Origin of the sequence: Clostridium sp. BJN0001 (assembly GCF_022869825.1) — a bacterium.
Lineage (GTDB): Bacteria > Bacillota > Clostridia > Clostridiales > Clostridiaceae > Clostridium.
Genome location: NZ_CP094971.1, coordinates 1,801,188 through 1,916,530 on the forward strand (window position 1 = coordinate 1,801,188; position 115,343 = coordinate 1,916,530).

General features: G+C 28.3%; 134 protein-coding genes, 1 pseudogene, 1 riboswitch and 1 other annotated feature. Of the genes and pseudogenes, 14 read left to right on the top strand and 121 right to left on the bottom strand.

Annotation, left to right across the window (positions count from 1 at the left end; all coding sequences use genetic code 11):
* Nucleotides 1-301 precede the first annotated feature (301 nt).
* From MTX53_RS08715 to MTX53_RS08945, 47 genes are all read right to left on the bottom strand, one after another.
* Nucleotides 302-889, bottom strand: coding sequence for a hypothetical protein (locus MTX53_RS08715; RefSeq protein WP_244833354.1), 588 nt, complete (start codon nt 887-889; stop codon nt 302-304).
* 8 nt (nt 890-897) lie between these two features.
* A complete protein-coding gene (locus MTX53_RS08720) occupies nt 898-1,404 on the bottom strand; it encodes a hypothetical protein (protein ID WP_244833355.1) in 507 nt (168 codons plus the stop codon).
* Between the two features lie 71 nt (nt 1,405-1,475).
* A complete protein-coding gene (locus MTX53_RS08725; protein WP_244833356.1) occupies nt 1,476-2,354 on the bottom strand; it encodes an N-acetylmuramoyl-L-alanine amidase in 879 nt (292 codons plus the stop codon).
* Between the two features lie 66 nt (nt 2,355-2,420).
* Nucleotides 2,421-2,711, bottom strand: coding sequence for a phage holin family protein (locus MTX53_RS08730; RefSeq protein WP_244833357.1), 291 nt, complete (start codon nt 2,709-2,711; stop codon nt 2,421-2,423).
* 2 nt (nt 2,712-2,713) lie between these two features.
* Nucleotides 2,714-3,007, bottom strand: a complete 294-nt coding sequence (locus MTX53_RS08735; RefSeq protein WP_244833358.1) for a hypothetical protein — start codon at nt 3,005-3,007, stop codon at nt 2,714-2,716.
* 71 nt (nt 3,008-3,078) lie between these two features.
* Nucleotides 3,079-4,077, bottom strand: coding sequence for a site-specific tyrosine recombinase/integron integrase (gene xerA, locus MTX53_RS08740; protein ID WP_244833359.1), 999 nt, complete (start codon nt 4,075-4,077; stop codon nt 3,079-3,081).
* A 275-nt stretch (nt 4,078-4,352) separates the two neighbouring features.
* A complete protein-coding gene (locus MTX53_RS08745; RefSeq protein WP_244833360.1) occupies nt 4,353-4,580 on the bottom strand; it encodes a hypothetical protein in 228 nt (75 codons plus the stop codon).
* A gap of 72 nt (nt 4,581-4,652) precedes the next feature.
* Complete coding sequence (locus MTX53_RS08750; RefSeq protein WP_244833361.1) at nt 4,653-4,802, bottom strand: XkdX family protein; 150 nt, start codon at nt 4,800-4,802, stop codon at nt 4,653-4,655.
* Between the two features lie 2 nt (nt 4,803-4,804).
* The gene (locus MTX53_RS08755; protein ID WP_244833362.1) at nt 4,805-5,149 is read right to left on the bottom strand and encodes a hypothetical protein; all 345 of its coding nucleotides are present in this window, start codon (nt 5,147-5,149) and stop codon (nt 4,805-4,807) included.
* A complete protein-coding gene (locus MTX53_RS08760) occupies nt 5,149-5,742 on the bottom strand; it encodes a hypothetical protein (protein WP_244833363.1) in 594 nt (197 codons plus the stop codon). Before MTX53_RS08760 ends, MTX53_RS08755 begins: the two co-directional genes overlap by 1 nt.
* Nucleotides 5,742-6,362, bottom strand: coding sequence for a putative phage tail protein (locus MTX53_RS08765; RefSeq protein WP_244833364.1), 621 nt, complete (start codon nt 6,360-6,362; stop codon nt 5,742-5,744). The genes MTX53_RS08760 and MTX53_RS08765 overlap by 1 nt, the downstream gene beginning before the upstream one ends.
* On the bottom strand, nt 6,355-7,392 hold the full coding sequence (locus MTX53_RS08770; RefSeq protein WP_244833365.1) for a baseplate J/gp47 family protein: 1,038 nt from the start codon (nt 7,390-7,392) through the stop codon (nt 6,355-6,357). Before MTX53_RS08770 ends, MTX53_RS08765 begins: the two co-directional genes overlap by 8 nt.
* Nucleotides 7,392-7,832: a DUF2634 domain-containing protein gene (locus MTX53_RS08775; protein ID WP_244833366.1), complete on the bottom strand. Its 441-nt coding sequence runs from the start codon at nt 7,830-7,832 to the stop codon at nt 7,392-7,394. Before MTX53_RS08775 ends, MTX53_RS08770 begins: the two co-directional genes overlap by 1 nt.
* A gap of 7 nt (nt 7,833-7,839) precedes the next feature.
* Entirely contained in the window at nt 7,840-8,133 is a 294-nt protein-coding gene (locus tag MTX53_RS08780) for a DUF2577 family protein (protein ID WP_244833367.1), read from the bottom strand.
* Nucleotides 8,133-9,497: a C40 family peptidase gene (locus tag MTX53_RS08785; RefSeq protein WP_244833368.1), complete on the bottom strand. Its 1,365-nt coding sequence runs from the start codon at nt 9,495-9,497 to the stop codon at nt 8,133-8,135. Before MTX53_RS08785 ends, MTX53_RS08780 begins: the two co-directional genes overlap by 1 nt.
* 1 nt (nt 9,498) lies before the next feature.
* A complete protein-coding gene (locus MTX53_RS08790) occupies nt 9,499-10,251 on the bottom strand; it encodes a cell wall-binding protein (protein WP_244833369.1) in 753 nt (250 codons plus the stop codon).
* Between the two features lie 10 nt (nt 10,252-10,261).
* A complete protein-coding gene (locus MTX53_RS08795) occupies nt 10,262-12,160 on the bottom strand; it encodes a hypothetical protein (RefSeq protein ID WP_244833370.1) in 1,899 nt (632 codons plus the stop codon).
* A gap of 196 nt (nt 12,161-12,356) precedes the next feature.
* A complete protein-coding gene (locus MTX53_RS08800) occupies nt 12,357-12,773 on the bottom strand; it encodes a hypothetical protein (protein WP_244833371.1) in 417 nt (138 codons plus the stop codon).
* 45 nt (nt 12,774-12,818) lie between these two features.
* Nucleotides 12,819-13,247: a phage tail tube protein gene (locus MTX53_RS08805; RefSeq protein ID WP_244833372.1), complete on the bottom strand. Its 429-nt coding sequence runs from the start codon at nt 13,245-13,247 to the stop codon at nt 12,819-12,821.
* 13 nt (nt 13,248-13,260) lie between these two features.
* Nucleotides 13,261-14,346, bottom strand: a complete 1,086-nt coding sequence (locus MTX53_RS08810) for a phage tail sheath C-terminal domain-containing protein (RefSeq protein WP_244833373.1) — start codon at nt 14,344-14,346, stop codon at nt 13,261-13,263.
* A 4-nt stretch (nt 14,347-14,350) separates the two neighbouring features.
* A complete protein-coding gene (locus MTX53_RS08815; protein WP_244833374.1) occupies nt 14,351-14,812 on the bottom strand; it encodes a DUF6838 family protein in 462 nt (153 codons plus the stop codon).
* Nucleotides 14,809-15,309, bottom strand: coding sequence for an HK97 gp10 family phage protein (locus tag MTX53_RS08820; RefSeq protein ID WP_244833375.1), 501 nt, complete (start codon nt 15,307-15,309; stop codon nt 14,809-14,811). Before MTX53_RS08820 ends, MTX53_RS08815 begins: the two co-directional genes overlap by 4 nt.
* Nucleotides 15,306-15,635 (bottom strand): phage head closure protein, encoded by a 330-nt coding sequence (locus tag MTX53_RS08825; protein ID WP_244833376.1) that lies wholly within the window; start codon nt 15,633-15,635, stop codon nt 15,306-15,308. The genes MTX53_RS08820 and MTX53_RS08825 overlap by 4 nt, the downstream gene beginning before the upstream one ends.
* A complete protein-coding gene (locus tag MTX53_RS08830) occupies nt 15,625-15,933 on the bottom strand; it encodes a head-tail connector protein (protein ID WP_244833377.1) in 309 nt (102 codons plus the stop codon). The genes MTX53_RS08825 and MTX53_RS08830 overlap by 11 nt, the downstream gene beginning before the upstream one ends.
* Before the next feature lie 47 nt (nt 15,934-15,980).
* The gene (locus MTX53_RS08835) at nt 15,981-17,249 is read right to left on the bottom strand and encodes a phage major capsid protein (RefSeq protein WP_244833378.1); all 1,269 of its coding nucleotides are present in this window, start codon (nt 17,247-17,249) and stop codon (nt 15,981-15,983) included.
* Between the two features lie 5 nt (nt 17,250-17,254).
* Nucleotides 17,255-17,965, bottom strand: coding sequence for a head maturation protease, ClpP-related (locus tag MTX53_RS08840; protein ID WP_244833379.1), 711 nt, complete (start codon nt 17,963-17,965; stop codon nt 17,255-17,257).
* Nucleotides 17,965-19,137, bottom strand: a complete 1,173-nt coding sequence (locus tag MTX53_RS08845; protein WP_244833380.1) for a phage portal protein — start codon at nt 19,135-19,137, stop codon at nt 17,965-17,967. Before MTX53_RS08845 ends, MTX53_RS08840 begins: the two co-directional genes overlap by 1 nt.
* 13 nt (nt 19,138-19,150) lie before the next feature.
* Nucleotides 19,151-20,857, bottom strand: a complete 1,707-nt coding sequence (locus MTX53_RS08850; RefSeq protein ID WP_244833381.1) for a terminase TerL endonuclease subunit — start codon at nt 20,855-20,857, stop codon at nt 19,151-19,153.
* The gene (locus MTX53_RS08855; RefSeq protein ID WP_244833382.1) at nt 20,854-21,237 is read right to left on the bottom strand and encodes a hypothetical protein; all 384 of its coding nucleotides are present in this window, start codon (nt 21,235-21,237) and stop codon (nt 20,854-20,856) included. Before MTX53_RS08855 ends, MTX53_RS08850 begins: the two co-directional genes overlap by 4 nt.
* 62 nt (nt 21,238-21,299) lie before the next feature.
* A complete protein-coding gene (locus MTX53_RS08860) occupies nt 21,300-21,629 on the bottom strand; it encodes an HNH endonuclease signature motif containing protein (protein WP_244833383.1) in 330 nt (109 codons plus the stop codon).
* A gap of 61 nt (nt 21,630-21,690) precedes the next feature.
* The gene (locus MTX53_RS08865) at nt 21,691-21,921 is read right to left on the bottom strand and encodes a hypothetical protein (RefSeq protein WP_244833384.1); all 231 of its coding nucleotides are present in this window, start codon (nt 21,919-21,921) and stop codon (nt 21,691-21,693) included.
* 196 nt (nt 21,922-22,117) lie between these two features.
* Nucleotides 22,118-22,747: a tyrosine-type recombinase/integrase gene (locus tag MTX53_RS08870; RefSeq protein ID WP_244833385.1), complete on the bottom strand. Its 630-nt coding sequence runs from the start codon at nt 22,745-22,747 to the stop codon at nt 22,118-22,120.
* An 8-nt stretch (nt 22,748-22,755) separates the two neighbouring features.
* Nucleotides 22,756-22,938: a hypothetical protein gene (locus tag MTX53_RS08875; protein WP_244833386.1), complete on the bottom strand. Its 183-nt coding sequence runs from the start codon at nt 22,936-22,938 to the stop codon at nt 22,756-22,758.
* Between the two features lie 211 nt (nt 22,939-23,149).
* Nucleotides 23,150-23,542: an RNA polymerase subunit sigma gene (locus MTX53_RS08880; protein WP_244833387.1), complete on the bottom strand. Its 393-nt coding sequence runs from the start codon at nt 23,540-23,542 to the stop codon at nt 23,150-23,152.
* A gap of 138 nt (nt 23,543-23,680) precedes the next feature.
* Nucleotides 23,681-24,067, bottom strand: a complete 387-nt coding sequence (locus MTX53_RS08885) for a hypothetical protein (protein ID WP_244833388.1) — start codon at nt 24,065-24,067, stop codon at nt 23,681-23,683.
* The gene (locus tag MTX53_RS08890; RefSeq protein WP_244833389.1) at nt 24,064-24,282 is read right to left on the bottom strand and encodes a hypothetical protein; all 219 of its coding nucleotides are present in this window, start codon (nt 24,280-24,282) and stop codon (nt 24,064-24,066) included. Before MTX53_RS08890 ends, MTX53_RS08885 begins: the two co-directional genes overlap by 4 nt.
* 47 nt (nt 24,283-24,329) lie before the next feature.
* Entirely contained in the window at nt 24,330-24,677 is a 348-nt protein-coding gene (locus MTX53_RS08895) for a hypothetical protein (protein ID WP_244833390.1), read from the bottom strand.
* Between the two features lie 51 nt (nt 24,678-24,728).
* Nucleotides 24,729-24,923, bottom strand: coding sequence for a hypothetical protein (locus MTX53_RS08900; protein ID WP_244833391.1), 195 nt, complete (start codon nt 24,921-24,923; stop codon nt 24,729-24,731).
* Nucleotides 24,913-25,182: a hypothetical protein gene (locus MTX53_RS08905; protein ID WP_244833392.1), complete on the bottom strand. Its 270-nt coding sequence runs from the start codon at nt 25,180-25,182 to the stop codon at nt 24,913-24,915. Before MTX53_RS08905 ends, MTX53_RS08900 begins: the two co-directional genes overlap by 11 nt.
* Complete coding sequence (locus tag MTX53_RS08910; RefSeq protein ID WP_244833393.1) at nt 25,175-26,014, bottom strand: helix-turn-helix domain-containing protein; 840 nt, start codon at nt 26,012-26,014, stop codon at nt 25,175-25,177. The genes MTX53_RS08905 and MTX53_RS08910 overlap by 8 nt, the downstream gene beginning before the upstream one ends.
* On the bottom strand, nt 26,011-27,030 hold the full coding sequence (locus MTX53_RS08915; protein ID WP_244833394.1) for a ParB N-terminal domain-containing protein: 1,020 nt from the start codon (nt 27,028-27,030) through the stop codon (nt 26,011-26,013). Before MTX53_RS08915 ends, MTX53_RS08910 begins: the two co-directional genes overlap by 4 nt.
* Nucleotides 27,018-27,770: a ParA family protein gene (locus MTX53_RS08920; RefSeq protein WP_244833395.1), complete on the bottom strand. Its 753-nt coding sequence runs from the start codon at nt 27,768-27,770 to the stop codon at nt 27,018-27,020. The genes MTX53_RS08915 and MTX53_RS08920 overlap by 13 nt, the downstream gene beginning before the upstream one ends.
* On the bottom strand, nt 27,761-27,964 hold the full coding sequence (locus MTX53_RS08925; protein ID WP_244833396.1) for a hypothetical protein: 204 nt from the start codon (nt 27,962-27,964) through the stop codon (nt 27,761-27,763). Before MTX53_RS08925 ends, MTX53_RS08920 begins: the two co-directional genes overlap by 10 nt.
* A gap of 94 nt (nt 27,965-28,058) precedes the next feature.
* Nucleotides 28,059-28,241 (bottom strand): hypothetical protein, encoded by a 183-nt coding sequence (locus MTX53_RS08930; protein WP_244833397.1) that lies wholly within the window; start codon nt 28,239-28,241, stop codon nt 28,059-28,061.
* Entirely contained in the window at nt 28,229-28,480 is a 252-nt protein-coding gene (locus MTX53_RS08935; protein ID WP_244833398.1) for a helix-turn-helix domain-containing protein, read from the bottom strand. Before MTX53_RS08935 ends, MTX53_RS08930 begins: the two co-directional genes overlap by 13 nt.
* Before the next feature lie 6 nt (nt 28,481-28,486).
* A complete protein-coding gene (locus tag MTX53_RS08940; RefSeq protein WP_244833399.1) occupies nt 28,487-28,921 on the bottom strand; it encodes a helix-turn-helix transcriptional regulator in 435 nt (144 codons plus the stop codon).
* A 27-nt stretch (nt 28,922-28,948) separates the two neighbouring features.
* Complete coding sequence (locus tag MTX53_RS08945; protein ID WP_244833400.1) at nt 28,949-29,167, bottom strand: helix-turn-helix transcriptional regulator; 219 nt, start codon at nt 29,165-29,167, stop codon at nt 28,949-28,951.
* 153 nt (nt 29,168-29,320) lie between these two features.
* On the opposite strand from MTX53_RS08945, the gene MTX53_RS08950 reads away from it, so the two are divergent.
* The 3 genes from MTX53_RS08950 to MTX53_RS08960 all read left to right on the top strand — a co-directional run bounded on the left by MTX53_RS08950 (nt 29,321) and on the right by MTX53_RS08960 (nt 30,967).
* A complete protein-coding gene (locus MTX53_RS08950) occupies nt 29,321-29,662 on the top strand; it encodes a helix-turn-helix transcriptional regulator (protein ID WP_244833401.1) in 342 nt (113 codons plus the stop codon).
* 29 nt (nt 29,663-29,691) lie between these two features.
* Nucleotides 29,692-29,991 (top strand): hypothetical protein, encoded by a 300-nt coding sequence (locus tag MTX53_RS08955; RefSeq protein WP_244833402.1) that lies wholly within the window; start codon nt 29,692-29,694, stop codon nt 29,989-29,991.
* A gap of 118 nt (nt 29,992-30,109) precedes the next feature.
* Entirely contained in the window at nt 30,110-30,967 is an 858-nt protein-coding gene (locus MTX53_RS08960) for a hypothetical protein (RefSeq protein WP_244833403.1), read from the top strand.
* Here MTX53_RS08960 and MTX53_RS08965 read toward each other — a convergent pair.
* On the bottom strand, nt 30,935-31,375 hold the full coding sequence (locus tag MTX53_RS08965; protein WP_244833404.1) for a hypothetical protein: 441 nt from the start codon (nt 31,373-31,375) through the stop codon (nt 30,935-30,937). The two genes, MTX53_RS08960 and MTX53_RS08965, sit on opposite strands and share 33 nt — an antisense overlap.
* Nucleotides 31,376-31,748: 373 nt before the next feature.
* Here MTX53_RS08965 and MTX53_RS08970 point away from each other — a divergent pair, with 373 nt between their 5' ends.
* Together MTX53_RS08970 and MTX53_RS08975 are read left to right on the top strand one after the other, a co-directional pair.
* On the top strand, nt 31,749-32,249 hold the full coding sequence (locus MTX53_RS08970) for an ImmA/IrrE family metallo-endopeptidase (protein ID WP_244833405.1): 501 nt from the start codon (nt 31,749-31,751) through the stop codon (nt 32,247-32,249).
* A gap of 99 nt (nt 32,250-32,348) precedes the next feature.
* On the top strand, nt 32,349-33,506 hold the full coding sequence (locus tag MTX53_RS08975) for a tyrosine-type recombinase/integrase (RefSeq protein ID WP_244833406.1): 1,158 nt from the start codon (nt 32,349-32,351) through the stop codon (nt 33,504-33,506).
* A 68-nt stretch (nt 33,507-33,574) separates the two neighbouring features.
* On the opposite strand, the gene rlmD is transcribed toward MTX53_RS08975, so the two are convergent.
* The 4 genes from rlmD to MTX53_RS08995 form a co-directional block, all read right to left on the bottom strand.
* Nucleotides 33,575-34,927 carry a 23S rRNA (uracil(1939)-C(5))-methyltransferase RlmD gene (gene rlmD, locus MTX53_RS08980; protein WP_244833408.1) on the bottom strand — a complete coding sequence of 451 codons (1,353 nt, stop codon included), beginning with the start codon at nt 34,925-34,927 and terminating at the stop codon, nt 33,575-33,577.
* 32 nt (nt 34,928-34,959) lie between these two features.
* Nucleotides 34,960-35,349, bottom strand: coding sequence for a hypothetical protein (locus MTX53_RS08985; RefSeq protein WP_244833410.1), 390 nt, complete (start codon nt 35,347-35,349; stop codon nt 34,960-34,962).
* A 26-nt stretch (nt 35,350-35,375) separates the two neighbouring features.
* Nucleotides 35,376-36,074: a hypothetical protein gene (locus MTX53_RS08990; protein ID WP_244833412.1), complete on the bottom strand. Its 699-nt coding sequence runs from the start codon at nt 36,072-36,074 to the stop codon at nt 35,376-35,378.
* Between the two features lie 127 nt (nt 36,075-36,201).
* Nucleotides 36,202-36,873: a helix-hairpin-helix domain-containing protein gene (locus tag MTX53_RS08995; protein ID WP_348521777.1), complete on the bottom strand. Its 672-nt coding sequence runs from the start codon at nt 36,871-36,873 to the stop codon at nt 36,202-36,204.
* Between the two features lie 145 nt (nt 36,874-37,018).
* Here MTX53_RS08995 and MTX53_RS09000 point away from each other — a divergent pair, with 145 nt between their 5' ends.
* Entirely contained in the window at nt 37,019-38,356 is a 1,338-nt protein-coding gene (locus MTX53_RS09000) for a serine hydrolase (RefSeq protein WP_244833416.1), read from the top strand.
* 62 nt (nt 38,357-38,418) lie between these two features.
* On the opposite strand, the gene MTX53_RS09005 is transcribed toward MTX53_RS09000, so the two are convergent.
* The 18 genes from MTX53_RS09005 to MTX53_RS09090 form a co-directional block, all read right to left on the bottom strand.
* Complete coding sequence (locus tag MTX53_RS09005) at nt 38,419-39,318, bottom strand: RluA family pseudouridine synthase (RefSeq protein WP_244833418.1); 900 nt, start codon at nt 39,316-39,318, stop codon at nt 38,419-38,421.
* Nucleotides 39,319-39,331: 13 nt separating this feature from the next.
* Nucleotides 39,332-40,624: an LCP family protein gene (locus tag MTX53_RS09010; protein WP_244833420.1), complete on the bottom strand. Its 1,293-nt coding sequence runs from the start codon at nt 40,622-40,624 to the stop codon at nt 39,332-39,334.
* 12 nt (nt 40,625-40,636) lie between these two features.
* Nucleotides 40,637-41,047 (bottom strand): bis(5'-nucleosyl)-tetraphosphatase (symmetrical) YqeK, encoded by a 411-nt coding sequence (gene yqeK / locus MTX53_RS09015; RefSeq protein WP_244833421.1) that lies wholly within the window; start codon nt 41,045-41,047, stop codon nt 40,637-40,639.
* Between the two features lie 143 nt (nt 41,048-41,190).
* Nucleotides 41,191-41,823, bottom strand: a complete 633-nt coding sequence (nadD, locus tag MTX53_RS09020) for a nicotinate-nucleotide adenylyltransferase (RefSeq protein ID WP_244833423.1) — start codon at nt 41,821-41,823, stop codon at nt 41,191-41,193.
* Nucleotides 41,824-41,925: 102 nt separating this feature from the next.
* Nucleotides 41,926-42,216, bottom strand: a complete 291-nt coding sequence (gene yhbY, locus MTX53_RS09025) for a ribosome assembly RNA-binding protein YhbY (RefSeq protein WP_244833425.1) — start codon at nt 42,214-42,216, stop codon at nt 41,926-41,928.
* 18 nt (nt 42,217-42,234) lie between these two features.
* Complete coding sequence (gene obgE, locus MTX53_RS09030) at nt 42,235-43,524, bottom strand: GTPase ObgE (RefSeq protein ID WP_244833426.1); 1,290 nt, start codon at nt 43,522-43,524, stop codon at nt 42,235-42,237.
* 128 nt (nt 43,525-43,652) lie between these two features.
* Entirely contained in the window at nt 43,653-43,952 is a 300-nt protein-coding gene (gene rpmA, locus MTX53_RS09035; RefSeq protein WP_244833428.1) for a 50S ribosomal protein L27, read from the bottom strand.
* Between the two features lie 4 nt (nt 43,953-43,956).
* Nucleotides 43,957-44,310 (bottom strand): ribosomal-processing cysteine protease Prp, encoded by a 354-nt coding sequence (locus tag MTX53_RS09040; protein WP_244833429.1) that lies wholly within the window; start codon nt 44,308-44,310, stop codon nt 43,957-43,959.
* Between the two features lie 5 nt (nt 44,311-44,315).
* The gene (rplU, locus tag MTX53_RS09045; RefSeq protein ID WP_244833431.1) at nt 44,316-44,627 is read right to left on the bottom strand and encodes a 50S ribosomal protein L21; all 312 of its coding nucleotides are present in this window, start codon (nt 44,625-44,627) and stop codon (nt 44,316-44,318) included.
* Between the two features lie 130 nt (nt 44,628-44,757).
* A complete protein-coding gene (locus tag MTX53_RS09050; protein ID WP_244835482.1) occupies nt 44,758-45,171 on the bottom strand; it encodes an EamA family transporter in 414 nt (137 codons plus the stop codon).
* A 54-nt stretch (nt 45,172-45,225) separates the two neighbouring features.
* On the bottom strand, nt 45,226-46,662 hold the full coding sequence (locus MTX53_RS09055; protein WP_244833433.1) for a ribonuclease E/G: 1,437 nt from the start codon (nt 46,660-46,662) through the stop codon (nt 45,226-45,228).
* Between the two features lie 17 nt (nt 46,663-46,679).
* Nucleotides 46,680-47,387: a TIGR03936 family radical SAM-associated protein gene (locus MTX53_RS09060; protein WP_244835483.1), complete on the bottom strand. Its 708-nt coding sequence runs from the start codon at nt 47,385-47,387 to the stop codon at nt 46,680-46,682.
* Complete coding sequence (locus MTX53_RS09065) at nt 47,371-49,233, bottom strand: TIGR03960 family B12-binding radical SAM protein (RefSeq protein WP_244833434.1); 1,863 nt, start codon at nt 49,231-49,233, stop codon at nt 47,371-47,373. The genes MTX53_RS09060 and MTX53_RS09065 overlap by 17 nt, the downstream gene beginning before the upstream one ends.
* The gene (locus tag MTX53_RS09070) at nt 49,223-53,203 is read right to left on the bottom strand and encodes a DUF445 family protein (protein ID WP_244833436.1); all 3,981 of its coding nucleotides are present in this window, start codon (nt 53,201-53,203) and stop codon (nt 49,223-49,225) included. The genes MTX53_RS09065 and MTX53_RS09070 overlap by 11 nt, the downstream gene beginning before the upstream one ends.
* Before the next feature lie 4 nt (nt 53,204-53,207).
* Entirely contained in the window at nt 53,208-53,849 is a 642-nt protein-coding gene (locus MTX53_RS09075) for an epoxyqueuosine reductase QueH (protein ID WP_244833438.1), read from the bottom strand.
* Nucleotides 53,850-53,998: 149 nt separating this feature from the next.
* Nucleotides 53,999-54,355 (bottom strand): DUF805 domain-containing protein, encoded by a 357-nt coding sequence (locus tag MTX53_RS09080; protein WP_244833440.1) that lies wholly within the window; start codon nt 54,353-54,355, stop codon nt 53,999-54,001.
* A gap of 89 nt (nt 54,356-54,444) precedes the next feature.
* Nucleotides 54,445-55,443: an NYN domain-containing protein gene (locus MTX53_RS09085; RefSeq protein WP_244833442.1), complete on the bottom strand. Its 999-nt coding sequence runs from the start codon at nt 55,441-55,443 to the stop codon at nt 54,445-54,447.
* 109 nt (nt 55,444-55,552) lie between these two features.
* Nucleotides 55,553-56,536 (bottom strand): bile acid:sodium symporter family protein, encoded by a 984-nt coding sequence (locus tag MTX53_RS09090; RefSeq protein WP_244833444.1) that lies wholly within the window; start codon nt 56,534-56,536, stop codon nt 55,553-55,555.
* A 65-nt stretch (nt 56,537-56,601) separates the two neighbouring features.
* Nucleotides 56,602-56,847, bottom strand: a binding site (T-box leader).
* Between the two features lie 129 nt (nt 56,848-56,976).
* Between MTX53_RS09090 and MTX53_RS09095 the strand changes: the two genes are divergently transcribed.
* A complete protein-coding gene (locus MTX53_RS09095) occupies nt 56,977-58,005 on the top strand; it encodes a 3-deoxy-7-phosphoheptulonate synthase (RefSeq protein ID WP_244833445.1) in 1,029 nt (342 codons plus the stop codon).
* Nucleotides 58,006-58,128: 123 nt separating this feature from the next.
* Nucleotides 58,129-58,228: riboswitch (THF riboswitch) on the top strand.
* Between the two features lie 75 nt (nt 58,229-58,303).
* Nucleotides 58,304-58,849 carry a folate family ECF transporter S component gene (locus MTX53_RS09100; protein WP_244833447.1) on the top strand — a complete coding sequence of 182 codons (546 nt, stop codon included), beginning with the start codon at nt 58,304-58,306 and terminating at the stop codon, nt 58,847-58,849.
* A 67-nt stretch (nt 58,850-58,916) separates the two neighbouring features.
* Here MTX53_RS09100 and MTX53_RS09105 read toward each other — a convergent pair whose 3' ends face one another.
* The 14 genes from MTX53_RS09105 to trpB all read right to left on the bottom strand — a co-directional run bounded on the left by MTX53_RS09105 (nt 58,917) and on the right by trpB (nt 71,161).
* Nucleotides 58,917-59,777 carry a cysteine ABC transporter substrate-binding protein gene (locus MTX53_RS09105; protein ID WP_244833449.1) on the bottom strand — a complete coding sequence of 287 codons (861 nt, stop codon included), beginning with the start codon at nt 59,775-59,777 and terminating at the stop codon, nt 58,917-58,919.
* Between the two features lie 12 nt (nt 59,778-59,789).
* The gene (locus MTX53_RS09110) at nt 59,790-60,539 is read right to left on the bottom strand and encodes an amino acid ABC transporter ATP-binding protein (protein WP_280527241.1); all 750 of its coding nucleotides are present in this window, start codon (nt 60,537-60,539) and stop codon (nt 59,790-59,792) included.
* A gap of 19 nt (nt 60,540-60,558) precedes the next feature.
* A complete protein-coding gene (locus MTX53_RS09115) occupies nt 60,559-61,239 on the bottom strand; it encodes an amino acid ABC transporter permease (protein ID WP_244833451.1) in 681 nt (226 codons plus the stop codon).
* Complete coding sequence (locus tag MTX53_RS09120) at nt 61,220-61,885, bottom strand: amino acid ABC transporter permease (RefSeq protein WP_244833453.1); 666 nt, start codon at nt 61,883-61,885, stop codon at nt 61,220-61,222. Before MTX53_RS09120 ends, MTX53_RS09115 begins: the two co-directional genes overlap by 20 nt.
* A gap of 168 nt (nt 61,886-62,053) precedes the next feature.
* Nucleotides 62,054-63,406 carry an ATP-binding protein gene (locus MTX53_RS09125; RefSeq protein WP_244833455.1) on the bottom strand — a complete coding sequence of 451 codons (1,353 nt, stop codon included), beginning with the start codon at nt 63,404-63,406 and terminating at the stop codon, nt 62,054-62,056.
* Nucleotides 63,396-64,085, bottom strand: a complete 690-nt coding sequence (locus tag MTX53_RS09130; RefSeq protein ID WP_244833457.1) for a response regulator transcription factor — start codon at nt 64,083-64,085, stop codon at nt 63,396-63,398. The genes MTX53_RS09125 and MTX53_RS09130 overlap by 11 nt, the downstream gene beginning before the upstream one ends.
* Before the next feature lie 16 nt (nt 64,086-64,101).
* Nucleotides 64,102-64,770, bottom strand: coding sequence for a M15 family metallopeptidase (locus MTX53_RS09135; protein ID WP_244833458.1), 669 nt, complete (start codon nt 64,768-64,770; stop codon nt 64,102-64,104).
* Between the two features lie 63 nt (nt 64,771-64,833).
* Nucleotides 64,834-66,210, bottom strand: coding sequence for a HAMP domain-containing sensor histidine kinase (locus MTX53_RS09140; protein WP_244833460.1), 1,377 nt, complete (start codon nt 66,208-66,210; stop codon nt 64,834-64,836).
* Complete coding sequence (locus MTX53_RS09145; protein WP_244833462.1) at nt 66,195-66,860, bottom strand: response regulator transcription factor; 666 nt, start codon at nt 66,858-66,860, stop codon at nt 66,195-66,197. Before MTX53_RS09145 ends, MTX53_RS09140 begins: the two co-directional genes overlap by 16 nt.
* 22 nt (nt 66,861-66,882) lie before the next feature.
* The gene (locus tag MTX53_RS09150; RefSeq protein WP_244833464.1) at nt 66,883-67,614 is read right to left on the bottom strand and encodes a lantibiotic immunity ABC transporter MutG family permease subunit; all 732 of its coding nucleotides are present in this window, start codon (nt 67,612-67,614) and stop codon (nt 66,883-66,885) included.
* A gap of 1 nt (nt 67,615) precedes the next feature.
* Nucleotides 67,616-68,374 (bottom strand): lantibiotic immunity ABC transporter MutE/EpiE family permease subunit, encoded by a 759-nt coding sequence (locus MTX53_RS09155; protein ID WP_244833466.1) that lies wholly within the window; start codon nt 68,372-68,374, stop codon nt 67,616-67,618.
* Nucleotides 68,374-69,075, bottom strand: a complete 702-nt coding sequence (locus MTX53_RS09160) for a lantibiotic protection ABC transporter ATP-binding protein (RefSeq protein WP_244833467.1) — start codon at nt 69,073-69,075, stop codon at nt 68,374-68,376. The genes MTX53_RS09155 and MTX53_RS09160 overlap by 1 nt, the downstream gene beginning before the upstream one ends.
* 114 nt (nt 69,076-69,189) lie before the next feature.
* Nucleotides 69,190-69,981: a tryptophan synthase subunit alpha gene (gene trpA / locus MTX53_RS09165; RefSeq protein WP_244833469.1), complete on the bottom strand. Its 792-nt coding sequence runs from the start codon at nt 69,979-69,981 to the stop codon at nt 69,190-69,192.
* The gene (trpB, locus tag MTX53_RS09170) at nt 69,974-71,161 is read right to left on the bottom strand and encodes a tryptophan synthase subunit beta (protein WP_244833471.1); all 1,188 of its coding nucleotides are present in this window, start codon (nt 71,159-71,161) and stop codon (nt 69,974-69,976) included. Before trpB ends, trpA begins: the two co-directional genes overlap by 8 nt.
* A 111-nt stretch (nt 71,162-71,272) precedes the next feature.
* Here trpB and MTX53_RS09175 point away from each other — a divergent pair, with 111 nt between their 5' ends.
* Nucleotides 71,273-72,211, top strand: coding sequence for a sugar-binding transcriptional regulator (locus tag MTX53_RS09175; RefSeq protein ID WP_244833473.1), 939 nt, complete (start codon nt 71,273-71,275; stop codon nt 72,209-72,211).
* Nucleotides 72,212-72,694: 483 nt separating this feature from the next.
* Complete coding sequence (locus MTX53_RS09180) at nt 72,695-73,537, top strand: methyl-accepting chemotaxis protein (RefSeq protein WP_244833475.1); 843 nt, start codon at nt 72,695-72,697, stop codon at nt 73,535-73,537.
* Nucleotides 73,538-73,593: 56 nt separating this feature from the next.
* On the opposite strand, the gene MTX53_RS09185 is transcribed toward MTX53_RS09180, so the two are convergent.
* The 11 genes and pseudogenes from MTX53_RS09185 to MTX53_RS09235 all read right to left on the bottom strand — a co-directional run bounded on the left by MTX53_RS09185 (nt 73,594) and on the right by MTX53_RS09235 (nt 86,178).
* Nucleotides 73,594-74,025, bottom strand: coding sequence for a hypothetical protein (locus MTX53_RS09185; RefSeq protein ID WP_244833476.1), 432 nt, complete (start codon nt 74,023-74,025; stop codon nt 73,594-73,596).
* 98 nt (nt 74,026-74,123) lie between these two features.
* Nucleotides 74,124-74,960, bottom strand: coding sequence for a nucleoside recognition domain-containing protein (locus tag MTX53_RS09190; protein ID WP_244833478.1), 837 nt, complete (start codon nt 74,958-74,960; stop codon nt 74,124-74,126).
* A 109-nt stretch (nt 74,961-75,069) separates the two neighbouring features.
* Nucleotides 75,070-75,285, bottom strand: a complete 216-nt coding sequence (locus MTX53_RS09195) for a hypothetical protein (protein ID WP_348521778.1) — start codon at nt 75,283-75,285, stop codon at nt 75,070-75,072.
* Nucleotides 75,286-75,437: 152 nt separating this feature from the next.
* A complete protein-coding gene (locus MTX53_RS09200; protein ID WP_244833480.1) occupies nt 75,438-75,599 on the bottom strand; it encodes a FeoB-associated Cys-rich membrane protein in 162 nt (53 codons plus the stop codon).
* 18 nt (nt 75,600-75,617) lie between these two features.
* Nucleotides 75,618-77,975 carry a ferrous iron transport protein B gene (gene feoB, locus MTX53_RS09205; protein ID WP_244833482.1) on the bottom strand — a complete coding sequence of 786 codons (2,358 nt, stop codon included), beginning with the start codon at nt 77,973-77,975 and terminating at the stop codon, nt 75,618-75,620.
* Nucleotides 77,976-78,153: 178 nt separating this feature from the next.
* Nucleotides 78,154-78,771 carry a superoxide dismutase gene (locus tag MTX53_RS09210; RefSeq protein WP_244833483.1) on the bottom strand — a complete coding sequence of 206 codons (618 nt, stop codon included), beginning with the start codon at nt 78,769-78,771 and terminating at the stop codon, nt 78,154-78,156.
* Nucleotides 78,772-78,788: 17 nt separating this feature from the next.
* On the bottom strand, nt 78,789-79,376 hold the full coding sequence (gene rbr / locus MTX53_RS09215) for a rubrerythrin (RefSeq protein ID WP_244833485.1): 588 nt from the start codon (nt 79,374-79,376) through the stop codon (nt 78,789-78,791).
* Between the two features lie 235 nt (nt 79,377-79,611).
* Nucleotides 79,612-81,328, bottom strand: a pseudogene (locus tag MTX53_RS09220) (methyl-accepting chemotaxis protein).
* A gap of 360 nt (nt 81,329-81,688) precedes the next feature.
* Nucleotides 81,689-83,461: a metallophosphoesterase family protein gene (locus tag MTX53_RS09225; protein ID WP_244833487.1), complete on the bottom strand. Its 1,773-nt coding sequence runs from the start codon at nt 83,459-83,461 to the stop codon at nt 81,689-81,691.
* A gap of 96 nt (nt 83,462-83,557) precedes the next feature.
* Entirely contained in the window at nt 83,558-85,618 is a 2,061-nt protein-coding gene (locus tag MTX53_RS09230; protein WP_244833488.1) for a TetM/TetW/TetO/TetS family tetracycline resistance ribosomal protection protein, read from the bottom strand.
* Entirely contained in the window at nt 85,618-86,178 is a 561-nt protein-coding gene (locus tag MTX53_RS09235) for a phosphatase PAP2 family protein (RefSeq protein WP_244833490.1), read from the bottom strand. The genes MTX53_RS09230 and MTX53_RS09235 overlap by 1 nt, the downstream gene beginning before the upstream one ends.
* Nucleotides 86,179-86,866: 688 nt before the next feature.
* On the opposite strand from MTX53_RS09235, the gene MTX53_RS09240 reads away from it, so the two are divergent.
* Nucleotides 86,867-87,550, top strand: coding sequence for a Bax inhibitor-1/YccA family protein (locus MTX53_RS09240; RefSeq protein WP_244833491.1), 684 nt, complete (start codon nt 86,867-86,869; stop codon nt 87,548-87,550).
* Nucleotides 87,551-88,019: 469 nt separating this feature from the next.
* Here the strand turns inward: MTX53_RS09240 and MTX53_RS09245 are convergent, their stop codons facing one another.
* The 5 genes from MTX53_RS09245 to MTX53_RS09265 all read right to left on the bottom strand — a co-directional run bounded on the left by MTX53_RS09245 (nt 88,020) and on the right by MTX53_RS09265 (nt 93,138).
* Nucleotides 88,020-89,684 carry a carbohydrate-binding domain-containing protein gene (locus MTX53_RS09245; protein WP_244833493.1) on the bottom strand — a complete coding sequence of 555 codons (1,665 nt, stop codon included), beginning with the start codon at nt 89,682-89,684 and terminating at the stop codon, nt 88,020-88,022.
* Between the two features lie 13 nt (nt 89,685-89,697).
* A complete protein-coding gene (locus MTX53_RS09250) occupies nt 89,698-90,393 on the bottom strand; it encodes a DUF4956 domain-containing protein (protein ID WP_244833495.1) in 696 nt (231 codons plus the stop codon).
* Entirely contained in the window at nt 90,383-91,105 is a 723-nt protein-coding gene (locus MTX53_RS09255; protein ID WP_244833497.1) for a polyphosphate polymerase domain-containing protein, read from the bottom strand. The genes MTX53_RS09250 and MTX53_RS09255 overlap by 11 nt, the downstream gene beginning before the upstream one ends.
* A gap of 138 nt (nt 91,106-91,243) precedes the next feature.
* Nucleotides 91,244-92,467 (bottom strand): HAMP domain-containing sensor histidine kinase, encoded by a 1,224-nt coding sequence (locus tag MTX53_RS09260; protein WP_244833499.1) that lies wholly within the window; start codon nt 92,465-92,467, stop codon nt 91,244-91,246.
* Entirely contained in the window at nt 92,464-93,138 is a 675-nt protein-coding gene (locus tag MTX53_RS09265) for a response regulator transcription factor (protein WP_244833501.1), read from the bottom strand. Before MTX53_RS09265 ends, MTX53_RS09260 begins: the two co-directional genes overlap by 4 nt.
* Before the next feature lie 145 nt (nt 93,139-93,283).
* Here MTX53_RS09265 and MTX53_RS09270 point away from each other — a divergent pair, with 145 nt between their 5' ends.
* Nucleotides 93,284-94,243: a hypothetical protein gene (locus MTX53_RS09270; RefSeq protein ID WP_244833502.1), complete on the top strand. Its 960-nt coding sequence runs from the start codon at nt 93,284-93,286 to the stop codon at nt 94,241-94,243.
* A 49-nt stretch (nt 94,244-94,292) separates the two neighbouring features.
* On the opposite strand, the gene MTX53_RS09275 is transcribed toward MTX53_RS09270, so the two are convergent.
* From MTX53_RS09275 to ulaG, 11 genes are all read right to left on the bottom strand, one after another.
* The gene (locus MTX53_RS09275; RefSeq protein WP_244833504.1) at nt 94,293-95,147 is read right to left on the bottom strand and encodes a DegV family protein; all 855 of its coding nucleotides are present in this window, start codon (nt 95,145-95,147) and stop codon (nt 94,293-94,295) included.
* Between the two features lie 132 nt (nt 95,148-95,279).
* Entirely contained in the window at nt 95,280-95,927 is a 648-nt protein-coding gene (gene fsa, locus MTX53_RS09280) for a fructose-6-phosphate aldolase (RefSeq protein WP_244833506.1), read from the bottom strand.
* Between the two features lie 25 nt (nt 95,928-95,952).
* On the bottom strand, nt 95,953-96,879 hold the full coding sequence (locus MTX53_RS09285; protein ID WP_244833508.1) for a transketolase family protein: 927 nt from the start codon (nt 96,877-96,879) through the stop codon (nt 95,953-95,955).
* Nucleotides 96,880-96,896: 17 nt separating this feature from the next.
* Nucleotides 96,897-97,715 (bottom strand): transketolase, encoded by an 819-nt coding sequence (locus MTX53_RS09290; RefSeq protein WP_244833509.1) that lies wholly within the window; start codon nt 97,713-97,715, stop codon nt 96,897-96,899.
* A gap of 27 nt (nt 97,716-97,742) precedes the next feature.
* Entirely contained in the window at nt 97,743-98,591 is an 849-nt protein-coding gene (locus MTX53_RS09295; protein WP_244833511.1) for an L-ribulose-5-phosphate 3-epimerase, read from the bottom strand.
* Between the two features lie 22 nt (nt 98,592-98,613).
* Complete coding sequence (locus tag MTX53_RS09300; RefSeq protein ID WP_244833512.1) at nt 98,614-99,306, bottom strand: L-ribulose-5-phosphate 4-epimerase; 693 nt, start codon at nt 99,304-99,306, stop codon at nt 98,614-98,616.
* A gap of 102 nt (nt 99,307-99,408) precedes the next feature.
* Nucleotides 99,409-100,437, bottom strand: a complete 1,029-nt coding sequence (locus tag MTX53_RS09305) for a hypothetical protein (RefSeq protein ID WP_244833514.1) — start codon at nt 100,435-100,437, stop codon at nt 99,409-99,411.
* Nucleotides 100,438-100,477: 40 nt separating this feature from the next.
* Entirely contained in the window at nt 100,478-100,771 is a 294-nt protein-coding gene (locus MTX53_RS09310) for a PTS sugar transporter subunit IIB (protein ID WP_244833516.1), read from the bottom strand.
* 47 nt (nt 100,772-100,818) lie between these two features.
* Nucleotides 100,819-102,279: a PTS ascorbate transporter subunit IIC gene (locus MTX53_RS09315; protein WP_244833518.1), complete on the bottom strand. Its 1,461-nt coding sequence runs from the start codon at nt 102,277-102,279 to the stop codon at nt 100,819-100,821.
* Nucleotides 102,280-102,302: 23 nt separating this feature from the next.
* Nucleotides 102,303-102,761, bottom strand: coding sequence for a PTS sugar transporter subunit IIA (locus MTX53_RS09320; RefSeq protein ID WP_244833520.1), 459 nt, complete (start codon nt 102,759-102,761; stop codon nt 102,303-102,305).
* Nucleotides 102,762-102,832: 71 nt separating this feature from the next.
* A complete protein-coding gene (gene ulaG / locus MTX53_RS09325) occupies nt 102,833-103,897 on the bottom strand; it encodes an L-ascorbate 6-phosphate lactonase (protein ID WP_244833522.1) in 1,065 nt (354 codons plus the stop codon).
* A 539-nt stretch (nt 103,898-104,436) separates the two neighbouring features.
* Between ulaG and MTX53_RS09330 the strand changes: the two genes are divergently transcribed.
* Nucleotides 104,437-105,216 carry a DeoR/GlpR family DNA-binding transcription regulator gene (locus tag MTX53_RS09330; protein WP_244833524.1) on the top strand — a complete coding sequence of 260 codons (780 nt, stop codon included), beginning with the start codon at nt 104,437-104,439 and terminating at the stop codon, nt 105,214-105,216.
* 66 nt (nt 105,217-105,282) lie between these two features.
* Here the strand turns inward: MTX53_RS09330 and lgt are convergent, their stop codons facing one another.
* From lgt to MTX53_RS09350, 4 genes are read right to left on the bottom strand one after another with little or no spacing between them, the layout of a single operon-like run.
* Nucleotides 105,283-106,047 (bottom strand): prolipoprotein diacylglyceryl transferase, encoded by a 765-nt coding sequence (gene lgt, locus MTX53_RS09335; protein ID WP_244833526.1) that lies wholly within the window; start codon nt 106,045-106,047, stop codon nt 105,283-105,285.
* 36 nt (nt 106,048-106,083) lie between these two features.
* Complete coding sequence (locus tag MTX53_RS09340) at nt 106,084-106,875, bottom strand: ABC transporter ATP-binding protein (RefSeq protein ID WP_244833528.1); 792 nt, start codon at nt 106,873-106,875, stop codon at nt 106,084-106,086.
* Between the two features lie 3 nt (nt 106,876-106,878).
* A complete protein-coding gene (locus MTX53_RS09345; protein ID WP_244833530.1) occupies nt 106,879-107,934 on the bottom strand; it encodes an iron ABC transporter permease in 1,056 nt (351 codons plus the stop codon).
* A gap of 16 nt (nt 107,935-107,950) precedes the next feature.
* On the bottom strand, nt 107,951-108,898 hold the full coding sequence (locus tag MTX53_RS09350) for an ABC transporter substrate-binding protein (protein ID WP_244833532.1): 948 nt from the start codon (nt 108,896-108,898) through the stop codon (nt 107,951-107,953).
* Nucleotides 108,899-109,174: 276 nt separating this feature from the next.
* Between MTX53_RS09350 and MTX53_RS09355 the strand changes: the two genes are divergently transcribed.
* On the top strand, nt 109,175-109,426 hold the full coding sequence (locus MTX53_RS09355; protein ID WP_244833534.1) for a hypothetical protein: 252 nt from the start codon (nt 109,175-109,177) through the stop codon (nt 109,424-109,426).
* Between the two features lie 3 nt (nt 109,427-109,429).
* On the opposite strand, the gene MTX53_RS09360 is transcribed toward MTX53_RS09355, so the two are convergent.
* The 6 genes from MTX53_RS09360 to MTX53_RS09385 all read right to left on the bottom strand — a co-directional run bounded on the left by MTX53_RS09360 (nt 109,430) and on the right by MTX53_RS09385 (nt 115,341).
* Nucleotides 109,430-110,932 carry a hypothetical protein gene (locus MTX53_RS09360; RefSeq protein ID WP_244833536.1) on the bottom strand — a complete coding sequence of 501 codons (1,503 nt, stop codon included), beginning with the start codon at nt 110,930-110,932 and terminating at the stop codon, nt 109,430-109,432.
* Between the two features lie 107 nt (nt 110,933-111,039).
* Nucleotides 111,040-111,903 (bottom strand): isopeptide-forming domain-containing fimbrial protein, encoded by an 864-nt coding sequence (locus MTX53_RS09365; RefSeq protein ID WP_244833538.1) that lies wholly within the window; start codon nt 111,901-111,903, stop codon nt 111,040-111,042.
* Between the two features lie 177 nt (nt 111,904-112,080).
* The gene (locus tag MTX53_RS09370) at nt 112,081-112,803 is read right to left on the bottom strand and encodes an ABC transporter ATP-binding protein (protein ID WP_244833540.1); all 723 of its coding nucleotides are present in this window, start codon (nt 112,801-112,803) and stop codon (nt 112,081-112,083) included.
* Entirely contained in the window at nt 112,800-113,603 is an 804-nt protein-coding gene (locus MTX53_RS09375; protein ID WP_244833542.1) for an energy-coupling factor transporter transmembrane component T, read from the bottom strand. Before MTX53_RS09375 ends, MTX53_RS09370 begins: the two co-directional genes overlap by 4 nt.
* Nucleotides 113,581-114,591: a cobalt transporter CbiM gene (cbiM, locus tag MTX53_RS09380; protein WP_244833543.1), complete on the bottom strand. Its 1,011-nt coding sequence runs from the start codon at nt 114,589-114,591 to the stop codon at nt 113,581-113,583. Before cbiM ends, MTX53_RS09375 begins: the two co-directional genes overlap by 23 nt.
* Before the next feature lie 99 nt (nt 114,592-114,690).
* Complete coding sequence (locus tag MTX53_RS09385; RefSeq protein ID WP_244833544.1) at nt 114,691-115,341, bottom strand: Crp/Fnr family transcriptional regulator; 651 nt, start codon at nt 115,339-115,341, stop codon at nt 114,691-114,693.
* Nucleotides 115,342-115,343 lie beyond the last annotated feature (2 nt).

Genomic DNA, 115,343 nt, shown 5'->3' on the forward strand with positions numbered 1-115,343 from the left:
CATATGAATTTCTATTTAATGATCTTGTTAAAAATATAGATAGCTTTCAACAAGATCTTATTAATGTATTGGATAAGTTGTGAACAATTTTAGGAATATTAAAGCATAGTCTTTATAGATATTTATATAAGAATGAAATACATATTAGAAATATTTATAATAAAATAAAGAACCATATTTTTTGATATATGGTTCTTTATTTTAATTTCAAAGTGTCTATTTTTTAATGGTTTATTAAATTTATTTATCGTATGTATTATAGATGCATACTTATTACTTTCAAAAATAATATTTGTAAGTTCTACATCTTTTTAATTAATTGAAATATTGCCATAAATATACTTACAGCTATTGCCGCAGTTGCTATAAAGACAGCAATTGTTCCAATAATAGTACTCCATTTATTAAGCTTTGTTGATCGTGTATTTTCTTGTACTTCAGCTTTTAATTCTCCAAATTCTTTTTTTATTTCTTTAACAGAATTGTCTACATTATTCATTGCTCTTTCATAGTGTTTTTCTAAACGTTTTTCAGATTCGCTTTGTCCTTTACATAATCTTTCTTCCATTAATTCCATATTTTTAGAAAGGCGTTCTTCTTGATCTCTTCTATCTTGATCAATCTTTTTCATATATATTTTTAAAATTTCTTCATCATCCATATGATTTTTACCCCTTTCCGTATTATTATCCTTATAAGTATTCCCTTTTTTAATATTATTATTCTTTTGATTTCCCAAATAGTCGTAATATTTTGTATACTTTTTAGAAATATTATTACAATTTTCTGTTAATGGTTTATGAATCTCATTAGGATTTTTAAATTCTTTTTGGACTGAGCGTTTATCCAAATTTTTCCTGCATTCTTCTATTTGCATTACATTTCCCATAAAATCACCTATTTATCAAATGCTTCTAACACATTATTTATTTCACTCTGTAATTCTTTCAATTCTTTTTTACTCAATTCAAAAGTTACACTATTAGAATTGCATAGAGAATCATTAGGTTTATTATAATCTAGCTTCATGATAACACTATCCTTTTCTAATTCTAATTTATAACTTTTACTTGTTATTAATTCAAAATTAAATCCATTTAACGTATTCAGATTACTATAAAATTTTAATTTTATATAATCAGTTAATTCAGGAGTAATTTTTAATAGCTCTTCTATATAAATATCATCACTATTAGAATCTGAATTATCTAGTACTTTATCTATTAAATGTTGTATGATAGATGATATACATTCTTTAAATTCTTTATCAGTACTTAAATCTTTACATTCTTTAGAAAAAGATATTCCGTATGAATTTCTATTTACAGATATTTTTACTTTTTTATTTTCATATAGTTCTTTAAACTTATTAAAATATGTTTCTTTGCTTAACTTATTCTTCATTTCTATCCCCCTATTTCTTTACACCTATAATTTTATACTTATTCTATTTTATGTCAAATATTTTTTAAAAATTATTTGACATAACCATTCTTATCAAACACATACTCAATACCATCAATAACTGCAGTTTCATTACAATAGCATCTGCCCTGATATCCATTTGAGTTTTCTTCAAGATAGCACTTTCTACCTTTATAAGTTATCCATCCAGTAACCATAGCTCCAAATGAACCATCATGTTTTTCATTAAGATAATACCAAAATCCATCATCTTTAATCCATCCTGATGTTATATATCCATTTTCCACAAAATAGAACCATTTGCCCTCTATTTTAATCCATCCATCGTTATAATAGCTCTCTTGGTCTGGAGAATAAAACCAACCTTTTGAATCCTGGTTCCAACCTTTTTTATATTGAGTTAAATTAAATGGTATATTACTATCTATTGCATTGCAGAAAGCATAAGCTAGTTGTTCCCAGCTATACTTATTATATATATCAATATCTGCTGCACTATCACAAAAACATATTTCTGAAATTATGTTTGATGCTGCAATATGGTTCATTTCATACAGCTTCTGGCACTTAACTCCTCTGTTACTAAATCCTAAAGAAGCATAATTATTAACTAATCTTGTTGCATAAGCATATGCTCTTGAGCTTGTGGAACTTACAAGACATTCTGCTCCATGTGCTTGACCATTAAAACAATTCATATGCAGACTTATAAATAAATCTACATTGTTGTTATTAGCTTTTGAGGCACCTTCTGCTAGTTCCATATTCTCTGTATTAGCATTGCTATTACAATCTATTACTGTATGCCCATACTTAGTTAAAACCTCTTTGATATAGTTATAGTATTTTTTCATTTGCTCATGCTCATTCACAATCCCTACTGCTCCTTGGCAGTTGTCTGAATGTCCTGCTCTTAATCCTATTTTCATATATAAAAACCTCCTTAATATAAAAATAAAGGTGCCTACTAAAAAGAAACACCTTTCATAATTCTCTTATTCATCTTTCTTCAACTGCTTATAAGTCTGATTGATTCCTATTGCTACTCCCCATACAATCGTACCTTGAAGTATTCCATTTATAATTGCATCTAATGTAACTTTATATTGTGCATTTATTATGCTTAAAATAACCGCTATTGTAAGAACAAAAGCTCCTAAGAATAATGTTATATATTTGTCTTTTATGCACTCAAGGCTCTTTAAAATTTGTCCTAATACCATTGCTGCTGCGACTAAAAGTACCATATAAGGTGGTAAATAATCCATTAAATTTGTTAATTCCATTTTTACATTCCTCCATCTAATCTATTTTCAATTGAATCAATTCTATGATGTGCTGACTTTACACTTTGTTTTACTTCTATTAAATCTTTTGCTAATTCTTGAATCTGTCTGTCTCGTGATTTATTATCTAGCCTTATATCATCAACTCCTTTACTAATATAATCTAGTTTTGCTTTTGTTTCTGCATCTTCTTTTGTCTCTGCTCTTATGGCATTATCTTTGTTATGAATAAATGTTACATAACTAATAACAAATCCCCCTATTGTGCAAATTAATGCAATGCTTATTCTTTCCATTTTTCCCTTCCTCTCCATACACTTGGATTTTTGTATAATAAAAAGAGACTAGATTTCTCTAATCTCTTTGATTAACAATTAAAATGTTGCTTATATTCATGTTTTAAGTTATCCAAGCTATTTTCTGCATAAATTTGTGTTGTGCTTGGAGTTGTATGCCCCAATAGATGTTGTATCGTTGTTATATCTGCTCCAGATTGTAGTCCTAATGTTGCCATTGTATGTCTTAGCAAATGGGGGAATACTGGTTTCCCTATCTTTGCTCTCTTCCCAATATTAGATACTGCTACTTCTAATGATCTTCTGCTTAATCTATTAAATGGAGATTTTGTGGCTATAAATAATGCTCTATTTTCATCATCTCTAGTATCAATATACTTTTTTAAATGTAATTTTGTTTTATCATTGAAAAATACAATTCTTTCTTTTTCTCCTTTTCCTATTACTTTTAAAGAATTATTAGAGAAATCAATATCTGATATATTGGTGTTCATAACTTCTGAAATTCTACATCCTGTTGCAAAAATAAATTCTATCAAAGCACGTTCTCTAAGATTTATACATGCCATTCTTATTTTTTCTAATTCCTCTAATGTAAGAGAATGTCTTAAATGCTTTGGTAAACGTGTTCCTAATAAACTTCTTGCGGGATTCTTTTGTATTAATTCCTCCTGCTCCAACCATTCAAAAAATGTTTTAAAACAAGCAATTTTATTATTAATTGTACTTGGTTTTAGTTTAGAGTAATTTAATGCCATAAAGTAACGTATATCGTTTTTTGTTATAGTTGATACAGGCTTTACTATAAAATCAGAAAATTTTCTTAACGTATATGTGTAATTTTTTAATGTAGCTTTCGAATAATTTTCTAATTTTTTTACTTGAAGATATAATAAGATCTTTTCTTTAAGATCACTTGCAACTAAGGATTTTTCACTACTAACTACTTCATAATTATATAAAGCTAAATATAGTAATTCCCTTAATTTCTTTTGCTCATCCCAATTATAGTTAAATTCTAATGTTAGTTTTCCAATAGCCTTAACTATAAATTCTTCATTACAATTCAATATAATCACCTTCTTATTAAAATAACAAAATATAAAATTAATTTTGAATAACTCTAATAAACATGGTTATACTATTAAATGTAATAAGGGAATTATCCCAAAATTACATATGATAAAACCAGGTTATATATATTATGTCAACAGTAATATATTTCCCTGGTTTTATTTTTTTATGCAATTTTATTCTTTACTTTTCTTATGTTTTAGCAATAAACCTATTCTGTAGTATTTCAAGTATAAAAAATAGGCACTAATAAATGCCTATCATAAAACTATTATTTTGAATTTTCCATTTCAACTAAAATTGCTCCTCCATCCCATTCAAAGCTTCCACGTTCTTCTATTTCTCGAACCTCATCAATTATTTTAACGATTTTATAAATAACAAATGTACCACCTTTTAATTTCACATTTAACTTATGATTTAATTCAAATATCTTATATCCATTTTTCTTTAATTTAAATAATTCTTCTTCACGATATATGTCCCCTTCTTTAAGCATTTCTTCACCCTCCTAATATATATATATATATATATTAACAATTATACAACAATTTACTTTATAATACATTAGTTATAGTAATTTAATAAAATCTTCTCCTGTAATTTCTTTATACTGTTCTGTTGTTATATCTCCATATGGAGATTTTTCTGTAATAACAACTTGCTTTAAATATTCTGTATCTACTATTTTTAAATTGAATACCATTTTCCAAAAATCCATAATTACTTACCTTCTTCCATAGAAATTATTTTAACTTTTAAATCAGCCACTGTTTTAAGTGCATTACTTATAATGCTATCTTTTTTTATACTATCTAATTTTAAATCTGCTACTTCTTTTAAAAGAGTTTCTTTTTCTGTTGGTTGTGGTTTTAGTTCTTTATCAATATTTTTAACAATATTGTGTATAAGACTTGTTTCAACATTATCTTGTAATGTTATTGTTATATTTTGTGCTATATTTTCACCAATTTTTAAATCACTTGTGATTTTAATTGGTTTAATATTATTTTTAATAAGATTATCGTATATGATGTTTGGGTTTTTGTTATAATATTTTAGTTCCATTAATTTATCCTCCCTATGCTTATAGACGCGGAGTTGTCACCACCGTATATAGTCAAAGCACTACCACTTTTCTGATATGCTACTACTTTTATTTTAGTTGGTGATGTTACTTTTAAAATTCTAGTGACTTCTAATCTATTATCATATCCGTCAATCCCTGATTGAACGTCCATACTAAGTATCCAGTTGTCACCATTTACTAATCTAAGTTGACGAAATCCAGAAGAATTAGCCTGAAATGTTAATTTTACATTAATGATATATAGTCCGGGTTCTAAAATAAAATTTGTGTTATCTCCTTGCAACATTTTTTTAGATGACTCAGGAGTTACTCCTAACCATTCGATTGCAATACCAGTATCATTTTCTAATGTAAGAGCAGTGGTCCTATATGCTAATATATTATCATTTTCGCAAGTTATAAGTGTATCATTTATATTTTTAATATCTTGCGCATTTGCGTTCAATTGCGCAGAATGTTTCTTTAATGTTGCATCAATTAAATCCATATTCCCATTAGCATCATCAATATTATAGTTATCTGTCTGAGCTGGTTTTTTTAAATTAAAATTTTCTGTATAATTTGCCGCCATTAATATTCCTCCATTTCATTATTTCTTATATTTACATGTGTATATTTGCTTAAATCAGAATGTGTATAACTCTTTAAACCGGCATAAGATTTAAAAGTAACTACATAACGTACATTTAAATGAGCTGGAATAACTTCACTTATCGCTCTTTTTACATCATCCATGTTTCGAGGTATTCCAACTGTATCAATAAACACTATTTTTATTTCATAATCTTCACCTTTTAAATCTCCATATGTTTTTAATGCTAACTGCTGATGCGTATATTTCTGCATTAAAATATGTGGAGAAAGTTCATATACTTCTACCTTGCATCCATTCCATGCTTTAATAATATTCTTTATTACATTTACTGTTGTTGTACCCTGCCCTCTAAGTTTTGCAATAACTCTGCTTACTCTTAAATCTAAATCATAATTATCAGCAACACTTATACCCAATTCTTTTTCCCATCTTGCAATTCCAAGCTCATTAATACTACTCCAATAGAAATTATCTAATACAGCATTATTGTACTTATCAGCATTTTCAATTTCTTTGCTTATTGCAGTATCAATGCTTTCAATTACTTTACTGTTATTATAATAATCAGGCATATGATCTATTAATAATCTACTCATTTAATGTCACCTCACCAGAAACTGCAACATTTTCAGATGGTATTGACACGTTATCTTCAACATTATTAAGAGTTAAATCCTCATAATCTGTAACACCATCAATATTCAAGATTTTCGCTCCTAGCTGTGCCAAGCTTACATAATTCTTTTTAAATGCAATTTCTTTAAGATAATCTGTTAAAACTTTTTTTATGCTGCTTTTTAATACATCTGAAGATATTACATCTGAATCATATGTTGGCTTTATATTTAAGTTAATTATTAATTCAGTCGCACTCGCAACAGTCACAGTTGCACCTATAGGTCTTACTTCTTCAACATGATTAGCAACTGCATTTATAAGTGGTTCATCTGCACCTGTTTTGTTAGAATTAAGAATTATGCATTTTACTGTGCCATTTCCATTCCATAATGGAATTACATCACATGCTCCAACTCCATCTACTTCAAGACACCATTGCATATAACTATATTTATTTCCGCTGGTTGCTGGTGTCCTTACTTTAAGATAATATCTTTCTCTTAATTCAGCATCTGTCTCTTCATCATATCCATTTGAAAAAGCTTTTTCATTAATCACAGATGCTATTCCGCTTAATGTTACTGGAAAGAATTTTATGTCTCCTGCTGAAACATTTCCAACATTTCCAACCTCAGTACACTCAACTTTTATATCTGCAGTTTTTTCTGTAAGCGTTACATCCTCAATGGCCTTGAAATTCACGCTGTTTGTTGCAAATAAATTGCCTGCATAAATAATGCTGCCAACATTTCCAGTAACTTTTACTATTCCTGTGCTAAATTTTGCCTTTTTTCTTTCAATTCCTATATCGGAACATTTTCTTTCAAGATTTCTTGAATCACATGTATCAACAAAACCTTCATTAAGAATTTCATCAGCCTTTGAATATAATTTTCCAAGTTCTATAGCACTTGCTGCCTCAACATCATATACGAACTGTCCTTCACTTTTATTTAATTCATCACTTGTATTATCAAGCATATTATTTAATATTTCTTTACTTTGCACTAAAAACTCACCTCGCTTTTAACAGTTCCGTAAATTGTAGAACAATCGAAACGTACTGTAAGTAGTCTTTTGTTGCGTTCAAATTTAAAATTTTCTATAAATCTAATGTCAGAATTTTTCAATAGAGCTGTTGTTACTATTTTTTTGATTTCTGCTTTTTTAAAAGCCATAGGGAAATCGCTTGTAACTAAGTCAAGTAAACTTTCAATTCCATAATTAGTATCTTTATATATATCAAAAGAATTTACGTCAGTTTTTAATACTTTTTCAATCCACATTTTCAAGCTTTCAATTCCATTAGTTTCAATCAAATTTCCTTTATCATCTGTTGCAAATTCTCCTTTTTGAAAATCAAATAAAAAAGACTTTCCGCTACTTACAGAAGTCTTTCCATAATCATTATTATTTTCAGAAAATCCAAGTTGCGCCGGAGTAATCATTATTCTATCACCTCGCTATAAACCATTTTTGACCATTATTAGTAGGAATACATTGAACTTCTTCTCCCTGTTTAATAGTTCTATCAATACTGCAAGTCCCTGTTTCTCCATTAACTTCACATGTTCCGTTTAAGATACAGAAATCATTCGATAATTCAATAATATTTCCATCTAACAGAACTTGACCATTGAATATACTTATTTTAAGAGGGGATATGCTTATCACTTTTCCTATTGTCGGCTCACAGGGTTTAGAATTATTTCTCTTTTTTAGTTCATTTGCTAAATCAACATAATACATTATAAAACCCTCCTTGCTTTCCAAAATCCCCACATTGCAACTTCTCTCTCGCATAGTCCTGTTTTAGGCTGTTCGATTATTTGTCCATTACCTGCATAAAGCTGGACATGATGGTCGGATGGGAATACAAGATCTCCTGGTTGTAAATTTGCTTTACTTACTGCTGTTCCACAATTAACTTGAGTATATGTTGTTCGTGGAAGATTAATTCCAAAATGAGCATATACTGCCTGTACCATTCCAGAGCAGTCACACCCTCCTGATAATGATGTTCCTCCCCAGACATATTTAACGCCTAAAAATTTTCTTGCATATTCAACCACTTGCTGGCCTTTAGAACTAGAACCGCTTGAAGAAGATACTGATGATTTACTTTCACTTGAGTTTGAATTTTTAGCTGAATCAGATAATAGCTGATTAATTAAGCTTGTATTCTCAAAAGTACTTGTAAGTATATTCGGTTCAACATTTAATGTTATTTCAATATCGCATTTGTGAAGTCCATCAACCAGAGAATGCTTTGCACTTTTAACAAAATAATAACCGATTAATTTTCCTGAATGCAAATAAATATATCTATTAGCCTTTATTTCAACATTTTCATCTAATACAATTAAAGGTACTGTTGTACTCTTCTCAATCTTATTTAATTCAGAAAGTTTATTTATTGCCATGTTTTTAGCTTGTGCAACATTATTCGCATCAACTGTTAACGTATCGCTTAATTTGCCATACCACGCATATTTACTTTCATCAGAAGCACTTGCAATAATAGAATTATATTTTTCTTCACTCGATATAACTTGTATATCATTCTTCATATTTTCTATACTGGAATTTATTGTGTAGTCTCCAATAATTATGTTTGGAACTATCTTCATATCTTCCAATCTATAGATATTTAATACATTTCCAGTTATGTCCCTAAAATAATAAATTCCTTGATCTGCTCGTGCTTTTTCTAATATATCCCCAATTATTTCATTTAATGTCTTATCTTTATATATCTGAGTAATCAGAGTTGGAATATTAGTTATATTACCAACCAAATAAGCATCTCCTATTAGAGATTTTATACATTCACTTGCTGCCATTGAGTTGAACTGCTTTAAAGTCTTATTTTTTAAATAAAATGAATAATCTTGAACAGTATAACTAAATGTGTTAGTTTTATCTGTCTTTTTTATTACAACTCCTCGTATAAGCTCTTTGTCATCATTAAACAGACTTAGAACCTGGCACTCTGGTAAATCCTTTATTGTGTCAAAGGAAAGCTGAGTACCAAGAGTATCTGTATTGCTTTCCCACGAAAGATTATTCGAATATGGGAGTATATCTATTCCGCTTGTAACTAATTTAAACATATTACTGCCTCCATGCTCCGTTTGAATCTACCCAGTAACCATCTGGAGTATAACAGTCATGTGCCATTTTACAACTGCTATCATAAAAGTAATACCATTTTCCATTAATCTGCTTCCATGCACTGTGTACTGCTTTACAATTTTCATCTAAGTAGTACCATTCATTTTTCCATAAAAACCATTGACTACATAATGCATATCCGTTTTCATCAAAGTAATACCATTCGCCCTCAATGAACTGCCAACATGATGCATACCATTTATAATTATCATAATCATAGCAGTACCACCACCCTGTGCCATTTCTGTTCCAGCCAAGAGCATATGCATTTTTAGATATTTCTCTATATTGTTTAACTCCTAAACTATAACTATAATCTCCGTTCTTTTTTACTCCATGTGTAAAGCTTTCAATACTATATTTATCATTTACAAATGTAGTTCCGTCTGATTTTATAATTACTATCTGTATAAATTCTTTATTATCTATTGCAGCATTAAGAAAATTAATAAATTCTTTTGCTTTAAGATCACTTTTTGTAAAATAGTAATCATGCTCATCACAAGGAATCCACGTATCTATTGAAAAAGTATCTAGTCCTTTTTCTTTTATAAAATTATAAGTTCCAGCATTATAGCTTTTAAATTCTTCATTTGTAATAGATTTTGTTATAGTAGGAAGTTCTGCTGGAATAACAGGAAGCTGTAATACTTTACTTTTATCTTTATTTGCTATATATATGTCATATCCCATACTTTACCTCCTACATATTAGCAAGCGCTAATTTAACTTTACCAACTATTATTTCTCCACATCTATCTGCGAAGCTTTCTTCTCCTACGAATGTGTCGATTTTCACATTGATATTTACATCCTTATTTCCTAATAATTTTTTTGTCTGACTGTTTGTATTTACTTTTGCACCTTCAGGCATTTGCACAAGTTCTGGTCCGTTTTCTCCTACAAGAGTTAATCCTTCCTTGGTATAATTACTTCCTATTGCAAGCTGTGGAATGTTAGGAATATTAGGGCTTATCGTCTGACCGCCGATTTCTGGAACCCAATCAGGTGCAGTAAAACTAAATGAATTAATTCCATCTATCGCTTTATTAACCAATGATATTACAGCATTTAATGGTGCTTTTGCGCATCCTTCAAGACTGTCCCATATTCCACCAAATATTTCTTTTATTCCGTCCCACGCTTTTGACCAATCCCCAGAAAAAACTCCTGTAACAAAATCAATAATTCCATTAAAACACTCTAATGCTCCTTTTATGACTAAGCCTATACCTGAGAAACAATCTGAAACATATTTCTTTATTATAGGAAAAACTGTCTGAAATATTGGTTGTAATACTGCCATAATCCAGTTAGCAAATGGAACTACTACTGTATTCCAGAACTGCTGAAGGCTTGACCAAATATTTTTAATGATTGGCAATATAGTATTCTGAAACCATGTCATTACTGTCTGTCCTATACTTATTACTATCTTTCTGAAACCTTCGCATTTTAGCCATAGAAGAGTAAATATTCCTACGACTGCAGTTATTCCAATTACAATCCATCCTATCGGAGATATAAGCAATGTTCCATTTAATATCGCCCATGCCATTTTAAAAGCATTTGTTACAAGATTTAATCCTTTCATAATTTTCATTACTGCTGCAAACGCAACCGCCATACTACCAATAGTTATAATAATGTCTTTATGATCTATTATGAAATTAACAACTCCGCTTATTATGTTATATACTACACCAAAAACTTGTGTAGCTTTATTCGCAATATTATCAAGAGTTCCATCACTCTGCCATTGAGTTAATTTATCTGCAAGTGCTTTTACTTTTTCTTTTACTTTATCTATTAATGAACCACTCTTTATAGTTCCATCTTCTTCAATTCCTACTATCTTAGAAAGAGCAGATTTAACAACTCCACTTACTGTACTAAGCATACCTTTTGTAGTGTTCGCAAGTTTTTCAGCTCCGCCTTTATATCTATTTTCCATTATTGCAAGTAATGCTTTATTGAAATTGTCCTGATTAACTATTTGACCTTTATTATTAATTGTCTCCTGCCCTGCAAACATTTCATCAGCTTTCTGCTGAATATCGGATTTTTTTATTCCAAATTCTTTTAATCTTTCAAGTTCTCCAGTCTGTGCATCAATGAATGCTTCTGTTGCCTGGTCCAATGGTTTATTCGTTGCGGCTGCCATATCTACTATGTTACTAAGATAATCTTTTGCACTAATTCCCATAGCTTCAAGTTTTGAACTTGCTTCGACCATTTCTCCACCTTCAAATGGAGTTTTGTTTGCTAAATCAATAGAATATTTCATTATGTCTGCTGCTTTTTCTGTTGATTTAGTCGCAGTTTCAAGCTGTGTTCTGTATCCTTCAAGATTAAATCCCTCTGCTAGTCCTGTTCCTAATGCTAAGCCTCCTATTGCAGTTCCTATTTTGCCTACTTTTTTAATTGCTTTGTCTATTCCTTTTTCTAATGCTGGACCTAATTTATTAATACTCTTTTGAGCCGATAATGTTGCTTTCTGTGCTTCTTTAGATAAACTTTTAAATCCTGATGCAACTTTTACAAGTTTTTTACTTGTGTTATCTGTAAGTGAAAGAATAGTGTTTAATGTTTTGCTCGCCATTATTTACCTCCTTCCCCGAATATTGCTTCTAATTTACTTTCTTCAAACTGCTTTTTACAGTCTATTGCATAATTCATACTTTCAATAAAAAATAATTTTTCTAATTCTGTCAGATTCAATAGATAATCTAATTTAAATCCTCTTACTATGTAATATGCTGCATAATTAAGCTGACCTGGGGCATTTTTACTGCCCCTTATGAGTTTTTTATATCTTCTTGAATATCTTCTGAATTGAATTCATCAGAAATTTTTTCTGCAAGCGACATTGTTTCAGTTAATCCAAAAACTTTAAATGGTGCATCATAAGGATCTGTTGCTTCAATTTCTTTCTGAAGTTCAGAATCATGTAAAAAGGGGCATGTTTTATAAACTAATATTTTAGCTGCATCTGCAATTGGACCTACATCAGTTTCTTTTACTTCTCCATCTTTTGATAATTTTGCTCCCTTTGCCGCCCCATTTAAATACTCAAGTAAATCTTCATCTGTCGGCCTTTTAAATTTGACCTTTCCAAATCCTTTTACCAGAATATCAGCTACTAATTTTCTTTTTCTATATTTGTCTATAGCTTTTGCTTTGAATGCTTCTAATGTCATTACTTTTTCATCCATACTAAAACCTCCCAATATAAAAGCACTCAAAATGAGTGCTTATTTTTAATCTATTTTATCTAAGACATCATAATCATTGAACTTGAACGAAAATTCCTCGTCAACTGCTTCTTTAGCTTTGTACTTTATGAGTGAAAATTCTGTGAATACTACCCCAGTAACTGCAACTCTTTCTGATTTCCCTGTTGCTTTATCTGTTAACGCTGAAATTATCTTTATATCTGGCATTACTCCAGTTTTATACGCTTCACATAATTTAGCCCATAATTTACTGTCAATTTTAGCTTGAGTTAATTTGCCTTCACCACTCCAGCCATTATATGTCGAATATGTTGCTGGATCTCCGCAAAAATTATCGTCTGAAAATTCACCTTTAATTTTTACTTCTATGTCTTTAAGAGTTGAAAGCTGCTCTCCGTCTATCCATGTAACACCATTCGAACCTTTTAATATCCTATTAACTGCTACGCTCATCTAATCGCCTCCATTAAAAAAGAGATATATCAAATTTTAAGTTTGTCATTGAACCTAAAATCTTTATATCTCCCGCTAAATATACATCTCTTTTGAATGTACTCTGTTTTACCTTTGCATCTGTCCAAGTGCTTGCATCATCTTTTCCGCTTGTAATCCAAACCTGTCTTTGTGCTGCAACATTAATACTAGAAACATTATTGTATTCAGAATCTAATAAATCTCCATCTGCAAGGCCTTTGAAATATCCATTAATTGCACTTATAAGAAGCATCTGATTATCAAGCTTATTCTTATAGTTTCCTAAGTAAGTTTCTCTGAATACATCTCTTATATCATCTTGAATCATGTCCATGACCTCAACATTTTCAATGAATGACATATCTTCTGTAGCTTTTTCTCCATCATAAGTAATAAGAGTATTAATAGCCTGAACTATCCTTACATAATTAGTATCGTTAAATAATACTAAATCGCCTTTTGCTAATTCTGCATCATAATCTTCAAATGCAGTAACGCTTTCAAGATTAGTGCATTTGAAATAGGTTGCTGATTTATTGTTTCCTCCGCAAAAAGCTAATATTCCAAGAAGTGTAGGCAAATATTTTACTCCATCTACTTCTCCTCTGCTATCTTTGAATTTTACTTTATCATTTGTAAAGTTTACAATATGTTTACAGTCTGTGCTTGAAGCTTTATAAGTAATTGCCTTATATGTTCTCTTTTTAGATTCTTTCGATTTTATCCAGCTGATTAAAGTTGAAAAATCTTCTGCAGTTCCATCTGCTATACTTATCCATCCTGTCATAGTATTCTTTTCAATTTCAATAATAGCATTAGCAACTGTATCCGAATTTACAACTATTACTTTGGATGGGGGAAAAGTAAATATATCATTTACTGCTAACTGATTAGCTTCATTATATTTGCTTTTTGCAGATTCAAATTCTGTTATTTCCTTATAAACTGCATAACCTGGACAATTTTCAGTTACATCATTTTTAAGAATAATAATAGCAATTCCTCTGTCACTTCTGTTAATTGCACTTGTTGCTTTCTGCTTGAATGCAATATCAATGTTTGGCTGCTTAACTGTCATTTTATCAATCCTCCAATTCTAAATTTAAATTTTCCATATTTTCATACTCAACACCATCATCAAGTATTTCATCTGGAATATCTTCTAATGTTTGTATATCAAAACTACATATAAGAACTGTATCGCTCACTGTAGAATCAACATCATCTACATCAATATAAAAGGTATCTGTTACTTTAATTGGCGTTAAAAACTCATTTTCAATCAAATTCTGTACTTTTGTATTTTCAATCTTATATTTTCTTAAATCTGATGCAAAAAAATAAACTCTGCATGTCAGAGTTCTTTCTTTCATTCTGCTATTCATTTTTCTAGTAGTTCCATCAAAAACAGTCTTTATTGATGGCCTAGTAATTGGTTCTTTTAAATCACTTGCTACTATTGGAACTACTTTAAAATCACTGTTCGCAAGAGCATTTTTTATTTTATCATTTATTGCTTCATTGATTTCAAGTAAACTAATCATTTACTCAACTCCTTCAACATATCTTCAGCATAATCTTCACAATCCTTATTAAATTCAGACCCAAATTCTTTACCAGCCTTTTCAAATACATGTAGACCTTCAACAAATCCAATTTGAGTACCAATTCCTTTTCCTTCTTTAACTGCTTTAGCAAAATTATTACCACCGATATTTGCAGCTTTATCTCCTTCTTTTGTAGGATTAAGGACTTCTCTATGTCCATATTCAATAAGATGCGCATGTGGAGAGCCTCCGTATACTCTTACAGAATTGTTTTCTTTGCTTTTATAATGATATACTTTTCCTCTTTTTATGCCTTTATAATAGTTTCCTGTATGCTTGGTAGTAAGGCTCTTTGCCTTTGATAAAGTTTTTTTCCTAAGTTTATTGCCTTCCTTCTGTAAAAATTTTTTACTCTTTTTAGGTTGCTCTGAATTTGAATAATCTAATAAATTTTTTGCAAAATCATCAAGATCACTTGTATCTATATTACTCATAAAATCACCTCTTCACAGAATAACTCTAAGGTTTCATTACTGAAATATGGATTAAGGATATATTTAATATCAAATCTTTTTCCTCTGTACATAATATACATGTCACTAGTTAATTCTTTGCATGATTCATACCTTACAATTACTTTATGAGTTACATTTGCAAGAACAGTATCAGCCTGTTGCTGTTGTAGGCTTCCTGTCTGTGGTCTTATTTCTGCCCATACAGTTTTTAATTTACTATATTCATAATCTGTCTCTCCAAGCTCATTCTCTACTTCAGTTTTAGAATAAATATCTATTCTGTGCCTTAAACTATTAATTTTCATCACTTATCACCTCAACAGTATAATCAGTTGATAAACACAAATGATTTTTAAGCATATTATATGAATCAGTATATCTTTGAGTTTCTTTATCATCAGAACTAAATTCAGCTTTACAGTAAATCTTAATAGATCTTAAAATTAAACTGTCTGTTTCTACTATTTTACTTTCTAAAACTCCGCTTAACTTTAAATCTGCCTTTGCTGCATCTATTGTATCTTTAATTTCTTCATCAAAATCATCAGAATCAACTCTTAATGTTAATTTAATCTTTTCTAATAATTCTCCTATATTATTCACCGCCCTTCATTTTAAAAGGCGGCTAATTACCGCCTTAATCATTAAAACTATGCTGTTTTAGGTTCCATATAAGCAAATGCTTTAGTGGTTAATATATCACCATCAAAGATCATATACCCCATGTAATCAGTTTTTCTCTGTTTTACATGATCTTCCTGATACATTGTTATGTCTTTATTTTTATTTGCAGCATATCCTTCAGCAATATCTCCAATTAAAATACAATTTTCAGATACTGCATCTTCTTCTTTTACAATAGCTCCAAATGCAACTCCGACTCCACCCTTTGTTGTATCTGGTATAAAGTATGGTCTGCCAGTTGTATCAGTAATATTTGCAAGAACTGTCCAAACTGTAGCACTCTTTGCATATATGATCTTCTTATAACCGCTTTTTACTTTGGATAATAAAGATGTCATATCTTTATATGAAGCTCCATTTGTAGAATCATATTGAACTACTTGTGGTGTACTCTCTTCTGCTTTTACTGCTGTAACAATTCCTCGTGGCTGAGCCTTGAATGAATCGCTATCTCCTGGCTTGCCTTTACCATTAACAATCCCATTAGCAATAGCATTACCAAGCTTCTTTCCTATTTTTTGTGAAATGTATGTTAAAAAATCATCTGTTGACATTTCTTTAAGCTTCCATGAAATAGTAATACACTTACTTAAATCGCAGCCTGTTAAATTAACCTCACCAAACTTAACTTCATCACTTGGTGTTTCATCAGCTTCATCTCCCCACTCGGCATCAGCACCATCAATTTTTTCTGTAGTAATTGTTACATTTCCCTTAATAGAAGTTGCAAACATATCAGAAATAATAGGATGCTGTTCACCCATCTCCTGCCATATTCCTTTTTTAACTGTTTCAGGAACTAATACAGCATTACTTGATACCGTATTTAAAGTATCTGAATTTTGGAATCTAGCATTAATATCATCAAATACTTTCTTTTGTTCATCATCTAATTTTCTTCCACGCATTACATTTGCAAAAGCTTCTTTATATATTTCTTGCTGCTGAGCTTTTAATTTTTTATCATGATTTGAATTTCCTAGTGTTCCTATATTCGCATTTTCAGGAGTTGCTAAATTAGCAAGTTGCATTTGTGGTACTGCGCTCCCTTCTAATGTCGCAATATTAGATTTATTAGTTGCGAATTTATCCCATGCTTTATCCATTTCTTTTATATTATTTGAAAGTTCATTACATTTCTCATTGTCTCCATTTTTTAACGCTGTTCTTGCTTCATTTAACATTTTTTCTCTTTGTGCCTTATAATCAGCATAATCTTTAAATTTAAATTTCATTAATATTACCTTCCTTCTAATTCTAATAAATTTAGTTTTGCATTATAAAAAGCCATTGAATTTTTATTCTTCAATGGTTCATTTTCTGGTTTCTTCACTGTATTTCTTATTTTTTCTTTTACTTCTTCACTAAGCACATTTACAAAATGTGCATTATATAATGCTGCTTTAGCTTTATTTTGTGGATTATCTTCCATATTGATTATTTCATCAATAAAGCCTTTTTCTTTTGCAGCTTCTGGATCAAGCCAGGTTTCTTCATTCATCAAATTTAATATTTCTTCCTGACTCATGCCTGTTTTAATTCTATATGCATTACAAATACTTTTATTAGCGGTTTTAAGTATCTGACTATTTTTATCCATTACATTATAATCTCCACTTGCTATACCACTAACATTATGAATCATATACATAGCTGTCGGAGACATCCTGACCTTATCTCCAGCACATGAAATTATTGTAGCAGCACTCCCAGCAAAACCAACAATATCAATAGTAACATTATTAGAATACTGATTTAAAATGTAATATATCTCACTTCCAGCAAATACATCTCCGCCACCGCTATTAACTTCAACTGTTATTTCATCATTCTCTGCATCTTTTAATTGATTTTTTACACATTTAGGGCTTACTGCTGCAATACCAAACCAATCATAAATCCACTGATCGTCATCTGATACAATCGTACCTTTTATTTGAATACTCTTCACTAACTTTCACCCCCTTTCGTTGTATTTCCTTCTGTAGTAGGTGCAGTATCCAGCCTTCTTATAGGCACATCCCCACCATCAATAGGTGTTAAATTAAATACTGCCCTCCATTCATTTGGAGTAAGAGCTCCTCTATCCACCATTGAAACAAGTCCTAATTTAGTAGTAATGCTGGCACATGCCAAATTAATTGCTTCAAAAACAATATAATTTCCAAAGCTCCTTTGATTTCTATTAAATATTTTTCTTGTGTATTCATTTTTCCACTGTAATGCATCAGGTTCAACCTGGCTCTCATAATATGAATTCCATTCATCTTCTGTATAATCACTTTGAACTATCTTCTCATTTGTATTAAAAAATGAAAAAAGCCTTTTAATGGTTCTATCCTGCTGAGCAGCATTAGGTACAAAATCCTTAGGTTCTATTCTTTGAGCATCAACCTTTGAATCAACTCCTGCTGCTCCAAGAGTATCTGTTTCAGTTGATAAATAATTATTAACAAATTCTTTTACATTTTTCTTTAAATCTTCTGGTCTTAAGCTTGTTGCATATTTCAAAAGCCACCTTACTACACCACTATTTTTTATTGCCTTAACAGTTCCCTGATCAATAGTACCTACAACATTCATTAATGGCTCAAGTGCCTTGCCATTTGAATCTCCAAATATCTCCTTTGAATTATAGTCATTTCTAAGATGTATAACTTCTGTATAGGGAACATTTAATAATTTCCCATTAGTTAGATAAAACTGCAACCATAATTCTTTATTATCTCCTACATATTTTGTATTAACTCCTGTACAGTTTATAGGATATAATTCACATGGCAGCCCAAACTCATTTTTTATTATTAGTATAAACGCATTATTATTTAATGCTAATTGAGTTTCCACCTTCATTTGTAAAACCTGTCCACACATATATGGATTAGGTTCTTCAAGCAAAAATCTAATGTAAGGTTCTGGATTTATTTGAATCTTTTTACCATCATCTCTTATATGTTTTGCTTCCAGCTTTCCTATTGCATTTACTTTTGGTCTTATACAAGCTCTTATTACATCACTTTCATATAGCTTTCCATTCCATGCATAAAAACCTTCTCCATAATCTGCAATAATTTTAATTCTTTCAGACTTTCCAACATTTCTAAATAAATTAAATAATTTCAATTTCACACCTCCTTTAAATAACACTTTCGTAATCTTGCTTTACTCTTTCATACTGTACATATGCATCAAGTAAACTTGCAAGGCCATCAATTCTTCTTCTCTGATTGCTTGTCTTAATTGGCTGTATATTATCATTTTTGTCAATATCCACAGCAGTATTACTAAGACACCATTTCAGAATAGGATTATTATTATAGTTGATTATTTTACTCTCAAGGTCAGCTCCTAAATTCTTCATTGGTCCACTTAATGTTTTCTTACCTTGAATAACTGGCTCCCATGTTGACTCTCCAAACGTATTTTTCATATCTTCAATCCAATAGCTAGCACTCCAGCTATCGTAACCGCCACTAAATATATAAATATCATACTTTTCCTGAATCTCCTGAAACCATTCAGTAACATATTTATAATGTACTTTATTTCCTGGAGTTGTTCTAAGAAGTCCTATGTCTTTCCATATATCATAAGGTATTTTATCCTCTTCAACTCTTTTTTGAAGTAACTCTTCAGGAAGAAAGTACATCTGCATAACATATATCTCAGGATCATTAGGAATTTTAAATATTATTGTTGCACATGTTAAGTCTGTTGTTGACGAAAGGTCTGCACCACCTATTCCATATCTAGGCTTTAATTTTTCAATATCAAATATATTAAAATTATTAAGCTGCTCAAATGTAAGCCATGCTTCACTTGAAGTCTCTCTTATATTAAAATCCTTACATAATAAATTCTTAACAAGTAATGGATTTGCTTTAGCCTTATTAACTTTTCTTTTTAACTGGTCAAGCTTTTTTATAGTTCCAAGTCCTGGATTTGCCTTTATCCAGTTTTCCTCTTCTGTCCATTCCTTTCTGTTATCCAGTTCGTATATTACTGGCAGAAATGTTTCATCTTTATATCCATCAGGATCATCATAACCGTTGATTACTTTTGAAGCTTCATCATATTTAATATCAAAAACACATTCTCTTACAGTACCTGCAGTTGTAGTTATAAATATAAGTGGTTCTTCTCTTGCAGATGTTCCATCAACAATAACATCATATAAATTTTTATCAGTCCATGCATGAATTTCATCAAGTAATGCACAATGAACATTTAAACCATCTAAACTATCAGAATCTCTTCCCAGAGGTTTAAAAAAAGAATCGTTAAAATCACTTGTAAGCTCTCCAACTAAAGTTTTAATTCTTTTCTTAAGAGCCTTAGATTTTTTAACCATTCTTTTTGATTCAAGCCATATTATTTTTGCCTGGTCCTTTTTTGTAGCACATGCGTAAACTTCTGCTCCTGGTTCTCCATCAGCTATCTGCATATAAAGACCAATTGCTGCAGCTAAAGTTGATTTACCATTCTTTCTTGCTACAACTAAAAGAACCTCTTTATATTTTCTTGTACCTTCTAATTTATCAACCATTCCAAACGTTGCAGCAACAAGAGCCTTCTGCCATAATTCAAGTATAAAGGCCTTTCCTCCCATACTTCCTTTAGAATGTTTACAATAGTTTTCAATAAACTCGATAGCATGATTTGCTTTGTGATTATCATATTCCCATATACTATTAGGATCATTAATTATTTCAACTATATGTTTATATACCTTATAAACTTTTAAACTAACAACTTTTTTGCCATTCTGTATAATCCAGTTCCAATACTCCAGAATAGGATTGTACGTTTCATCATAAATTATCTTTCTAACTACTCTGCTCATTTACTATTAACAAATTCCTCAAAATCATCATCATCTTTTTTCATTTTGTCTTTTGGAAGATAATCATTAATGGCTTTCATAGCTGAAATAAAATTTTTAACCATCGTATTATAAATTTCTACTTCTGGAGACTTCTTTGTTCCCCATTGGTTTTCTCCATTCTGATATTCAGAAATAAGTCCATTCTGATTTAAGGTGTCCTGAAGTTCTCTTAAAGTAACTGCCATGTAAGCAGCATTCTGGATTAACGATTCAACTGACTTTTTTACATGTTTATCTAAATCCTTGAAAAGAGCATTAATTTTCTTTATCTCTTTTTTTATCAGGATATCTTTTTCTATCTCCTTGCATTTATCGTTCGTGTTTTTTGAATTTGCCACTTACTACACCTCCCCTCTAAAATTACTTTTGTGTTTTTTTAACCTTCCCCATACGGTCTAGCTCAAAGCCCCCCAGATTTATTTTTAGGGGGGAGTTCTACAAGATCACCATTAGGATCAAATACTAATCCTTCCCTCGTTACTCTTTTCTTTTCTCTTTCAAACTCATGCTCTTTGTTATGACAATCTAAACAAAGATACTCAAGGTTATCAAAGTTTAATGTGATATCAGGATCGTTAATATTATCTTGCGTTATATACTTCTTGTGATGAACTATCTTTCCTGGCTTACCACAACGCTCACATAAACCATACACAGTTTTAATATATCCATCTCTACATTTAATCCATTCTTTACTTGTGTAAAATGACTTTGCATATTCTTTAGACATATTATTTTATTAACTCCTTCCACACGCTTTACTTGTCATATGCCATTACTTTGTCTTTATTTTATTCACCTTTTATAAAATTCATAGTCTCACTTTTTGATTTATAATAAGCTTTCAATAAACCTATAGCTCCATCATCTAATGTAAAACTACATCTTTCAATATTGATATCTTTCGAAAGTTTTCTATTTATAACTTCAAATGATATCATTGCATCTGATTGAATATCTTCTAACATATCATTTATTATTGCAATAGATTCTAAAGTATATCTGACTTTATTATTATTCATTTTATATCATTTCCTTTCACTAACCTGTGGATAACTTTCACTGAACGTTCGTGTTTTCCTTGAATTTATAGCCTATTTTCTTAGGGAATAAGACATTGACTTTTTAAAGCTCATATATAGGAAGCTATTTTTTATTATGCTTTCTTATGTGTAACCACACAAAAATAAGACATTCATACTATAAAAAAATAAAAGTTTAATGGATTAAGTCATTAAGTGTTTCTGAATAATTATCAAAAACTTCTCTGTCTAAACCCAAATAAACTTTTGTTTCTTCTATCGAACTATGTCCCAGCATTTCTTTTATAGCTAATAGATCATGACCGTTTGTTTCATATATTCTGTATGCATAAGTTTTCCTCATACTATGTGCAGTTATTTTAATTATTCCAAAATAATTAGCTGCTTCTTTTAATATTTCAGTTACCCTTTTAACCTGAATGTGTCCACCTTTTCTACTTGGAAACATATATTCATAATCGTTTTTATCTTTTATATATTCCTGGAGCTTACTTCTCAGGTTTTTAATTATAACTACTTTTCTTGGTTTTCTATTTTTCTCACGTATATTCTTTGAATGAAGCTTTTTGCCTTCCATAATAGAAAAATATCCTGATTCTAAAGCGTTTTTTATCTCTCTCACTTTAAGTTCAATAAGATCACCTGCACGATATCCTGTTGCTATCCCTAAAATGAAAAGCATATAATTTCTGTAACTTTTTACTTTAAGATAATCCTGAATATCAAGCACCTCACTCACACTTTTGATAGGATTAGATGCCTGTTTTTTTCTTCTGCTTCTAAAGGTGCTGCTATGATGCCTCATATCAAAACTCACCTTCTCTTTTCACTATTATGAAAGCATTCAATAACATCTCTTTTTGTATACTTTTTATAAAATAAATCTAATTTTTCACATTCATTTTTCTGTACACATTTTTTACAAAGTTCCGGAGACTTAGCACAAATAACCTTATCTCCTTTGAAGTTAATATTTAATCTTATTTTATTGCTCATATAAGCCTCCTTTTAAAAAATTGCATAATAAAAAGCACCTAATAAAATTAAGTGCTTGAAAAATAAATGATTTAATTTTTTAACCAATTACAGTATATAATATTTTTTTGTGCCTGTATAGGTACTTTCGTTGCTACCCTAACTGATACCTTTGTGGTACCTTTGCTGCTACCCCTATTGCTACCCTAGCTGTTACCCCTTAGCAGAAATTTTATGATAATTTTAGTTTGTCAAATGCCCTATCTATGGTCTTTTTAATACTTTTTCGGGATCTAAATAATTCCTGTGATGCTCTTGTTATACTTTTCTTTTCTATATAAACTTTTTTTATAACTTCTGTTTCATCTATATCTAATCTTTTTAATGCATTATCAATTCTTTTATTTGCAATTTCATAAATCATTATTTTCTTTTTTAAAGTGTTAATTTCATTTATCGCATAATCATTATTTTTACAATTAGTAGATGTCTGTACCCTTTCATCATAACTTATTCCTCCAAGCTCTTCGCCAACCTTAAGCTCTTCAATCTTTAATTTCATGTCATCTATTTCAATTTCTCTTAATCTATATAATGCTAATTCTCTTTTTACTCTTTCACTCATTAAAATCACCTATCCTTTTCTTTTTATGATATAATTTAGATAGGTTGAGAATTTATTACCAGTTTATTCTCTATTATGTAAGGTGTTCGTGAGGAACACCTTTTTATTTTTAATAAAATTTCTTTTTAGTATGACGAATTAATATGTGTAACCATTTGATATAAAGTCAATTTCATCTTTCACATGATCCACACTTATTACATCTTCAAAATCTTCTACTACTTCTCCCGCAATCAATATCTTTGTATCTGAACCACTTTCTTTTTTAACTGCTTCTAAATAGTCAATTAATTCTTGTATAGTCTTACTCATTTTTTCAAAATGTTCTTTTAGTGTTTCTTTAGATATTTCTAGCCATTCACCATTATCATTAGTTAATCTGATTTCTCCACCAATAAATCTGTCTTCATTATTTTCTATATTCCAAATAGAATTGTCTTCAACAGTAAAATATTCATTTTCTATAGTAAATCCATTATCATCACATTTTTCTAATGCAAATCCTTTAATACATTTTGCTTTCATTGCTCTACCTTTCTTTCCATAAGTCCTAAAACTGTTGTCATTGCATTTATAGCAGTTTCAAAATGTTCTCCAAGTTCTTTTGCATCTTCTTTTCCTTGTCCATCTAAATTCACCAATAAACATTGTTTTTTTAAGGCTGGTTTTAACTGTGAAAGACCAGCTATTGAACTTTCTAAGCTTTCCTTATCTAACTTTAATACTTTATATTTTTCCATCTTTCTACACCCCTTCTACATATCATGCATTTTCTTAGTATTGCGAATTACTCTATAACTTCATTCCATAGATTTTTTATATAATTATACCTATCTTTAAGCCATGATTTAACTTCTGTATTCAATGTAATTTGATCGATATTATAAATGTGTAAATGAGTATATACCCCTTTTCTTTGAAGCATCATACATAATTCAAGATAATATTTATCATTTTTTTGTTTATGAATATCATATCTAAAAACATAATTGTATCTATCATCAAACCCCTTTGATGTAAAGCCTACATGAATCTTTTTAAATGCTTCCCAAGAACTATATTGCCCAGTACATTTACTATCATAGAAATTACCCACAATGCAATTTTGATAATCATGCTTTGTTTCTTTTAACATTAATATCGTTCCACCTCATTTCTACCATTTTTAAAGCTTCGTTATAAGCTTCTATTCTGCCCTTAAATTTTCAACATACCAACTACCAAACACTTCCTTTGGTTCTATATAATTAGCATTAATCCAATTTTTAAATGTTATATTCCAATACTTTAACTTATGTTTTTTGTCTTTGTATGTTATTGCATTTGGACACCCTTTAAGAATTACTGTATCTCCAACTTTAGGTAATCGCTTATTTCCCATATTTGCTCCTTCTTTCATCTTTTAATAATCTTATTCCTCTAACAGAATAGCCTTTTACTATTCCAGTCTTTCTTAGTTCTTTCAGTTTCTCAATTACACTTCCTTCTGAACGCTCTAGTGCAAATGACATCTCTTCCATGCTTACTTTATTTCCCCAATTTGCTAAATACTCTGTATCTTCCTCACTCCAATAAGTACCTTGTTTAGAATGAAATTCTTTATTATATTTCATTCTCCCGCTGCTATCATACTCAATCATTTTTATCCCATCCTAATAGCTTTTTTTCAAGATCATCATAGTCATATTCTCTTGGCTTAAAATTATTGAATCTAAGTTTTTTAGGTTCATTTTTGGTAGCTGCTGGAGGAGGAGGTGTTTCTTTTGTTATATAATTGCCTTCAAGCACTTTAGGAAAATTATTAGGTTTTATAAACCAGTCAAATGTTATTATCCAGTTTCTATTGTTTTGACCTTTTAAGAAACTGCTTTTTTTAATATTCTCAATAGCCTTTAATATATCTTCAATTCCATATTCTTTAACCCTTGCATGTAGTAGCTTATATCTTATAGTCCCTGAATTTATTTTTTTAATTGCAGTAAGATTTAATCCATTCCATGCATCTATTACACGTTGCACCTCTGTGCTACTTACTATATCTTTAGATATAGTATTATCTACTGTAGTATTAATTGTATTATTATACTGTATTATTCTATTTGACTTTTCTGTCAATAGGGTTTTGACTTTTTGGTCAATAGGCTCTTGATTTTCTTGACATGAGGTATTGATATTTTTGTCAATACCTATTGATTTTTGAATATATATTTTTCTTCCTATAATTTCCCTGTTTTTATATACCATTTCGATTCTTATATATCCCCTATCTGATAAGTTCTTAATAAGCCTTGAAATAGTCTCCTTAGTAACTTTATAAAGTTCAGCAAAATAACTATTACTGGCCCAGCAATAGCCTTTATCATTAGTAAGCGCTGTAATCTCTCCATAAAGGAGTTTTGCTTTATCCTTGAGTTTATCATCATATCGTATCTCAGCTGGTATAATTGCATAATAAGCTTTTACCTCATTCATTTCATCACCTCATTCTCTATAAATCTTATATATACATCTGATGCAATTTTATAGTAATCTTTTGGAATTTTATTTTTATTTTTATCTTGTTTTTCAAAGCATGTTATTTTTATTTTTATGGTAGATATTCTTCCAAAATTTGATAATTTTACTTTAAGCACTCCATCTTTATCTATTTCAGAGTCTGTTACATAGCAGACTGCTTCAATTGCATTATTAGAAATTATTATTTTAGGGCCTACAGAAGAACTTTCTAAACCTTTCTTTACTCTTTCTACAGCTTTAGCAGCTTTAGAGATGTCATTAATCATATTAATGTCCTGTTTTCTTTCAACAGGCTGTTTAATTCCATTAACTAAGGTTTCAAGCTCTTCTTTATTATCTTTAGTATTCATATCCTTAATTTCTTCATGTATTGTGTTTTGTTCATTTTCAGTAAGACTGCTTAAGGTATGAGCCTGTGTAAGTGTAATTTCTTCTTTATCAAGCTTGTCTTTAAATTCTGGTATTAAGTCTTTTTCAATCTTTTTATATCTTCCTACCTGTACTCCTGACATTCCCAAATCTTTTCCGATAAGATCTCTTGTTTTACCTTCAAGCTTAGCACCTTTACTTCGCTTCTTTATATATATTTCTTCAAGTCTTTTTATACCTTGCATCTTTTCTGTAGGTGTTAATTCTCTCTGTTCTGCATTTGCTTTAATAAGCATAAGTTCTGCATCAAGATCAGATAAATCATCTTTAACCTTGCATGGTACTTTTTTAAATCCAAGACTTAATAATGCTCTATATCTTCTTTCTCCTGATATAATTTCATATTTGTCTTCATCTGTTTTTCTTACAACAAGATTGTGCATTAGTCCATTTTCTTTAATTGAATCAGCTAGCTCTTCTATATCTCTTATGCCATAAAAATTATTATGTGAAGGAACTAGACAATTAATGTCCAGTTCCTCAGTAAATCCCTTTTCTACTGCTCCATTTATTCTTTCTGCTAAACCTTTTAAATACGACATTGCAATTCCTCCACAAACTTTTTATAATCTCTTGAAGCATTTGCTCTTTGATTAAAATAAATTACTGGAGTAGTATTAAAAGTGCTTTTTATAACATCAACGTTATCTCGTATTGACTGTTTAAATAGCATATCACCAAGTTCTTCTTGAAGCTCTGCTTTAATTTCTCTATTTATTCTAGTTGCTCTGTCCATAGTTATAAGTATTCCTAATATCTTTAAATTCTCATTAAATTCTTCTTGTGTCTCTTTTATGCTTCCCATAAGATATTCAAATCCATCAAGTGCAAATTTATCAATTTTAAGTGGTACAATAACATAATCACTTGCAGATAATGCATTAATAGATAACATTCCAAGGCTAGGCGGACAATCTATTAATATATAATCAAATTCTCCACTACGTTTACTTTTAATCCATTTCTTAAGTCTTGTTTCTCTTGCCTTTTTTGTATCTGATAATATTTCAGATTCACTCATAATAAGATTTATATTTGCTGGTACAATCCATAAATTTTTATAAGCTGTACCTTGGATAGGAACATCTTCACCTTTAAGCATTTCATAAGTGCCTTTAACGTTCGAATCATATGAATTAAGATACTTTGTTGCATTGCTCTGTGGGTCCATATCAATCACTAAAACTTTCTTTCCTTTTCTGCCAAGTTCAGCTGCAACATTTACACAACTTGTTGTTTTAGCAACTCCACCTTTTATATTTAAAAAACTTATTATCTGCATATTAATACCCCTCCATTACATCTTGTAATAGCAATATAACAGCTATTACAAATAGTTATAAACTCTTTAGGACTTGTCCTCTTATTAAACTTAACTCTATTAAATTTAATATCATCTGTAACCATATCTAAGATAACTTCAAAGTCCTTTTTGCAGACTTTTCTTTTCAATTCATCTAAAAAATTAAAAACCATATTTACTTTTCCTCCATTTTTTTATATAATGGAGTTAAGGGTTGCAGCCCTTAACTCAAATGTTTGTTTTGAACTCTTGTATAAGGGTTCTTTTTTAATACCAAGAAATACATCCTCCCCTTTCAACAACATGAAGCCAGAACATGTATCTGTTGTCCTTATAAACCTTAACTGTAAGAACTCCTTTTATAATTCTGCTTTTCTTAACTGTCATTCCATTTGCTTTTTCATAGATATCTTTGAATCTTAAAAATAGGTTATCCATTATCTCACACATCTTAATCCTTTTCCTCCTTCTTCAGGCATTACATACTCTAAATTCTTAATATTATTTAAATCAGTCAAATCTTTTCCTTCTGCCCATGTTAGAAATCTTTCAATTTCAATTTTTCTTATTTTTAATCTTCCAAGTTTAAGAGCTTTGAGAAATCCTTTGCTTATTAATCTTCTTACTGTTGGATCATCTGTTTTTAATAATTTTGCAGTTTCCTTTGTTGTATATAAAATATCTTCCATTTGTAATCATCTCCTTGAAAATTTTAATTCCATAACTGCTTTCACAATATCATCAAGCTCTTTAACAGCTTTACTAAAAGTATCTATTTCTGTTTTATCAACTTTATCATCTGCACCTATTTTCATAAGAGAATCTTCACACTTTAAAAAATCTTTGATTTCTGTATGTACACTTAAAATACATGCAGATAAATTTTTTATATCTACGTCTGGAAGTATACATTTGCCTATAATATCCCCTTTTATATGCTGATATGCAAGATACTGTGTATCATAAATTTCAACCATTTTAGCAACGATATGATTTGGAGGTGTTCTCCTACCACTTTCATATACTCTTAAACTATCAACGCTTATATCCATTAGTTCTGATGCTTTTTCTTGTGTAATTCCTTTAGATTCTCTCGCTATTTGGTAAATATTTCTGTATTTATTGTCCATTCTTTTTTGCCTCCTTTTACAATATAATTATTTAGTAGACATTTTGTTTACTAAATTATCAAAAAAAATATCTTCAATAGTTAAATTAAAGAAATCAGAAATAGTTTTAGCTTGTTCCAATGATATTTTTCTTTCACCATTTTCCAATTTATTGTATCCACTTTTATGGTTATATCCTAGTAATTCAGCCATGTCAGCTTGAGTTATTCCTCTTTTTTCTCTGATATCTTTTAATTTAGAATACATTTTATCACCTCGTTTTTAAGTAGTCATTTTGTTTCCTTAAATATAATATAGTATACATTTTGACTACTGTCAATACTTTTTGTAATCTTTTTGTTTATTTTCTTCCTAAGTATACATTTTGTATACTATAATAAAGTTAAAGGAGTTGATTTTATGGCATCGTTTGGTGAAAGATTACGAGAACTTAGATTAGAAAAAAATCTTACACAACAAGAACTTGCTAATCATTTTAGTTTACACAAAACTCGAATTTCACAATATGAATTAAATAAAAGGCAAGCTGACGATGAAATGAAAAAGAAATTTGCTCTATTCTTTAATGTATCTTTAGACTGGCTAATGGGATTAAGTAATTATAGGAACTATACAGATGATCCTAAGAATACTATTGCACTTCATTCAGATGAAGACTATGAAAATCTTCCAGATGAAGCAAGAGATGAAATTAATAATTTTATAGAATATGTTAAGCAAAAGTATAAAGATAAAAAATAAATAATAAATTTAAATAAGGGGGTTATTCTATGGAAAAAAGCAATAATGATTTATTTGAACTTATTACCAAAATGTACTCTGATTTGAAATCTGAAATATCTGATGTAAAAAAAGATATATCTGGTATAAAAGCAGAACAGATTAAAACTAATGAAAGACTTGATTCACTATCAGAAGGCGTTGGCAAAATGGTTGCTCATGAAGTAGCTGATGAATTATCAACTCAATTAAAAGAAATCAAAACTGATGTGAGATTTGTAAAAAGAAAAGTTCAAGATACAGAAGAAGATGTATTTGTAATTCAAGATCATTTAAAAATTATTAAATAAGGTGTTCTTTAAGAACACCTATATTTTTAATTCTTAATATAATAAAGGATTGGTATTACAAGATAATAAAAAACAAATAAAATATGAAATATATAAATGAATTATAAGGGAGGATTTTATGGCTGATACTACTAAGACAATAAACAGGACATTATATTTTTACAGACTAAAAACTACTGCATTTGATTTATTTAAATGGAATAATACTAACTTAAACAACAAGTACTTTTTAAAAAAGACATTCACTCAACTTGGTTCTTATAAAACTAATGATAATAAAATAATTGAAATTATCGAATTTAATGACAATTATCTTTTTGGAAGTGTTGGAAAATTAGAAGATTTAAATAACAACATATTAGAGCGTGCAAGGAAATCACCCGATTTAAACACACTCAAAATTAATCCAAATATATTAATTGAACATTTTACATATTTTTTAATTTCTAATAACTTCAAAGATATAGTTATATTAAGAAACACAGAAGCACCAAAATTAGATTCTCCATTAGGTGAAATCATGAAAAAAGAATGTCCTCAAGAGCTTGAAAAAGTATCTATATTCCCAAAATTAGTTAAAAACATAGATGACGAATTAAGTAAATATATAGAAATATTAAATGTAGATATTGGATTTGAACATGGTGAATCAAATAACATTATCCCTAGTGTAAAAGAACTAAAATTTTTATCAGATAACTCTATTGACAAGACAAATATTTCATTAACAATAAAAAAAGAAATAGCTAATGAAAAATTTTTAAATAGCTTAAAAGGAAAGGATTTTAAAAACTACTCTGCTTTTAAAATTCACGGGATAAATTCCCAAACTGATATTACAGAAACTATTGATTTAGTATCAAGAATATTAACAAAAAAAGTAACTATTGAACTTGCTGATACAGATTTAAATAATAAAATAAAAGATACTCTATATAATGAATTACTTGCTAATATAGAACGATATTGTGATTAATAATTCTGCCATTAATATTAGATATGTTGTACCTATTACAAATAAAATTGATGCCAAATTATTATTAATAGAAAAAAGACTTATAATTAAACAAGCTGTAAATGATATTTCTGAAATAATAATCTCTATAAATAATTTTTTATAATATTTATATTTTTTTAAATACTTTACAAATGTCTTATCCTCTGGGAAACTAATAATAATAGTATTAGAAGTAACTAAAAATCCAATGAATACTGAACATACACTTATTAGTTTTCCAGCAAAATCATTATCTATATTTACCCATTTTTTAAAATATAAAGTATACAAATATATCCCAAGAATAAGTATAGGCAATAAAATATAATTATATATTCTTAAATAATACTTTATTTTGCAATAGAAATTTAAAATTATACGTTTCATTCGCATTTCTTTTCACTCCTTTTCTAAAATATATTCTACGTGTTCTTTTAAGAACATCTTTTTATTTTCGTATTTATTTATATTATCTTAAAAATTTCTTTTGGAACGTACGTTCGATTTATATTGTAATTATATCATACATTTTATAAATTTGAAACTATGAAAAATAGTGTTATTTGATAGACTAAAAGATTTAACAGATTTAAAAAATCAATACTATGGTATTAATCAATCTATTTCATTGTAAAAGGTGTTCGTCAAGAACACCTTTTTTATTATATGAATTTCTTTACAAATATAATTACAATATTTTCGAACACTTGTTCGTATTTTGTGATATAATTATCTCATAAAATCCTATGGGGTGATAATAATGAAAACTATTTATAATTTATTTAACTTAATAAATGCTGAAAAAATAATGCTATATGATTCTGAATCTCTAAATAATATACATTCACTTGGTATATACTTCTACATACCTCCAAATCTCTCTGTAATTGCATTAGATAAATCACTATTATCTAATACTCCACTATATTTATCTGTTTTATCAGAAGAAGCAGGGCATCATTTTACTACATTTTCTAATCTTATAAGATCTTCTGAAAATTACCTGGATAAAATTTATAAAACTAAAGATGAACATAAAGCTAAAAAATGGGCAGCAGATTATTTAATCTCAGATGATGATTTTGTACAAGCTCTAAATGACAGTATTTCTACAGTAAATGAAATGGCTGAATATTTTAATGTAACTGAAGAAATAATAAAATATAAAATTTCCTCTATCGTTACAAATGAAATACTTTATTCAAAAATAAGAAAAAACTTTATAAAAAGAGAGATACCCTATCTTTCATGTGCAATTTAGTAGATTTTATAAATATTATTTCAAATAATATTTATCCACCATCAATTTATATTAAAAGTATTTTTTGATAAAATATTTAGTTACAAAGGAGGTCTTCATATGGAAGGCGGAGTAAGAAAAAAAGGAAATAGATGGTATTATTACTTTGAAGCAGCAAAAATTAATGGTAAACGGAAAAAAATAGAACGTGCTGGAGGGAAAACTCAAAAAGAAGCACTTAAAAAATTGAGAGAAGCTTTAAATGAGTATTCTGATACTGGTAGTTTAAAAAAAGATTCTAATTTGTCAGTACAAGATTATTATGAATATTGGTTTAAAGAATATGTAGTTGTAAATTGTAAAATGAATACACAAAGAAATTACAAAATGTTAATAAATACTCATATACTGCCTAATATAGGCATATATAAACTAAAAGATATTACATCCACAGTATTGCAAGAATTAATAAATAAAAAATACTTAGATGGATATAGCAAAAATTATTTATCTAATCTATATGGAGTATTGAGTGGATCTTTTAAAGCAGCTGTGCAACCATATAAATTAATAAAAGAAAATCCAATGCTTTATGTATCTTTACCTAAATACAATAAAAAATTAATAAATAGTAAAGATGATTTAAAAATAATTACAATAGAAGAATATAATACAATACTGAAAAGATTTCCTTATGGAAGCAATATGCATATTCCTTTACAAATTGCATTTTATACAGGAATGAGAGCTGCAGAAGTAATGTCGTTAACTTGGGATTGCATTGATTTTAAAAATAAATCAATAAAAGTTGAGAAAATTTTATTTAGAAACAATTTTAATGCGTGGGAATTTGGTCCACCAAAAACTAAGAGTAGTATAAGAACTATACTCATAGGAGATACTCTTATAGAATTGCTAAAGAAATTTAAACATGATCAAGAAAATAATAAGGAACGATATAAGCAATATTATGTATCTCACAAATATGATTTTGTATGTTTAAAAGAGGATGGTGAATTACTAACAACAGATAGTTTAAAATATCTAAGTAGAGTTGTAAATTATGAATTAGGTATAAAATTTAAATTTCATTCTTTAAGACATACACATGCTACTTTACTTCTTGAATCAGGAGCAAACATTAAAGATATTCAAGTTCGTTTAGGACATTCTAAACTTGCAACTACTATGGACACTTATTCACATGTAACTAAAAAAATGAAGAATGATACGGTTAATATTTTTGAAAATATAATAAAGAAAACTTCCACCGTATAAAAGTTTGGGTGGAAGTTTGGTGGAAAAATATAAATATATTTTCCTTTGATTGTTGCAAAATAGGCATATTACTTGATTAGCTTAACCACAGTTTCCACATGAGGTGTATTCGGAAACATATCCTTTATCTTACTTTTCTCTATCTTATATCCATTTTCACATAAAACCTTAAGATCATTTACAAGTGTCTTAGGATTGCATGAAACGTAGATAATTTCATCTGCATTAAACTTTATAACGTAGTCAAGAGCTTTTGGATGTACTCCACTTCTTGGAGGATCAAGGATAATTATGTCTGGCTTATCCTCTACCTTTTTTATTATTTCTGCGACGTCTCCTGCTAAGAATGTGCAATTGTTTATATTATTTAATTTAGCATTTTCTTTTGCAGCTTCAACAGCCTCTTCTATAAGTTCTATTCCTACTACCTTTTTTGCATCTGATGCAACTATCTGACCTATTGTTCCTGTTCCGCAGTAAAGATCAAATACAACTTTATCTTCGCTGTCACCTAAAAATTCTTTTACGATAGAATAAAGTCTTTCTGCACCTTTTGTATTTGTTTGAAAAAATGAGAAAGGAGAAATATTAAATTGAAGGCCTAATAATAATTCGGTAAAATATTCTTTCCCATATAATATATTTACCTTTTCCGGAATTACTGCATCCTGAAGAGAATCATTTTCTGTATGGATTATTGAAACAATATTTCCATCATATATTTCTTCACGAAGAAGTTTTACATACTCTGAGAAGTCGAAATCTATCTGAGTTGTTGTAACTATATTTACTAGTATTTCTCCGGTATTTTTGGCTTTTCTTATAACAAGATTTCTTAAAAATCCTTCAGCCTTCATTATTCTGTAAAATGGAAGATCCTGTTTTCTAAAGTAATCTTCTGTTATTATTATTACTTTTCTAAAATCTTCATCAATAAGTCTGCATTTATCTACAGTCATTATTCCAAAAGACTGATTTCTCATATGAAGTCCTATTGAAAGTGGTGAATCTTTTTTCTCGTTTCCAAAAGTAAATTCCATTTTATTTCTATATTCAAACTGATCTTTACTTCCTTCTATTCCTAAGTATTCACCCATAGATAAGTCTTGAGCTTTAAAAAGATCTTTTACTTCTGTCTCTAAAAATTCAAGCTGTTTTTCATATGGAATTGTTATAGATGAACAGCCTCCACATGAATCAGAATGAGGACATACAGAGTCCTTTTCATAATCTGCTCTCTCAAGAATTGTCTCAAACTTTGCCTGAGCATATCCGTCTCTCTTCTTTTTTATCTTAGCTTCTACTACCTGGCCTTTAAAAGTATTCTTTACATAGATAAGTCTATCTTCTGCTGTTCCTACTCCTAAAGAAGGAAATTCTGTTCTTTCAATTTTTACAGTTACTTTGCTTCCTCTTTTCACTTAATTTTCTCCATTCTGATTTTATTTTTTTACTATTTAGTGTCTGAGCTTGATTTTAATATTAATTCTCCTATTGTTCTTTTTAATTTTGTACTATGCATGATTGGCATATAAAGTGCGTTTACTATAAAATAAAATACTATAAGCATTACAGCAGGCATTGTAAACATATATCCAAGTTTTCTCATTATCAAATCTACTAAAACAAGTAAAAGACTTGATACTCCTAAAGTGCAAAATTCATCTATAATCCTAATACCTAATTTATTAAAGAAAGAACATTTCTTCTTTTTTACATTTTTAGAAGCTGATTCATCTTTTATAACTTCAGATTTTAGAACTTCCTTTGATTCTACATTCTCATTCTTTTTTTCAATTTCTTCTGTCTTTACATTTTCATTTTTTTCTTTATTACTTTCCATTAAAATACCTCTATTCATTTATATAATTATTCCATGCTCATTTCAGCATCTGCAAACTTATATTTTTTAGTTGATAATGTATAAATAATATAATCATCATCTATTAAGAATTCTTCTTTTAGTCCATTTACTGTATCTGTAATCTGAGAAGGAAGTTCTCCATCTTTTATTTTTTGAACTATTTCTTTATCTATATCAGAAAAATCAATATCCTTCTGTTTTGAAAATGACTCTATATAAGATTTACATGATGTATCTTCAAATTTAAAATTAGAATCTTTCTTTATCTGATCTACATTAATTTTAAGACTTATCTTTAGGCTTATATCTCCTTCTGATAAATCATCTCCATAAGTTTTCATTCCAAAATACATGCTCTCTATCCTATTATCTTCAGGATCTTTATTATCAAAATATATATATTTATCATTTATCTGAATATCATTATCTGTCTTCGATTTTTCATCTTTTTTATATTCTATTCCAAATATATCTGTTACTTTTTCAATTTCTTTAAGATTTTCTTCAAATTTTGATTTAGTATCTTCTAAATTAAGAGTTTTGGCCCATTCTCCTTCAAGATCATCATCCTCTGCTTTTTCTTCAATATCAGAAGTTTCTGAGTTTGTTTCTTTAGATGAACTATCACCTAAAGCTTTATTACATCCCATAACAGAAACTGCTAAAAATGCTGTAAGGATGAGACTTATAACTTTTCTCGCCATTAGTAATCCCCCTATATTTTCATCTGTAACTTTATCTTAAGCAACCATTATGTTATTTTACTATTCCTATGTTACAGTTTAATGTCAGATTCTATTATATAATTTTTTTGATTTTGTTGCAATTATATCAAGTTTCAAGCTGAGACTTCATCTTTTCAAATGTTTTTTCTCCAATCCCACCTATATTCTTAATTTCATCGATAGATTTAAATTTTCCATTTTTCTCCCTATATTCAATTATCTTCTTTGCTTTAGCATCTCCTACACCATTTATCTTTTTAAGTCCTTCAGCATCCGCTGTATTTATATTTATCTTTGAGCTTTCAGATGAAGAATCTGTACTTGTTGAAGATTCTGAATTAAATACAGGCTTTCCTTTTTCTGCTTCTTCATTATTTTGTATATAGATTACTTCATGGTCATTTAACTTTTTTGCTCTATTTATATTTTTAATATTTGCATTATCTGTAGTTCCTCCAGCTTTTTCGATTAAATCTCTTACTATTGAATCATCACCCATTTTATAGACATCAGGTTTTTTAACCTCACCTTTTATTTCAACTGTTATCGTATTTTTATCGTTATTGTCAAAATCATTTTCTAAAGCAGTGTCTTTCTTACTTTCATTTTTTGCATTCATTTCACTCTCTTCTTCAAAAATACTCTCTGTATTATTTTTAGAAAGTTCCTTATACCCACTTTTATGATATATAAAAAATGTAACTATAATTAATATGGTTACTAACGTAATTATTCCTATTTTATTTTTCTCTTTTATTATTTTATCTAACAAATTCACCACTTCCTTACTTTTGTATTATTACCAATTTTTTATAAAATTATTAAATTCAGTAGTATATTTTATAATTTTTATGGAATAATATCTATTTTTTTGTTACAATAAAGTATGGATATGTATAAAAAAATTATTTTTGGAGATAAATATGAAAAAGATTTTTAAAAGCGTAAGCCTTATAACGACTATTATATTAACATTATTTTTTTACTGTGTACCTGCAAAAGCAGCACTTGATGAACCTGATGTAAATGCAGAAGGTTGTGTTCTTCTTGATGCTTCAACAGGTAAAATACTATTTGGTAAAAATGAAGAAAAGCAGTTTGAACCAGCTTCAACAACAAAAGTAATGACTGCACTTGTCGTTCTTGAAAAATGTAATCTTGATGAAATAGTAACCGTACAGAAAGACTTCACAGATATAGATGGTACTGCTGTAGGGCTTCTAAACGGCGACAAATTAACAGTAAACGATTTGCTTCATGGAATGCTTTTAGAGTCAGGAAATGATTGTGCTGAAGCTTTAGCTGAACATGTGTCTGGATCTATTTTAAACTTTTCAAAACTTATGAATGCTAAAGCAAAAGAGCTCGGTGCATTAAATACTAATTTTCAAAATCCAAGCGGACTTCCTGAGCCACAAAACATTACAACAGCTCATGATTTAGCTTTGTTTATGAGAGAAGCTATAAAAAATCCAAATTTTATAAGAATCACAAATGAGCTTACATACACAATTAATTTAATAAATGATACTTCAAGACCTATTTTAGTTAACAATAAAGACTATTTAATAAATAAAGCTTCTAGATATTATTATCCTTATGCAACATCAGGAAAAAATGGATATACAACAGTTGCAAACCACACATATGTTGCTTCAGCTCAAAATGGTGATCAAAAGCTTGTTGCTGCATATTTAAATGCAACAGATAAAGCCCAAAACTTTTCAGATATGAAGACTGTATTTGATTATGGTTTTAATAATTTTAAATCTGTTACTCTTTATAAAAAAGGAGACAAAGTTGCAGATTATAAGGTTACATCATCACTTTCAATTCCTATTATAGCTGCTGATGATATAGTATATGTAGTGCCGAAAGATGAAGAAAACAAAGAAACTTCTACCGATATAAAGATTGATCAAAAAGATCTTTCAAAAGAGTCTTTTAAAAATGGAGACAAGATTCTTAAAGGAATGCTTTATGTAAATAACGAAGAATATCTTCCAATAGATTTATGTAGTGGAGAAGGCAGAGAGTATACTCCTCTTTTGAATATTCCAAAAAATGCAGTTAATTTAAAAATTCCAATTATATGCAGTGTAACAGCTACATTAATTGTACTAGCCGGGGGATTATTTATACACTTTAGAAAAGTCAAAAAAAGATCTAAGAAAAGAAAAAAGAGACGTTTTTCAAACAAAGATATAAAAAACTTTTCAATTGTTAATGATTCTATTAACGAAAACAATGATGATAAATAAATAAAAAAAGATTTGTTTTAGGATTTATTGAAATCATAAAACAAATCTTTTTTATTTAATCTTTATCTAAGCTTTTCTATAAGAAGTTTCATATCAGAAGGTAGATCTGCTTTTACTTCCAAAAGTTTCTGAGTTCTTGGTGATTTAAACTCTAAAAAATATGCATGAAGTGCCTGTCTTTTTATCAGATCCATTTCGTCTCCACCATATCCATAAAGAGTATCTCCATAAATAGGATGTCCAAGATGGCTTAAATGAACTCTTATTTGATGTGTACGTCCAGTTTCAAGTCTACATTCAACTACATCAGCATCATTAAGTCTTTCTAATACTTTATAATGTGTTATGCTTCTCTTTCCTCTTTCATCAACAATTCTTCTTAGTCCTAAATCATCTTTAGGATTATATATAGGAAGATCAATAACTCCGCTTTCATTTTCCATATGTCCATGAACAATAGCTATATATTTTTTTACTATTTCATTTTTTTCCATTGTTTTTGAAAGCATTCCATGTGCATACTGGTTCTTCGCTATTATTATAAGTCCTGATGTATTCATATCAAGCCTTGATACTAATCTTACTATACAGTTTTGATTGCTATCTATAAAATAATTTAGGACACCATTTGCAAGTGTACCACTCTGATAACTCTTTGTAGGATGAACCACCATAAACGGCTCTTTGTTAACAATAAGAATATCTTCATCTTCATATACTATATCTATATCCATCTTTTCAGGTACAATATTCTGCGTTTCCTTTGTTGCAAGATCTATATTTACAATATCTCCTGTATTTACAATTATGTTCATCTTCACTGGTGCTCCATTTAGGAATATACGTTTGTCTAAAGATGCACGCCTTATAAGTCTTGTTGAAAGCCCCATTTCTTTTTTTAAATATTCTCTAAGTTTACATTTATTATAAGTTTCGTTTATTGTGCTTTTAAGAGAACTCATTTACTTAACTCCTTTACCTGCTGTTTGTGTCTTCAAGTTTTTTATAATTTTTCCCAAGAATTATAATAACATCATAATCGTCATATTCTGAATTTTTATTTTTGCTGTCACTATCTACTATATAAATATCATTTTTTACAGTTTCCAAAATATTTTTATTATTAGACATTATGACACTTTTATTCGTACTTTCAGTATTCCCTACATCTATATTTTTATATCCTTTTGATTTCAATTCTTCTTTTGCAGAAGATGCCAAATTATCTATTTTGGTACCATTTAATATCTTTATTCTGATATCTTTTTTAGATGTATTTACGCTGCTTTCTGTTTTAGATGAACTTAACATTGATAAAACATCTTTATTCTGATTTTTATCATAAATTAAGTAGGACTGTCCTCTTATCATTTTAGGAGTTCCACTTAATGTATACATGTTAAGTTTATTTTTATATGCGCTTCTAAACTTCAATCCATAATTTAAAATATCAAATGATGTCATATTCGTTTCTACACTATCTGATACTGTCTTTATTACAGATGGAAGCCTTGGTATTATAAGAGGACTCGTGCATTTTTTCATAACTTTACTTATAAAATCATGCTGACTTTGAATTCTATCAATATCCCCATTTGCAAAGCCTGTACCATCATTATTCTTCCTCCATCTAAAATACTCTTCTGCTTTCTTTCCATCAAGCTTTACAGTCTCTCCTTTTTTAAAATCAATATGAAGGCTCTGACCTTCATCATCGTATTTCATGTCTCTCTCAATAGTTACTGTAACTCCTCCTATGGAATCTATTATGTCTCTGAAGCCATTATAATCTATTTTTACTATATAATTTATATTTACATCTGTCATATTCTCAATAGTAGTTTTAAACTCTTTATAGCCATCTTCTAAAATAAGTGCATTAAGTTTTATATTATATCCTTTTTGGGATTTTACAAGAATATCTCTTGGAATTGATACTATATTTAAAGCGCCAGAACTTTTATTATAATTCATAAGCATCATCGTATCTGTTCTTTTTAGTGAAGAATTTGATGTGTCATAAATATCACCTATGTCAACACCAAGAACAATAATGTTTACATTTGAATTTAATCCTTCAGAATCTTTTGCTATCATATTTTTCCCATGAATTGCAAAAGATGCATATATAAAAGAGATAAAAAGAACTATAAAATATGTTATCAAAAGAGCAACTGATAAAAGCAGTATTCTCTCTCTCCATGATATACTCCTATCAATTTTGGATGTAGTCTCTTTATTTATTGATGATCTTATTTTAGGCAGCATAAGTATACCCCCTTATAAAAAATTTTCATCATATAAGAAATAGTTTCTAGCTTTTATAGTGTTTTCATCAATAAGCTGATTTTTATTTAAAATATATTCTATACTCCTTGAAAGTCCTAAAAATACACCTTTATCAAGGTTTTCAAAAGTTTTATCTCGTATCTCTGAAAGTCCTTCAAAACTTCTTGATGGTTCAATCATATCTGAAATATATATTATTTTTTCAAGCTTTGTCATATTTTCTTTTCCAGTTGTATGATATCTTAATGAACTTAAAATTTCTTCATCATCTATTTTAAATTTCTCTTTTGCAACAAATGGTGCAAGAAGGCTATGCCATAACTCAGAATTTCGCTTTTCAACTTCTGTAAGCTTGATATTATACTTTTTTATAAGTAAAAGCATTTCATCTTTTAAAATCATTTAATTATTCGCGTTACTGAAAACTTATAAAATTTTATAAAAAACTATATAATGCTACTTGTTTTAAAGTAACTATCTCCTTTCCCATTTATTATATATTCTTTTCTTAGCCGCTGTAACATGCGATTTTTAAGTATTATTTGCTATTTTATAAATTCTTCTTTATATAAAGATTTTGTATTTATATACTCAAGGACTTTATCTGGAAGGAAAAAATCCACTCTAATTCCTTCTCCTATTCTTTTTCGTATATCTGTTGAAGAAATTTCAAGATTTTTTATAGATATAAACTTTATATCTGCGCCATACTTATCTTTTAAATATTTACTCTTTAAAGAAACTTCTTCTTCTAAATATCCTTGTCTTGAAAATCCAATTATTTTAGCTGATTTAAAAATTTCCTTTATACAAGTCCATGTTTCAAGTTCCATTATACAATCAGCACCAATTATAAAATAAATCTCTATAGAATCTTCATTTTCATCTAAAAATTTCTTTTTAAAATGTTTAAGAGTTTTATACGTATAACTTACACCTTCATTTTTTATTTCATAATCTGACACTTCAAATTCTTTATAAGGAAAAACCGCAAGGGATACCATATTAAGTCTATCTACTGCATCTGCCACCTTTTTATCTGTTTTAAAAGGCTGAATACACGCAGGCATAAAAATAACTTTATCAAGTTTAAATTTTATTAATGCTTCATATGCTATATATAGATGACCGTTATGAATAGGATCGAATGTACCTCCTATTATACCATATCTTTTCATTATTATTCACCCTATCATTTCGTATTAATTATACAAGTTTATGAATTTAAAATAGAAAAAAATGGGGCATATAAATCCCCATTTCTTTCAGCACTCCTCTTTTTATGGGAGTTGTATTTTTGCTTTGTCTTCTGATTTTTTATATAAAACCATTTTGCTTCCGATTGCCTGAATTCCTTCGCAACCTGCTTTTTTGCAGATTTCATCTGAAGCTTCTCTTGTATCTAATCCGCTATTTTCAAGAACTTTTATCTTTATTAATTCTCTCTTTTCAAGTGCTTGGCATACCTGCTTTATAAAGTTTTCTTCTATTCCGCCTTTTCCAATCTGAAATATAGGCTGAATATCATTTGCAAGTCTTCTTAAATATGCTCTTTGTTTACCTGTTAACAATATTTTGTCCTCCAATTTCTATAATATATACTCAAATTCAAAATCATCAAGTCTTACCATATCTCCATCTTTTATTCCAAGTTCTCTTAATTCATCAAAGACTCCTTTGTTTTTAAGAACTTTATGGAAATATCTTAATGAGTCAGCATCATTTACATTAACTGCTGAAAGAAGTCTATCGACAAATGAGCCTGTAACTACATATGTCTTTACATTATCTTCATTTTCTTCAGTTTCAATTTCATATGTAAATTTCTTCTCTTCTGGTACATACATATCTTCTTCTGGTATTTCAAGTTCCTTTACAGGAATATTCTTAAGCATTGATGCTGCTTCTTTCATAACTTCATCAACACCTTTATGTGTAGCTGCTGACATTTCAAATACTTTATCGTATCCTAATGCATTTACCTTCTTTTTAAATTCTTCAAATACACCATCTTCATAAACAAGATCCATCTTATTTGCAACAACTATCTGAGGTCTATCCCATAATTTTACTGAGTATTTCTTTAACTCATCATTTATCTTTAAAAAGTCCTCATATGGATCTCTTCCTTCAACTCCTGAAATATCAACAATGTGAATAAGAAGTCTTGTTCTTTCAAGATGTTTTAAGAATTGTATTCCAAGACCTACTCCCTCTGCTGCTCCTTCAATTATTCCAGGGACATCTGCCATTACAAACGGATCAATTCCTGATACCTGAACAACCCCAAGGTTTGGCTTTAAAGTTGTAAAATGATAATTTGCAATCTTTGGTTTTGCTTTTGTTGTCATTGAAAGAAAAGTTGACTTTCCAACATTAGGAAATCCTAAAAGTCCTACATCTGCAAGAAGTTTAAGTTCAAGTGTAAGTTCCATCTCTTCACTTGGCATTCCTGGTTCTGCATAATGAGGTGCCTGCTTTATTGCAGTAGCAAATCTTACGTTTCCCTTACCGCCTTTTCCTCCTTTTAAAAGAACAATTTTCTGTCCCTTATGTGACATATCTACAATAACTTTATTAGTTGAAGCTTCTCTTATAATTGTTCCCATTGGGACTTTAATTAATCTATCTTCTCCAGCTTTTCCAAAGCATTTCTGCCCGCCTCCGTCTTGACCATTTTCAGCAACAAATTTTCTCTTATATTTAAAATCCATAAGAGTTGTCATATTATTATCTACTTCGAAGATGATACTTCCACCATCTCCACCATCTCCACCATCAGGTCCTCCAAGCGGTATGTACTTTTCTCTTCTAAACGAAATTGAACCGTCTCCGCCTTTTCCCGATTTAATAAATATTTTAGTCTTATCTATAAACATTAAATCACTCTCCATTTTTTTAATGCACAATATACAAATTACAATAATTTATAAACTCTATATTGTGCATTTAATATTAGAATTAACAAAAGCACTCTTAATACTAAGAGTGCTCATTTTCAGAATAATTATTCAGCTACTGCTTCAACGTCTACAGGGTAAACACTTGCTCTTTTCTTATCTTTACCAACTCTTTCGAATTTTACAACTCCATCGACTTTGGCAAATAAAGTATCGTCTCCACCTTTTCCAACGTTCTGTCCAGGATGGATCTTAGTTCCTCTTTGTCTAACAAGAATGTTTCCTGCAAGAACAAATTCTCCGTCAGCTGATTTAACTCCTAATCTCTTTGATTCTGAGTCTCTTCCGTTCTTAGTACTACCCATTCCTTTTTTATGAGCGAATAATTGAAGGTTCATCTTTAACATATAACTACACCTCCTCATCAATTAAAGTTATATATCTGCTACTTTTTTTGTAGCCTAATTCCTGATCTAAACCTAAAATCGTACTTTCAATACTCTTCTCAAATGTTTCAAGCAGAACTTCTGCTTTTTCACTTTTAAGATTTTCCATATCTAATTTTAAGTATCCATCTTTCATTTCATATGAAGGTTTCAATTTTAATACATCAATGCACCCTATTAGAACACTCTGCGACAGTACTGAAACTGAATTGCAGACAAGATCATATAGATCTCCTTTAGTATGCTCATCAAGTGCATGACCTTTTATTTCAAAACCTTTAATGAGATGATTATGTTTTTTAATTACTACTGTTACCATAATAATTAAGCTTCAATCTTTTCTACTACTAATTTAGTATAAGGTTGTCTGTGACCATTCTTTCTTCTGTAGTCTTTTTTAGACTTATACTTGAAGACGATAACTTTTTTCTGTTTTCCCTGAGCTGCAACTTTAGCTACTACTTTAGCTCCTTCTACAACTGGAGTTCCAACTTTAATTCCATCTTCTTTTTCTACAGCTAAAACTTCATTAAGTTCAACTGTTGAATCAACTTCAGCGTCAAGCTTTTCAACGTATAAAACGTCTCCTTCAGTGACTCTGTATTGTTTTCCACCTGTTTTTACTACTGCGTACATTAAACACACCTCCTCAATAACGGACTCGCCACTTTTGGTACAAAGATTTAACTTTGTTTTATAAAAAACCTTACGTGTGCGGTTTACAAATTTTAGTCTAACATATTTATATAAATAAGTAAAGCATTTTTTAAAGAATCATAACGAATGTTCCAATAGTAATAAAAATCCCGCCGATAATCGCTTTAATAGTTACTGTTTCCTTAAGAATTACAAAAGCAAAAACCATTGATATTACTACACTGAATTTATCTATTGGTACAACAAGTGAGGCTTTTCCAATCTGAAGCGCTCTATAATAAAATAACCATGAAAACCCTGTGGCTATACCTGAAAGTATTAAAAAGAGCCAGCTTTTTGAATTTATATCACGTATACCGCTTTGTGTTCCAGAAACAAAAACAATTCCCCACGCAAGAATAAGAACTACTCCTGTACGTATAGCTGTCGCTAGATTTGAATTAACTCCTTCAATTCCTATTTTGGCAAGAATTGATGTAAGTGCCGCAAAAACTGCAGATAAAATAGCAAACAAAACCCACATACTACATTTTCCTCCTATATTTTTCATTATGAAATTCCCCCATAATTGATATTATTAGTATTCTATTTTATATTTTTTTAATTTTTCTTTTTGTCCATTAAATAAAAGAGGCTCTACTTTATATCCTTCTAGCTTTTCTTCAAATGTTAGATATATTTCCATATCTAAAGAATCTATCCCCTTTAAAAATTCCAAAATATTTTCTCTTATTCTCTTTTCATATATCGTATCTATATCTATATGAAAACTTTTTACTAAATTTTCCTTAGCCATCTTTATTATATCATTTCGTATAAGTTCTTCAAGATATGATAATTTTAATATGAAGCCTTTTCCTTCACATCTTTCACACTTTTCTTCCATATACTCATAGATGCTTTTTCCTTTTCTCTTTCTTGCTATCTGAACAAGATCAAGTTCTGTAAAAGGAAATATCTTTACATTTCCTTTATCAGCTTTAAGGCTTTCTTTAAGCTTTTGCATAACTTTATTTCTTCCATCTCTATCTCTAAAATCTATAAAGTCTATAAGTATTATTCCACTTAAATTTCTAAGTCTTATCTGTCTTCCTATCTCTTTTGCAGCTTCAAGATTTGTTTCAAGTATAGTTTTGTTAAAGTTTCTCTCTTTAACATTTTTTCCGCTATTTACATCTATTACAAACATCGCTTCAGTTTTATCTATTACTATAGAACCTCCGCATGGAAGTATAACTTTATTATGTCTTAATTTTAAAAGTTCTCTTTCAATTCCAAAACTGTCAAACAGCGATATATCATCTTTATAAAAATTTGTTTCAAAATTATCATTTTCTTTTACAAAATCATATATAAAATCATAGTCATCACTATTATCTGTATATATCTTTACTTTATTTTCTCCTACTAAATCTGTAAGAAGCTTCATAAGAGTTATATTATCTCCATAAAGTTTTTTATTTCCTGCGCTATATGTAAGCTTTCTATCAAGGTTAAGAAAAACATCATAAAGATTATCTATTTCTTTTTGAATATCAAATATATCCTCATTTTCACTTTCTGTCCTTATTATTACTTTTACATTTTTTGGACAGTTTATATTCTTTTTTATATAATCTATTTTTTCTTTATCTTTAATTCTTTTTGAAAACTCTATTCCCTCATCATAAAATTCAAGTACAGAATATTTTCCTGAAATAGATGGCTTAATAGACAGTTTTGCACCTTTATTTTCTATCTGCTCTTTTATTACTTGAGCTAATACTTCATCACCTTTTTTTAGTCCTTTTTTTATAACATAATCGCCATAATAAAGATATCCTTCTTTAGGAAGCCCTATATCTATAAATACCGCTCTTGCCTGAGGTATTATATTTTTTACTTTTCCTTTATAAATCTCACCTATTATAGGTTCATCTTTCTTTTCTTCAACTAAACACTCTTCTAAAATATTATTTTCTTTTACAGCAATTCTTAATATTTTTTCTCTTCTTTCAATAAAAACTTCTTTCACTTTAATTTCCACCACTCTTAATTTTGCATTATATCTGATAAAGGTAGAAGTTTATCTCCTTTATAAAAATACATTTCTTCTCTTCTTATTTCTGTAAATACATCTACAACTGCATCCGATGTATTTTCCTTTATAAAATCAGATAAAAGTGCAGCATTCAAATGCTGTCTACTCCCTGTATTTAAAACTGTGTTTATTATAAGGCTATTATCTTTTATCCAGAACTTAAATTCTATTACAAGCTGTTTTATATCTGCTTCTTTTTCACCTTTTTTAGTTTTCTTTAAAGCCATCCACTCTTTTAAATCAATAATATCTTTCATTTCATTTTCAAGATTTTCTGTGTTTTCATATCTTATCTTTATTGTATATCTTGCAGCATCAATAAGTGCCATAGCCTGTGGGACTTTCTTTTCTCCCTCTTTATTTACTATTTCAGTTGCACTTATATATTTTATTCCATCTGGTGCAGTTTCATTTAATCTTTTTATTATCTCTTTTTCATCCATTTTCTCAGTTAAAACCATATCCATATATTCACCAAGAGAATATACTCCAACAGAAAGAGGCTGTGCCATTGATGTATTCATATGAGGATTAAATCCCTGTGAATATTCAATTGGAAGATGTGCTCTTCTTATATTCTTCTGAATTGTCTTTAGCATATCAAGATGAGCTATAAATTTTATATCCGCTTCTTTAGTATATTTAATTAAGTATCGCACCTTCAAAACACTCTCCTTCTTTAAAGTTTACATTTACTCCGCATCCTGTGCAGCCTTTTCTACAGTTTTTAGTAAGTTCTGCTTTTTCTGCCTTTTCATTTTCTCTTTGAAGATAACTTCTATTTACACCAATATCGATAAAATCCCATGGAAGAATTTCATCATATTTTCTCTCTCTATAAACATAAAAGTCACTATCTAAATCGCACTCTTTTATAGCTTCCATCCAACTTTCATAACTGAAATACTGGTTCCAGCCATCAAATTTTGCACCTTTTTCAAATGCTTTTATAAGTACATCACATAACTTCCTGTCACCTCTTGCAAATAAAGCTTCCATATAAGATGTCTTTTGTTCATGATAATTATAAACTATACATTTTGATTTTATGGATTCCTTAACAGCTTTTATCTTATCTGTTACAACATCCATTTTAGCCATTGGTGCCCACTGGAAAGGAGTAAATGGTTTTGGAATTAGAATTGATGTACTTACTGTTATTCTAAGTCCTTTATTTGATCCTTTCTTTTTAGGAACACTCTTATATCTAAATACCATTTTTTCGGCAAGTTTTCCAATTTCTGAGCAGTCATCTAAAGTTTCATAAGGAACACCAATTATAAAGTAAAGTTTAAGTGTCTTCCATCCTGCTTCAAATGCACTTGTTGCAGCATCTAAAATTTTCTCTTCAGTAAGACCTTTATTTATTATATCTCTCATTCTCTGAGAACCTGCCTCTGGTGCAAATGTAAGTCCACTCTTTCTAACTTTTTGAATTTCTTTTATAAGATCAACAGAAAATGCATCGACTCTTATTGAAGGAAGTGCAACTCCTACTTTATCTTTTGCATGTTCTAAAGTTAAATCATGTATAAGATTTTTAATATTAGAATAATCACATGTACTTAATGATGAAAGTGAAATTTCTTCATATCCAGTACTATCGACAAGCTTTCTTGCCTCTTCTAAAAGATCTTCAATCTTCTTTTCTCTTACTGGTCTATATATCATCCCTGCCTGACAGAACCTGCATCCATTTGTACATCCTCTGAAAACTTCAAGAACTATTCTATCATGTACAATTTCAACATAAGGAACTATTATTTTGTCAGGAAAATCAACCTTTGTAAAATTATTTATTATTCTTTTTGTAACTTTTTCTGGTACATCTTCATATTTAGGTTTAAATTCTTTTATAGTTTTATCTTCATTATAAGATACCTCATAAAGAGAAGGTACATATATACCCTTTATCTTAGAAGCCTCTCTTAAAAATTCCTTTTTTGTTTTATTCTTCTTTTTAAAATCTTTATAAAGATCTAAAACATCATTCATTATCTCTTCACCTTCACCGATTTCAAAAAGATCAATTATATCGTATAAAGGTTCAGGATTATATGCACATGGTCCTCCTGCTATTACTAAAGGCTCATCTTCTCTTCTTTCAGAAGCCCTTATTGTAATTCCTGCCATATCAAGCATATTTAATATATTTGTATAGCTCATCTCATACTGTAGAGTAAAACCTAACACATCAAATTCACTTAAAGAATCTTTTGTTTCAAGAGCGTATAATGGAATGTTATTTTTTCTAAGCTGCTCTTCCATATCAGGCCATGGTGCAAACGCTCTTTCACAATATGTATCTTCTCTCATATTTATTGTATGATAAAGTATTCTACTTCCAAGATGTGACATTCCTACTTCATATACATCTGGGAAACAGAATGCAAAACGTATATCTACCTTAGATGGATCTTTTATTACCTCATTTAATTCTTTTCCTATATACCTTCCAGGCTTCTCTACTTTATATAAAATATCGTCTGAAATTCTATTTTTCAAAAACTTCTCCTCCTTTTTCTTCAAAAAATGTATTTAAGCTTTCTGCCAAAAATACTATTACTGAACTATATATATTAAGTCCAAAAATTCCTCCAAATGCTCCATATATATATAATCTTTTATAATAAGCACCAGCAAATGATTTAAATAAATCATCTATTGTCTTTGACTGCATAAGCATTATTTCTTTAACTGATATATCTTTTAATCTGGCATTTATTATAATATTTTTTATGTGCATTTTAACTGCATCTGATGCAGAATAAAGAATTACTTTTGATAAACTTTCCTTTATATCATCTGAAATAAACGAAAGTTTTTCATCTATAATCATATCAAAAACTTTTTCATATAGAAATCTTTCTACTGATATATTTGATATAACTTTTTTTACTTTAAATACAAAATCTTTTTCATCTATTATATCTCCTATTTTTTTAGACTTTATATCTAAAACTATAGAAGAAAGATTCTTACATTCAGGTTTAATAATATCAGATAATTTGTCAGCTGTATATTCAAACTTATCTATATCTATATTATTAAACGCAGATGCAGATATAAATTTTATATTATCATTTACATCTTCAGTTAATTTTTTAATATTATTTTCTACATTTAATAATATACTTTTATCTAAAATATCACATTCATTATTAAATTTATCTATAAATAGCTTTGAATTATTTATATTTAATAAATCAGCATAAAAACCTAATTCTTTTGAAAATATTTTATCTAAAACATTCCCTATTTTTTTGTTTATATTGTTTCTAAAATCTTTATCGCTTTTAAATTCAACATCTATTTTTTCAAATATATTATTTAAATTAAACTCTTCAGATTTTACTTTAAGTTCTTTAACATTTATAGGATATACATTTTTATAAAGTATATTATTTACAACATCTTTTATTTCATTAAACTTAAGTCCTATAAAAGGAACAAGCTTTTTATCTATCATAATATCAACAGTTCTAGAGACTATTTTATCTCCACCGAATGTTGAATAAGCAATCCTCTCAAAAAATCCCAAATTTTCTGATACATTATTTATTACAGTATCTTTTATGCTATCTTTATTTGATGAAATATATAAATTAATCTTCTCTGCTAAAAACATTGTGATTGAATTAAGATTCTTATCTATTAAAGATTTAACATTTCCATTAAATATATCACCTATAGTTTTATCATTGCAAAACTCAGAGAATAAAAACTTTTCAAATTCTTTTTTCATAACTTCTGAAAAATTATCTAATAAAGAAGAATCAATCTTTTTAACTATACTTTTCTTTAGATCTATACACTTTTCATCATTTAAAATATCGTTTAAAGAGTTTTTTAAGAAATCAGAATAAGTATCATTATTATTTAAAACAATATTTTTAACATTAAGTTCTTTACTATATGATAATACTTTTTCTTCAGTTAAAATATCTTTAAAACCATCATTTAAATACTTTTTTACTCTAAGAATTAATATTTTCTTTATCTCATTTTCATCTATTTTTAAATTCTTAATAAAAAATTGAACATCTAAATCCTTTATACGTTCAGCATTTTTTTGAGCATTATTGATATTTAAGCTATTTGTTTTCTTAAAAGCAAATGATATTATACTGCTTTTTTTCTTTTTTATAAGACTTAATACTTTCTTATAATCATTTTTCTTTATATCATGTAAATAGTTTGAAATTATTGTTTCTTCATTCTTTTTTAATAATACTTTTATTTTATCAGAATTTAAAAGATCACTTTCTATAACACTTGCGACTCCTGATGCAAGTGCTTTTTTATGAGCTGGAATATATCCAAGCGAAAAATACTTAAGAAACGGAATCTTTTTTAAAAACTTATTTTGTTTATATGGATGAAATAGCATCCATAATGCAATTACATTTGTAAATATACCTACAAGAGACATTAAAATTACTGAAGAAATTATTGAAAAAGGACTCATATAAAAACCATATATTCCAATATTTGTACTAAATATCGCAAATATAAACCCTGCAAGTGAGCCTAAAAATGCACCAAATACTGAAATAGGTCTTAGCTCTTTTCCCATAAATCTATCAGCTAATTCTAATATTTTGTCATCATCATATGTAAGAAGATTATCTTTAACTATCTTTTTCACCTTATCTTTTAAAATAGAATCAATTTCACTATAAGCATAATTTAATACTTCGTTTCCTATATATTTAGAAATTTCTTTCTTATTTTTAATTTCTTTTGAAAGAACTAAAGATAAGTTTTTAGATGAATACTCCTCTATTTTCTTTTCCGAATAAGTTAATAAAGCTGTATTTAAAAACTTTTTTATATCTTCTTCATTATCAGCTAAATTAAAGTTTTTAACTTCATTTTTTATATAATCATAAATTTTTTCTTTGCTATTTTCTATATACGATTTAACTTTTAAAAAAATCTCACTTGAAGATATAAAATCAGAAGCGTTCTTATCAAATATAGTATCTAAAATATGTGATGAATTTTTTTCTATTTGATTTTTTATAAAATAAGATGCTTTACTTAAATACTTTTCTAAATTTTCCTCATTATTAGAAACATTTATTAAATTAGAGATTTTCTGAATTTTAATTCTTTCTATTAAAATTGAAACTATTTTATCAGAATTTTTATCAATTTTATCTATAATAAAACTTGACACTTTTTTAATATTATCATCGCTTATTATTTTATTTTCTTTAAGTTTTTTTACTATATCTTTTATTTTATTTTCTTTAATAAACTTAAATAAAGTCTCATATATCTTATAAGACGCCTCATCTGATGAACTTAAATCTTCTATATATTTTATTATTTTTTCAACAATTCCACTCTTTGATGAAATATCGCTTAAAAATGATTCCCTAACCTTTGTTATTATAATTTTCTTTATGGATTCATTCATTGTGCCAACTGATTCATCTACAGATTCCTCTATAAGATTCTCTATTTCAGCTTTATTTTTTCTTATCCACTCAGATATATATGGAATAGCTTTTTCTATATTATTTTTTAAAAATATATTTATCTTTGATGCAAAATCATCACCAACTACTTCATATATAGTACTGTCCGTATTTTCTAAAATAGAAATGATTTTATTTAAAGCTTTCTCTATTTCATATTTTGCATTATCAGAATGTATATATTCTTTTAAATGACTTGCTGCATATTTTGAAATTTTATAAGAAGAATCTTCATCTAAAATATCACCGATATTTCTTTCTCCTATACTTTTTAAAAAATCATTAAATACATTATAAAATCCTGCATCTTTTAAAATATAACTTATCTTTTTTTCATCATATTTTTCTATCTGCGTGCAGATATTTTTCTTTATTTTTTGTTTTAATTCTTGACCTGAAATTTCTGATAATTTATATGATGAAACATCACTATATGATTTGTCAAAACACTCTTTAATTATGCCATCATCACCCATTTTATTTAAAATAACATTATAAATAAAATCTGTTATTTTAGCACTTTGAGAATCAGTTATAATTTCATCTACTTTAAAAACGTCTATATTTTTATGTATAGTTTCGTCTAAAACTACATCTGATACATTAGATATAACTTTAAGAATATTCTCCTTTGTTTTTGAAAATCCATCAAAATTTTTCAAAGAGAAATTTTCTGAGTTTTTAATTAAAGATTCAGATATAAAAGTATCTGTAGTTTTTAATATTTCATCTTTAAACTGTGTGCTTTTTATTGAATCCTTTATTGTTGAAGCATTTATTATGTCTCTTTCAACAAGATTAGATATCTCTTCAATAAATTTTTCTTTATTTTTCTTTACTATTCCGCCAAATTTTATAGACTTAAATCCTAAAAAATTTAAAGGTTTATATTCTTTAAAGAGCATATTTACTGCATATTTATTTGTTATGTATCCAGCAGTTCCTCCTGATAAAACCTGCAAAATAAAAAGTAATATTTTAATATCCATTTATTCATTCACCTATCTTTGTCATTTTTAAATCTGCGTCTCTTTTTGAGAAAACACATCCGCAATAATTCTGTCTATATAAATTATATTCTTTAGATAATTCTATCGATCTTTTATATCCATTTCTCTTTTTAAAATCAGAGAAAAGATATTTAACATTTAAATCTTTTGAAATGCTTTCACCTATTTCATTAAGTTTTTCTGCATTTTTATATGGACTTATTGAAAGCGTAGTTGTAAAATAATCCATTCCAAGTTTTTCTGCTAGATATGCTGATTCCTTAAGCCTTAACTCATAGCATTTAAAACATCTTTCTCCACCTTCTTTTAAATTTTCAAGGCCTTTTGACATATTAAAAAACGTATCAGTATCATACTTTCCTTCAACAAAATTTACTTCGTTTTCAAAATGCATAGATGATATGAGTCTTTTTATTTCCTCTACTCTATGATCATATTCTACTTTTGGAGAAATATTAGGATTGTAATAAAATACTGTAATTTTAAAATATTTAGAAAGATATTCTAACACATAACTGCTACACGGTGCACAACAGCTGTGAAGAAGAAGCTTTGGAACTTCTTTCTTATTTTTTAATGTTTCTATTGTTTCATCTAATATTTTTTGATAATTTATATTATTCATTATTCTCTCCCAAATTAGTCTTTTAAAATCTACTATACATTATTTTTTTTCTATTTACAAGAAATGTACTATAAAACAATCAAATAAAAAAAGCTATGCATTAAATTTTTTAATGCATAGCCATAATTCCATTTTCCGATTAATAAGTATTATTGAATTTTATTTTCTTCTATAGGATCTTCTCCATATTCATTTTCTCCAACAGTTCCTGCAGTACAAGATAATACAAGCATCCATATTGGTCCAACTATAGGTATGAGAGATATAAACCACCAGACACCACTTTTACCAATATCATGTAAACGTCTTACTTGAATTGCAAGAGCAGGAACGATTACTGCAAGAAAATATATTGTTGTAAGAATATCCATTTCTATAGCATAGTCAATAATCCCTAAAATTATAACTGCTATGCTATTAAAAAGAACAAACATCCAAAATTCCTTTCTTCTTGCACGCCCACTGAAGTCAGCATACTTCTTAAATGCACCTAAATAATACTCCATTTATAATTCCTCCTAAATCATTTGATATTAATATATATTCTATATTAATTATTTTATGATTACTTACATTAATAAAGGAACGTAAAATGTTACATATTTAATAATTTTACAGCGTTTTTATCTCCCTTTTTACTGCTGCTTATTATCTTAAGTCCATCAATTTCATTTATAAACTTCGAGAACTTTGTATATCCATAATTTCTTGAATTGAAACTATTATATATTTCACATAGTTTTCTATTAAGTTCTCCCATATTTATTTGATTCTTATCACTTTTCTTTAATATATCAATTATAGCTTCTGTAATTTTAGAAATAGGAATATTATTATTCTTTAGATGAACATTTATTGAATTTCCTTTTTTTTCAAGTTCAATTGTATCAAAACTTGTTAAAAATTTTGAAAGCTTAGTATATCCATAATTTCTTACATCAAAATCGGGATATCTTTTTACAAGTCTACTTCCAAGCTCTCCTATATCGATTCCTTTTTCTTCACTTCCATTTTCAGTTATTATCTTAAGCATAGCATCTTCTATTATTTTTATTCCTGTCATATTTTGAGTTTCATCATTTTTAAGATCAACATTCAAACTACTCAAAGTATTTGAATTTTTATTTTCAGTAAAAATCTGATCATCACTCTGATCTTCTTCAAGCAAAATATCAAGATATTTAAAAAGATTACATGCTACGCTAAAAGGTTTTGGAGTTTTTTCTTCACCCATACCAATTACTGTCATACCAGATTCTCTAAGTCTAACAGCAAGCCTTGTAAAATCACTATCACTAGAAACAAGGCAAAAACCTTCAACATTATGTGAATATAAAATATCCATAGCATCAATTATCATTGCTGAGTCTGTTGAATTTTTACCTGTAGTATAGCTATACTGCTGTATTGGAGATATTGAATTTTCAAGAAGAACTTCTTTCCATCCAGATGTTGTTGTTAAAGTCCAATCTCCATATATTCTTTTATATGTTATAATACCGTAATTTGATATTTCATCAAGAATATACTTAATATATTTTGGTGAAACATTATCTGCATCAATTAATACTGCAAATCTCTTTTCCTTTTCCATTTTACTCCCCCTAAATATAACCATTAATATTTTTATTTTACCATATTGCGCAAATAAAAATAAGTAGATAATCAAATTTAAGTATTATAACAATATAATTTTTCAAATTCTATGCTTCTAGTGCTGACTTATCGTCTTCTTTTTTTGCCTTTTTTAAATCAAGTCTTGCATAAAATCCAGCAAGAATTGTTCCAGAAATTGAATGCCATACACATGATACTGCTGCTGCTATAGCAGCCTGAGGTGCTGATGCAAAATATGCTGTTGCAAGGCTTGTTGCAAGTCCTGCGTTTTGCATTCCAACTTCAATTGAAATTGTACGTTTCTTCTCAAGATTCATTCCTGCTACTTTTCCAACCCCATATCCAAAAAGATATCCAAGGGTATTATGTAGTAGTACTGCTATAAAAATAACTATTCCAGATTTAAAGAAATTTGCCCCTTGAAGAGAAATAACTCCTCCAACTATAAGTGCAAGCCCTGTAACTGATACTCCAGGCATAACCTGCTGAACATCTTTAAATGTCTTCTTTTCCCCAAATAAATAATTTAAAACAAATCCAATAAATACTGGTATTATTACTGATTCAAATATTGAAATAAACATTCCCTTTGCATTTACTGTGATTCTTTCTCCTGCAAGAAGAAGCATTAAAGCTGGAGTTAAAACTGGTGATAAAAGTGTCGATGCTGTTGTCATTCCAACTGAAAATGGTACATCACCATGACATAAAAATGACATTATATTAGAAGAAATGCCTCCAGGACAGCATCCTACAAGAATAAGACCTATTGCTATTTCATCAGGAAGATTTAAAACTTTAGATAAAGTAAATGCAACAACTGGCATTACTGTATACTGTGCTAAAGACCCTATAAATATATCAAGCGGTCTTTTCGCTAAAATTTTGAAATCATTAGTTGTAAGAGTAAGCCCCATCCCAAACATTATGATTCCTAAAATAATAGTTTGTTTCGTTCCTTTAACCCACGTAAATAGCGATGGCATAATAAATGTAACCACAGCCACTGCAATAACAAATACTGCTGTATTATCAGCAAGCATCCTACTTAATTTTTTTAACATTTTCATAAAAATAGCCCCCTAAATAAAAATATTATAAATTTAAATAAAAAAAAGCGCTTCATCCCTAAAACTATAGGGACGAAACACTTAAATTTCGCTATACCACCCTGTTTAAATAAGATATTGCTATCTTAAAAACACTCAAACGTACTAACATACGCGTTTCTTTTAACGGTGAACCTCCGTTAAGACTTACATAAAAAATTCAGCCTTACTTCTCCGAGATGATTTTTCATATATATATTCTATCAGCTTTCACCATACGCTGACTCTCTTAAAGATTTCTATACACTACTTTTTCTCTTCATCAAATTTAATTTATGAACATAGAATACATCTTTTAATTTTGATTGTCAATCACTTTTTGCATAATATTTATATTTACTTGCTTTTTTTGTTATATTATATGTATAATAATTTCATAAGACTATAAGGGGGCTAAAAAAATGAGTTTTACAAAAATAAGAAGCTTGCCATCTCCTGAAGAGATAATAGCTGAAACTCCTCTATCAGAGGAATTAAAAAAATTAAAAGCACAAAGAGATAAAGAAATTAAAGATATATTTTCTGGAAAGGAAGATAAATTTGTAGTAATTATAGGACCTTGTTCTGCAGATGAAGAAGATTCAGTATGTGACTATGTATCAAGACTTGCAAAAGTAAATGAAAAGGTTAAAGATAAATTATTTATCGTGCCTAGAATTTATACAAATAAGCCTAGAACTACTGGTGAAGGATATAAAGGAATGCTTCATCAACCAGATCCTGAGAAAGCACCAAATATGGTTGAAGGACTTCATTCCATAAGAAGAATGTTTATTCATGCAATACAAGAATCACATTTAACTCCTGCAGATGAAATGCTTTATCCATGTAACCATATTTATTGTGATGATTTATTAACATATGTAGCAGTAGGTGCAAGAAGTGTTGAAAATCAGCAGCATAGATTAACTGCAAGTGGTGTTGATGTTCCAGTTGGAATGAAAAACCCAACAAGTGGAGATTTATCTGTAATGTTTAATTCTATACAAGCTGCTCAAGCAGGACATGATTTTATTTATAAAGACAATGAAGTTCAAACAGAAGGAAATCCTTATGCTCATGCAATTCTTCGTGGATCTGTAAATAAACATGGTAACAGTATAGAAAATTATCACTATGAAGAATTACTAAGAGTAAGTGAATTATATAAAGAGCATAATTTCCCTAATCCAGCTGTAATTGTAGATGCAAACCATGCAAACTCAGGTAAGAAATTCTACGAACAGCCTCGTATTGTAAATGAAATATTACATAGTAGAGAATATAACGGGGACCTTAAGAAATTAATTAAAGGTGTAATGATTGAAAGTTACATTGAAGAAGGAAATCAAAAAATAAGCGAACATATCTATGGTAAATCAATTACTGATCCATGCCTTGGATGGGACGCTACAGAAAAGTTATTATATGAAATAGCTGAAAGAGTTTAATTTAAAATAAAAAAAAGAACTGCCCATAAAAAAATTTGGCAGTTCTTTTTTTATATAAATTTCGTTCATATTTTCTTTACAAATGCATAATATTGTGCTATTATAACAGCAATTGAATATTTATACAGAGTAGGTGTTTGTGCGTTAAGTGTTACGAGAACGGGAAGTTGTCTCTTAAACGAAAAATTTAAAGTTTGCGGTACAAATATTGCATTCCGCTGTTAATAAAAGAGTTCTCTCTTTTACATCAGCAATAAATATTTTATTTATTTATTTTATTTAAAGGAGAGGATATATCATGAAAACCCTATACACTTCTATCACAATGTCAACCAAGGAGCTAAAAAGCGTAAGAAATTTAGTTCTTGCTGGTCTTTTAATTTCACTAAAACTTATCTTTAGCATGTTTACATTATACGTTTCACCAATGCTTAGAATTTCATTTACATTTATGCCATCTGCATTTATAGGTATGCTTTTAGGCCCTTCTGTAGGTGCGATGTCTGGCGCAATTGGAGATATACTTTGCTATGTAGTGCGTCCTAGTGGACCATTTAATCCTGCTTTTACATTAATTTCAATACTTAGTGGATTTATTTATGGAGTTGTTTTTTATAACAAAAAAGTAACTATCAAAAGATGTATTATATGTGAACTTATAATGGTATTTTTAATAAACATTACTTTAACAACTCTTGCTTTAAGTCTTATGTACGGAAAAGGATTTTTTGCACTTCTTCCTTTAAGAGCTCTGAAATCATTTATTCAGGCTCCTATAAATATATTTTTACTTTATATTACATTAACAACAGTTCAAAAAATTCATAGTAAGACTACAAGATAAATAAAAAAACTTATAGGAACTTTTAAATAATTTCAAAAGTTCCTATAAGTTAAAATAATTTTTAATTTTAAATCTGACCGCCTTCGACAACAAGACTTTCTTCAAATTCACTTCCATAAACTGATTTTAAAGTCGCCTCATATGCCTTGTGTATAAACTTTTCTTTTGCTAAAGTGTCAAGTTCGTCATTTATCCACTCTTTAAGTTCTGTATTTCCTTTTGCAACAGCAGGAGCAATTGTATCCTGTGAACCAAGTGATGAAATTCCTACTTCATACTTAGGATTATCTTTAGCCCATGCAATGACCTCAGTGTTATCACTTAAAATAGCATCTCCACGCCCATCTTTTAAAGCTTGGAATATTTCAGAATACTGCTCAAATTTAACAAGATCAACATCTGTATGATTCTTTGTCATATAAGTTTCTGCAGTTGTTCCTTTTGCAACAATTATCTTTTTTCCCTTTAGCTCGTCTTCACTCTTTATCTGTTTATCAGATGGAGAAACAACTCCAAGTGCAACTTTCATATAAGGATCTGCGAAATCTACTTTTTCTTTTCTTTCATCTGTCACTGTAAAATTAGCCATTATAATATCAACTTTATTTGATTCAAGATAAGATACTCTGCTTGCTGCATCAACTAATACAAATTCTACTTTATTTTCATCACCTAAAAGATCTTTTGCAAACCTCTTTGCAATATAAACATCAAATCCTTGATTATTTCCATCTGAATCAACATAACCAAATGGAGCTTTATCACTAAATACTCCAATTTTTATTTTTCCTCTTTCCTTTATTTCACTAAGTGAACTTGCACTAGAAGCTGATTCACCTGCCTTACTAGAATTACCACATCCTAAAAATGTTACAACCGATACTGCACATATAGCAAGTACTGCAATTATTTTTTTAATTTTTTTCATTTTTACTGCCCCCTAATCATAATTAAAAACATTTAAAAATTTTTTTACACGTTCAGTTTTTGGATTTGTAAAAAATACATCAGGAGATGATTCTTCACATATTTTTCCTTCATCAATAAATACTATTCTATCCGCAACTGCCTTTGCAAAAGCTATTTCATGAGTAACTATAAGCATTGTCATTCCCCTATTTCTAAGGTCTAAAATTACATCTAAAACTTCTCTTACCATTTCAGGATCAAGCGATGCTGTAACTTCATCAAAAAGCATAATTTCAGGTTTCATAATTAAAGCCCTTACTATTGCAATTCTCTGTTTCTGACCTCCTGAAAGCTGACGAGGATATGAATTTTTTCTATCTAAAAGCCCTACTTTTGAAAGAAGTTTCTCTGCATCTTTTAAAGCTTCCTTCTTGTCCATCTTTAGTACCTTTAACGGGCCTAGAAGAATATTTTCAAGAACCGTCATATTAGGAAAAAGATCATAACTTTGAAATACCATACCTATTTTTTCACGTACTTTTTGAAAATTTATATTCTTATCATTAAAATTGAAATCTTTAAATCTTATATTCCCACCTTGAATTTTCTCAAGTCCATTTATACATCTTAAAAATGTGCTTTTTCCACAACCTGAAGGTCCTAAAATAACTATAACTTCACCTTTTTTTACTTTAAGACTTATACCTTTTAATACTTCAATATTATTATCATATTTTTTCTTTACATCATCTATTTCAATCAATATGTCCTTATCTTCCATAAAAAAACCTCCTATTCTTCTATTGCTCTTTAAAATGTGTTTCTATTCTTTTTGATATCTTAGATAGTGGATAACAAACTATGAAATATAAAAAAAATATAAATGCATAAATATAAAAAGATGCATCTGGATAATCAAAACGTGATGTTTCTATAATCTGCTGTCCTACTTTAACTACATCTATTACTCCTATAAGTACAACAAGTGATGTAGTTTTTATCATTCTTGTTGAAAGATTTATAACACCAGGAAGCAATTTTCTTATAGCCTGAGGAATCATAATATATCTATAAAGATTAAATGTATTAAGTCCAAGTGCCTTTCCAGATTCAATCTGATGTTTTGATATAGACATAAGTGCACCTCTTACTAAGTCACCCATTTCAGCAGCTCCCCAAAGAGTGAATACTACAATTGACATCGTCTCTCCGCTTACATCTATATTAATTATTTTTGAAACTCCAAAATAAAATATAAAAAGCCAAACAAGTGTAGGAATTATTCTAAATGCTTCAAGATAAACTCTGTTTATAAAAAGGACTGCCTTATTTTTACTCATTCTTATAATTCCAATAATTGCACCTAATATTAATCCTAATATAATAGATGAAAAAGCTATTGCACATGTTACATATAATCCTTCAAAAAGACGTCCTATATTTCCAGGTTCAAATATAACTTTAATGCCCAAATTCTGCATATCTTACCTTCCTTTCTAACATAGTTAAGAAAAATGATAATGGCAAAACAAGTATAATATATACTAAAACGAGCATTAGAAGAGATTCAAATGTTCTATAATACATCCCTATAAGGTCCTTTGTAAGATTTGTAACTTCCATTATCAATATTGCTCCAAGTACTGATGTTTCTTTAAGTAAAAATATGCAATTTGCACTAATTGGTGCCATGCTTACCGAAAACGCCTGTGGAATTATTACATATCTTGCAAGCTGAAATTTTGAAAGACCTATACTTAATCCTGATTCTATCTGTATCTTTTTTACAGATTCAAGTCCACTTCTAAACGCTTCTGCCATATAACTTCCCCCAAGGAAAGCAAGTCCTATTATTGCGCATGTATTAGCACTCATTTTAAGTCCTATTTTAGGGAAACCAAAATATAAAAAGAAAACTTGAACTAAAAGTGGCGTATTCCTCGAAAGTTCAATATAAAATTCTACAATATTTTTTAAAAACTTAACTTTAAAAAAAAGAAATATGCTACATATAATTCCTATTAAAATTGATAATATTATTCCTAAAATTCCTAATTTAAATGTCAAATATCCTGCACGCTCAAATAGAGGAACACTCGTAATAATAAAATCCCAGTCAAATCCCAAAATCATCACCTCTTAAATTTTAATTCATAGTATTCTTGTATGAATACTTATATATTATCAAACTTGACTATTTTTGTCAACATTATTAATTATTACTCAAAATAAAAAACTGGTCCTTATTTAGTTTATTCCAAATAAGGACCAGCCGTTATTAATAAATTTATTTTTTTATTTTGATTTTAATGGAAGCCTGACTTCAAAAGCTGTTTTTTCATTATCAGATAAAGCACGTATCTTTCCTTTATGCAGTGTAACTATACTTTTTGATATAGAAAGTCCAAGACCAGATCCACCTATACCGCTATTTCGTGACTTTTCTATTCTATAAAGTCTGTCAAAGATATATGGAAGATCAGAAGATAATATTTTTTCTCCATAATTAATAATTTTAATTAGTGCCATATTTTCTTCTTTCTCTAATACTACATCTAAATATTTTCCTTCACTTCCATACTTAATTGAATTTGATATAAGATTTTCAAATACTCTAAAAAGTTTATTTCCATCGCCTTCAATTATCATTTTTGTTTTGCACATTTTAAATCTTATTTCCATATTATTTTTCTTTACAATATATTCTGACTGAGCTGTAATCTGTCCTAAGAGCTCACAAATATTAATATCTGAAATTTTAAGTTTTACATAATTATTATTCATTTTAGTAAGCTCAAATAAATCATTTATAAGAAGATTAAGTCTTTTAGCTTTTTCATATGCAATATTTATATAATATCTAAGTTCTATCTCATCTTTATATTTATCTTCATCAACCAAAGAAAGATATCCTAAGATAGATGTAAGGGGTGTCCTTAAATCATGAGACACATTAGTTATAAGTTCATTTTTAGTAGTTTGAGCTCTTTTTTCATCTTCCCTTAAATTTTTAAATCTTGATACTATATTATTTATGTTTTTAGATAATCTTCCAATATAATCATCTTTATTATCACTATATATATCATAGATTTCTAAACTTTCCATAGATTTTATACTATTTATTATCTTTCCAAGACGTATTACATTTTTCATACTAAATTTTATAAAAAGAAGAAAAACAGCAATGTACTTTGAAAGAGTTATAAAATCTATAGAAAATTGATTTCTTAAAATATTCCATAAAATATTTAAAGAATAACTACTGCAAATATATATATTTAAAAACATATATATTACATTTACTATAATATAGCTTAATATAAAATAAAAAAGCGGCATTATAACTATACCTTTAATTACAATATAATTATCCTTTATAAATTTTCTAAAAGACTTACTTAAAAGTATGCTTTTAAGCGTAATAAGAAGATATAAAACTGCACTTATTATTATAAATAACAATATGTTAATATAAAATCCAATCTCTGCTTTCATGCTATACCATGCAGAAACTAATGAAACTGCATTATCTATGCCTTCTATATAATCATTATTTATTGACTCCTTTAGTAAATAAATAAGAAGAATACTACAAAGCATACTTATTAATATTTTTATACTATATTTTTTAATACTATTTTTCAATTTTATACCCTACTCCCCATATAGTATGAATAATATCCTCTCCTTTAGAAAACTTATTAAGTTTATCACGAAGCCTGCACACATGAACCATAACAGTATTATTCGCCTGAAAATATTTTTCTTTCCATACCTTTTCAAAAATCTCTTCAGACGAAAATATCATTCCTCTATTTTTAGATAAAAGATAGAGTATATCAAACTCTTTTGACGTAAGTTTAACTTCTTTCCCATTTACTTTTACAATATATCTAGATTTATCTATATTTATGCATCCAAAATTTATTACATTTTCATCTTTTTCAGAATTGTTAAAAATATATGCACGCCTTAGCATAACTTTTATTTTTACTGCTAATTCTAAAGAATCAAAAGGCTTGACCATATAATCATCAGCACCTTTAAGAAGACCTTCAATCTTGTCCATATTTTCAGATTTAGCACTTAGCATAAGAATAGGAACGTTTGATTTTTCTCTTATTTTTTCGCACGCTTGCATTCCATCCATTTTAGGCATCATTATGTCTAAAATTATAAGATCAATTTTTGCCTTCTCAAGAATTTCAAGAATTTTATACCCATTTTCAGCTTCAAAAACAGTATATCCTTCATTTTTTAAATTAATAGAAATAAGATTTCGTATATCTTTTTCATCATCTACAACAGCTATGTTTGCTTTCATAAAATATATCCTCACATTATTTTAAATATTCTTCGAGGCATAAATTATTATCATGCATTTTTTTTGCAGCATCTTCTCCAACGTATCTTATATGCCATGATTCATAATTATAACCTGTTACTTCTATTTTATCCTTTGGATAGCGAAGAATAAAGCCATATTTATAAGAATTTTTAGAAATCCAAGCTGCTTCCTTACTATTATTAAAATTTCTAGCGCTGTTTGCTACATCAAGACAAAGTCCTGTCTGATGTTCACTCTGTCCCGGCTTTGAAACATATCTTCGAACATAGTCTTTTCCCATCTTTTTTTCATAATAATCGTATAAATTTTTCTGACTTTTATATGATCTATATGCTGAAATAACATATAGCTTTATTCCATCTTTGTCTGCTGCATCAAATAATCTCTTTAAAGGTTTTACTATTTTCTTTGATACTTCTTTTTCTTCATCTGTACTTGTAGAGTCTCTTACTGTAACATATGTAAGATCATCTGGAGTATAATCTTCTTTTATAGGATGCTCTTTATTTACAATCATAATTCCTTTTATAACATTATCTTTATCTAAAACTTGATTTAATTCAGTATTATATACATAATCGAATCCTAAAAATATCATAATTAAAAATAATAAACACTTAAAAAACTTTCTTTTTCTTTTCTTTCTTCTTAAATATCTCATCTATAATCTCTCCTTCTTGTATAAATTATAGATAAGAAATATATAGTTTCTTTTAAGTAAATATTACGAATTCTTAAATTTTAAAATAACTTTAGCACCTTTCAAATTTGTCGAATTTGATAGTTTTACGCATCCACCATGTTTTTTGCATATAATATCTGCAATATAAAGCCCCATCCCATAATGAAATCCATGTCTGCTTTTATCCTTAGTATAAAATTCTGTTTTTGCATTTTTAAGATCCTCCTTTAAAAAACCTTTTCCAGAATCTTCAACTATAAAATCTACAAACTCGTCATATATATAGAGAGAAAAAATAATTTTACCATTCATTTGAGTATATGAAACTGCATTTGAAATAACATTAAATACAGCCCTTTTAATCATTTCTTCATCTGCTTTTATTATTTTTTTATCTGCTAAATAATTTATAGATGATATAAATTCTATATTTTTTGCCCTGCATACTGATAAAGACTCTTCTGTTACTTTCTTAAAAAAATCATCTATATTTATTTTTTCTTTTTTATATTTTATCTTTCTTTCTGAATTTATAATATCCATAAGAATTTTTATATACTTTTCCATATTTAAAGCTTCAGAAAGTATTGATTCATTAAAATCTTTCTGATCCTCATTTAGATCTTCTTCTGCCATAAGCTCCGCATTTCCTCTTATTACTGTAAGAGGCGTTTTTAAATCATGTATAAGTGCTCCAAGCTGACGCCTTTTTTCTTCCTTACTATCCCATTCTCTTTTAAGTGAAGCTTTAAGCTCATTTTTCATCATTTCAAGTGATTTTATTACTCCATTTATTTCAGATATATTAGAGTATTTAACGTCAAAATCTAAATTCTTTGAATTTATTTTTATCATTGTCTCTTTAAGCTTATCCATCTCTTTTGAAATTTCTTTTGATACTTTTTTTGAAAATAAAATTATATAAAGTATAAATAAAAATAAAATCAAAGCATACTGAACAAATTCAGCATTTGGAAAAACTTTGTTTAAAATTTTATTTGAAAATGTTGCATTTAATCTATACTCAAAAACACAATAAGTCTCATCATCTCTTTGTATATACATATAATAAAAGCTTCCCTTTGAAGTTTCTTCTTTCTTTGCAATTTCTTTAAGCTTCAAAGCTTTTTCATTCGTAGTATTTTTTAAAAGTATATTAAAATTATCATCATATAATATATAAGATGCATCTTTAAAATTTAAATTACTAAAAGATGAAATATCACTATCCTTTATTTTTTCAATCTGATTTTCTATAGCTTTTTCAGAATAATTTGCTTGATGAATTATTCCTAAATTAATTAATGTAAAAAACAGAATTTCAAGAAGTATAAACGTAGAAATAAAAGAGATACAAAAATATATTATGTTTTTTGCAAATAGTTTTGAAATCGAATTTTCTTTTACTCTTCTTCCCACTTATATCCTATCCCCCATACTGTTTTTATTGGATTTATGTTAAATCTTTTAAATTTACTTCTTATATTTTTAATATGTTCAACTATAGCAGAAACATCACTTTCTCCATCAAATCCAAACACACTTTCATATATCTTTTCTTTTGAAAAAACCTGTCCATGATTCATAGCTAAAATTTCGCATATTTTATATTCACTTTTTGTAAAATCTATCATTTCTCCATTATAATAAACTTCCTTTGAAGACAAAAAGAACTTAACATTTGAAATTGAAAACGCATTTTTCTTTGTCCTTTTTTCTCTCCTTAAATGCGCATTTACCCTTGCCCTTAATTCATTAATTCCAAAAGGTTTTATTATATAATCATCAGCTCCAATGTTAAGTCCTTTTGTTATATCATCTTCCATACTCTTAGCTGTTAAAAATATTATAGAACAATCTACAGCGTCTCTTATCCTTTTACATAATGAATATCCATCAATCTTAGGCATCATTATATCTAGAAGTATAATGTCATATTTTAGATAATCACTTTCTGAAATTGTTAGTGGATTAGATACTGTATCAACAGTATGTCCCTCTTTTGAAAGAGATTTTTTTATTATTTTAAGTATCGCCTCATCATCATCAACTGCAAGAATATTTGACATATAAATTCTCCTTTTATAATAATTAATGCTGTCTATTTACATTTTCAAAAAAATGAAACCATATAAATAGCAGTATAAAACATAAAGTAGTTAAAATAAAACATACTACGCTTCCATATTGTATATCAGTTTTCGTATTTTCTGCAATACCTAAATAAGAAACAATTCTAGAAGACCATGAGCACGGTATCCATTTCCATATAACATCGCCAAGTCCTGTTATCATAAGTGCTGAAAGCAAAGTCTCTCCCATCCCTACAGCTATTGATATTCCACTTCCAAATTGTATGCTCAAAAATATATGAAACAAGTACATAAATATATTAGTTAAAAATATAATAAGCACAATTGTACTACATAATTTAAAATTTATCGTAGATTTAAAAATTGTTTTAAAAGAGATAATAAGCGTTGCCATCGCTATTATTAAAGAAAATAGAAACATTATTAAAAGCACTAATATCTTACTTAAAAGACACATGCTTTTTCCACATTTTAAAGATAACATCTCTTTAAATTTAGATGCTTCAAATTCATTCTCTATTATAAATGATGATACTGCTGCAATTACTATAGGACATACTACAGATTCAAGCTCAGAGTAGTGTAAAATTTTTGTCATAGCATCTTTCATGTTTAGCATACAGTATAAACCAAGTAAAAATGCTGATAATAGCGGCACTAAAATATGAATCATATAAAATTTTGTACGCTTCATTTTATAAAAATCAGCTTTTATAAGTCTAAAAAGCATATTATACTGCCTCCTTATTTTTCATATTATTAACTACTAAAAAGGAAATAATAAAAAATAAAATTAAACATACAAGACTTGCAAATGGAACAATCCAAAATTCAAGCATCTCATCTGAATATGTAATACTTGAAGGCACTGCATAAAGACCGTTTGGAAGAATTTTTATTATAGGTGTAAGTGCTCTTGAAACATATGAAAACGGATTAAAAATCCATGTTTTATATGGTGCCATAAATACCGAAAAGAGTGATATTGCCTCTACAATTATAACTGAAATGAAAAGTCCTAATTTCTTTCCAATAAAAAAGAATACAGGGAGCTGAAATATTGTTGTAATAATCATAACTAAGCTACCAAGAGCCATTGATATGATAGATATTTCATGAAAATTATTGAGTCCAAATATATTAAATATAAAGCTTGATAAAACTCCAATCATAAATATAACTAAGCATGAAATACATATATTCTTTACTCCAACTAAAATTTTTGCAATATATATTTTTTTCAAATCAACAGGCATAGCTATTATTGATCTGTTTTTCATTTTTCCATCTATTCTATACAAAAAAATTCCTTCAAGACATACTGTCTGCTCTAATAGTGCTGTATACCACCAGTTAAATAAGTCCACCTGAAAATACGTCATCATTAAAAAGAATGCTAAAATTGCTGTTAATATAGGAAGAAGAAATATAACTTTTCTTGCAAAAGTTCTCTTTGTTTTTAAATTTTCTGAAATTATATACTTGTACATTATTTTCTCCTCCCATCTTTTGCAGCTTCCATAAATATCTTCTCTAAATTTTCTCCTTCTGTATAAACATTTTGATATTTTATCTGTCCTTCTGAAATTATTGCTATATAATCTGCAAGCTTATCTACTTCACTTAATATATGGCTAGATAAAAGAACTGTTATTCCTTTCTTTGGAAAAGATTCTATAAGATCTCTAAGTTCCTGTATTCCAAAAGGATCGAGTCCATTTGTAGGTTCATCTAATATTAAAAGCTCTGGATTATTTAAAAGAGCTATTGCAATACCAAGCCTCTGTTTCATACCAACAGAAAAATTTCCTGCTTTTTTATGTCCTGTATCAGTAAGCTTTACAGTTTCTAAAACCTCATTTATTTTTGAATCTTTAATATTAAGTACTATAGTTCTAACTTTTAAATTCTCCCATGCAGTAAGATTAGGATATATTGGTGCTTCTTCAATTAATGAGCCTATATCTTCAAGAGAATTTCTACTCCATTTCTCTCCATTAAATAAAATTTCTCCACTGCTCTTTCTTATCATTCCTGTAAACATCTTTAGCATTGTTGATTTTCCTGCACCATTTGGACCTAAAAGTGCATATATTGAATTCCTTTTAACCTTTATTGACACATTGTTAACTGATTTTTCTTTTTTAAAATTTTTACATAGATTTTTTGTTTCTAAAATAATATCATTCACGTTTATCACTCCTTATGAATCTATAATAATTTATAATTATAAGGATTTTATAAGGAAATGTTTTTAAATGAAAAAAAAGTTTCTGACAAATCAGCCAGAAACTTTTTTTGCTACTTAATTAAGTTTTTTCTTAAAATCACTAATATATTCTTTAATTTTCTCTATATCAAAATTATTTTCTTCCATAAGCTTTATAAAATAAGATCCTACAATGCATCCATCTATAACATCCTCATACTCTTTAATATCATCTGGTGTTTTAATTCCAAATCCCATCATAACTGGTATATTTGAAACTTCTTTTACACTTTTTAAGTATTCTTTTATATTTTTATAGAAATTATCAGTAGCCTGTCCTGTAACTCCCATTGATGATACGCAGTATACAAAGCCTTTAGCATTTTCTACAAGCATAGGTATTCTGTTTTTAGAAACTGGTGAAACAAGTGGTATAAGATATGGTGCATTTTCTTTTTTATTAATATATTCTAAAATTTCAAATGATTCTTCATGTGGTACATCTGGTATTATAATTCCATCAACACCACAGCTTATACACATATCTACAAATCTTTGAACGCCATAGTTCAAAACTGTATTATAATAAAGCATAAATATAAGTGGAACATCACATGTTTTTCTAAGCTCTACTGCAAGATTAAATACACCCTTTAAATTAGTACCTTTTTGTATTGAACGGTATGAAGCATCTTGTATAACAGGGCCATCTGCTATAGGATCTGAAAATGGAATTCCAAGTTCTATTACATCAATTCCTGCTTCATATTGAGCTTTTATTATATCAATAGTTTTTTCCATACTAGGAAGTCCAGCAGTCATATAAGTTATAAATGCTTTTTTATTTTCCTTTTTAAGATTATTTAATCTATTCTCTATCCTATTCATTTATACCGCCCCTTTTTTCTATATATTCAGCTATTGTGTTAACATCTTTATCTCCCCTACCAGATAAGCAGACTATTATTATATCGTCCTTTGTCATAGTTTTTGTAAGTTTAGGAAGATATGCAAGAGCATGTGCACTTTCAATTGCAGGAATAATTCCTTCTAATCTACAAAGTTCAATAAGTGACTCCATAGCTTCAGTATCTGTTACACTATCATACTTAGCACGTCCTATGCTCTCAAGATAAGCATGTTCTGGTCCTATTCCTGGGTAATCAAGTCCTGCTGAAATAGAATATGCAAGTCTTATATTTCCATCATCATTTTGTAGAAGATATGATCTCATTCCATGAAGCACACCAACAGTTTTTTCTGACATTGCTGCTGCATGTTCTCCACTTTTTATTCCTTTTCCTGCCGCTTCAACACCATATAGTTTTACTGAAACATCATCTATAAATTCGGCAAACATTCCTATTGAATTTGAGCCTCCTCCACAGCATGCAACAACAGCAGAAGGAAGTCTCCCCTCTTTTTCTAATATCTGCTTTTTAGCCTCTTTACTTATTATACTTTGAAACTTTTTAACCATTTCAGGATAAGGTGCAGGCCCTACTGCTGAACCTAAAACATAAAATGTATCTTCAGCTTCTTTTGTCCATGTTCTTATAGCTTCATTAGTAGCATCTTTTAATGTATTACTTCCAGATTTAACGGGTATTACTTCTGCGCCAAGCATCTGCATTCTAAGTACATTAAGTCTTTGCCTTTCCATATCCTCTGTTCCCATAAACACTTTACATTTCATGTCAAAAAGTGCAGCTCCTGTTGCTGTTGCAACTCCATGCTGTCCAGCACCAGTTTCTGCAATTACTTTAGTCTTCCCCATTCTTTTAGCAAGCATAATCTGACCTATAACATTATTTATTTTATGTGCCCCTGTATGATTTAAATCTTCCCTTTTTAAATAAATTTTAGGTCCATACTTTTTTGTAAGCTTTGAAGCAAAATATAGTGGATTTTCTCGTCCAACATAATCTTTCATATAATAATTATATTCTTCCCAAAACTTTTCATCATCTATCGCTTTTCTATAAGCGTCATCAACTTCTTTTAATGTATTCATAAGAGATTCTGAAACATACTGTCCCCCAAAATCTCCGTATTTTTTATTTTTCATAAATAGCCCTTCCTTTCGTTTTGCAAATTGCTTAAAAATATAGTACTATATTTTAGAAACATATTTCTATAATTGAAATATATTTCACTTAAAAAAGGAGATGATTTTTTTATGGCTATTTATGATAACAATAGACTTGTTATAAAGGTCTGTAAACTTTTTTATGAAAATAATATGAATCAAAAAGAAATATCTGTAAAGCTTGGCATTTCAAAACCTCAAGTTTGCAGGATGATAACTTATGCAAAAGAAAATAACATAGTAAAATTCACAATAGATAACCCCTATACACATGAATTTTCACTAGAAGAAAATTTAATAAAGAAATATTCTTTAAAAGAAGCCTTCGTATTTAATATAAACTATAAAAATGAATCTGAAGCTATAGAAAAGTTAGGAAAATGCTGTGCAAAAGAACTTGATAAATATTTTAAAGATAATAGCACAATAGGCGTTATGAGTGGAAGAACTATTTCAGCTGTTTCAAATTATGCACATAGGCTCACACGTAAAGGACTTGTTTTTGTTCCTCTTATAGGAAATCCAGGTACAAGAGGTCATAATTCTCATGCAAATATAATAGCAGAAAATTTTGCTAAAAAAACAGGAGGAAGCTACCTTCTTCTAAATGCACCTTTGCGTCTTCAAAATAAAAAAATATGTGAAATTATAAAAAGTGAACCTTCAATATCTGAAGTTTTAAAAAAAGGTGCATCATGTGATATATCTCTTATAGGAATTGGTGAAATAAGCCCTTCATCAACATCTTATATATGTGGTGCTTTTAATGAATGTGATATAAAAAACTTAAAAAAACATAATGCAGTATCTTCAGTCTGTACATCATATATTTCAGATACAGGTGAAATAATTAAAAACGATTTAAGTGAATGCTCTATAGGAATTTCTTTAGATAAGCTTTCAAAAAGTACAACTATTGCAGTATCTACAAATTTGGAAAAATTAAATTCAATAAAAGCAGCTCTTAAAAGCGGTTATATTGATGTATTTATGACAAGCCTTGATATTGCAGAAAAACTTATAAAATAACCATAAAAATTTACAAATTTCTTTCTTTAATATATAATTAAGAAAATCAAAGATATATAACGAGAGGATGTTAAATAATGATACAAATGATCATCATTGTTCTAATTTTTGCAGTCTATTTTTATTTTGATAATAAATATAAATATACTGATAAAATTTGTTCATTTCTAAAAATAAACACAGAAAAAAAAGCTTTTGCGCTACTTATTTTCACACTTTTTTCATTTATGTTAATAACTATGTTAAATATTTTCTTTAATATTCCGTCTACAATATACTGCCTTGTTTCTGGTCTTATTTCCGGTTTTGGTATAGGAGTTTTAACTAATATTTCACACAGATAATTTATAGTAACTTTATATATTTTATGTTAAAAGTCTAATTTTTTACTTTTTTTGTAGTATAATATAATTATTAGTCGAGTAAATTAAATTTAATATCGATTATCAAAATTTATTTCTATAATTAAAGGGGAGAGAAATAATGATAAATAAAATTTCTGATAATAAGCTAATGGAATCATTTGAAACAATAATGCCTTATTTTAAGTACTATTTAGGTGAAAATATCGGTTTTTCTATTGCAAACACCGAAAGCTTTCTTCTAGTTAAAGTTAACGGTAATATCGACATTAATTTAAAGACAGGAGATAAAATTCCGCCTGACTCTGCAGCAGATAAATGTATAAAAGGAAAAAAAGTTATACATACAGTGCTTCCTGAATCCGTATTTGGTATTCCACTTGAAACAATTGCAGTACCAGTTTTAGAAAATGGAGATGCACAAGGTGCTATAGTTCTATTTATGAATGTTGATAAAACTAATAAGAAACAAAAAATAACTGAGCTTTCAAATAATTTGTCAACATCACTTGAACAGATAAGTTCAAACGCTGTTGATATGGCAGATGACTTTAAAAAAATAAATAATACTAATGAAAGTATTGGAAGTTTCATTGAAGATACAAAAAATAGTTCTAAAAAGACTGATGAAGTTTTAGCATTTATTCAAGGAATTGCAAAACAAACAAATTTACTTGGTCTTAATGCTGCAATAGAATCTGCAAGAGCTGGAGAATATGGAAAAGGATTCAGCGTAGTATCATCTGAAATTAGAAATCTTTCAAATTCAACAAAAGAATCAATAAATCAGATTGACGAAATATTAAACACTATTCAAAAATCTATAACTGAAATTTACGAAAGATTTGAAAATTCTAATGATTTATTAAAGAATCAAACATCTCATCTTGATGAAATTACTGCAACTATACAAAAGCTTACAGATAATGCTGAAATTTTAAAGAAATTCGCAGATGAATTATAAAATATAAATAAAAATATGCTGTATCAAATTCATTTTGATACAGCATATTTTTATATTTACATTGGAATTATATTTGATAATAAAATAATTATAGGAAGTGAGATTATTGTTCTTTCTATAAAAATTAAAAATAATTTTTTTATGTTAATATCAACACCTGATTTTAATATTATACTTCCAACCTCAGTCAAATAAATTATCTGTATTAGAGATAAAACTCCTATTATAAACCTTGTTTTAACTTCTACATCATGTCCAATTATAAGAGCAGGAATAAACATATCAATAAATCCTACAAGTGTTGCTGGTGCAACTTTAAATGCATCTTGAACATTAAACAAATTTAAAAATAATCCCATAGGATATGATATTATCTGCATTATATTAGTTTTATTAGCTATAAGAAGTCCTATAGTTCCCCATGATATTACAATTGGTATAAGATCTATCATTATATCAAATGCATTTTCAATACCATCTCTAATCATAAATCTAAACTTAAACTTCTCTGCTCTTTTACATGCTGATTTTACTGCATATGATAACTTTCCTTCACCTTCTGGAATATTCTCAGCTTCAAAGCCATTTACATCTTTAAGTATGTATTATCAATTGAACTTAATGGAGGTACTCTTACCCCAATTACAGCAAGAAATATTCCAAGAAGCGTAATACACAAATAAAATACAGGAAAAATATGAGTTAAATCTAATGCACTTGCTACAACCATACAAAAAGGAATAGAAACAAGAGAAAAGTTTGTCATTATAGAAGCAGCTTCTCTTTTACTATAATATCCAGCTTCATACTGCTGTCTTGTTACAAGTACAGCTGTATTTGATGAACCAAGCCATGAAGTTATCATATCTACACATGCACGTCCTGGAACTTTAAAAACTGGTCTTACATAATCTCTTAATAATATTCCAAAAAATTCCATCGTACCACAGTCTGTAAGAAGTGGCAGCATAAAGCTTAGCGTAATTGCAATAGCAACTAAAGTTTTACTTAAATCTACCATTCCTGCACCAATATCATTTGAATATATAACTTCCGGTCCTACTTTAAACACAACTGAAAAGCATACAAAAAATGCAATCAATTTTGTAATTAAATATATTGGTGATACATAAAAAAGCTTTTTAAAAAGTCTATTACTTAAAATAAATTTTGGTTTAAATAAAACTGCAAGTAGTGATAAAAATGCAGAAATACATGTAATAACAAAAACTATATATTCTGAATAAGCACTTAAACAATCCTCAATAAAATTTGACGCTATAGACATTCCATTTGTTATATTTCCATCTTTATATACAGGAAACATAAACAGTCCTACTCCAATACTTGATAAAATCAAAAATTTTATCATTAACTTTCCGGTTAATTTATTGTTTGATTCTTCTTTAGATGTTAAATTCATTGAATAAATTTTCTCCTTTGTTTTATAGTACAAATTTTTGCGCACAATACTATAATCAATGTAAATTTAACTTTTGTCAATAAAAATCTGCATAATTATTTATTTTTTTTTATATTTCATCATTTTTATTAGCTATTGTTTCCATAAATTCTTTTGTCTTAGACCAATATAAAGATCCCCAGTTTTCAAAATTCCATTTATCCATATAATCGTTGCACTCATAATCTATATAATATATTTTTCCATTCTGCACTACAAAATTAGTAGGATAATAATCAATATTAGTATTAGATGCATAAAGAAGTTTACACATATTCTTTATCATTTACTTTTATATTATCCACTTATACAAACCCCCTTAAAACATTTATACTTCCATATATTTATATTTTAATTATACTACTTTTACTATAATTTTCTTGTTAAAAATAAAGCGATGAAAAACTTTAAATTTTTTCATCGCTTTATATATTAAATCTATTTATCTTTTATTGTGATTTTATTCATATGAGCTTTACATCCGCTGCACATTTTACAATTACCTGAACAACCTCTGTGTCCATTCTTTTTTATACTTATAATTGCAAAAACAAAACATACAAATAAAATCATTAAAACAATTATTGTACTAATATTCATAATTATTACCACCTTAACTTATAAAAATAAGAAACTTCCAACGATATTAAATAGGAATGCTACAATCCACGCAATTACGCACTGTGTTATAGCAACTAAAAACGCATATTTTAAACCAAGTTCCTTTTTTACAACAGCAATTGCTGCAATACATGGAGTATATAAAAGTGAAAATATTAAAAATACAAAAGCCGAAAGCCCTGTAAACATAGTTGGAAGCAAGTCTGTATTTCCTCCAAGAAGTACTGTAAGTGTACTTACAACACTTTCTTTTGCTGTAAATCCTGTTATAAGTGCTGTTGCAACTTTCCATTCTCCAAGTCCTAAAGGCTTAAATATAGGTGCTATAAAGCTTCCAAGAAGTGCAAGAAGACTATTTGCTGAATCACTTACAACATTAAATCTTACATCGAATGTCTGAAGAAACCATATGATAATTGATGCAATAAATATAATTGAAAAAGCTTTTGTAATAAAATCTTTCGCTTTATCAGATATAAGTTTCCATACATTTTTATAACTTGGCATACGGTAATTTGGAAGTTCCATAACAAATGGTACTGGCTCTCCCTTAAACGCTGTGTGTTTTAAAATAAATGCAAATACTATTCCAACTAAAATACCTATAAGATAAAGTCCAATCATAATAAGTGGAGCAATCTTAGGAAAAAACGCTGCAGTAAATAATGCATATATAGGTAGTTTTGCAGAACAACTCATAAACGGAGTTAAAAAGATTGTCATCTTTCTATCTCTCTCTGATGGAAGTGTTCTTGTTGACATAATAGCAGGTACTGAACATCCAAAACCAATAAGCATTGGTACAAAACTTCTTCCTGAAAGTCCAAGTTTTCTTAGCATAGTATCCATTATAAACGCAACTCTTGCCATATAACCTGTATCTTCAAGAATAGAAAGAAAGAAAAACAAAATAACAATAACCGGTAAAAAGCTAAGTACACTTCCAATTCCAGCAAATATACCATCTATTACAAGCGAATGGACAACTGGGTTAACGTTCCAAAGTGTAAGTCCTTTATCAACAATGTTTGTTAGATATGTAATACCAATATCCATGATATCAGAAAAAAATGATCCAATTGGGCCAAATGTCATATAAAAAATAAATGCCATAATTCCTATAAATGAAGGAAGTGCTGTCCACTTTCCTGTAAGCAGTTTATCCATATTTGCGCTTCTTTTATGTTCCTTGCTCTCCTGTGGTTTTATTACCCATGCATCACAAAGATTTTCTATAAAGGTAAAACGCATATCTGCAAGAGCTGCTTCTCTATCAAGGCCTGTCCTCTCTTCCATCTGCTTTACAAGATTTTGAATACTAAAAAATTCTTCGTGCTCTATTTTTAATGCATCAATTACAGGCTTGTCTCCTTCAACTACTTTTGTAGCTGCAAAACGGACTGGTATTTTTGCCATAGCAGCATGATCTTCTATTAAATGAACTGTTGCATGAATACATCTATGAACAGCTCCTTTATATGGTCCATCAGGACTGCAAAAATCCATTCTTCCAGGACACTCTTTATTTCTAGCAACATTTACTGCATGTTCAACAAGTTCATTTATACCTTGATTTTTTACAGCTGATATTGGAATAACGGGTATTCCTAAAGTGTTTTCAAGTCCATTTATATCTATTGTTCCACCATTTTCACTTACTTCATCCATCATATTAAGTGCAATTACCATAGGAACATTAAGTTCAATAAGCTGCATTGTAAGCAGCATATTTCTCTCGATATTTGTTGCATCTATAATATTTATAATTCCATTTGGTTTTTCATTTAAGATAAATTCTCTTGTTACAATTTCCTCACTTGTATATGGAGAAAGTGAATATATTCCAGGAAGATCTGTAACAGTGGCTTCCGGATGATTTCTAATAATTCCATCCTTTCTATCTACAGTAACTCCTGGAAAATTACCAACATGTTGATTTGATCCAGTAAGCTGATTAAATAATGTTGTTTTTCCACAGTTTTGATTTCCAACAAGAGCAAATTTTAATTTTTCATTATCAGATAAAACATCTCCAGATTTTTTAGGAGAATATTTAGTATCTTCACCTATAGTAGAATAAAAACTCTGCCTTTTTTCTATCTTTTTTCTTTTATGTTCATGCATATTATGAATATTTTCTATAACAATCTTTGATGCATCAGCTTTACGAAGAGTAAGTTCATATCCTCTAACCATAAGCTCCATAGGATCACCCATAGGCGCCATCTTAATTAATGTCACCTCAGTTCCAGGTGTAAGCCCCATATCTAAAATATGTCTACGCAGCGGATGGTCATCGCAATTAACAGATGATATTACCGCATCTTTGCCTATTTCAAGTTCGTCAAGTGTCATTATTTTCCCTCCAGATGTATTATTTTTTGTTTAAATGATATTGATTATCATTTTTAATATAATTATAATATCATATATCTTTATTAATTTCAAATATATTTTTGGGATAATATAAAAATGGTATTTAGCTAATAACTTTAGCTAAATACCATTTAATTTTACTATTTATTCAAAATTTTTATTTAGTATAAGATTCATATATTTTTTCTATTTTTGACCAGTCAATAATATTCCATATATTTTTTACATAGTCAGGTCTTACATTTTTATATTTTAAATAATATGCATGTTCCCAAACATCTATAGTTAATAGAGGTTTTTTATTTATACTTAATGGAGAATTTTGATTTAAAGTTGTTATTACTTCTAATTCTCCGTTTTCATCTAAGACAAGCCATCCCCATCCTGAACCAAACTGACCTATTGCTGCACTACTTACTTTCTCTTTCATTTGATCAAAACTACCAAATTTACTATTTATAGCATCTAGAAGTTTTCCATCAGGTCTAGTTTTAGCATTAGGTGATAAGATTGAAAAATAGAAATTATGATTTGCTACTCCTCCACCTTGATTTATAACGCCTTGTTTTATATCCTCTGGAATATCACTAGTATTTTTTAATATATCTTCTAATGATTTATTTTGTACAAATTCGCTATGTCCTTCTAATAATGCATTTAGATTATTTACATATGTCTGCAAATGTTTTGAGTAATGAATTTCTACAGTTAATCCATCTATATATGGTTCTAGTTCATCATATGCATAGTTTAATTTTATTTTATCAAATTTCATAATAAATCACTCCCCTTTTAATAATTTTCAATAAATACTTCAAAGTAACCTTGTGGATGTGCACAAGCAGGACATGCCTTAGGTGCTTCAGTTCCTTCATATATATATCCACAATTAGTACATTTCCATAATACAGGTTTTTCTTTCTTAAATACTGTTCCGTTTTCTATATTAGATAATAATTTGTTATATCTTCTCTCATGAGTCTTTTCAACTTCAGCTATTTTTTTAAAAATTAGAGCTATTTCAGGAAATCCTTCTTCCTCTGCATCTTTAGCAAATGTAGGATAAAGTTTTTCCCATTCTTCATTTTCTCCATGAGCTGCTGCTCTTAAATTTTTAGCAGTCTTATCATGAAGTGATACTGGATAATCTGCTTTTATTTCTATTGTCTCATCTTCAAAATCTCTTTTTAAAAACTTATAAAACCTTTTTGCATGCTCTTTTTCCTGTTCTGCAGTTTCCATAAAAATATTAGATATTTGAACATATCCTTCTTTCTTTGCAATACTAGAATAATAAGTATACCTAGTTCTAGCCTGAGACTCTCCAGCAAAAGATTTCATTAAATTTTCTGCAGTTTTAGTTCCATTTAATTTTTTCATAATTATCCCTCACCTTTCTAGTTATAAACATGTATTAATTATAACTATATATTAATTATAACAAATATTTCTTGTTTTTAATAGATTCAATAATCTACCATTTTAATATAATTTCTGTTTAATTGTATATCACTTTTATTGTTAACTAAAACAAAAGTATTATACATTCATAATATTTTAAGAAATTAAATATTAAATTATTTATTAAACCAATATCTATTTTTTATTCCTTATTTTACATTTTAAATTTCTTTATCATTTCATTAAGCTGCTGTGCTAATTCAGCTTGACTTTGAGACGCAATATCTATATTTTCTATAGCCTTTGTTGTTTCATCTATATTATTTTTAACAAAAGATGCTTCTTCACTTGATTTTTGTGAATTTCCAGCCATATTCTGTACAGCTTGACTAACTTGACCTACAGTTGCTGTTATTTGTTCAGACATTGCAGCAATTTCTTCTGACATCTTTGTTACGAATTCAGAATCATCATAATACTGATCTCCAGTTTCACCATATTCATCAAATTGCTCATTAACCTTAGTATTTATAAAATCTAATATGTCCTTACCTGTTTCTATACTGCCTTTAAATGCATGCTGCACTTTAATAATAGTTCCTTGAATATTATGAACAGCTTGTGCTGATTGTTCTGCAAGCTTTTTAACTTCTTCTGCTACTACTGCAAAGCCCTTACCCTGATCTCCTGCTCTTGCTGCCTCTATTGCTGCATTAAGTGCAAGCAAATTAATCTGCTCTGCTATAGATCCAATAGTATCTGCCATAACTTTTATACTATCTACTATTTTTCCTTCTTCTATAACATTTTCCATTTTTTCTTGCTTTTCTTTATATAATGTTCTTGTATTTTCTATAGCCGTCTGACTATTACTTTTAACATTGGTTGCTCTTTTTTTAGCTTCATTTGCATTTGTGCTGCCATCCATTGCCTTTTGTGAAAGTTCATTTATACTTGAATCAACTTCTTCAACTGATGCACTTATTTCTTCAGAAGCTGCACTCGATTCTTGCATTTCATTATTAATATTATCTATTGACTTGTTTACATTTTCCATCTGTGCTGTTAATTCCTCAACAGTTGCTGATAATTCTTCTGATGATGCACTCATATCTTGTGATTTCTCTATTATAGTTTTGAGAAGTTTATTTACATTTACTTGTGCAGTATTTAGCGCTCTTCCAGTCTGACCAAACTCATCTTTTCTTGTAATTGAAATAGGCATTGAAAAATCATAATTTGACAATCTTTCTGCTAAATTTTTAATTTGTGTTAAAGGATTCAATACACTTTTACTTAAAATAACTGAAATAAATAATATAAATGCAAAAGATACTAATAAACAAATTATTGTTGTGTATAATATTTTTTTCAATTGAATTTCATTTTCTAAATTAGACTTCTCAGCTGCTGCTAAATTTAAATCTATACTTTTTTCCAAAGTTTCCATAAGATCATTTCTTTTCTTACTCACATCTGTTTGATAAATATTAGCTGCCTCATCATATTTTTTATTTTCTATAAGTTCAAGTGTTTCTTCTTTTGCTAGTCTATATGTTTCTAAATTATCTTTGAATTTTTCATAAATAACTTTTTCATCTTCATCTGATGATATTTTTTCATATTCTTCTTCTAATATGTTATCTTTCTTTGATATATCATCCATTTTAGATATATTGTCTTTTAGTCCTTCTAATTCCTTATCAAAGACAAATCCTATTCATTATAGCTCTAACTTCGTTTATATTTGCTTTTATTTCTTCTAGATTTTTTATTGTTATTAAATTATCTTCATACATTTCTTTAGCATTACTATTAATTTTTAAACAATTACTTACTCCATTTACACCTATTAATACTATAAAGATGCAAATTATAGAAAATGTTACTACTAGTTTTTTTCTGACACTTAAATTTGTAAAAAATTTCATTATATTCCCCCTAAATAAAAATTTAATAAATTGATATTTTATGTATATTTATTGTTATTATGATTATATTATAAATTATTTAATAAGTATACTATTTTATACAAATAATCACATTTTTCTTATATTTATTTAGTTTGTATAACATTTAACATTTATTTATTTCTATTTATTTCTAACTTATTCTCTGTATTTACATATTTAACATAAATAAAACTTATTTCAACAAATATTTCATTTATAATGCTATATACCTTCTTTAATATTTCTCTATTTCAAAATAATAAAAAAATGGTATTTAGCTAAGACACTCAGCTAAATACCGTATAATAAAATGATTAAGATTGTAGATTGCTTTTTTTATTATTTATTTAATTTTATTCCATCAAAATCAGATATCATTTCATCTGTAATTCTAGACGTAAAATCAACGAGTACACAGTTTATTTCTTTATTATATTTAACATCTATTCCTTGTTTATATAATGCATCTATACATACTTTTGAAGCATCATTCTTTAATAAATCTTCTTTATTAAATTTATAAGATTTATCTTTTACAGTAAGTGTTAAGGTGTTTTTATCGTATGTGCCACCATAATACTGTGCAATTGATGATGGATCTATATATCCTTTATTAGAACTATTTGTTACTCCATAATTTGTCTGAAGAGTTCCTGCTATTGATAAAGAAGTATTTGTTGTTTTTCTTAGCTGCATCTTTGTGCTGTTTTCAGGATTATCTTTGTCTATAGTGAAACTATCTACTTTTTGAGGAGTATTATAGATAACATTTTTAGGATTTGCTTTACTTATATCTATTGTATTATATTTATATGAATCAATTGTAAGCTTTCCATCATCTATATCAACTACCTGATAACAAGGGCTATCCTGACAATCGACAAAATGTGCATTCCATACTTTATCTCTTAAATCTGTATAGTATTTGTCTCCACTTCTTCCTGTTACATAGTAAACTGTTCCATTTGAAAAATCAGCTGTATAATCATCATCATTTATTGCATATGTTCTTGAAATTGCATGATCATGTCCATTAAATACTACATCTACATGATATTTTTCTAAAACAGGTGTAAGAATATCTTTTACTGCAGGATTGTTTCTTGTTTTCTTATTATAATATGGAGTTTTATGGAACATTGCAATTGTCCATTTCTGTGTATTGTGTTTTAAATCATTTTCAAGCCACTCAGCCTGATCTTCAAGGAATTTATCATTAGAAGGAGCTTCTTCATCTTCCTGACTGTCTAAAACTACAAAGTGAACATTTCCATAATCATAAGAATATGTCTGTCCTATAAGAGAACTTAAACCATTATCTGGTACTGAGAACTGTCCTTTAAAATCCTTCGGTGCAGCTGATGCAAAATCATTATTTGAATAAGTTTCATGATTTCCTTGTACAGGCATTTCTGGGATATTGTCAATTACGCCTTCTGCTGCTTTAAACCAGTTATCCCAATGTTGATAATTTCCTCCTATTTCAACTAAATCTCCTATATTAGTAACAAAATCAGCATCTGCATTTTCTTTATATGCTTCTGTTATTGTATTATGCCATGGTGTATATTCAGGATTAGCAGGTTTTCCACTTTGAGAATCTCCAAATACTATGAATTTAGTATCAGTATTATTTTCCTCTTCTGTTTTAAAAGTATTTGTTTTGCTTACATGTTCAGAATTATTTTTGTCTACTGCTACTACTCTATATTCATAAGTAGATCCAGATTCAAGTCCTTTTAAAGTAACTGAGTAAATATTTTGTTTTCCAGTTAATATAGTGCTACTTCCTGTACCACAAGTTAAAACATCAGGTTCTCTATCATAGTTTTTACTCCAAGTAGATGTGCCTTTAACTCTATATTCAACTCTTCCTTCTTTATCTGTGCTTATTGTTCTCCATGTTATGGTCTGTGTTGTTTTAGGATCTTCTGTAAAACTTAAAACAATGTGGTCTGGAGACTCTGTTGCATTTAAATTTTCATTAATATAAGTACTATTGTACTTAACTCCATTTTCTGCTGCATCTGCCTTAGTGCAAAGTTTAGATGTTCCCATAACAGCTACTGATAAAGCAAATGATATGGTTAGACATAATATTTTTTTATTCATATAAATTATTCCCCCTAATAAAATTTTCTTCTATAAACAAATTATAGAAAAAGCTTATTAAAAACAGGTTTCATTTTTGTTACAATATTGTAAAATTTATATTTCTTCTGATTCTATGTCTATATGCATTTTTTTATCTGATTCATCCCATTTTACGATATATCCGCTCCCATGTGCACAAAATACAGAGTTTCCAGTACAATTTATATCAGCATCTTTTTTATATGCTCTTTTTTCTATGACTTCATCAGTATTGTGGCAATCATCATATCCGTCATAAATAAGGCTCATAGAACCTGTTCCTCTTGTAAATTCAAGTATATAAAGAGAATAATCCATAAACTCAGAAGCTGGTCCTCTTCCTTTTATAGTGACTTTTCCATCAATATTTTCAGGTGATTCAAATGTTCCTTTCATTCTTTCTATGTCAGTTAAAATACGTCCTATATAACTTTCATCAATCTCTATTATAAATTTATAATATGGCTCTAAAAGTATATTTTCTGCCTTTTCAAGTCCTTGCCTTATCGCTCTATATGTAGCTTCTCTAAAATCTCCTCCACATGTATGCTTTAAATGTGATCTTCCATTTAAAAGAGTAAACTTTATATCTGTAATAGGAGAACCCGTAAGTATTCCTTTATGTTCCTTTTCAAAAATATGCGTTTTTATAAGGTTTTGAAATCCTGGTGCAAGATCATCATTGCTACATTTATTTTCAAAAGTAATACCTGTATTTTTAGGAAGGGGCTCCATCTTTAGATGAACCTCTGCATAATGCCTTAGTGGTTCAAAATGTCCTCGTCCTATCACTTTATTTTTTATACTTTCTTTATATAATATATTGCATTCTCCAAAACAAACATCTATATTAAATCTATTTTTCACAACATTTTTTAATATTTCAAGCTGAATTTTTCCCATTATATGAACATTTATTTCTGAGGCATGTTCATCCCACTCTACTTTTAATGATGGATCTTCTGACTCTAAAATTTTAAACCTATTTAACATATCTTTTGGATTGATTTTACTTTCATCATATACTACCTTTGATACAAATGCAGGAAAAATCTCATACTTTGTCTTTTCTCTAAGTATACCTACATACTGACCACACTCTGCTTTTGAAAGTCCTGTAATTCCAACAATATCTCCATATTCTGCTGCATCTTTACTTTTAAATTTTTCACCATTATATAATCTTATGCTGTTAATCTTCTCTTCCTTTTTATCATCTTCATTTTCACCATAGATGAGTACATCTTTTACCTTAATCTGTCCATTTAAACATTTTAAAAATGTTATTCTGTTTCCTGAGTCATCATGATATATTTTATAAACGTAGCCTATAAACTTTTCATCATTAATCTTCCCATCATTATGAAGATTTTCTACAATCTGAAGATCAAACATTTTAGTCTTTTCTTCTTTTTTATCATAATTTGTAAACGTAAGTTCATCTAATGCATTTATAAATTCAGTAATTCCTTCATCTTGAAGTGCTGATCCTTTAAATACAGGAAATATTTTTCTTTCCTTAATAAGAGTGTTAAATTTTTCTCTTAAAATATCTTTTTTAAGATTTCCATCAAGATACTTCTCTAAAAGAGAATCATCCCTCTCACATATTGATTCAATTAAAGAATCTGAATAATTTACATATGAATCATTTTGTTTATCTTTATACGCTTCTAAAAAGACTGCATCTTCTGTAAGATTTTTATTTATATTATGGATTACATGTAAATAGTCTGCACCTTTTCTATCAATTTTATTTATAAATAAAATTGTAGGAACATTATATTTTTCTAAAATCCTCCATACAGTTTTTGTATGAGCTTGTACTCCTTCTACTGCACTAAGTATTATTACTGCATAATCTAAAACTTTTACCGCTCTTTCCATTTCAGCTGAAAAATCAATATGTCCAGGTGTATCTATAAGATAATATCTAGAACCATTAAAATCGAAAAGTCCCTGTTTTGAGAATATAGTTATTCCCCTTTGCCTTTCGATTATATTATTATCAAAAAAAGTATCTTTATGATCTACTCTGCCGCACTTTTGTATGCTCTTTGTATGATAAAGAAGCTGTTCTGAAAATGTAGTTTTTCCTGCATCAACATGAGCGAGTATACCTATAGTTTTTTTCATTAATTAGTTTTCTTCCTCCTTATTAATAAGTTATTTATTTTCTTTTCAGTAAATTCTGCAAGATAACCAAGTATTATTCCACTTAAAGCTCCAAATATTACATCTGTTGGATAATGCACTCCAACGTAAATTCTTGAAAATGCTATAAGAAATGCTACTACTATGATTATAATTCCATATTTTTTAGGTAATTTTCTATATAAAACACTTGCTACTGCAAATGAAATTGAAGAATGACCTGATGGAAATGAAAATTGATCTGGTTTTGGAATTAAAATTCTAATATCTTCTAAAGTATTAAAAGGTCTTGGTCTTTTAACTATGTTTTTAATTATTTCATTATTTATAATCACACAAAACACAAGTGCTAAAAGGCATATAATCCCTATTCTTCTCGTTTTTCTTCTTAATAATAAGATAATTGAAATTGTTATCCATATAAGTCCTCCATTTCCAAGTGAAGTCATTGTCGTAAAGATTGGTGTTAATACACTATTTCTTAAATTATCTTGAATAGCAAATAGTATCTTAATGTCTATACTGTTTATTAATTGTATCATCTCTAGCCTCCCTAATATTATGTATCCTTAGTATTATAACTTTAACTTAAAGTATTAAGCAAGACAAGCATAGACAATTTTTTAAACTTTATATAATTAAATTCCAAGTTTATAAATATATATGCTTAAAATTGACTGCTATATTTTAAATCTGATATAATAAAAATCATTTAGAATAATTTAGTTATACATAGTAAAATATAAAATACTGAGGGAGAAAATATAAAATATGATATCTACTATAAGAAAAATCATATACTCTATATTAATAATACTAACTATAATTGTATTATTTATAGTTTATAAGAAAATAGAATTTCCTTTCGTTTTCCAATTTGTTATTGGATATATAATACTTCTGATGATTGTATTTTTTTATACTTTAATTAGAATATTTTTAAGTATCAGAAAAGCAAAATGGAAGACAATAAAAAAGATTATACCAAAATTCATTATAACTTCTTTTGCACTTTGGGCTTTTAATGTTTTGTTTCTTTATTTAACAAAAGGTGAACTTATGCTGACTAATAAAATTTTTAGTTCTATAATTATTTCTTTTACTGTAACCTTTGGAGAATTAGCAGCTCAACAAAAATAATTATTAAAAAATTTTAAGTTATTACATACTTGCATATATAAATGACTTAAATTATAATTTATATAAAATATAATAAAGGAGTGACTATTAATGAGTGAATTATCATATACAAAAAGTGAATCTGGATTTATAAATAAAACTTTTACTTATATGGCTACTGGTCTTCTTGTAACATTCGTAATTGGCTTTTTTATATCTCAGAGTATTAATCTTAGAACTCTTATTTTAACTAAGCCTCAGCTTTCTATAGGACTTGCAATTTTAGAAGTTGCTTTAGTTTTAATTTTAAGCAGAAGAATTAATAAAATGTCGGCATCTAGTGCTTTAATGATGTTTTTTCTTTATTCCATATTAAATGGACTAACATTTAGTGCTATATTTGTAGTTTATGATTTATCATCAATTATGCAGGTATTTATTCTTGCATCAATTATGTTTTTCTGTTGTGCAATGGCAGGAAAGCTAACAAATAAAGATTTATCTAGTTTAGGAAGAATTTCAATAATGGCTGTTATTGGAATAATAATAGCAACAGTTTTTAATTTTTTTATTAACTCTGAAGGTCTTTCAATGATTATAAGCTATGTAGCAGTTGCAGTATTTTGTGCTTTAACAGCTTATGATATGCAGACATTAAAAAGAATTCATAATCAAATATATTATTCTGATGCAGAATCTGCAAATAAATACGCAATTCTAGGTGCATTAACTCTATATCTTGATTTTATAAATTTATTTTTACATCTTTTAAGATTATTTGGAAATGACAACTAAGATAACTAAGATAATAAAAAAGACATTAGATTTTATATTTTAAATCTAATGTCTTTTATTTATTTTTTAAATATTTAATTATATTAACACACCTCTTAAAAATAATATGTTCTACATCGGACTCACCCCATTAAAATTATATTCATTTCTTTAATAATTTTAAATAACCCATCGGAATCATCTCATTTCTCTATTTTAATCTTTTAATAAGTTATTAACAAAATTTCTCAATTCACCTTCTATCTTTTTAAATTCATTCTACTAAAAACTTCTTAGCACATTGGACTCACCTCTTTCTCTGTATTTATCTTTTAGTAGTTTGTTTCTTTTCCTTTATCTTGTCTTTATTATACAATATAATTTTCTGAAAATATAGACTTTTCTGAAAATTTTTTATGTGTTATAATAGAATAGTTGGGGTATATAAACTTTATTAGTTTTTTATATACCCCAACTCTATTCTATTTCTTTAAGAGTTTTCTGTAGGTGCTTTCATATCTGCATTATTCATTTTATCACCTTTTTGTCTCATTCCCATTCCCATTGTACCTGCTTGATTACTTTTATCACTATAAATAGTATCTTCCATAGTTATCTCTTGAGTATCACTTCCAAGTGTAACTGTATAAGTTTCACCTTTTACTATATCCTTCATACTTAAAACTGCACAATTATATTCTTTATCTGGAGTATAATTTATCAATTCATTACCACTGCTATCTTTTACTATTATACTTCCTGTCTGCATAGATGAAGTAGTAACAAGCATTGAACCTTGTGATGAATTTTCTCCAAAATTCTGTGCCATACCTGATGAACCTGCTGCAACTAATATTCCTCCTGTTATTGTAGCTTCGCCATTATAATCAAGCGCTCCATTTCCATTATCAGAAGGACCTGATACATATGTCTCTCCTCCTGTAACCTCAAATGTTCCATTTGAATCTATTCCATCACCTTTCGCATTTATACAAGTTTTTCCTCCTGTTATCTTTATAGATACACCTTCTTCAGCTTCAAACATTCCTCCTTTTCCCATCATATCGCCTTTAAAATCATCTTTTGTCATTGCATCATCCTGTGGAATTTGTGCATCTTCTTGTTCACTATTTTGTGCATCTTTTTGCATATCCTGCACAGGTGCTCCCTGCATTCTTTGCTGATTTTTTTCTCCTCCTCCACTACTACTTTGTCCTGATGTAGCATTTAAACCATCATCAGATGCTACAAGATTAATTGTTCCACCATTTATATCAATTGTTTTTCCTTCAATTCCTTCATAACTTTTTGAAATATTTATATTTCCACCATTAAAAGTAAAAGCAGAACTTGAATGGATTCCATCATCTTCAGCTGATATATTTATACTTCCATCTTCAATATATACATATCCAGTCGACTCATCTTCATCGTTATCACTATTAATTCCATCTTTCCCAGAAACAATATCATATTCTCCATTTGCTATTCTCACGCTGTCTTTTCCTTCTAATCCATGATTTAATGCATTTATCTTATACGTTCCACTTGTTAAAGTTAAATCATCTTTTGATGTAATTCCGCTACCATAATTATCATTTATCTCTAATGTTCCTCTACCATTTAAAGTCAAATCAGCTTTTGAAAATACGCAAGAATCAATATTTTCTTCAGAATCGTTTTTAAATTCTCCATTTACATTAAGTACATTGTTTGAATCTTCTGCTGTTGTTATAAATACCTTATCACTCTCCTTTACATATATAGGAGCTGAAGAAGAATTTGATATATTTGCATTATCCAAAATAAGCTGTACTTTTTCAGTTTTTTCTGTTTCAACAATTATTTGACCTTCTGTAAGTTCTCCTGTAATTATATAATTGCCTTCTTTTGTAATAGTAATTATATTTCCATCTATTTTTACATTGCTATCAGAACACGATGAATCATTATCACTTAAATTAATCTTTATACATTCATTTTCATCATATCCAACTTCCATATCTCTATCAGTAAACATATCTGAGGATGATGTAACATTAACTGATTCTACACTGCTGCCTTCATTTTGTGCTGATGTAGTAGAACATCCTGTTACTAATGCCGATATTATGCTTAATGAAATAATTATTGATATTATCTTCTTAGCTTTCATTAATTTTCCTCCTTTAAAGTTCACCTAACTTATCAGTCTTCTTAGAAATTACTATATCTAAATTTCCATTTCTACATCTTAAATCATCTATAAACTGCTTTTCATTTTTTCCCATATCTTTTAAAGTAACATCGTAAGTAAGCTTAAATAAGCTGCCCATATTAGTGCTTTTTACAGTTACAAGTTCATAAGATGATGCATATTCTTTAAATAAGCTGTCAAAAACCCCAGTATAATCAAGATTTTCAGGTATAGTTATATTAAGAGTTTTTTCTACACTATGTGCATTTTTAATATTATATACTGTACAAATAACATTTATTGTTCCAAGTATAGCTGTAAATACAGCAGCATAACAGATATAACCCATTCCAACTGCAAGTCCTGCACCCATTGCTATAAATATAGCTCCAATTTCTTTAGCTGTTCCAGGAGCTGATCTAAATCGTACAAGGCTGAATGCTCCTGCAACTGCAACTCCTGTTCCAAGACTTCCATTTACCATTATTATGATCATACATACTACTGATGGAAGAGTTAATAATGTTATAGAAAATCCTTTTGAATGTTTTGTTTTATACGTATATGCAGCGCTTATAAATAATCCAATTAAAAGTGATGCTATTATGCATATGATAAATTTTGAAAATGTAAGTGTTACAGAAGTATCACTATAAACTCCCTCTGTAAGTAAACTATTAAGAAACATATTCTGTACCTCCTATTATTTTAGGTAATATCATTTGTTTGTAAGTATTACCATACTTTGAAAAACTGCTTTTATAAATCTTATTTTCACAAAAGAAATCAAGAAGCCATCTTGGAATTCCAAGTGCAGTCTTTACTTCTAAAAGTGCCATACCTTTTTTTAAAATGCTCTCACCATAAATTCCAGCATCTAAAGATAAATCATAATCTCTTGCCAAAATATTCTGATCAAATGTCATTCTAAAATCTCCATCAGTTTTACTGAAAAACGCTTCTCTATCGTATGATATAAATGTTGAAGGTTTTATTCCTTTATAAAAATCAATAAAATAATCAATCTCATTACTTATCTGAGAATTTTTTTCTAGTTTCATCCCTTCTAATAGATAAGACCTAGCTTTACTCTTTTCCATATCAATACGCCTTTTATATACTACTCCTTTAAATTTCTTCTTTATTTCAATAAATACTGGTGTGTCATTTTTAGCTATTCCATAGCTCCTCACTCTAAGCTTTTCTTTATAACATGGTTTCTCTAACGAACGTCTTATTAATAAATAATCATCTGTGTCAAAATATATATTACATATTGTGCTTTTACCAAATTTATCTTCTTGCATATATTTTTTCATCATATTTAATAATTTTTCTTTTTGATCAAATGTAATAAGATATTTAAGTTCATATCTTTTAAAATTCTTTTTAAATCCCATTTTTATGTCTCTCCTCTTTTCTGATTTATTTCCTTTCTGTGATTTCATTATAGGAAATGAACCTAAAAAGAACTTAAAATTTTAATTTAAATAAAACTAAAATTTTAAGCTCTTAAAAAATAATCTTTTTATTAAATTTTAAAACATGGCCGATATAGTAAATATTTTACCATCTAAACTTTCAGCAGTAATTTTCCCTTTATGCTTTAATACAATTGATTTAGCAATGGATAAGCCTATTCCATATCCTCCTTTTTTACTATTTCTCGAGCTGTCTAATCTATAAAACCTTTCAAATAATTTATCATATTTACCTTTTTTTAAATTTTCTGATTCATTTTGAACCTTAATAATACATTTATTTACATACCTATTTAACGATAAATTGATATCGCTATTCTCTTTACTATATTTTATAGCATTATCAAGAAGTATATAAATAAGCTGTCTTATCATTTCTTCATCACCATTATAAGTTAAATTTTTTTGAATATTTAAATTTATTTTTTTATTTTTAAGCTCAGCCATTTCTTTAAATGGTTCTGCTGCTTCATTTACTGCATCTGAGATAGAAAATTCTGTTTTTATTATTTTATTACTTTCTTCATCCATACGGCTTAACATAATAAGACCTGATATAAGCTTTGACATTCTTTCTATCTGCCTGTGTATGCTTTTTGTCCACTCACTTTCTCCACATTCCATCTCTAAAACATCTGCATTAGTATTTATTACAGCAAGTGGTGTTTTAAGTTCATGGCTCGCATCTGTTATAAACTGTTTCTGTTTTTCGTAGCTCTCTACAATAGGTTTTATTGCACTTTTAGAGAATACATATATAAGTATAAAAATTGCACAAATTCCTACAAAGAATATTGTTATACTATTTATTAAAAAATCATTAAACATACGTAGTTCATTACTTATATCTATAAAAACTATCAAATTCCCATAATCTGTAGATATAATCTTATATTTATAGTCATCCGTAATACCCTCTTTTTTCCCTGAAGTAAATACACTGTTAGCATACTTCACCGCCTGATTCGATGAAATAGCACTCACATTTCCAGTATCTACTGCCATAAGATTGTTTTCTTTTCCAAATCTTGCTGTAAAAAATCTTGTTGAAAACGGTGTTTCTTTTGACATTTTAGGAGGAAGATCATAATTCCCTTTATTATCTTTATGTTTTGGAAACATACCATCATTTTCTGCAATAATATTTATAAGATCATCGCTATTTCTACTAATCTGATAGTAATTTGTTAAATCTATAACTGCTGTTATTAAAAATAAAACGATAAATACTGCACTCATTGAAATAATTATAAATTTTCTTCGAAGGTTCTTCTCCATCATTTTTCCTCCAGTGAATATCCCATATTTCTTGAAGCTTTTATTTGAACATTAGATCCTATTTTTAAAAGTTTCTTTCTAAGATAGGATATATATACCCATACAACATTTATTTCAGACTCACTATCATATCCCCATATCTTTTCCATAAATTTTTCAGTCGGTATTAAACTATGAGGATTCATCATAAACATTTCAAGCATTTGAAATTCTTTATTTGCAAGACGAAATGAATCACCGTTATCCGATTTTAATTCAAATGTTACTCTACTAAGTGTTATATTTCCAAATGAAAGATTAGAATCTGTAACTTCTGTTTTTCTTCTTGTAATCGAACGCAATCTAGCAAGCAGCTCTTTTATAGCAAATGGTTTTGTAAGATAATCATCTGCACCAAAATCAAGACCTTTTACCTTATCATCAATTTCTGACTTAGCTGTAAGCATTAAAACAGGTACATTATTATTTTTGCTTCTTATAGTCTTAAGAACCGTTATCCCATCAACTTTAGGCATCATTATATCCAAAATAACAGCATCATAATTTTCAGTTTCTAAATACATAAGTGCCTCTTCTCCATCATAAACTGCATCAATGGAATAATTACTATGTTTTAATATAGTAACAAGGGCATTTGAGAGTTCAACTTCATCTTCACATAAAAGTATTCTCATACTATCACATCCTTATTATTTAAACTTTAATTATTGTTATTATACATAAGTAATTTTAAACTTTCAATTGATAATTATCTAATAAATTATATTCCATCTTTACCATTTTTGAATATTATGTAATAAGGGTAAAAGGTGACGCAATATGATAAAATTCAAAAACTGTGCTATATTTTTTATATGTATATTTTCAGTATTTTTAATATCAATAAATATATTTATATTATTTTCCAATAATAAATTAAGAGATGATGCAAAAAATTTGATTTCAGTAAAAAATAACATATCATCACTTGATGAATTTGAAGAAATAATTCTAAATATTGAACATTCTCAAAAATTCTATATTCTTTCTCAGAATAAAAAATATAAAAAAGATTATAATGACTATCTTTCAAAAGCGTATACTTATTTAGATAAATTTTATGATACAAACTGTATAGATAGTGAAACGAAAGAAAATCTTGAAAAAATGTTAAAAGAATATGATGATATAAACCTTAAGCTTTTAAACAGCGAAATTAATCTTCCTTTAAATTCAGAGATTAAAAATTATTTAATAGAATCTAATAATATTCAGATTGATATGATTGATACTCTTTCAGATACTATCTTAGGAACTAAAAATTCAGTTTCTAAAAATAATGTATCACTTACAGAATCTATAGACAGTCAAAAAAACTTTATTCAAGCTTTAAGCAGCATAACAACAGTAGTAATTGGCGGTCCTCTGTGTTATGTATTTAAAAAATGTAGAAATGGAACTATAAGTTTAAGTGGTATAACAAATATTATAACAAACCAAAAAACGAAATTAGAAACTTACTCAAATTGGTTTTTATTATCTTCAATATTAAACGATCATAATAAAGAAATGATTGAGAGATTATCTGAAGTATGCATTAAAATTCAAAATCTTGAAAAAGCAATCGAAAGTTTAGAAGAAGAAATCCAAAAATGCAGCATATTATCATCAAAAATCGGATCACTTAAAATTAAAGTTCTAGAGATAAAATTTATGACTCAAGATCTTCCATATTATCATCAATTTATTGTAACTCTTACAGATAATATTATTCAAAATGAGCAAAATAATAAAAAATAAAAAAAGAAAGCTGATAGCCTCATTTATATATATCAGCTTTCTATAATTATTATCTTTTTTTAGTATAATATGCAACTCCTATGCTTCCAGGGCCTACATGAAGTCCAATAACAGGTCCAATTGACTCTATCTTTATCTTTTTTCCTAATTTTTCTTCTAAAATATGTGCAAACTCATATCCTTCTTCTTCGCAATTTATATGGTGAACTATAATATCTCCTAAAATACCATTATCTATATCTTCTAAAGTCTTTTTAACAAGTTCATCTATAACTTTTTTTCTTGTTCTGACTTTCTTAAATACAGATGTTTCCCCATTTACTACTGTAAGGATAGGCTTTATCTGAAGTATATTTCCAAAAAGTGCAGCTGCATTTCCTATTCTGCCACCTTTTTTTAAATAATCAAGCGTCTTAGGTGAAAATAAAAATCTACTATGATTAATTACATAATCTGCTGCTGAAACTACATCTTCAATGCTTTTATTTTCTTTTGCAGCTTTTGCAGCTTCAATTACTGCAAATCCCATCTGCATACAATTTGTTTTTGAATCAATTATGTACATATTAGCATCTTTATATTCTTCTAATACCATATTTTTAACCATATTTGCACTAGAAAAAGTTCCGCTCATTTTTGATGATAAAAATATTCCAACTAATGAGTCTCCATTTTTTACTACACTTTTAAAAACATTAAGCATTTCCTCAGGTATAGGCTGAAAAGACTTTGGAATTTCATTTGATTCTTCCATCTCTTTATAAAAATATCTATTATCAAGTTCAACTTCTCTTCTACTTTTTCCATTCATTGAAACATTAAGAGATACAACTTTTATATCATATTTCTCAATATATTCAGAAGGTATATATGATGTACTATCAGTTACCACTTTTATAGCCATAAATTACTCTCCTTTTAAAATTGTTTAAAAATATTATACACCATAAATTAAAATAATTATACACCAGTAAAAATAAGCCCTTCAAAATCAATTAAGATTTTAAAGGACCTTTATAAATAAAATATGAGAGAGCTATTTTCCAAATGTTTTTCTGTAATCTTCTTTAAATTTTTCGATTCCTATATCAGTTAATGGATGCTTAATCATTTGAAGTATTACATTGTAAGGAATTGTAGCTATGTCTGATCCTGCTTTTGCACATTCAAGTACATGAATTGGATTTCTAACACTTGCAGAAATTATTTCTGCTTTTATACCATGTATTTCAAATATATCAGCAATATCTTCAATTAATTTAATTCCCTTATTTCCTATATCATCAAGTCTTCCTAAGAATGGGCTTACATAACTTGCACCTGCTCTTGCAGCAAGAAGTGCTTGAAGTGCTGAAAATATTAATGTTACATTAGTCTTTATTCCTTCTTTGCTTAAAATATTTACAGCTTTTAATCCTTCTTCACACATAGGAATTTTTACAACCATATTTTTATTAATCTTTGCAATTTCTCTTGCTTCCTCAACCATTTTGTCACTTTCCATTGACATAACTTCGCCGCTTATAGGTCCATCAACTATACTTGTAATTTCCTTTATTACTTCGCTAAAATCTCTTCCTTCTCTTGCAATAAGTGATGGATTTGTAGTAACACCACAGATAACTCCTAAATCATTCGCTTTTCTAATTTCATCAACGTTTGCTGTATCTATAAAAATCTTCATACTCTATCACTCTTTTCTTCTTAATTTATTTTAATATTTCTTTAACATTTTTTACCATTTCTTCACTTGTAAGTTTGTATTTCTTCATAAGTTCACCTGGAGTTCCAGATTCACCAAATTTATCTTTTATTCCTACCATTTTAACTTTGCATGGACTTTCATCACATACAACAGCTGAAACCATTGCTCCAAGGCCACCTATAATTGAATGTTCTTCTGCTGTAACTATTCCTTTTGTTTCTTTTGCTGCCTTAATTATAATTTCTCTATCGATTGGTTTTACTGTTGCCATATCTATAACTCTTGCATTTATTCCTTCTTCTTGTAGCATCTTTGCTGCTTCAACAGCTTTTTCAACCATCATGCCAATTGCAATTATAGAAACGTCATTTCCACTTACGATTTCTGAACCTTTTCCAATTTTAAATTCATAAGAATCATCAAATATATCGCTACAAGCACATCTTCCAAATCTTAAATAAACGGGTCCTTCCATTTTAGAAGCTGCTTTTACTGCTGCTTTTGCCTCTCTATCATCTGCTGGAACTATTACTGTCATATTAGGAAGGGAACACATAAGTGCTATATCTTCAACAGACTGATGTGAACCTCCATCTTCTCCAACTGTAATTCCTGCATGAGTTGCAGCTATTTTAACATTTACTTTTGGATAACATATAGAGTTTCTTATGATTTCAAATGCTCTTCCTGTTGCAAACACAGCGAATGTACTTGCAAAAGGTATAAGACCTACATTTGCCATTCCTGCTGCCATTCCCATTAAATTTTGTTCTGCTATACCTGCATTAAAAAATCTATCTTTAAATTTATTTTTAAATCCATTTGTTTTAGTAGATTTAGATAAATCTGCATCTAATACAACTATATTTTTATTTTCATCTCCAAGCTCAAGTAATGCTTCTCCATACGATTCTCTCGTTGCTTTTCCCATATCATATCCTCCTTATATTATAAAGATAGAATTTCTTTTAAAGCTTTATTTTTTTCTTCTTCATTTGGAGCTGTTCCATGCCATGAAGGATCATTTTCCATAAAGCTTACGCCTTTACCTTTTACTGTTTTTGCTATTATAACAGTAGGCTTATCAGTACATTTTTCAGCTTCTTTAAATGCTTTATCTATACATTCAAAATCATTTCCATCATCACACATTACAACATTCCACAAAAAGCTTTCAAACTTTTTATCAATAGGTTTTACAGTCATAACCTCTTCATTTTTTCCATCTATCTGAAGCCCGTTATTATCTACTATAGCTGTAATATTATTAAGCTTATAGTGTCCTGCTGCCATAATAGCTTCCCATACTAGTCCTTCTTGAATTTCTCCATCTCCAAGTAGAACATAAACATTAGATGGTCTTTTTTGGAATTTAAGACCAAGTGCCATTCCTACTGCATTTGATATTCCCTGTCCAAGTGAACCTGTAGATACATCTACTCCATTTATATGTTTTGAATCAGGATGTCCTTGCAGAAGTCCTCCAATTTTTCTTAAACTATGAAGTTCTTCTTTGTCAAAATATCCTTTTTCAGCTAATACTGAATAAAGTGCTGGAGCCGCATGCCCTTTACTTAAAACAAATCTGTCTCTATTTTCATCTTTAGAATTTTTAGGATCTGCATTCATTTTTTCATAATATAAATAAGTAATAATTTCTGAACATGATAAAGATCCACCCGGATGCCCAGAATTTGCTTCATAAATCATTTCAATAATATCTTTATTTACATCTTTTATAACAGATTCTAATTTGTTCTTATCCATAAGCTAACCACCTTTGACTTTTTATTTTTATTTAGAAAGTGCTCTTTTAAATTTTTCATCCATAAATTTTTTTGTTTCTTTTATTACGTCTTTCCAGTTTTCATTTCCTGTATACCAAAATTCAGCTGTAAATCTTCTTACGCCAAGATTCCATGATTTTTTTATTACATCTTCAAAATTTACGTGTCCTGTGCCAAAAGTAATCTCTCTAAACTTTCCTGGAACAGTTTCTTTTAAATGGACTGCTGCTATATGTCCTCTGCCACATTCAAAATCATCATCTAAAGATGTATTATACTGTAAGACTGCATTAGTTACATTACCACAATCAGGATATACTTGAAGATATGGTGAATTAACTTCGTCTACAAATTCCATAGCTTTTTTTACAGTATTCATGAATTCAGTTTCCATTGTTTCAAAAGCAAGTATTACACCTTTTTTAGCTGCCATTTCTACGGATTTTTTTAAATTTTCTATAAAATATTTCTTAGTAATTTCATTTCCTTTTTCATAATAAACATCATATCCTGCAAGCTGTATTATTCTTATTCCAAGATCATCTGCAAGATTGATTGCTTTTTCCATTATCTCAAGTGATCTTTCTCTTGTTTTTTCATTGGGGCTTCCAAGGGGATACTTTCTATGACCACTTAAACACATACTTCTTATTTTAACTCTGCATTTAAACATAAGATCAACAAGTTTATTTCTATCTTCTTTTGACATGTAGAGTCTTGATAATTTTTCATCTGTTTCATCAACACTTATTTCTATACTGTCAAATCCACATTCTTTAGCGACATTTAATTTTTCTTCCCATGTAAGACAATTAGGCATAGATTTTTCATATAATCCCAAATAATAATCTTTCATATTTTTTGTACCTCTCTCACATTTATTTTTGTCCATAGTAAGCATTTGATCCATGCTTTCTTGTAAAATGCTTTTCTATAAGATCCTGAGGCATTTTCTCTGCCTTATTATCATTTAATAATTCTGTATTAAGTGCCATCATTGCAACTTCTTCTAATACTACTGCATTATGAACAGCTTCTTTTGCATCTTTTCCCCATGCAAAAGGTCCATGATTCTTAACTAAAACAGCTGGTACATATACTGGATTTAAATTTTCAAATCTTTCAACTATTACTTTTCCAGTATTATATTCATACTCATTTTTTATTTCTTCTTCTGTCATATCTCTTGTACATGGTATTTCATTATAGAAATAATCAGCTTGTGTTGTTCCATATGGAGTAATACCTTTTCCTGCTTGTGCAAATATAGTTGCATATCTTGAATGAGTATGTACTATTGCTTTAATATCATGAAAATCATTATATAATTTTAAATGTGTAGGTGTATCTGATGAAGGTCTATACTTTCCCTCAACAACATTTCCTTTTAAATCTACAACTACCATATCTTCAGCTTTCATTATGTCATAATCAACTCCTGATGGTTTAATTACAAATAATCCTTTTTCACGATCTACTTCTGATACATTTCCCCATGTAAAAGTTACAAGATTATATTTAGGTAAAAGCATATTAGCTTCATATACTTTTTCTTTTAGTTCTTCTAGCATTAACAACACTTCCTTTATATTGATATATATTCTCAATTAATTTGATATATTTTTTTATCTATGGATATATAAATTAATATATCCATAGATAATTATTAAGTTTTATTCTTTTGTTACCTTATATACTGCTGCTTTATTATCAGTATGATTTGCTGATAATATAAGATCACAGTCATCTAAGTTTATTACAGCAACATTTGCTGGTCCTACACCTTTTTCAATTACTGTTTCTTTGCATTTTCCGTTAACATACTGTATATAGAAAAGTTCGCAATCTTTTCTTCTTACTCCTCCCACAAATGATGGAATTCCGCATAATGTAGTTCCAACAAGAGTATGTGCAAAGTCTATTTCATAAGGATATTTATAAATTTCAGTATATTTTCCATTAGACATACTATATATTTTCATTGAATTACCATGAAATGGTTCAATAGTCATAAGTTCATCGTTTCCATCACTATCAATATCGCACCATGCAACTTCTCCTACGCTTTTATCAAGTATGCATTTTACCTCCCATTTATCATTTTTATGTGGTATTACTTCAAATACTCCTACATCAGTTCCAAATGTTCCCTGTGGTTTACCATTTACCATATGTCTTGAATAACCATGATTCTTAAATAATCCTTTTTTAAGAGGTGTAATCTCAATTCCATCCATTAAATTTTCAGGAAGTTTTCCATAATATATAGTTCCAGATCTACTCCAGTCTTCTTTATTATCTTTAAGATCTGCAATAGTTGCACCTATAAAGTAAATCTCACCATCAACATCCCATAAATCAAATCTATGAAGATACGGTAGCTTAAGTACAGTTTCAATAACCCATTCACCATCTTCTATATGTCCCCATACAAGACGTGAACTACTTGGACTTTCTTTAAGATAAAAGTCTGCTACTGCTAAAAATTCATTTTTTCTTTTTGGAATAGGTATTATTGACATGCATCCTCCGCCACTTTCCCATACTGTATGACGGCAGTTAAAGTTCTTACCACTGTATGCATAACATGGATATCCTTTTTCTTCCGATGCAATAAGAAGGTTCAGTTCTCCATCTATATCAATTGAACTTGCTGCATATGCACGATACATTTCATCTAAATGTTTCTTTATTATCTTCATTTTATAATACACCTCTTCCTTATTTTAGAAACTTCATCTTTTATTTTTTGTTCACAACTTTTTCAGTAACTTTTTCTTCAATCTCTTTTTCAGATAATACGTTCTTTAATCCGATTACAATTGTTCCATTTTCTTCTGCTCTTTTAAAATTAGATTTTAAAACCTCTGAACAAAATACTACATCAAAACTTGAAGCTTGACTCTTTGCTTCTCCAACACTGCTATGCTGAATCTGTGCATCTATTCCTAATTTCTTAAATACTTTTGTTATTTTCATTTTTATTATCTGGCTTGAACCCATTCCACTTCCACATGCTGCTATAACTTTTAACATAAAAATCATCCTTCTTTCATCTTTTATATTTTTATTTATTCAAATAGTTATGCAGGATTATTTCCCATATCCTCCATATATCCCTCATAATCTTCTGCTATTCTAAAGTAGTTTTGCTTATTTTTTCTATATTGAATTTGTGGAATAATTAATAGTGCTAAAACTACTACTACAAAACCAACATATTGGAAATTTTTCATTAGTATACCAATTACAGGCCATACAGTATCAAAGTCGAAGTTTCCATGCCATCCACCAAACTGTGATAATTTGAAGTAGAATGCTGCAAATGCTCCACCTAAAACTTGAATTAATCCAGAAACAAATGGGATAATCATTGCTGCTTTTAATCCACCTTTTTTATTTGCAAATACTGCGAATGTAGCATTATCAAAGAATACTGGTACGAATCCTGTGATTATTAATACTGGGCTTTTAAATACTATAAGTCCAATAATTGCAATAAACTGTCCTAATGCACCAAATAAGAATCCGATTGTAACTGCGTTAGCATGACCAAATCCGTATGTAGCTGCACAATCAACTGCTGGCATAGATCCAGGTAAAATTTTATTTGAAATACCTTGGAAAGATTCTGTTAATTCTGAAACGAACATCTTAACACCAAGTTGTAATATACTTAAATAAACTGCGAAATTAAGTGATTTTTCAATTATATAGAATACAAAACTTCTGTCTGCTGCAAAACCAGCATCTATATTATGTAATAAGTCTGGTCCTAATATTCCCATTATTATTCCAAAGAAAATTATCATTAATAAACCAGTTGCTACTACGTTATCAGTAAAGATTGATAAAAATCCAGGTAATTTTAAATGTTCTATTGATTTTTCTTTATTACCTATTTTTCCTGCAATTTTATCAGTTAACCAAATTCCAAACATCTGCTGATGTCCTACTGCAAATCCACCACCTTCAGTTAATTCCTGAGTAGGTTCAACTGTAAGATTTGAAGAAACTGCCCAATATGTTCCAAGTAATAAACCAAGCATTATTACTGCTTTTGTATCAATAAGATTAGGGAAACAATAAAGCACTATCCATAAAGCAGTTGATGACTGCTGTACCATTATATGTCCTGTAATAAATAGTGTCCTTATTTTTGTTTGTTTTCTAAAGAGTACTAAAATAATGTTGAATATAAACGCTATAAGAAGAACTATCATCATTAAAGAAAATGATCTTCCAATGCTTTCAACAGCTTGCTGAGCTGCCGTTTGTCCAAAATATGGATCAATTACTGCCGCTGTAAGATTAAAACGATCTTTTAATCCTGCAAGTATAGGACGGAAGTTACCAACAAGTCCACCTGCTGCAACATTAAGAATTAAATATCCTACAGTTGCTTTAATGAATCCTGCCATTGCTTCATAAATAGGACGCTTTAATAACAAGTAACCTATAAATACAATAAAACCAATAAAGAATGCTGGATTAGTTAATATGTTAACCTGAAAGAATTTCCAAATGCTTAGTAAAATTTCCATATTTATTCCCCCTTAAAGTTAGTTTATACTGGTAAAAAGTATTCTTTATAAATTTTTTCTAAATCTTCTTTACATTCTGCTGCAATTAGCTTTTCTACAACATCTTGATTTTCTACTAATTCAACAAGTTTTGATAAATTTTGAAGATGAATGTTATTATCTGTAGATGCTAATACGAAGAATAATCTTGCATCAGTATCAGAATCTTCACCAAAATGTACAGGTTTTTTACTTCTCATAAAACAGACTGCTGTTTCATTTACTCCAACTGCACCTTCTTGAGCATGTGGTATACATATATCTGGCGCAATTACTATATATGGTCCATACTTATTTACATTATTTATTATTGAATCAACGTAAGCTTGCTCTACAGCTCCATCTTTTATTAGCGGCATGCATGCTTCCTGAATTGCATCCTCCCATTTATCAAATCCATCATGAAATGAAAACCTATTTTTCTCAATTAATTTTTTTAACATTTCTCTTCTCCCCTCTTATCTCTTATGTGGGTGAGACTAAAAATTTTAGTCTCACTTTTAAAATTTATATTTTATAGGAATGATGTATAAGGCGTATTTATATCTACTGTAAAGCAATCATCAAATCCTCTTGGATAATGATATTCTCTCTTGTTAGAATCATCTGGGAATATGAATTTTCCTCCTACTTGCCATATAAATGGAGTAAATTTATACTGTAATCTATCTTTTCTCATATCAAACAATTCTAATATTTCTTTTGTATCAGCCTGGAAGTTTGACCAGATATCGTGGTGGAATGGTATTACTACTTTTGTTCTTAATGATTCAGCCATTCTTAAAATATCTACTGATGTCATTTTATCTGTAATTCCTCTTGGATTTTCACCATAAGATCCTAAAGCAACATCAATTTTGTATTCGTTTCCATGCTTTGCATAGTAATTTGAATAATGTGAATCTCCACTATGATATAGATTTCCGCCTGGTGTTTTTATTAAGTAATTTACTGCTTTAATATCCATGTTTACAGGCATTTTTCCTCTTATGTCTCCTGTTGGAGGTTCAGTAATAAGTGCTGTTCTATCAAATGATTCAAGTGCAACAATTTCTATATCTTTAACCTTTACTGTGTCTCCTGGTTTTACTATTATACATCTTTCTTTAGGTACTCCCCAGCCTACCCATTTATCTACACAAGCCTCTGGTCCTATAAATGGCACATCATTTTTGCAATTCTTTAATACTGCAGCTGCAACGTTTACATCAATATGATCGTTATGATCATGTGTTGCTAAAACTGCATCTATATTTTTAATTCCAAATGGATCTAAGACAAATGGTGCAACTCTTAAGTTTGGTTGAAGTTTTTTGTTTCCACACATTCTTGCCATCTGATGCTGTGGTTTTATGTAAGGATTTGCTTTTGTTTTCTTACCACTTCCACACCAAAAATCAATACTTATATTTGTACCACCTTCTGATTTAACCCATATACCTGTGCAGCCAAGCCACCACATTGCGAATGTTCCCTTTTTTACTTCTTCCTGTTCAATTTCTTCATTTAACCATGTTCCCCATTCTGGAAAAGTATTTAGTATCCATGATTCTCTTGTAATTTCATCAACTTGTGACATCTCTAATTCCTCCATTCTCATTACGATTTTATATTTGTTTTTTCATGTTTGTTTGTTTTGTTTTCTCTCTATGTCTATATAATATATTAATAATTCAAAAAAAAGCAATACTTTTTTATATTTTTTATGTTTATTTGAATTTTATATACTTTTATGCTATTATTTATTCATAATATATGAATGTTTGAACGTTCTTTTCGTGAATATATTGCTGAATTACGCAAATTCATTAAATTTAATAAATCATATTTAGTTTCTAATAATTATAAAAAATTATTCATCTATTGCTTAATTATTTTTCAATATATATTTAATTACCAATTATATTATGGTTTAAGAATTATTCTAACTATAATATATGTAGCTTATAATATATGATGGTAACTTGCATTAAATCATATGAATGATCTATAATAAAGGGATCGAAATAAATAATCAGTTGTTATTAGAAAATATTTATCTTTTTAAAATTATGATAAGAAATAATTTATACTGAAAACATTCATAATTAAAATTTTAATTAAAAGGTGGGATGCCTCATGAGAACAAATAACAGTCTGGTTTCCAAAAGAAGAAGTTATATTTTAAAGCACTTAAAATCAGAAAAACAAATTAGTACTTCAGATCTTTCAGAAAGGTTAAATGTTTCTCCGCTTACCTTAAGACGAGATCTTCAAGAGTTAGAAAAAGAAGGACTTGTAATGAGGTATTATGGAGGAGCTAAATTAGTTGAAGATAATCCTTTAGTTAATGAAATTGATGTAAATGATGATTCTTTAACTGCAAATGAAAACAAACAAAAAATATCAAAATATGCGGCAAGTTTTATTGAAGATGGCGATACTATTTTTATTAATTCAAGTTCAACCGCTTTATGCGTACTAGACTATATTGGTGATAAAAGAGTAACTGTTATAACAAATAACGTAAAAGCAATCTACTCTAATGTAGGAGAAAATGTTGATCTTATTTTAACAGGCGGTCAAATTTATAAAAGGAAGCTATCATTAGTCGGAGATTTTGCTGCTACAATATTCTCTTCTGTAATTGCTGACAAATGCTTTATTGGTGTAAGTGGAATTTCTGCAGATTTTGGAATAACAACAAGTGTATTTCAAGAAACACTAATAAATAAGGCAATGATGCACCACTGCAAAGGTCCTGTTTTTGTACTTACTGTAAGTTCTAAAATAGGTAAGAAGAATAAATTTTTAAGTGGAGATATACATGATATTTCTCATATAGTAACAGATAATAATTTAAGTGAGAAATCTGAAAAATGTTTGAAAGATTCAGGAATTGAAGTAATTAAAGTATAAAAGAATCAATAAAAAATAATGCTGACACAATTAATTAAAAAATTAATTGTGTCAGCATTATTTAATTTAATATTTTTTATTTAACTTTATCTTTATAAGATATATTATTCCTACAGCTATAAATATTAAACTTATAAGCTGAGCCATTCTTATATTGAAAAACATAAGACTATCCGTTCTTAATCCCTCAATAAAAAATCTTCCAAACGAATAAAGTATTATATAAAAGGAAATAACCATACCATCCGTCTTTTTTCTATAAAGCAATAAAAATAATAATATTATAAATATTAATACATTCCATATTGATTCATATAAAAAAGTGGGATTATAGTATGATCCATTTATATACATTCCTTTTTGAATAAATAAAGGGAATTTTTTGATAAACTCATATGATACTACATCTCCATGAGCTTCACCATTCATAAAATTTCCCCATCTTCCTATCGCCTGTGCAAGAATAAGTGATGGTGCTATAATATCGAGATATTTAACTATATTTATATTTTTCACTTTGCAATAAATTATCATTGATATTAAAGCTCCTAAAATTCCTCCATGTATAGCAAGACCTCCTGTACGAAGATTAAATATGCTTAATATATTATCTTTAAAATAAGAAAATTCAAAAATCACATAATATAAACGTGCACCTATTATTGCGGATGGAAAAACAATAAGAAATCCATCTGAAATAACTTCAAAATCCACATTTAATTTTTTCGCATTATAATATGCTATTATCATTCCAAGAATCACTGAAAATCCTATGAATATACCATACCATCTAACACCATAACCTAAAATTGAAAATGCAATAGGGTTCATATTTATACCTCTTCTCTAATTTAAATTTTAAAGCATCTATTTTTTATTTAATTTTGGTACAAAAAATACATTTTTATCATCTATTCTATATATCTCAAAATCTATATCATAAACATTTTTTAAATTTTCTTTTGTAAGAACATCTAACGAAGGTCCTTCAGAAAAGACGTGTCCATCTTTCATAAGAAAAATATATTTGCAGTAAGATGCACTTAAATTTATATCATGCAAAATAACAATAATTGTCTTATTTTCTTTCTCATTTAGTTTTTTTAAAGTTTCCATAATATCTACTTGATACCGTATATCAAGATGTGATATAGGCTCATCTAAAATTATATATTTTGTATCCTGTGCTATTGCTCTTGCTATAAGAACTCTTTGTGACTCGCCGCCACTTAAATTTAAAAATATTTTATCTTTAAGATGAATGCAGTCTGCATAAACCATAGCTTTTTCAATAATATCTTTATCGTCTTTAGTAAGACCTTCAAACCTTTTTAAATATGGATTTCTTCCCATAGCCACAACATCATATACTGAAAAATTAATCTTAGCATTAACATTTTGAGGCACAAACGAAATATTTTCTGCAATCTCTTTTCTTTTATATTCGTCTATATTCTTTTTATCTATATACACTGCTCCTTTTTTTGTTTCAAGGAATCTTAATATATGCCTTATTAAAGTTGTCTTTCCAGAAGCATTAGGTCCTAAAATACCGTAAAAACCACCATCATTAAAATCTGCAGATATATTATTTAATATGTACTCTTCATTTGGATAAGGTTTATAAAAAAGATTTTTTACATTAATTTTCTTATCCATTATTTACACCTCATAACTTCTTTTCTTCGTATTTTTATATATTAAATATATAAAATACGGTGCACCGAAAAATGCAGTAATTATTCCTACTGGTATTTCTGTAGGACTTGCTACTGTTCTTGCGATAGTATCACATATAATCATAAACGATGCCCCTCCTATATATGAAAATGGGAGCAGTATTTTATGATCATATCCTACAATAAGCCTCATGCAGTGCGGTATAATAAGCCCAACAAATCCAATAGTTCCACTTACAGAAACACTTGCTGCAATAAGAAGTGAACTTGCTATAATTAATATATTGTTAACTTGTTTTACATCAACTCCAAGACTTGAAGCTGCTTCGTATCCTGTCATTATAATATTTAAATCACGCGAGAACATAAAAATAATAAGTGTTCCAATTAAAGATATTATAGCTAAAAAAATAACTTTATTAAAATTTGCAGAGCTAAAACTTCCAAGTGTCCATAGATATATATTTTCAAGCTGCTGTCTATTATAAATCATAAGAAGTGATATTGCAGAACTTATCATTGTACTTATAGCAGTTCCTGTAAGAAGCAAATTTAAAACAATCAGATTTCCTCCAATACTTCCAACTTTATACACTACTATAACTGTAATAATTGCACCAATAAATGCAAATATACTTATTACTCCCATTCCCAAAAAATTAAGGCTGAATCCTGATAAAATTGCAATTGTTGCCCCAAAAGCTGCTCCTGATGATATTCCAAGTATATGAGGATCTGCAAGTGAATTTCTAAAGATAGCTTGAAATGTGCATCCAACTAAAGATAACGCTCCTCCAACTAAAGCTGACTCAAGTATTCTTGGAAATCTTACTTTAAGAACAATTACTTTATAAGATTCTTTTATGCCGTCTAAATCTATAAAATTATTTAAAATAGGCACTTTTGATAAAAGTATTTTAAAAGTATCTATTATAGTGACAGATGAAGATCCAAATGATGCAGAAACTAAAATACACATAAACATAAATATTATTAAAAATGCAATATATGTATAATACTTCTCTTTATTTGGCTTCATCACTTCTTCTCTCCTTTTACTTAAATGCATCTTCATGGAAAATTTTTGCCATTTCATAAACTCCTTCAGCATTTCTATATCCTTGTCTATCGATAATATTATTATCTATTTCATATACTTTTCCTTCTTTAACTGCTGTAAGATCTTCATATCCTTTTGTAGACATAAATTTATCTTTTTCACCTTTTCTTACAACGATTATATCAGGATCATTTTCAATTAGTAATTCTCGTGAATATGACCAGCTGTCGTTTTCTGGTACTATATTTTTTCCGCCTGCTAAATTTATAATCTGACCTACAAATGTATTTTCTGGTGCAGAATAATCGCCAGAGTCTCCATAAGATACAACATAATAAACAGAAGGTTTTTTAAGGTTCTTTACTTTTTCTGAAACTTCACTTATAGTCTTTTTCATATTATTTACTGTTTCCGTTGCTTTTTCATTTTTATTAAGTACTTTTCCAAGCTTTTCTATCATAGAATAAACTCCATCAAAATCATTTTCCTGATAAAGACACATTACATTTATTCCATTATCTTTAAGTTTCTTTGCATTTTCTTCACTAAAGTGAGTAGATGCTATTACTATATCAGGTTCAAGACTTATAATCTTCTCAATATCTGGAGTTCTCATTGTTCCAACAGATTCAACATCTAAAGCTTCTTCTGGATAATCACAGTAATCTGTTCTTCCATAGAGCTTTTTTTGTGCATCAAGATTATATATAAGCTCTGTAATATTTGGTGCTAATGATATTACTTTTTTAGGTTCTTCCTTTAAAGTAACATCTTCTCCATAAGAATCTTTAATAGTTAAAGGATATGTAGTTTGAGTTTCAGTCTGCAAAGCTGCGTTATCTGATGACTTTTTAGAAACTGAATTAAGTGAGCATCCATTAAGTACAAATGTAAGTGCAAAAATTAATAAGGCTGATGTAAATTTCTTTATTATTTTATTCATATATTTTTCTTTATTCCCTTTCTTTTTCATAAAAAGTAATTTGTTTTTTATTATTTAGTATTTCACTAAAAGTGCCATACTAATACATTTTTTAATTATATATTTTTGAATATCTTATTTCAACTTAATTTAAAAAATTAAAAGACCAAATGTATTTTTACATTCAGCCTTTTATATTAAAATCCTTATGAATATAAACTATAAATATTTAATAGTAACAGTTTAACTAAAATACTTGTATTATGAAATAGAGATAATTGAAGGAGCCTTTTAATTATGAATAAGATTCAAGCAAATATAGAAATTATAAATGCACTTGCAGAACTTGATGATTTAATCGCCGATATTATTTATATGGAAGTAGATAAACTTAAATTTTCTTTAGCTAATAAAGCTTCCTTAGAAGATATTTTAGCTATTAATTCATCTATAAAAACTATGCTTAATTCAATTTCTAATATTGAAAAGATTTCAAGCTGCGAACTATGCTCAGCTATTAATCATTCTAAGGGTAAAACAAAGAAATAAATTTTACCCTCTATTTGAAGAATTAAGCTTTACCTCTTCATATTTTTGAATACTTGTTATTTTCTTTAATAAATCATCTACTGAAGAGAACTCTTTCATATTTACACTAACTTCTTTAGCTCTAAAATACACTTTCATCTGATACTTTATAAGTTCATTTAAAGCTTTTTGAACTTTATTTATTGATTTAACAACATTTGTTAAAGACTGCTCCCTTTTAGTTTTAGAATCCTCAAATTTAACTATAACTGTATCTGAATTTACAGAAGTCGCAGCATCTCCATTAATTGATAAAGTAAGAACGTTTTGAATTAATAAGTACTCAGGTATTTTTTCTATATCAGTTAATACTGCACCTATATTAACGAGTACAGTTTTTCCCTGAATATCCGAATAATTATAAAAAGTTATATCTATTTTGCCATAAGCTCCATCTTCTGGATACATTATAAAGCTTTTTATATTACTTCCGTCTTCAAGAATTATGCTGCTGTTTTTTAAATCAAAACTAAGTCCAGGGGCTAATATATCACTTATTGTAAAAGTATCATACATAACATTATCTGTGTCATATGCTATTTTAAATACACCAGTAAATAAAATTTCTGTTCCATTTGCAAGTATTTTTACTGCTTCATCAACAAATTGTAATAATTCTATCGGTTCGATAAAATTCATTTTTATATCTTTTATGCTTAAATCATCACAATAGCATTCATTCGCAGTCAATATAAAATTTAATATTTTAGAGTCATTTAATAATTCAGGATTTTGAATTTTTAGTCCTATTTTTACTATTATATTTCTGCCATAAAAAAATTCACAATTTCTAATGTCAACTCTTAACTTTCCAGTTGTAATATCATAAACATATTGTGCATATATATCTTGATTTTCATTGTTTAAAAATCTTTTAGAATTTAAATTTTCTACTTCAACTAAACTTTTTTCTATATCAAATATAAGTCCTTGAGGCAAAACTGTAGTAATATTATATTCATAATATAAATCAGGTGAAAACATTAATGATATTACTCTTTCAAAACCTAATTTCAAATTATTTATAGTATTTATACTGTCATTTAAAACTAGAAGTTCATTGCTTTGAACCTTTTGAAACTGCACTTTAAGATCTTGTGATTTTGTAGTTAATCCTTCGACCTCATTAACAGTAACATACGTAGTATTATTAATTTCCATAGTATCTTCTATTTTACTTTTATCAATAACTTTAGTAATCAAATACATATCCAAATCATTTCCTGCTATATTCTCATTATTTATAACATTAATATTAAGTTCATTTTTTATCTCGTCATATTTATAGTCCCAATTTGCTATAATGTTATTATTAACTTTAATGTACGTCTTATATGGAACGAACGTAAGACCATCAGCTAATGTATCAATGATATTAAAATCATGATATATTGAGAAATCTTCAGGAATAAAAAATTTAACTAAAAAATCGATTTCTAATCCATCCATAAGTGTTAATGTTACCATTTACTACTCTCCTATAAATTGATTTATAAAAATGTATACAGGCAGATTCTTTAAAATATGAATCTGCCCTAAAAGTTTATGACTATGCTATATTATTTTATAGCATATTATGCTGTATAGTCTATAACAGCCTTAGTTACTGCGCTTACTGGTTTAACAAAGATTGTTGTAACAGCACTTGATGAAGTCTCTGGGTTTCCACCAATTGCAAGTTTAAATACATTATTAAACGAATTTTCAATTGTTTGGTTATTATCTATCTGAGAATCTAATGTTATTGTTATATCTTGATTTCTAATAGCAGCTGAATTTGTAAATACATACTGTGCTATATTTCCAGTTTGAGTGCTCCAAGTTCCACCTACATCAGTAGAAGAAGCTCCATATACAACTGATGAAGTTAAATTCTTAAGAGATGTTCCTGTTGGAAGTGCCATTCTAATTACTACACTATATGCATCGGAAAAATCCGGTGCAGTAAATGTTCCTGTAAAGTTTACTGCATTTCCAACTACTGCATTAATAACTCTATTTGGAGTAGTTGTATTACTTATACTTACTGTCTGGAATGTTTCAAAATTAATAGTTACAGTATTTGATACTTTTTCTAGTCCACTAGCTCCATTTACATCTACTGTTGCTGTATTTGTAAGTTCTCCACCCACAATTTGTGTCAAATCATCTACTGCAGTATTTATTGTTGCTACGACTGTATATCCAGCTACTTTTACATTATTAGTAACTGTGATTGTAACAACATCATGTCCATCTACAGTTGTAGAACTAACAGTATAATCTGTATCTGCAATTAATGTTACACTATTTGCAGTAACAGAAGTGGACACATAATTAAGTCCTAATGCTAAAGTATCTTCTATTACATAACTTGTATAGTTTGTAGTATCAGATGAAGCTGTAAAACTCACTGTAAAATTGACTGCTTGCCCATTATACAACGGTCTAATTGCCATTTGTTCATCACTCCATATTTACTTATTCTTATTAAAGTTATAAACATAACTTTAATTATATTTTATTCATCTCTCTTTATTATTGTGATTAAAAAAATATATGAACAATATATTATATAGAAAAAAGCAGAGAAAATGTTATAATATTTCCTCTGCTTTTATATATATTATTATAAACTATAATATTCTACAATAATCTTCTATGTCTTTACGCTTTTTTAATTCATTTGATTTTAAATCATAACAAATAGTCTTATCTTTAAAGATCAAAAATCTATCTGCTATATCTTTTATCTGATCATACCTATGAGTAGTTAATATAATCGTTTTTCCCATTTTATTTAATTCTTTAAGTAACGATAAAATTTCATTTTGAAAATGAATTGATAATCCATTAAATGGTTCATCTAAAACTATTACTTCAGGATTCATAGCTAGTATAGCTGCTATGACTACCTTCTTTTTTTCTCCGCCTGACAAATTATAAGGAACTCTTTTTTCTAATTTTTCAATATCTAAAAGTTTAAGGCAGTCAACTACTCTTTTTTTTACTTCATTTTCTTTAAGCCCCATCGTTCTAAGGCCAAATGCAATCTCATCGTAAACTGTGCTATTAAAAAGCTGTACTTCATAATTCTGAAATATAAAACCGATGTTTTGATGAAATAATGACATATTATAGCTGTTTTTTAAGTATGTACTATTAATATTTTGTCCTTTAAATGTATACTGACCTTTACTTGGAAAAACAATACCATTTAATATTTTAAGCAGCGTAGATTTTCCGCATCCATTGTCACCCATTATAACAACAAACTCTCCACTTTTTATATTAAAATTGATATTTTCAAGTACCAAACTATTATCATAACTAAAATATACATTATCGCATGTTATCATATTTCATAACTCCTCACGTAAAAATAAATACACACAAATATAATATTAAAAAGTATAAATATTACATCCATCTTTTTTATCTTTTCTCTTGTTTTTCTTACATAACTTCCTGAAAAACCTCTGCACTCCATAGCACATGATAAAGATTCTCCACATCTTTTCATCTTTATAAATATGTTGCCAAATAGTCCTCCGATAGTATTATATTCATGACTATCTTCTCCTATATTACGCATTATTACTGCCTGAAGTACATCACACATCAAATATGTAATACACTTTAAATATTTAACAATTATGTCCGTAATAAAAATAATAATATCTGGACAATGCATCTGTTTTAAAGATTCTGCAATTTCATATATTGTCGCATTCGCTATGAAATTCTGAACTAAAATCATTATAATTAATATTTTCAAATAATATGGGATTATAACGTTAAAAGGTGCATAAAAACAATATGGAAGAAATATTATACATGGAAAAATAAACATAATTAATGATTTCTTTAAAATACTACATATTACTTTTCCTCTATTTAACGAAAGCTGAATCATTACAAATAAAAGACATATCCAAATCTCAAATATGCCTCTACATATAGTAATTAAAAATACAGACATTATTAATGAGAGAATTCTAAAAAATGTACTGATATTTGTTATTTCATTATATATAGGTTCTTTTTTTAAGAATTTTAATAGATTAAAAAATCTATTAAAATTCTTCTTTAAATAATCATTCTTTTTTATGTTTATTTCACAATTTTCATTGTTTTTAATCCACTCTGGCATTTCCATTTGTATTCTTGCCTCTTCCAAATATGATTTTATAAAATAACATAAATATAACAACAGCTGTTACTGCACATAAAATATATCCAACTATATCTGGAACATTCTGCATCTTATAATCAGAGAATAATGCATTAAAGCTAAATCCATTCTTCATTCCTGTTGGAACATTTTGTGGCATATTATAAGCTTTTAATGTTTCTAAAAGTTCAGTTACATCCCATTCTCCCCAAGCAGTACCTGTTGCTATAAGTCCTAATGGGCATAATATTACTAAAGCTATTATTAATTTTGCAAATCGTTTTATTTTTATACCTTTTTTATGTTCAGCTTTATCAGATGAAAAATCTGAACCTTTTATAATTTTATAAACAGAAACAGTAAAAATACTTTCTACTATTCCAATAAGTAAATGAGCACCAACCATTGTAGGTACTGATATTGTTACTGGGTATGGATTATATAATGGATTATTTAATGAATCACAGAAAAGTATAGGTTGTATTCCAAGTTCAATTGCTGCACATAAAGCTGCACAATTTATACTTAAATAAGAACCTAAAGCTACGCCTATCATTTCTCCTCTTTTTTTCATTAATTTAGTACATATTTTATATATATAATATCCACTAAACGGCATTATAAATGCCATATTAAATATGTTTGCTCCTAAAGCAAGTATTCCTCCATCTCCAAAAACAAACGCTTGCAACGCAAGACAACTTGCTACCGATATACAAGCTGCATGTGGTCCAATCAAAAGTGCTAAAAGACACGCTCCTACAGCATGAGCACTAGTTCCTCCTGGAAGTGGAATATTAAACATCATTATAAGAAATGATAAACTTGACGATATAGCCATAAGTGGCACTGTTTCTTTCTTCTCTTCAACATCTTTTTTTAATTTTTTTGCTGAATAGACTACAACTGGAACCATAACTGCAGCCATAACTGCACATGTTTCAGGACTAAGATAATTATCTGGAATATGCATAAAAATCTACCCCCTTATTCTAAATAACGTAAATAAGTTTATCATTAGAGTTTTGAGGATAAAATGATAGATGATGTTATCATTTGACAACATCATCTTTTATGTAAATCTTTGCATATAGTCTGCATCTATTATATGTATTTTATTATCAATTATATCAATTACTGCCTCTTCTTTTAATTCATGAAGAATTCTGTTTACACTATTACGTGTTGATATTCCGCAAAATCCAGCAATATCTTCATTAGTTATAGGAAATTCAATACGAATTCCTTTGTCTGTTTCTTTTCCAAATTTGTTAATAAGCTTATGCAAAAATGCACATACAGCTCCTTTTTTGCTGTTCATTATCATTATTTTTTCATTATACATACTATCAAGCAATTTATGCCTATAATAATCTTTTACATATTCCTGAAGCTTTTTATTACTGTTAACATAATTCCAGAACGTGACCCTTGGAATTCTATAAAAAACTGCTTCTTCCGATTCTATTCTTACGTTAAATGGCGATGATGTATATACGCTGACCTCATCTCTAACTAAAGAGATTATATCTGGAGCACATATATATGACATATTAAATTCTCTTCCGTCCTTTAGTATTATACTTGTTTTTATTGTTCCTTTTTTTAAAACATATGTGTACTGTTCATCAAGCCCACAAAAAGTTAAATATGAATGATACTTTCTTTTTATCGTAGGTGTATTGTTTTTTTCTAAAAAATCAATCAAAAATTCCGAATTCATCT

What these genes read in the sequence shown, in the direction of transcription:
- MTX53_RS08715 (WP_244833354.1), bottom strand. Translation starts at nt 889, where the DNA reads ATGGGAAATGTAATGCAAATAGAAGAATGCAGGAAAAATTTGGATAAA.
- MTX53_RS08720 (WP_244833355.1), bottom strand. Translation starts at nt 1,404, where the DNA reads ATGAAGAATAAGTTAAGCAAAGAAACATATTTTAATAAGTTTAAAGAA.
- MTX53_RS08725 (WP_244833356.1), bottom strand. Translation starts at nt 2,354, where the DNA reads ATGAAAATAGGATTAAGAGCAGGACATTCAGACAACTGCCAAGGAGCA.
- MTX53_RS08730 (WP_244833357.1), bottom strand. Translation starts at nt 2,711, where the DNA reads ATGGAATTAACAAATTTAATGGATTATTTACCACCTTATATGGTACTT.
- MTX53_RS08735 (WP_244833358.1), bottom strand. Translation starts at nt 3,007, where the DNA reads ATGGAAAGAATAAGCATTGCATTAATTTGCACAATAGGGGGATTTGTT.
- MTX53_RS08745 (WP_244833360.1), bottom strand. Translation starts at nt 4,580, where the DNA reads ATGCTTAAAGAAGGGGACATATATCGTGAAGAAGAATTATTTAAATTA.
- MTX53_RS08750 (WP_244833361.1), bottom strand. Translation starts at nt 4,802, where the DNA reads ATGGATTTTTGGAAAATGGTATTCAATTTAAAAATAGTAGATACAGAA.
- MTX53_RS08755 (WP_244833362.1), bottom strand. Translation starts at nt 5,149, where the DNA reads ATGGAACTAAAATATTATAACAAAAACCCAAACATCATATACGATAAT.
- MTX53_RS08760 (WP_244833363.1), bottom strand. Translation starts at nt 5,742, where the DNA reads ATGGCGGCAAATTATACAGAAAATTTTAATTTAAAAAAACCAGCTCAG.
- MTX53_RS08765 (WP_244833364.1), bottom strand. Translation starts at nt 6,362, where the DNA reads ATGAGTAGATTATTAATAGATCATATGCCTGATTATTATAATAACAGT.
- MTX53_RS08775 (WP_244833366.1), bottom strand. Translation starts at nt 7,832, where the DNA reads ATGATTACTCCGGCGCAACTTGGATTTTCTGAAAATAATAATGATTAT.
- MTX53_RS08780 (WP_244833367.1), bottom strand. Translation starts at nt 8,133, where the DNA reads ATGTATTATGTTGATTTAGCAAATGAACTAAAAAAGAGAAATAATTCT.
- MTX53_RS08785 (WP_244833368.1), bottom strand. Translation starts at nt 9,497, where the DNA reads ATGTTTAAATTAGTTACAAGCGGAATAGATATACTCCCATATTCGAAT.
- MTX53_RS08790 (WP_244833369.1), bottom strand. Translation starts at nt 10,251, where the DNA reads ATGGGATATGACATATATATAGCAAATAAAGATAAAAGTAAAGTATTA.
- MTX53_RS08795 (WP_244833370.1), bottom strand. Translation starts at nt 12,160, where the DNA reads ATGGCGAGCAAAACATTAAACACTATTCTTTCACTTACAGATAACACA.
- MTX53_RS08800 (WP_244833371.1), bottom strand. Translation starts at nt 12,773, where the DNA reads ATGGATGAAAAAGTAATGACATTAGAAGCATTCAAAGCAAAAGCTATA.
- MTX53_RS08805 (WP_244833372.1), bottom strand. Translation starts at nt 13,247, where the DNA reads ATGAGCGTAGCAGTTAATAGGATATTAAAAGGTTCGAATGGTGTTACA.
- MTX53_RS08810 (WP_244833373.1), bottom strand. Translation starts at nt 14,346, where the DNA reads ATGACAGTTAAGCAGCCAAACATTGATATTGCATTCAAGCAGAAAGCA.
- MTX53_RS08815 (WP_244833374.1), bottom strand. Translation starts at nt 14,812, where the DNA reads ATGATTAGTTTACTTGAAATCAATGAAGCAATAAATGATAAAATAAAA.
- MTX53_RS08820 (WP_244833375.1), bottom strand. Translation starts at nt 15,309, where the DNA reads ATGAGTAATATAGATACAAGTGATCTTGATGATTTTGCAAAAAATTTA.
- MTX53_RS08825 (WP_244833376.1), bottom strand. Translation starts at nt 15,635, where the DNA reads ATGAAAATTAATAGTTTAAGGCACAGAATAGATATTTATTCTAAAACT.
- MTX53_RS08835 (WP_244833378.1), bottom strand. Translation starts at nt 17,249, where the DNA reads ATGAAATTTAAATTTAAAGATTATGCTGATTATAAGGCACAAAGAGAA.
- MTX53_RS08850 (WP_244833381.1), bottom strand. Translation starts at nt 20,857, where the DNA reads ATGAGCAGAGTAGTTAGAAAGATAATTTATGATGAAACGTACAATCCT.
- MTX53_RS08860 (WP_244833383.1), bottom strand. Translation starts at nt 21,629, where the DNA reads ATGTCTAAAGAATATGCAAAGTCATTTTACACAAGTAAAGAATGGATT.
- MTX53_RS08865 (WP_244833384.1), bottom strand. Translation starts at nt 21,921, where the DNA reads ATGAATAATAATAAAGTCAGATATACTTTAGAATCTATTGCAATAATA.
- MTX53_RS08870 (WP_244833385.1), bottom strand. Translation starts at nt 22,747, where the DNA reads ATGAGGCATCATAGCAGCACCTTTAGAAGCAGAAGAAAAAAACAGGCA.
- MTX53_RS08875 (WP_244833386.1), bottom strand. Translation starts at nt 22,938, where the DNA reads ATGAGCAATAAAATAAGATTAAATATTAACTTCAAAGGAGATAAGGTT.
- MTX53_RS08880 (WP_244833387.1), bottom strand. Translation starts at nt 23,542, where the DNA reads ATGAGTGAAAGAGTAAAAAGAGAATTAGCATTATATAGATTAAGAGAA.
- MTX53_RS08885 (WP_244833388.1), bottom strand. Translation starts at nt 24,067, where the DNA reads ATGAAAGCAAAATGTATTAAAGGATTTGCATTAGAAAAATGTGATGAT.
- MTX53_RS08890 (WP_244833389.1), bottom strand. Translation starts at nt 24,282, where the DNA reads ATGGAAAAATATAAAGTATTAAAGTTAGATAAGGAAAGCTTAGAAAGT.
- MTX53_RS08895 (WP_244833390.1), bottom strand. Translation starts at nt 24,677, where the DNA reads ATGTTAAAAGAAACAAAGCATGATTATCAAAATTGCATTGTGGGTAAT.
- MTX53_RS08900 (WP_244833391.1), bottom strand. Translation starts at nt 24,923, where the DNA reads ATGGGAAATAAGCGATTACCTAAAGTTGGAGATACAGTAATTCTTAAA.
- MTX53_RS08905 (WP_244833392.1), bottom strand. Translation starts at nt 25,182, where the DNA reads ATGATTGAGTATGATAGCAGCGGGAGAATGAAATATAATAAAGAATTT.
- MTX53_RS08910 (WP_244833393.1), bottom strand. Translation starts at nt 26,014, where the DNA reads ATGAATGAGGTAAAAGCTTATTATGCAATTATACCAGCTGAGATACGA.
- MTX53_RS08915 (WP_244833394.1), bottom strand. Translation starts at nt 27,030, where the DNA reads ATGTCGTATTTAAAAGGTTTAGCAGAAAGAATAAATGGAGCAGTAGAA.
- MTX53_RS08920 (WP_244833395.1), bottom strand. Translation starts at nt 27,770, where the DNA reads ATGCAGATAATAAGTTTTTTAAATATAAAAGGTGGAGTTGCTAAAACA.
- MTX53_RS08925 (WP_244833396.1), bottom strand. Translation starts at nt 27,964, where the DNA reads ATGGTTTTTAATTTTTTAGATGAATTGAAAAGAAAAGTCTGCAAAAAG.
- MTX53_RS08930 (WP_244833397.1), bottom strand. Translation starts at nt 28,241, where the DNA reads ATGTGTGAGATAATGGATAACCTATTTTTAAGATTCAAAGATATCTAT.
- MTX53_RS08935 (WP_244833398.1), bottom strand. Translation starts at nt 28,480, where the DNA reads ATGGAAGATATTTTATATACAACAAAGGAAACTGCAAAATTATTAAAA.
- MTX53_RS08940 (WP_244833399.1), bottom strand. Translation starts at nt 28,921, where the DNA reads ATGGACAATAAATACAGAAATATTTACCAAATAGCGAGAGAATCTAAA.
- MTX53_RS08945 (WP_244833400.1), bottom strand. Translation starts at nt 29,167, where the DNA reads ATGTATTCTAAATTAAAAGATATCAGAGAAAAAAGAGGAATAACTCAA.
- MTX53_RS08950 (WP_244833401.1), top strand. Translation starts at nt 29,321, where the DNA reads ATGGCATCGTTTGGTGAAAGATTACGAGAACTTAGATTAGAAAAAAAT.
- MTX53_RS08955 (WP_244833402.1), top strand. Translation starts at nt 29,692, where the DNA reads ATGGAAAAAAGCAATAATGATTTATTTGAACTTATTACCAAAATGTAC.
- MTX53_RS08960 (WP_244833403.1), top strand. Translation starts at nt 30,110, where the DNA reads ATGGCTGATACTACTAAGACAATAAACAGGACATTATATTTTTACAGA.
- MTX53_RS08965 (WP_244833404.1), bottom strand. Translation starts at nt 31,375, where the DNA reads ATGAAACGTATAATTTTAAATTTCTATTGCAAAATAAAGTATTATTTA.
- MTX53_RS08970 (WP_244833405.1), top strand. Translation starts at nt 31,749, where the DNA reads ATGAAAACTATTTATAATTTATTTAACTTAATAAATGCTGAAAAAATA.
- MTX53_RS08975 (WP_244833406.1), top strand. Translation starts at nt 32,349, where the DNA reads ATGGAAGGCGGAGTAAGAAAAAAAGGAAATAGATGGTATTATTACTTT.
- MTX53_RS08985 (WP_244833410.1), bottom strand. Translation starts at nt 35,349, where the DNA reads ATGGAAAGTAATAAAGAAAAAAATGAAAATGTAAAGACAGAAGAAATT.
- MTX53_RS08990 (WP_244833412.1), bottom strand. Translation starts at nt 36,074, where the DNA reads ATGGCGAGAAAAGTTATAAGTCTCATCCTTACAGCATTTTTAGCAGTT.
- MTX53_RS09000 (WP_244833416.1), top strand. Translation starts at nt 37,019, where the DNA reads ATGAAAAAGATTTTTAAAAGCGTAAGCCTTATAACGACTATTATATTA.
- MTX53_RS09005 (WP_244833418.1), bottom strand. Translation starts at nt 39,318, where the DNA reads ATGAGTTCTCTTAAAAGCACAATAAACGAAACTTATAATAAATGTAAA.
- MTX53_RS09010 (WP_244833420.1), bottom strand. Translation starts at nt 40,624, where the DNA reads ATGCTGCCTAAAATAAGATCATCAATAAATAAAGAGACTACATCCAAA.
- yqeK (WP_244833421.1), bottom strand. Translation starts at nt 41,047, where the DNA reads ATGATTTTAAAAGATGAAATGCTTTTACTTATAAAAAAGTATAATATC.
- nadD (WP_244833423.1), bottom strand. Translation starts at nt 41,823, where the DNA reads ATGAAAAGATATGGTATAATAGGAGGTACATTCGATCCTATTCATAAC.
- obgE (WP_244833426.1), bottom strand. Translation starts at nt 43,524, where the DNA reads ATGTTTATAGATAAGACTAAAATATTTATTAAATCGGGAAAAGGCGGA.
- rpmA (WP_244833428.1), bottom strand. Translation starts at nt 43,952, where the DNA reads ATGTTAAAGATGAACCTTCAATTATTCGCTCATAAAAAAGGAATGGGT.
- MTX53_RS09040 (WP_244833429.1), bottom strand. Translation starts at nt 44,310, where the DNA reads ATGGTAACAGTAGTAATTAAAAAACATAATCATCTCATTAAAGGTTTT.
- rplU (WP_244833431.1), bottom strand. Translation starts at nt 44,627, where the DNA reads ATGTACGCAGTAGTAAAAACAGGTGGAAAACAATACAGAGTCACTGAA.
- MTX53_RS09050 (WP_244835482.1), bottom strand. Translation starts at nt 45,171, where the DNA reads ATGTGGGTTTTGTTTGCTATTTTATCTGCAGTTTTTGCGGCACTTACA.
- MTX53_RS09070 (WP_244833436.1), bottom strand. Translation starts at nt 53,203, where the DNA reads ATGGATATTAAAATATTACTTTTTATTTTGCAGGTTTTATCAGGAGGA.
- MTX53_RS09075 (WP_244833438.1), bottom strand. Translation starts at nt 53,849, where the DNA reads ATGAATAATATAAATTATCAAAAAATATTAGATGAAACAATAGAAACA.
- MTX53_RS09080 (WP_244833440.1), bottom strand. Translation starts at nt 54,355, where the DNA reads ATGGAGTATTATTTAGGTGCATTTAAGAAGTATGCTGACTTCAGTGGG.
- MTX53_RS09085 (WP_244833442.1), bottom strand. Translation starts at nt 55,443, where the DNA reads ATGGAAAAGGAAAAGAGATTTGCAGTATTAATTGATGCAGATAATGTT.
- MTX53_RS09090 (WP_244833444.1), bottom strand. Translation starts at nt 56,536, where the DNA reads ATGAAAATGTTAAAAAAATTAAGTAGGATGCTTGCTGATAATACAGCA.
- MTX53_RS09095 (WP_244833445.1), top strand. Translation starts at nt 56,977, where the DNA reads ATGAGTTTTACAAAAATAAGAAGCTTGCCATCTCCTGAAGAGATAATA.
- MTX53_RS09100 (WP_244833447.1), top strand. Translation starts at nt 58,304, where the DNA reads ATGAAAACCCTATACACTTCTATCACAATGTCAACCAAGGAGCTAAAA.
- MTX53_RS09105 (WP_244833449.1), bottom strand. Translation starts at nt 59,777, where the DNA reads ATGAAAAAAATTAAAAAAATAATTGCAGTACTTGCTATATGTGCAGTA.
- MTX53_RS09110 (WP_280527241.1), bottom strand. Translation starts at nt 60,539, where the DNA reads ATGGAAGATAAGGACATATTGATTGAAATAGATGATGTAAAGAAAAAA.
- MTX53_RS09115 (WP_244833451.1), bottom strand. Translation starts at nt 61,239, where the DNA reads ATGCAGAATTTGGGCATTAAAGTTATATTTGAACCTGGAAATATAGGA.
- MTX53_RS09130 (WP_244833457.1), bottom strand. Translation starts at nt 64,085, where the DNA reads ATGAAAGCAAACATAGCTGTTGTAGATGATGAAAAAGATATACGAAAT.
- MTX53_RS09135 (WP_244833458.1), bottom strand. Translation starts at nt 64,770, where the DNA reads ATGAGATATTTAAGAAGAAAGAAAAGAAAAAGAAAGTTTTTTAAGTGT.
- MTX53_RS09145 (WP_244833462.1), bottom strand. Translation starts at nt 66,860, where the DNA reads ATGTCAAATATTCTTGCAGTTGATGATGATGAGGCGATACTTAAAATA.
- MTX53_RS09150 (WP_244833464.1), bottom strand. Translation starts at nt 67,614, where the DNA reads ATGCTTTTTAGACTTATAAAAGCTGATTTTTATAAAATGAAGCGTACA.
- MTX53_RS09155 (WP_244833466.1), bottom strand. Translation starts at nt 68,374, where the DNA reads ATGTACAAGTATATAATTTCAGAAAATTTAAAAACAAAGAGAACTTTT.
- trpA (WP_244833469.1), bottom strand. Translation starts at nt 69,981, where the DNA reads ATGAATAGGATAGAGAATAGATTAAATAATCTTAAAAAGGAAAATAAA.
- trpB (WP_244833471.1), bottom strand. Translation starts at nt 71,161, where the DNA reads ATGAAAAATAAAAAATACGGAGATTTTGGGGGACAGTATGTTTCAGAA.
- MTX53_RS09175 (WP_244833473.1), top strand. Translation starts at nt 71,273, where the DNA reads ATGGCTATTTATGATAACAATAGACTTGTTATAAAGGTCTGTAAACTT.
- MTX53_RS09180 (WP_244833475.1), top strand. Translation starts at nt 72,695, where the DNA reads ATGATAAATAAAATTTCTGATAATAAGCTAATGGAATCATTTGAAACA.
- MTX53_RS09185 (WP_244833476.1), bottom strand. Translation starts at nt 74,025, where the DNA reads ATGATTAGAGATGGTATTGAAAATGCATTTGATATAATGATAGATCTT.
- MTX53_RS09190 (WP_244833478.1), bottom strand. Translation starts at nt 74,960, where the DNA reads ATGAATTTAACATCTAAAGAAGAATCAAACAATAAATTAACCGGAAAG.
- MTX53_RS09195 (WP_348521778.1), bottom strand. Translation starts at nt 75,285, where the DNA reads ATGATAAAGAATATGTGTAAACTTCTTTATGCATCTAATACTAATATT.
- MTX53_RS09200 (WP_244833480.1), bottom strand. Translation starts at nt 75,599, where the DNA reads ATGAATATTAGTACAATAATTGTTTTAATGATTTTATTTGTATGTTTT.
- feoB (WP_244833482.1), bottom strand. Translation starts at nt 77,975, where the DNA reads ATGACACTTGACGAACTTGAAATAGGCAAAGATGCGGTAATATCATCT.
- MTX53_RS09210 (WP_244833483.1), bottom strand. Translation starts at nt 78,771, where the DNA reads ATGAAATTTGATAAAATAAAATTAAACTATGCATATGATGAACTAGAA.
- rbr (WP_244833485.1), bottom strand. Translation starts at nt 79,376, where the DNA reads ATGAAAAAATTAAATGGAACTAAAACTGCAGAAAATTTAATGAAATCT.
- MTX53_RS09225 (WP_244833487.1), bottom strand. Translation starts at nt 83,461, where the DNA reads ATGAATAAAAAAATATTATGTCTAACCATATCATTTGCTTTATCAGTA.
- MTX53_RS09230 (WP_244833488.1), bottom strand. Translation starts at nt 85,618, where the DNA reads ATGAAAAAAACTATAGGTATACTCGCTCATGTTGATGCAGGAAAAACT.
- MTX53_RS09235 (WP_244833490.1), bottom strand. Translation starts at nt 86,178, where the DNA reads ATGATACAATTAATAAACAGTATAGACATTAAGATACTATTTGCTATT.
- MTX53_RS09240 (WP_244833491.1), top strand. Translation starts at nt 86,867, where the DNA reads ATGAGTGAATTATCATATACAAAAAGTGAATCTGGATTTATAAATAAA.
- MTX53_RS09245 (WP_244833493.1), bottom strand. Translation starts at nt 89,684, where the DNA reads ATGAAAGCTAAGAAGATAATATCAATAATTATTTCATTAAGCATAATA.
- MTX53_RS09250 (WP_244833495.1), bottom strand. Translation starts at nt 90,393, where the DNA reads ATGTTTCTTAATAGTTTACTTACAGAGGGAGTTTATAGTGATACTTCT.
- MTX53_RS09255 (WP_244833497.1), bottom strand. Translation starts at nt 91,105, where the DNA reads ATGGGATTTAAAAAGAATTTTAAAAGATATGAACTTAAATATCTTATT.
- MTX53_RS09260 (WP_244833499.1), bottom strand. Translation starts at nt 92,467, where the DNA reads ATGATGGAGAAGAACCTTCGAAGAAAATTTATAATTATTTCAATGAGT.
- MTX53_RS09265 (WP_244833501.1), bottom strand. Translation starts at nt 93,138, where the DNA reads ATGAGAATACTTTTATGTGAAGATGAAGTTGAACTCTCAAATGCCCTT.
- MTX53_RS09270 (WP_244833502.1), top strand. Translation starts at nt 93,284, where the DNA reads ATGATAAAATTCAAAAACTGTGCTATATTTTTTATATGTATATTTTCA.
- MTX53_RS09275 (WP_244833504.1), bottom strand. Translation starts at nt 95,147, where the DNA reads ATGGCTATAAAAGTGGTAACTGATAGTACATCATATATACCTTCTGAA.
- fsa (WP_244833506.1), bottom strand. Translation starts at nt 95,927, where the DNA reads ATGAAGATTTTTATAGATACAGCAAACGTTGATGAAATTAGAAAAGCG.
- MTX53_RS09285 (WP_244833508.1), bottom strand. Translation starts at nt 96,879, where the DNA reads ATGGGAAAAGCAACGAGAGAATCGTATGGAGAAGCATTACTTGAGCTT.
- MTX53_RS09290 (WP_244833509.1), bottom strand. Translation starts at nt 97,715, where the DNA reads ATGGATAAGAACAAATTAGAATCTGTTATAAAAGATGTAAATAAAGAT.
- MTX53_RS09295 (WP_244833511.1), bottom strand. Translation starts at nt 98,591, where the DNA reads ATGAAAGATTATTATTTGGGATTATATGAAAAATCTATGCCTAATTGT.
- MTX53_RS09300 (WP_244833512.1), bottom strand. Translation starts at nt 99,306, where the DNA reads ATGCTAGAAGAACTAAAAGAAAAAGTATATGAAGCTAATATGCTTTTA.
- MTX53_RS09305 (WP_244833514.1), bottom strand. Translation starts at nt 100,437, where the DNA reads ATGAAGATAATAAAGAAACATTTAGATGAAATGTATCGTGCATATGCA.
- MTX53_RS09310 (WP_244833516.1), bottom strand. Translation starts at nt 100,771, where the DNA reads ATGTTAAAAGTTATAGCAGCATGTGGAAGTGGAATGGGTTCAAGCCAG.
- MTX53_RS09315 (WP_244833518.1), bottom strand. Translation starts at nt 102,279, where the DNA reads ATGGAAATTTTACTAAGCATTTGGAAATTCTTTCAGGTTAACATATTA.
- MTX53_RS09320 (WP_244833520.1), bottom strand. Translation starts at nt 102,761, where the DNA reads ATGTTAAAAAAATTAATTGAGAAAAATAGGTTTTCATTTCATGATGGA.
- ulaG (WP_244833522.1), bottom strand. Translation starts at nt 103,897, where the DNA reads ATGTCACAAGTTGATGAAATTACAAGAGAATCATGGATACTAAATACT.
- MTX53_RS09330 (WP_244833524.1), top strand. Translation starts at nt 104,437, where the DNA reads ATGAGAACAAATAACAGTCTGGTTTCCAAAAGAAGAAGTTATATTTTA.
- lgt (WP_244833526.1), bottom strand. Translation starts at nt 106,047, where the DNA reads ATGAACCCTATTGCATTTTCAATTTTAGGTTATGGTGTTAGATGGTAT.
- MTX53_RS09340 (WP_244833528.1), bottom strand. Translation starts at nt 106,875, where the DNA reads ATGGATAAGAAAATTAATGTAAAAAATCTTTTTTATAAACCTTATCCA.
- MTX53_RS09345 (WP_244833530.1), bottom strand. Translation starts at nt 107,934, where the DNA reads ATGAAGCCAAATAAAGAGAAGTATTATACATATATTGCATTTTTAATA.
- MTX53_RS09350 (WP_244833532.1), bottom strand. Translation starts at nt 108,898, where the DNA reads ATGAATAAAATAATAAAGAAATTTACATCAGCCTTATTAATTTTTGCA.
- MTX53_RS09355 (WP_244833534.1), top strand. Translation starts at nt 109,175, where the DNA reads ATGAATAAGATTCAAGCAAATATAGAAATTATAAATGCACTTGCAGAA.
- MTX53_RS09360 (WP_244833536.1), bottom strand. Translation starts at nt 110,932, where the DNA reads ATGGTAACATTAACACTTATGGATGGATTAGAAATCGATTTTTTAGTT.
- MTX53_RS09365 (WP_244833538.1), bottom strand. Translation starts at nt 111,903, where the DNA reads ATGGCAATTAGACCGTTGTATAATGGGCAAGCAGTCAATTTTACAGTG.
- MTX53_RS09370 (WP_244833540.1), bottom strand. Translation starts at nt 112,803, where the DNA reads ATGATAACATGCGATAATGTATATTTTAGTTATGATAATAGTTTGGTA.
- MTX53_RS09375 (WP_244833542.1), bottom strand. Translation starts at nt 113,603, where the DNA reads ATGGAAATGCCAGAGTGGATTAAAAACAATGAAAATTGTGAAATAAAC.
- cbiM (WP_244833543.1), bottom strand. Translation starts at nt 114,591, where the DNA reads ATGCATATTCCAGATAATTATCTTAGTCCTGAAACATGTGCAGTTATG.
- MTX53_RS09385 (WP_244833544.1), bottom strand. Translation starts at nt 115,341, where the DNA reads ATGAATTCGGAATTTTTGATTGATTTTTTAGAAAAAAACAATACACCT.